The 115,343-nt window shown below is 55.6% G+C and carries 88 protein-coding genes and 1 pseudogene (2 of these 89 only partly in view); 23 read left to right on the top strand and 66 right to left on the bottom strand.

What is annotated here, in order from left to right; all coding sequences use genetic code 11:
• The 5 genes in view from KF947_RS19010 to KF947_RS18990 are tightly spaced (at most 16 nt apart) and all read left to right on the top strand, a layout consistent with a single transcriptional unit that may run on beyond the window.
• Nucleotides 1-580, top strand: the 3' end of a protein-coding gene (locus KF947_RS19010) for a type VI secretion system Vgr family protein (protein WP_227404804.1). The gene continues 1,541 nt to the left of window position 1, outside the view; 580 of the gene's 2,121 nt are visible here — the last part of the coding sequence; its start codon lies beyond the left edge, outside the window; the stop codon is at nucleotides 578-580.
• The gene (locus KF947_RS19005; protein WP_223288221.1) at nucleotides 565-1,392 is read left to right on the top strand and encodes a DUF4123 domain-containing protein; all 828 of its coding nucleotides are present in this window, start codon (nucleotides 565-567) and stop codon (nucleotides 1,390-1,392) included. The genes KF947_RS19010 and KF947_RS19005 overlap by 16 nt, the downstream gene beginning before the upstream one ends.
• Entirely contained in the window at nucleotides 1,389-4,682 is a 3,294-nt protein-coding gene (locus KF947_RS19000; RefSeq protein WP_223288222.1) for a hypothetical protein, read from the top strand. The genes KF947_RS19005 and KF947_RS19000 overlap by 4 nt, the downstream gene beginning before the upstream one ends.
• Before the next feature lie 16 nt (nucleotides 4,683-4,698).
• On the top strand, nucleotides 4,699-5,709 hold the full coding sequence (locus KF947_RS18995; RefSeq protein ID WP_223288223.1) for a tetratricopeptide repeat protein: 1,011 nt from the start codon (nucleotides 4,699-4,701) through the stop codon (nucleotides 5,707-5,709).
• 8 nt (nucleotides 5,710-5,717) lie between these two features.
• Nucleotides 5,718-5,915 carry a hypothetical protein gene (locus KF947_RS18990; RefSeq protein WP_223288227.1) on the top strand — a complete coding sequence of 66 codons (198 nt, stop codon included), beginning with the start codon at nucleotides 5,718-5,720 and terminating at the stop codon, nucleotides 5,913-5,915.
• On the opposite strand, the gene KF947_RS18985 is transcribed toward KF947_RS18990, so the two are convergent.
• The 5 genes from KF947_RS18985 to yrfG form a co-directional block, all read right to left on the bottom strand.
• A complete protein-coding gene (locus KF947_RS18985; RefSeq protein ID WP_223288228.1) occupies nucleotides 5,864-7,072 on the bottom strand; it encodes an alpha-hydroxy acid oxidase in 1,209 nt (402 codons plus the stop codon). The genes KF947_RS18990 and KF947_RS18985 overlap by 52 nt on opposite strands.
• A gap of 130 nt (nucleotides 7,073-7,202) precedes the next feature.
• Nucleotides 7,203-8,759 carry a phosphoenolpyruvate carboxykinase gene (locus KF947_RS18980; RefSeq protein WP_133730288.1) on the bottom strand — a complete coding sequence of 519 codons (1,557 nt, stop codon included), beginning with the start codon at nucleotides 8,757-8,759 and terminating at the stop codon, nucleotides 7,203-7,205.
• 301 nt (nucleotides 8,760-9,060) lie between these two features.
• Nucleotides 9,061-9,936 (bottom strand): Hsp33 family molecular chaperone HslO, encoded by an 876-nt coding sequence (hslO, locus tag KF947_RS18975; protein WP_227404803.1) that lies wholly within the window; start codon nucleotides 9,934-9,936, stop codon nucleotides 9,061-9,063.
• 66 nt (nucleotides 9,937-10,002) lie between these two features.
• Nucleotides 10,003-10,392 (bottom strand): RNA-binding S4 domain-containing protein, encoded by a 390-nt coding sequence (locus tag KF947_RS18970; protein WP_071692655.1) that lies wholly within the window; start codon nucleotides 10,390-10,392, stop codon nucleotides 10,003-10,005.
• Nucleotides 10,389-11,081, bottom strand: coding sequence for a GMP/IMP nucleotidase (yrfG, locus tag KF947_RS18965; protein WP_223288230.1), 693 nt, complete (start codon nucleotides 11,079-11,081; stop codon nucleotides 10,389-10,391). The genes KF947_RS18970 and yrfG overlap by 4 nt, the downstream gene beginning before the upstream one ends.
• Nucleotides 11,082-11,158: 77 nt before the next feature.
• Between yrfG and nudE the strand changes: the two genes are divergently transcribed.
• Nucleotides 11,159-11,800, top strand: coding sequence for an ADP compounds hydrolase NudE (nudE, locus tag KF947_RS18960; protein WP_227404802.1), 642 nt, complete (start codon nucleotides 11,159-11,161; stop codon nucleotides 11,798-11,800).
• A gap of 1,312 nt (nucleotides 11,801-13,112) precedes the next feature.
• Here nudE and KF947_RS18955 read toward each other — a convergent pair.
• From KF947_RS18955 to nrdR, 13 genes are all read right to left on the bottom strand, one after another.
• Nucleotides 13,113-14,171 (bottom strand): oxidoreductase, encoded by a 1,059-nt coding sequence (locus KF947_RS18955; protein WP_223288231.1) that lies wholly within the window; start codon nucleotides 14,169-14,171, stop codon nucleotides 13,113-13,115.
• A 42-nt stretch (nucleotides 14,172-14,213) separates the two neighbouring features.
• Nucleotides 14,214-16,058, bottom strand: coding sequence for a dihydroxy-acid dehydratase (gene ilvD, locus KF947_RS18950; protein ID WP_223288232.1), 1,845 nt, complete (start codon nucleotides 16,056-16,058; stop codon nucleotides 14,214-14,216).
• A 207-nt stretch (nucleotides 16,059-16,265) separates the two neighbouring features.
• Nucleotides 16,266-18,473, bottom strand: coding sequence for a methyl-accepting chemotaxis protein (locus tag KF947_RS18945; protein ID WP_227404801.1), 2,208 nt, complete (start codon nucleotides 18,471-18,473; stop codon nucleotides 16,266-16,268).
• 158 nt (nucleotides 18,474-18,631) lie between these two features.
• A complete protein-coding gene (locus KF947_RS18940) occupies nucleotides 18,632-20,797 on the bottom strand; it encodes a PAS domain-containing methyl-accepting chemotaxis protein (RefSeq protein ID WP_227404800.1) in 2,166 nt (721 codons plus the stop codon).
• Nucleotides 20,798-20,958: 161 nt separating this feature from the next.
• The gene (lon, locus tag KF947_RS18935; RefSeq protein WP_227404799.1) at nucleotides 20,959-23,529 is read right to left on the bottom strand and encodes an endopeptidase La; all 2,571 of its coding nucleotides are present in this window, start codon (nucleotides 23,527-23,529) and stop codon (nucleotides 20,959-20,961) included.
• Nucleotides 23,530-23,644: 115 nt separating this feature from the next.
• Nucleotides 23,645-24,901, bottom strand: a complete 1,257-nt coding sequence (locus KF947_RS18930; protein ID WP_227404798.1) for a DUF945 family protein — start codon at nucleotides 24,899-24,901, stop codon at nucleotides 23,645-23,647.
• A 71-nt stretch (nucleotides 24,902-24,972) separates the two neighbouring features.
• The gene (locus tag KF947_RS18925; protein ID WP_133730280.1) at nucleotides 24,973-25,446 is read right to left on the bottom strand and encodes a phosphatidylglycerophosphatase A; all 474 of its coding nucleotides are present in this window, start codon (nucleotides 25,444-25,446) and stop codon (nucleotides 24,973-24,975) included.
• Entirely contained in the window at nucleotides 25,443-26,432 is a 990-nt protein-coding gene (gene thiL / locus KF947_RS18920) for a thiamine-phosphate kinase (RefSeq protein WP_227404797.1), read from the bottom strand. Before thiL ends, KF947_RS18925 begins: the two co-directional genes overlap by 4 nt.
• Nucleotides 26,433-26,468: 36 nt before the next feature.
• Nucleotides 26,469-26,963, bottom strand: a complete 495-nt coding sequence (gene nusB / locus KF947_RS18915; RefSeq protein ID WP_007114491.1) for a transcription antitermination factor NusB — start codon at nucleotides 26,961-26,963, stop codon at nucleotides 26,469-26,471.
• On the bottom strand, nucleotides 26,960-27,448 hold the full coding sequence (gene ribE, locus KF947_RS18910) for a 6,7-dimethyl-8-ribityllumazine synthase (RefSeq protein ID WP_133730278.1): 489 nt from the start codon (nucleotides 27,446-27,448) through the stop codon (nucleotides 26,960-26,962). The genes nusB and ribE overlap by 4 nt, the downstream gene beginning before the upstream one ends.
• Complete coding sequence (ribBA, locus tag KF947_RS18905) at nucleotides 27,448-28,632, bottom strand: bifunctional 3,4-dihydroxy-2-butanone-4-phosphate synthase/GTP cyclohydrolase II (protein ID WP_133730277.1); 1,185 nt, start codon at nucleotides 28,630-28,632, stop codon at nucleotides 27,448-27,450. Before ribBA ends, ribE begins: the two co-directional genes overlap by 1 nt.
• A 72-nt stretch (nucleotides 28,633-28,704) precedes the next feature.
• Nucleotides 28,705-29,889, bottom strand: coding sequence for a bifunctional diaminohydroxyphosphoribosylaminopyrimidine deaminase/5-amino-6-(5-phosphoribosylamino)uracil reductase RibD (gene ribD, locus KF947_RS18900; RefSeq protein WP_133730276.1), 1,185 nt, complete (start codon nucleotides 29,887-29,889; stop codon nucleotides 28,705-28,707).
• The gene (gene nrdR, locus KF947_RS18895) at nucleotides 29,886-30,377 is read right to left on the bottom strand and encodes a transcriptional regulator NrdR (protein WP_133730275.1); all 492 of its coding nucleotides are present in this window, start codon (nucleotides 30,375-30,377) and stop codon (nucleotides 29,886-29,888) included. Before nrdR ends, ribD begins: the two co-directional genes overlap by 4 nt.
• A 211-nt stretch (nucleotides 30,378-30,588) precedes the next feature.
• On the opposite strand from nrdR, the gene KF947_RS18890 reads away from it, so the two are divergent.
• The 3 genes from KF947_RS18890 (at nucleotide 30,589) to dsbG (ending at nucleotide 34,188) form a co-directional block, all read left to right on the top strand.
• Nucleotides 30,589-32,379, top strand: a complete 1,791-nt coding sequence (locus tag KF947_RS18890; protein ID WP_227404796.1) for a sugar phosphorylase — start codon at nucleotides 30,589-30,591, stop codon at nucleotides 32,377-32,379.
• A gap of 134 nt (nucleotides 32,380-32,513) precedes the next feature.
• Nucleotides 32,514-33,329, top strand: coding sequence for a TlpA disulfide reductase family protein (locus tag KF947_RS18885; RefSeq protein WP_227404795.1), 816 nt, complete (start codon nucleotides 32,514-32,516; stop codon nucleotides 33,327-33,329).
• Between the two features lie 79 nt (nucleotides 33,330-33,408).
• Nucleotides 33,409-34,188, top strand: coding sequence for a thiol:disulfide interchange protein DsbG (gene dsbG / locus KF947_RS18880; RefSeq protein WP_227404794.1), 780 nt, complete (start codon nucleotides 33,409-33,411; stop codon nucleotides 34,186-34,188).
• A 293-nt stretch (nucleotides 34,189-34,481) separates the two neighbouring features.
• On the opposite strand, the gene KF947_RS18875 is transcribed toward dsbG, so the two are convergent.
• The 7 genes from KF947_RS18875 to KF947_RS18845 form a co-directional block, all read right to left on the bottom strand.
• Nucleotides 34,482-35,498 carry a c-type cytochrome gene (locus KF947_RS18875; RefSeq protein WP_227404793.1) on the bottom strand — a complete coding sequence of 339 codons (1,017 nt, stop codon included), beginning with the start codon at nucleotides 35,496-35,498 and terminating at the stop codon, nucleotides 34,482-34,484.
• Nucleotides 35,495-36,160: a c-type cytochrome gene (locus KF947_RS18870; protein ID WP_227404792.1), complete on the bottom strand. Its 666-nt coding sequence runs from the start codon at nucleotides 36,158-36,160 to the stop codon at nucleotides 35,495-35,497. The genes KF947_RS18875 and KF947_RS18870 overlap by 4 nt, the downstream gene beginning before the upstream one ends.
• A gap of 27 nt (nucleotides 36,161-36,187) precedes the next feature.
• Complete coding sequence (locus KF947_RS18865; protein ID WP_227404791.1) at nucleotides 36,188-37,507, bottom strand: ATP-binding protein; 1,320 nt, start codon at nucleotides 37,505-37,507, stop codon at nucleotides 36,188-36,190.
• Nucleotides 37,504-38,205, bottom strand: a complete 702-nt coding sequence (locus KF947_RS18860) for a response regulator (RefSeq protein ID WP_227404790.1) — start codon at nucleotides 38,203-38,205, stop codon at nucleotides 37,504-37,506. The genes KF947_RS18865 and KF947_RS18860 overlap by 4 nt, the downstream gene beginning before the upstream one ends.
• A 127-nt stretch (nucleotides 38,206-38,332) precedes the next feature.
• Nucleotides 38,333-38,737, bottom strand: coding sequence for a DUF6691 family protein (locus KF947_RS18855; protein ID WP_133730268.1), 405 nt, complete (start codon nucleotides 38,735-38,737; stop codon nucleotides 38,333-38,335).
• Between the two features lie 35 nt (nucleotides 38,738-38,772).
• Nucleotides 38,773-39,240, bottom strand: coding sequence for a YeeE/YedE family protein (locus tag KF947_RS18850; RefSeq protein WP_227404789.1), 468 nt, complete (start codon nucleotides 39,238-39,240; stop codon nucleotides 38,773-38,775).
• Between the two features lie 49 nt (nucleotides 39,241-39,289).
• Complete coding sequence (locus tag KF947_RS18845; protein WP_227404788.1) at nucleotides 39,290-40,156, bottom strand: MBL fold metallo-hydrolase; 867 nt, start codon at nucleotides 40,154-40,156, stop codon at nucleotides 39,290-39,292.
• 228 nt (nucleotides 40,157-40,384) lie between these two features.
• On the opposite strand from KF947_RS18845, the gene htc2 reads away from it, so the two are divergent.
• Nucleotides 40,385-42,001 carry a methyl-accepting chemotaxis protein Htc2 gene (gene htc2 / locus KF947_RS18840; protein ID WP_227404787.1) on the top strand — a complete coding sequence of 539 codons (1,617 nt, stop codon included), beginning with the start codon at nucleotides 40,385-40,387 and terminating at the stop codon, nucleotides 41,999-42,001.
• A gap of 274 nt (nucleotides 42,002-42,275) precedes the next feature.
• On the opposite strand, the gene KF947_RS18835 is transcribed toward htc2, so the two are convergent.
• Nucleotides 42,276-43,496 carry a hypothetical protein gene (locus KF947_RS18835; RefSeq protein WP_009288458.1) on the bottom strand — a complete coding sequence of 407 codons (1,221 nt, stop codon included), beginning with the start codon at nucleotides 43,494-43,496 and terminating at the stop codon, nucleotides 42,276-42,278.
• Between the two features lie 60 nt (nucleotides 43,497-43,556).
• Entirely contained in the window at nucleotides 43,557-44,465 is a 909-nt protein-coding gene (locus KF947_RS18830; RefSeq protein WP_227404786.1) for an HAD-IIB family hydrolase, read from the bottom strand.
• 1,794 nt (nucleotides 44,466-46,259) lie between these two features.
• Here KF947_RS18830 and KF947_RS18825 point away from each other — a divergent pair.
• Nucleotides 46,260-47,282: an IS110 family transposase gene (locus KF947_RS18825; RefSeq protein ID WP_227404785.1), complete on the top strand. Its 1,023-nt coding sequence runs from the start codon at nucleotides 46,260-46,262 to the stop codon at nucleotides 47,280-47,282.
• Between the two features lie 977 nt (nucleotides 47,283-48,259).
• Here the strand turns inward: KF947_RS18825 and KF947_RS18820 are convergent.
• The gene (locus KF947_RS18820; protein WP_133730262.1) at nucleotides 48,260-49,264 is read right to left on the bottom strand and encodes an OmpA family protein; all 1,005 of its coding nucleotides are present in this window, start codon (nucleotides 49,262-49,264) and stop codon (nucleotides 48,260-48,262) included.
• Nucleotides 49,265-49,581: 317 nt separating this feature from the next.
• Between KF947_RS18820 and KF947_RS18815 the strand changes: the two genes are divergently transcribed.
• Nucleotides 49,582-50,247: a hypothetical protein gene (locus KF947_RS18815; RefSeq protein WP_227404784.1), complete on the top strand. Its 666-nt coding sequence runs from the start codon at nucleotides 49,582-49,584 to the stop codon at nucleotides 50,245-50,247.
• Between the two features lie 4 nt (nucleotides 50,248-50,251).
• Complete coding sequence (locus KF947_RS18810) at nucleotides 50,252-50,842, top strand: FlgO family outer membrane protein (protein WP_244286478.1); 591 nt, start codon at nucleotides 50,252-50,254, stop codon at nucleotides 50,840-50,842.
• Between the two features lie 36 nt (nucleotides 50,843-50,878).
• Here the strand turns inward: KF947_RS18810 and KF947_RS18805 are convergent, their stop codons facing one another.
• Together KF947_RS18805 and KF947_RS18800 are read right to left on the bottom strand one after the other, a co-directional pair.
• Complete coding sequence (locus KF947_RS18805; protein ID WP_227406319.1) at nucleotides 50,879-52,285, bottom strand: MBL fold metallo-hydrolase; 1,407 nt, start codon at nucleotides 52,283-52,285, stop codon at nucleotides 50,879-50,881.
• Between the two features lie 96 nt (nucleotides 52,286-52,381).
• Nucleotides 52,382-53,092 carry a SapC family protein gene (locus KF947_RS18800; protein ID WP_227404783.1) on the bottom strand — a complete coding sequence of 237 codons (711 nt, stop codon included), beginning with the start codon at nucleotides 53,090-53,092 and terminating at the stop codon, nucleotides 52,382-52,384.
• 330 nt (nucleotides 53,093-53,422) lie between these two features.
• Here KF947_RS18800 and KF947_RS18795 point away from each other — a divergent pair, with 330 nt between their 5' ends.
• Nucleotides 53,423-53,575, top strand: a complete 153-nt coding sequence (locus KF947_RS18795; RefSeq protein WP_223288246.1) for a hypothetical protein — start codon at nucleotides 53,423-53,425, stop codon at nucleotides 53,573-53,575.
• An 8-nt stretch (nucleotides 53,576-53,583) separates the two neighbouring features.
• On the opposite strand, the gene rfbC is transcribed toward KF947_RS18795, so the two are convergent.
• From rfbC to KF947_RS18750, 9 genes are all read right to left on the bottom strand, one after another.
• The gene (gene rfbC / locus KF947_RS18790) at nucleotides 53,584-54,135 is read right to left on the bottom strand and encodes a dTDP-4-dehydrorhamnose 3,5-epimerase (RefSeq protein WP_223288247.1); all 552 of its coding nucleotides are present in this window, start codon (nucleotides 54,133-54,135) and stop codon (nucleotides 53,584-53,586) included.
• Entirely contained in the window at nucleotides 54,135-55,019 is an 885-nt protein-coding gene (rfbA, locus tag KF947_RS18785; RefSeq protein WP_133730258.1) for a glucose-1-phosphate thymidylyltransferase RfbA, read from the bottom strand. The genes rfbC and rfbA overlap by 1 nt, the downstream gene beginning before the upstream one ends.
• Nucleotides 55,020-55,053: 34 nt before the next feature.
• On the bottom strand, nucleotides 55,054-55,953 hold the full coding sequence (rfbD, locus tag KF947_RS18780; protein ID WP_223288248.1) for a dTDP-4-dehydrorhamnose reductase: 900 nt from the start codon (nucleotides 55,951-55,953) through the stop codon (nucleotides 55,054-55,056).
• Between the two features lie 166 nt (nucleotides 55,954-56,119).
• A complete protein-coding gene (gene rfbB, locus KF947_RS18775; RefSeq protein ID WP_223288249.1) occupies nucleotides 56,120-57,178 on the bottom strand; it encodes a dTDP-glucose 4,6-dehydratase in 1,059 nt (352 codons plus the stop codon).
• A gap of 85 nt (nucleotides 57,179-57,263) precedes the next feature.
• Entirely contained in the window at nucleotides 57,264-58,724 is a 1,461-nt protein-coding gene (locus tag KF947_RS18770; protein WP_227404782.1) for a DUF6056 family protein, read from the bottom strand.
• A gap of 132 nt (nucleotides 58,725-58,856) precedes the next feature.
• A complete protein-coding gene (locus KF947_RS18765) occupies nucleotides 58,857-59,813 on the bottom strand; it encodes a glycosyltransferase family 2 protein (protein ID WP_223288251.1) in 957 nt (318 codons plus the stop codon).
• Entirely contained in the window at nucleotides 59,810-60,175 is a 366-nt protein-coding gene (locus KF947_RS18760; protein ID WP_227404781.1) for a GtrA family protein, read from the bottom strand. Before KF947_RS18760 ends, KF947_RS18765 begins: the two co-directional genes overlap by 4 nt.
• Nucleotides 60,176-60,431: 256 nt before the next feature.
• Nucleotides 60,432-64,430 carry a beta strand repeat-containing protein gene (locus tag KF947_RS18755; protein ID WP_227406318.1) on the bottom strand — a complete coding sequence of 1,333 codons (3,999 nt, stop codon included), beginning with the start codon at nucleotides 64,428-64,430 and terminating at the stop codon, nucleotides 60,432-60,434.
• Nucleotides 64,431-64,677: 247 nt separating this feature from the next.
• Nucleotides 64,678-65,583, bottom strand: coding sequence for a hypothetical protein (locus tag KF947_RS18750; protein WP_227404780.1), 906 nt, complete (start codon nucleotides 65,581-65,583; stop codon nucleotides 64,678-64,680).
• A gap of 660 nt (nucleotides 65,584-66,243) precedes the next feature.
• Here KF947_RS18750 and KF947_RS18745 point away from each other — a divergent pair.
• Both KF947_RS18745 and KF947_RS18740 read left to right on the top strand, forming a co-directional pair.
• Entirely contained in the window at nucleotides 66,244-66,615 is a 372-nt protein-coding gene (locus KF947_RS18745) for a hypothetical protein (RefSeq protein WP_227404779.1), read from the top strand.
• Between the two features lie 141 nt (nucleotides 66,616-66,756).
• Entirely contained in the window at nucleotides 66,757-68,289 is a 1,533-nt protein-coding gene (locus tag KF947_RS18740; RefSeq protein WP_227404778.1) for a class I SAM-dependent methyltransferase, read from the top strand.
• Nucleotides 68,290-68,439: 150 nt separating this feature from the next.
• Here the strand turns inward: KF947_RS18740 and KF947_RS18735 are convergent, their stop codons facing one another.
• Complete coding sequence (locus tag KF947_RS18735) at nucleotides 68,440-68,613, bottom strand: hypothetical protein (protein ID WP_223288256.1); 174 nt, start codon at nucleotides 68,611-68,613, stop codon at nucleotides 68,440-68,442.
• Between the two features lie 411 nt (nucleotides 68,614-69,024).
• Between KF947_RS18735 and KF947_RS18730 the strand changes: the two genes are divergently transcribed.
• Nucleotides 69,025-70,221 (top strand): trypsin-like serine protease, encoded by a 1,197-nt coding sequence (locus KF947_RS18730; RefSeq protein WP_227404777.1) that lies wholly within the window; start codon nucleotides 69,025-69,027, stop codon nucleotides 70,219-70,221.
• A 1,442-nt stretch (nucleotides 70,222-71,663) separates the two neighbouring features.
• Here KF947_RS18730 and KF947_RS18725 read toward each other — a convergent pair.
• From KF947_RS18725 to KF947_RS18665, 13 genes and pseudogenes are all read right to left on the bottom strand, one after another.
• Nucleotides 71,664-71,882 carry a DUF6447 family protein gene (locus tag KF947_RS18725; RefSeq protein ID WP_133730247.1) on the bottom strand — a complete coding sequence of 73 codons (219 nt, stop codon included), beginning with the start codon at nucleotides 71,880-71,882 and terminating at the stop codon, nucleotides 71,664-71,666.
• A 142-nt stretch (nucleotides 71,883-72,024) separates the two neighbouring features.
• Nucleotides 72,025-72,264 carry a DUF6447 family protein gene (locus tag KF947_RS18720; RefSeq protein ID WP_133730246.1) on the bottom strand — a complete coding sequence of 80 codons (240 nt, stop codon included), beginning with the start codon at nucleotides 72,262-72,264 and terminating at the stop codon, nucleotides 72,025-72,027.
• Between the two features lie 62 nt (nucleotides 72,265-72,326).
• On the bottom strand, nucleotides 72,327-73,106 hold the full coding sequence (locus KF947_RS18715) for a SapC family protein (RefSeq protein ID WP_223289029.1): 780 nt from the start codon (nucleotides 73,104-73,106) through the stop codon (nucleotides 72,327-72,329).
• A gap of 161 nt (nucleotides 73,107-73,267) precedes the next feature.
• Entirely contained in the window at nucleotides 73,268-79,267 is a 6,000-nt protein-coding gene (locus KF947_RS18710; protein ID WP_227404776.1) for a DUF4347 domain-containing protein, read from the bottom strand.
• A 128-nt stretch (nucleotides 79,268-79,395) separates the two neighbouring features.
• Entirely contained in the window at nucleotides 79,396-80,121 is a 726-nt protein-coding gene (locus tag KF947_RS18705; RefSeq protein ID WP_227404775.1) for a phage tail protein, read from the bottom strand.
• A gap of 364 nt (nucleotides 80,122-80,485) precedes the next feature.
• Nucleotides 80,486-80,632 carry a hypothetical protein gene (locus KF947_RS18700; RefSeq protein WP_227404774.1) on the bottom strand — a complete coding sequence of 49 codons (147 nt, stop codon included), beginning with the start codon at nucleotides 80,630-80,632 and terminating at the stop codon, nucleotides 80,486-80,488.
• Nucleotides 80,589-80,864: pseudogene (locus KF947_RS22250) on the bottom strand (hypothetical protein); the annotation flags it as partial. The gene KF947_RS18700 and the pseudogene KF947_RS22250, both read right to left, overlap by 44 nt.
• Before the next feature lie 269 nt (nucleotides 80,865-81,133).
• A complete protein-coding gene (locus KF947_RS18690) occupies nucleotides 81,134-81,394 on the bottom strand; it encodes a hypothetical protein (protein WP_227404773.1) in 261 nt (86 codons plus the stop codon).
• 94 nt (nucleotides 81,395-81,488) lie between these two features.
• Complete coding sequence (locus tag KF947_RS18685) at nucleotides 81,489-83,984, bottom strand: beta strand repeat-containing protein (protein ID WP_227404772.1); 2,496 nt, start codon at nucleotides 83,982-83,984, stop codon at nucleotides 81,489-81,491.
• Nucleotides 83,985-84,296: 312 nt separating this feature from the next.
• Nucleotides 84,297-87,716 carry a glycoside hydrolase family 99-like domain-containing protein gene (locus KF947_RS18680; RefSeq protein WP_227404771.1) on the bottom strand — a complete coding sequence of 1,140 codons (3,420 nt, stop codon included), beginning with the start codon at nucleotides 87,714-87,716 and terminating at the stop codon, nucleotides 84,297-84,299.
• Nucleotides 87,713-89,113, bottom strand: a complete 1,401-nt coding sequence (locus tag KF947_RS18675; protein ID WP_223289053.1) for an ABC transporter ATP-binding protein — start codon at nucleotides 89,111-89,113, stop codon at nucleotides 87,713-87,715. Before KF947_RS18675 ends, KF947_RS18680 begins: the two co-directional genes overlap by 4 nt.
• On the bottom strand, nucleotides 89,103-89,933 hold the full coding sequence (locus KF947_RS18670) for an ABC transporter permease (RefSeq protein ID WP_227404770.1): 831 nt from the start codon (nucleotides 89,931-89,933) through the stop codon (nucleotides 89,103-89,105). Before KF947_RS18670 ends, KF947_RS18675 begins: the two co-directional genes overlap by 11 nt.
• A gap of 106 nt (nucleotides 89,934-90,039) precedes the next feature.
• A complete protein-coding gene (locus KF947_RS18665; RefSeq protein ID WP_227404769.1) occupies nucleotides 90,040-90,972 on the bottom strand; it encodes a glycosyltransferase family 2 protein in 933 nt (310 codons plus the stop codon).
• A gap of 130 nt (nucleotides 90,973-91,102) precedes the next feature.
• On the opposite strand from KF947_RS18665, the gene KF947_RS18660 reads away from it, so the two are divergent.
• Nucleotides 91,103-92,032 (top strand): glycosyltransferase, encoded by a 930-nt coding sequence (locus KF947_RS18660; RefSeq protein ID WP_223289056.1) that lies wholly within the window; start codon nucleotides 91,103-91,105, stop codon nucleotides 92,030-92,032.
• A 19-nt stretch (nucleotides 92,033-92,051) separates the two neighbouring features.
• Here the strand turns inward: KF947_RS18660 and KF947_RS18655 are convergent, their stop codons facing one another.
• The 7 genes from KF947_RS18655 to KF947_RS18625 all read right to left on the bottom strand — a co-directional run bounded on the left by KF947_RS18655 (nucleotide 92,052) and on the right by KF947_RS18625 (nucleotide 102,356).
• Entirely contained in the window at nucleotides 92,052-93,431 is a 1,380-nt protein-coding gene (locus KF947_RS18655) for an undecaprenyl-phosphate glucose phosphotransferase (RefSeq protein ID WP_227404768.1), read from the bottom strand.
• A 10-nt stretch (nucleotides 93,432-93,441) separates the two neighbouring features.
• Nucleotides 93,442-94,932, bottom strand: a complete 1,491-nt coding sequence (locus KF947_RS18650) for a TolC family outer membrane protein (RefSeq protein WP_227404767.1) — start codon at nucleotides 94,930-94,932, stop codon at nucleotides 93,442-93,444.
• A complete protein-coding gene (locus tag KF947_RS18645; protein ID WP_227404766.1) occupies nucleotides 94,932-96,308 on the bottom strand; it encodes an HlyD family type I secretion periplasmic adaptor subunit in 1,377 nt (458 codons plus the stop codon). Before KF947_RS18645 ends, KF947_RS18650 begins: the two co-directional genes overlap by 1 nt.
• Nucleotides 96,305-98,062: a type I secretion system permease/ATPase gene (locus KF947_RS18640; RefSeq protein WP_227404765.1), complete on the bottom strand. Its 1,758-nt coding sequence runs from the start codon at nucleotides 98,060-98,062 to the stop codon at nucleotides 96,305-96,307. Before KF947_RS18640 ends, KF947_RS18645 begins: the two co-directional genes overlap by 4 nt.
• 326 nt (nucleotides 98,063-98,388) lie before the next feature.
• Nucleotides 98,389-99,654, bottom strand: coding sequence for a serine hydroxymethyltransferase (glyA, locus tag KF947_RS18635; RefSeq protein ID WP_227404764.1), 1,266 nt, complete (start codon nucleotides 99,652-99,654; stop codon nucleotides 98,389-98,391).
• A 170-nt stretch (nucleotides 99,655-99,824) separates the two neighbouring features.
• On the bottom strand, nucleotides 99,825-101,228 hold the full coding sequence (locus KF947_RS18630; RefSeq protein ID WP_227404763.1) for a hypothetical protein: 1,404 nt from the start codon (nucleotides 101,226-101,228) through the stop codon (nucleotides 99,825-99,827).
• 672 nt (nucleotides 101,229-101,900) lie between these two features.
• Nucleotides 101,901-102,356: an REP-associated tyrosine transposase gene (locus tag KF947_RS18625; protein ID WP_227404762.1), complete on the bottom strand. Its 456-nt coding sequence runs from the start codon at nucleotides 102,354-102,356 to the stop codon at nucleotides 101,901-101,903.
• Between the two features lie 667 nt (nucleotides 102,357-103,023).
• Here KF947_RS18625 and KF947_RS18620 point away from each other — a divergent pair.
• The 5 genes from KF947_RS18620 (at nucleotide 103,024) to KF947_RS18600 (ending at nucleotide 106,798) form a co-directional block, all read left to right on the top strand.
• Nucleotides 103,024-103,284, top strand: coding sequence for a DUF4258 domain-containing protein (locus KF947_RS18620; protein WP_227404761.1), 261 nt, complete (start codon nucleotides 103,024-103,026; stop codon nucleotides 103,282-103,284).
• The gene (locus KF947_RS18615; protein WP_227404760.1) at nucleotides 103,281-103,472 is read left to right on the top strand and encodes a DUF2283 domain-containing protein; all 192 of its coding nucleotides are present in this window, start codon (nucleotides 103,281-103,283) and stop codon (nucleotides 103,470-103,472) included. The genes KF947_RS18620 and KF947_RS18615 overlap by 4 nt, the downstream gene beginning before the upstream one ends.
• Nucleotides 103,473-103,854: 382 nt before the next feature.
• Nucleotides 103,855-104,298 (top strand): LexA family protein, encoded by a 444-nt coding sequence (locus KF947_RS18610; RefSeq protein WP_133733739.1) that lies wholly within the window; start codon nucleotides 103,855-103,857, stop codon nucleotides 104,296-104,298.
• Between the two features lie 31 nt (nucleotides 104,299-104,329).
• Complete coding sequence (locus KF947_RS18605) at nucleotides 104,330-105,631, top strand: Y-family DNA polymerase (RefSeq protein WP_227404759.1); 1,302 nt, start codon at nucleotides 104,330-104,332, stop codon at nucleotides 105,629-105,631.
• A gap of 57 nt (nucleotides 105,632-105,688) precedes the next feature.
• Nucleotides 105,689-106,798 (top strand): LBF_2804 family protein, encoded by a 1,110-nt coding sequence (locus KF947_RS18600; RefSeq protein WP_227404758.1) that lies wholly within the window; start codon nucleotides 105,689-105,691, stop codon nucleotides 106,796-106,798.
• 4 nt (nucleotides 106,799-106,802) lie between these two features.
• On the opposite strand, the gene KF947_RS18595 is transcribed toward KF947_RS18600, so the two are convergent.
• From KF947_RS18595 to KF947_RS18570, 6 genes are all read right to left on the bottom strand, one after another.
• A complete protein-coding gene (locus tag KF947_RS18595) occupies nucleotides 106,803-108,266 on the bottom strand; it encodes a sodium-dependent transporter (RefSeq protein ID WP_227404757.1) in 1,464 nt (487 codons plus the stop codon).
• A gap of 75 nt (nucleotides 108,267-108,341) precedes the next feature.
• Nucleotides 108,342-109,565 (bottom strand): YbfB/YjiJ family MFS transporter, encoded by a 1,224-nt coding sequence (locus KF947_RS18590; protein WP_223289064.1) that lies wholly within the window; start codon nucleotides 109,563-109,565, stop codon nucleotides 108,342-108,344.
• Between the two features lie 1,068 nt (nucleotides 109,566-110,633).
• Nucleotides 110,634-111,656 carry an IS110 family transposase gene (locus KF947_RS18585; protein ID WP_227404756.1) on the bottom strand — a complete coding sequence of 341 codons (1,023 nt, stop codon included), beginning with the start codon at nucleotides 111,654-111,656 and terminating at the stop codon, nucleotides 110,634-110,636.
• Between the two features lie 453 nt (nucleotides 111,657-112,109).
• Nucleotides 112,110-112,466, bottom strand: coding sequence for a hypothetical protein (locus tag KF947_RS18580; RefSeq protein WP_133733404.1), 357 nt, complete (start codon nucleotides 112,464-112,466; stop codon nucleotides 112,110-112,112).
• Nucleotides 112,453-113,859, bottom strand: coding sequence for an acyclic terpene utilization AtuA family protein (locus tag KF947_RS18575; RefSeq protein WP_227404755.1), 1,407 nt, complete (start codon nucleotides 113,857-113,859; stop codon nucleotides 112,453-112,455). Before KF947_RS18575 ends, KF947_RS18580 begins: the two co-directional genes overlap by 14 nt.
• Nucleotides 113,856-115,343, bottom strand: the 3' portion of a protein-coding gene (locus tag KF947_RS18570; protein ID WP_227404754.1) for a TRAP transporter permease. Its footprint extends 423 nt past the window's final position; the window shows 1,488 of its 1,911 coding nt (coding positions 424-1,911); the start codon falls outside the window, past its right edge — the gene reads right to left on this strand; its stop codon occupies nucleotides 113,856-113,858. Before KF947_RS18570 ends, KF947_RS18575 begins: the two co-directional genes overlap by 4 nt.

Genomic DNA, 115,343 nt, shown 5'->3' with positions numbered 1-115,343 from the left:
CTGGCTCCACGCCCAAAAAGACCTGGAGCTGCTGACCCTTAACGACCGCACCGAGGAGATCCGCCGAGACAGCCACCTCAAGGTGCGCAACGATCGCATCAGCGAGATCGATAACGACGATCATCACACGGTGCACGGTAACCGTTATACCAAAGTAAATGGCAATGATCACCTTACTGTTGATGGCACACAGCACATGCGATTAGGTCAGGCCTATTTGGCAGAAGCTGGGCAAGAGATACACCACAAAGCCGGTATGAAAGTGGTTATTGAGGCCGGTTCGGAGATCACTCTTAAAGTCGGCGGCAGCTTTATCAAACTAGACCCCAGCGGGGTAAGCATTGTTGGCTCACAGGTCAATATCAATTCCGGTGGCAACCCCGGCAACGGCAGCGGGCAAGCGACAGAAAGCCCGCTACTACCTGGGCATGCAATGGCGGAGGAGCATGAAGCAATACCGCCCACCTCACTGCCCAAGCTTACGGATTATCAACTGAGCGAAGCCGTCATTATGCCGATTTGCGGCAAGATGAGTAACACCCAATGCACCCGAGAGGATTGTCCATGCCTGGTTGGTTAAGCAATATTAGCGAGCGTAGCCGCCGGGTTGATCGTCCAGAAGGGAGCTTAAAGCACGGTCAAACGGTTTATGTCGTACTCGACCAGCGTCGTTCTCCGGATCAGTGTAGGTCACTGCTATCCCTTTCGGGCAAGCGCGACTTTATAGCGCTGTTTGCGGGTACGCCGCTGTCACCTCTATTGGAAGCCAGCCCCTGGCTACTGGATATTGAAGTAGGCAGTGAAGCTTGGCATTTCGCCAAAATGCTCTGCCAGCAGCGTTTGGGATGGGTGTGCCAACCACTGCCCAATGAAACGCTGTACAGCACTGCTGATTGTTTACAGGCACTCTTCATGCTGGATGACCCGCACGGCGGTAAATCATTGATCAATCTTCAGCAGCCTGCGGCCTGGATCGCACTGCTCGCCAGCGCTCCCGCCAGCATTTACTCACACTGGTTAAACTCTCTGCATCAAGTGGCAACCCCCACTCCTCAGGGCCAGTGGCTGGTGTGGCAGACCAATGCTCCCTTCTCTGCAACATCAGAGCGATGGCAACTTAGCGCCGCAATGGAAGCGGCGTTGAAGGAAAGCCAACAGGCGTGGTGGTTGAGTGATACCACCAAAATCCCCTTGGAAGAGTTGCCAAGAAACTGGCTGGAAAGGCTAAAAAAATGTTCGGGATGCGGCATTAAACGCGGACGTGACCTGATGCGCTTACTTGCAGCGATACAACACGCTGACGAGTCAATATGGATGCAGCATGAAGACATACTTCACGATCAAAGATTAACTACTAAGCAGCGTGTTAGTGCGATGGAGAGCTTAGCATGACGGCGAACGGGCCAAGCAACGCTATTAATTTAGATAGATTCAATCTAGGGCCTTATTTAGGCGAGATACCCGACGAAGAGCCCTTGATGTGTGTCGCCAAGCAGTGGGCTGACATTATTTACATCACCGGGACAGGCGACTTCTGGCTACTAACCCAAGACGTTGCTGATGCGCTACACGAAGCCTCTGACGAGTTGGCCGACTGGGTCCTTACCGAAGATCCAGAGCAACGCATGCGCCATTTGGCAGAAGATGCAGGCCTAATCGAGTGTTTTTTACCAGCTCGCCCGGAAAACTTTCTAGATGATAGTGAACGCCAAAGCGTCAAAGCAAAGCTGGAACGTTTAGCCGAGCTGCTGAATGCGGATAGAACTGAAGAGGAAGAAGCAATTGATGCCGGCCAGCGGGTGAGTGAGTACCGTCCGCTTATGGAAAATGGCTGGATGTGGATTTCGCCGCTTCTTGTGTCCGGCTCGTATGCCTGGGATCGGCTGACTCGCCCTGAAGAAACACGCTTGATCTCGGAACTGCATAGTCTTTATCAAACAGGCACCGAAAAGGCCAAAGAGGCTGGCTACGTACTGGATGGCGGTCGCTATTACGGCGCCTGGGAAGAAGAGATAGAGAAAGCGCTGGAGACTTACCGTCAATGCCGAGAGAAATTTATCCGCGAGATGGTTTCCGTCGACAACCCCGGTGAGTTCCTTTCCGTGAGTGAGGCGCTAACCGAATACCAAGCTTTCTTAGAAGATTGCGAATCCATGACGCCCAAAGACTCATCCCGTTGTGAGGTGATTAGGGATTACTTCCAGGCGTCAGCAGAGCAATTAGACGCCGATGTCTCTGCGTACCAAATGAGCATTCTCACCCTGGCAACCCTAGGCGTCGCAACGCCTGAGTGGGCATTGGCTGATGTAACGACAACCAGTATGCAGGGGCGGCTCGAACCGGGTGTCAACGGTTTCGATTACTACAACCGTACGCTTAAACAAGCGGTTGATATTTTCAAAGATATTGAGGATGAATTATCCGAATGGGCCACAGCCACGGCCCGTAGAGCTCAGCTACCGGTGCATTTATTCGAGGAAGAGCGAACAGAGTTTCAACGCCTAACCAACCAACTAGATGCGCTTTACGAGGCCGCCGAGCACCAGGTAGCGCGCATGGTTCCCCAGCGAGTGCTTTACTGGCAGGCGGATATAGAAGACCAGCGGCATGCGCTTGGCTACAAACGCCAATCCATTGATGTATTGGTGCGCAATGACTTCCCACTAAGGGAGTTTAGCTCCCCAATGGGACGGCGCTCTCTCAGTCATGTCAGCTTACGGCACTTAATGCGCGATATGCCCGATGCCGAACGAGCCACCTTAGAAAGGCACCTTGAGCAAGATGGCGTTCTGCCTGCCACGTTGTGGCAAGCCAACGAAACGGCCCTTTCCAGTTGGCTTGCACGGCGAGGCTGCGAACGCATTTTGCGACACACCGAATGGTTTGAAGAGCCACTAGGCTTTTTCCTACCCGACCAACTGTATGCCACCCTTTCGGCTCGGGGCCATATCGTCGAATCGTTGCAGGATAAAGGGGCCAAAGCTGACTGGAAAGACACCCTCGAAAAAATCATTTTCACCGGCCCCAGCCGAGAAAAACTACGCCTGTTTGATGCCAGCGCCCAGGCGCAAATGCTCCGTTTGGTGGGCATGCCACATACTGAGCTAAATGAGGCATTGGGGGTTCACTTTGAAGAGCCCGTCACGCTCATCGAACGCAATGCCACGCTGGAAGTGTTTGAGCTAGAGGAGACGAAGACAACCTCTGGGGTGAATGCCTCTAGCAGCGCGAAGCGAAATAACGAAGTTGGCGCGCAGCGCAATATGGGTGGCCCTCACGACCAGAGTTGGCAAAGCACCCGTGATCCTAATGCTAGAGGAACGAAGGTCAGTGGAGGCGTGAATCATCAGCTCTCCATCAAAGGCACGTACAACCTGGCACGGGGTGAAATCAGCTTGGGGACGTTTAACTTACCCGAAGAAGCCAACGCCCAGCCCTATTATGCCGTCTTGCAAGAAAACGACGGCGAACGACGCAACTTAGGTCGTTATTCATTACAGGTAACCGCTGTCGCTAAAGGGTTTGCGGGGGCCTCACTCGCGCTTACCGCTCAAACGGGGCTTAGCTTTGACCATAAAGGCGTCAAAATAACCGGGACAGAGTGGGCCAAGCGGGAAGCTGAAGGCGGCGCACTTAAGGCATTTGCCGGCGCTACGCTGGGGGTACAGACCGCCTGCTCGTTACGCTGGAAGCCGCCAATGGATATTACCCGCCAGCTACCTCAGCTGGCCGACCAGGATTGGCTAACCCTCAGCACCCAGCGAAACGACCTGGAGGTCTGGCGCTCACTGGGCAAAGCCGTATTGGGGCTGGAAGCCAACGGCGGTATTGGTGGCGAATTGGGTATGCGGTTGGGCCTTCATCAAGGCAAGTTTATTGCTTATGTTCGCGCCAAACTGGTTGCCGGGGTAGGCGTTGGTGGACAACTCGCGATTGAATTAGACCCGCGGCAGCTTAATCTGTGGATGATGATGCTGAGCCAGGCTCTGCGCGACAATGACTACGGATTTGTCGATTGGGTAGATGCTGACGCCTTTGAAGGCTTTAGCCACCTCTCCTATCTGGCCACCACCACCCTGCTGGATGTGAGCCTACTGGCCGCCCGAGGCATCGACGGTATTAAGCGCCTTTACGAGTTAATGACCCAGAGCAATCGAGCGGTGATGGTGGCTTATGCATTTGTAAACGATCCTCGGCAAAAAGAAATGTGTTCCTGGGTGCAGCATCTCCCGCCGGAAGCGCTGGGGCCGTTACTTAACACACTGATTACCTCTCCCGGTTGGTTTTTCCCTACCGTCGACATCGATGGAGATAAAGTTGATAGAGGGCGGGCCATTGATCTACAGCAAATCGCGATTGCCCAGTGTGTGGAGTGGCTGGAGCAAGGATATTTGGACAATCGCTACAGCCGAGAGGCCGCTGAGCATCTGTTTGAACGTGCCGTGGCAAGAATGTCCCAAACAGGTCAGTTTGATAGTTATTCTTCCTGGGTGGAGGCCTACTGCCATAATCGCGAAGAGTTGGATGAGTTTATGAAGCGAAATGGGGAGGGTAGTGCTGATGCTAGAAGAGAAAAAGAAAAATACGACCAAATATCTCGTCGATTAGGGACTGATATTGAGGAATATCGTGAGACTTATTCCACGCCTCGTGGCACACGGGTTCGCTATCGTGAAAATTAAAAAGGTACTGTTAGTCATGTTGTTTAAAAAAAGTGTGCTTGCTGCGCTATTAATGTGGTCACTAAATAGCTGGGCACTGCCAGCGGATATCCAGGCAGCTAAAGACGAAGGCATGCGCTTATGGGGCATTTCGGAATGGATAGAAATGCAGCCTTATCTAGAGCAGTCCGCCGAAGCGGGTGATGTGGAATCAATGTACTACCTAGGTGAAGCCACGCGGTTGTTAGGTCGAGGGCTAACCACTGAAGCCATGGAGTGGTACTTGAAGGCCGCCGAACAAGGCGACCCCTATGCCATGCTGCGTCTATTTCAAGGCGGTGCATGCATTGGGGGCAAATGCCCTGAAGGCAGTGACGATTGGCGCGAAGCCGCATTGGGCATCACCCTGCCCAAAGCCGAAGCCGGTGACCCGGAGGCTATGCTGGCGATGTACTACATCTACGCCAATCTCGATGCCTCTCGTTTGACCTCTGTTTACAATTTCCTGGGCATTCCCACCCGTGCAGGCAAGTGGCTAAAGCGGGCTGCCGAAGCCGGGCTTCCCGAAGCCCAAACCAGATGGGGGCGACATATTATGAACGGACGAGGCTGGTATTTTACGAGAAGCCGCCGCTTAGAAGCCGCCGAAAGCTGGTTTAGCCGTGCGGCTGAGCAGGGTTATGTACCCGCCATGGAGAAAATGGACTATGTGAACAGAGAGCAACAGGACTTTGAAGAGAGTTGGCGATGGAGGCAGCAAGCATCCAATAGCGGAAATATTGATAGCCGACTAGGAGTGGGATGGTGTTACTTGGACCCCAGCCACGATGAAGAGTGGTGTCCAAATGAACAGGATAAAACAAAAGGCTGGGCAATTCTCTATGCCATGTCTCATGAGTTGGGTGGAAAAGGTGCAGAAGATATTATGGATTGGAATCGAGAAAAATTAACCGCAGATCAGAAGTTGGAGGCTGAGGCACTAGCGGAAGCGGAATGGATAGGCCGTCACCCACCGCTCTCAAGATTTCCTCACCGCTTTGGTTTCTGAGTAGAGATATGGCAAAAGCAACGCATCTGCTATTCGTTTTATTGTTGCCGTTGATGTGGCCCCTCAATAGCTTGGCTTTACCCGCCGATATCCAGGCCGCTAAAGACGAAGGCATGCGCTTATGGGGCATTTCGGAATGGATAGAAATGCAGCCTTATCTAATGCAGTCTGCCGCAGCCGGTGGTGCCTCACCGGTTGTTGGTTGATAGAGGCAGGAGCGGTCTAGCTGAGAGAGGCTGGTCAGCCCGAGCAGCGCCATATTACGCTCAATTTCACGTTGTAAAAGATCGGCGACATGCTCTACCCCGGCCTGCCCTGCGCAGGCGGCGGCGTAGTTGAAGGGGCGCCCCACAAAGACAAAATCAGCCCCCAATGCCAGCGCCTTTATCACGTCGGTGCCACGCCGGAAGCCGCTGTCGATCATAATGGGAATATCACTCACGCGACGCTTGATCTCGGGTAGCACCTGGAGCGGTGAAATAGTGCAATCCAACTGGCGGGCGCCATGGTTTGAAAGAATAATGCCATCAACCCCTGCCTGCTGAGCACGTACTGCGTCTTCCGGGTTTAATATCCCTTTGACGATCAATGTATCGGGCCAAAGGCGCCGCACCAAATCGAGATAACCCCAGTCAAAATGGCGCCGCCCCGAAAAATCCCGCGCGGCTTGGCGGGAGATAACGGGCGCGCCCCGCTCGGCATAGTTGTTTTCAAAATGCGGCATGCCATGCTTCCACAAGGTGCGCAGGAAGGTATTGCACAGCCAGCCTGGGCGCAGCAAGCCATCCAAGGCTAGACGCAGGCTTGGCTCCAGCGGCGATGAAAACCCCGCACGGCGGAAATTATCGGGATTAGGAGGTACCGGGTAATCGAGGGTGACGACGAGTTTTTTGAAACCGGCCCGCTGGATACGCGCCAGTAGCGCTTCGATACCTTCTGGGGTTCCCGGTAGATATGCCTGGAACCAGTCGGCCCCTTCCACCCTGGCCACCTCCTCCATGGGCACCAGCGATGAACCACTCATAATCATGGGCAAGTTGCGCTTCGCTGCAGCCCGCGCCAGCACTAAGTCGCCCTGGTAAGTTGAAAGCGCACTAATACCCATGGGGGCGATACCGAACGGGACGGTGTAGCGTTTGCCATAAAGCTCGGTGTGCAGATCTATCTGCGAGACATTGACAAAGGCTTTGGGTAAAAAGCAGTACTCATCAAAAGCGCTCAGGTTCGCGCGCTGGGTTCGTCCATCCTCGGCGACATGGTCGATATAGCCAAAAATTGGCCTGGGTAGCTTGCGCCGCGCCAGCCGCTCAACATCGTGCAGATTATGAATACTGGCGAGCTTTTTTTGAGTCCAGAAATTCACGTTAGGCTCCTTAGCTTTTTCAACCACGCACCACCGCTAGGCGAAAAAATCATGTCCACAAAAATGGGGCAGTGCCGTAGCGCTGCCCCATTCTATACATTTATTTTTGTAAACCTAGCTCAACGGCGTCTTAGCCTAGCTGAGGGCCTGCCTTGATGATCGCTTCGTTGACGCCTTCAAATTTCTTGAAGTTATCGACGAACTTGGTCGCTAGGTCTTTGAGGTGACGGTCATAGGCGTCACGGTCTTGCCAGGTTTCACGCGGGTCGAGCAGGCTGGAGTCGACGCCCGGCACGGCAAGCGGCACTTGCAGATTGAGCCCATCAATGTGCTTGGTGTCGATGTCGCGCAGAACACCAGACTGAATGGCGCTGATGATGGCACGCGTGGTCGGAATGGAGAAACGTGCGCCACCTTCGCCGTAAGCGCCGCCGGTCCAGCCGGTATTAACCAGGTACACCTGGGCGTCTTTTTTCTCGACACGCTTGATCAGTAGATCAGCGTACTCACGGGCAGGACGCGGGAAGAACGGTGCGCCAAAGCAGGTAGAGAATGTGGCGGCCAGGCCTTCCGAGGAGCCCATTTCAGTGGAGCCAACTTTAGCGGTGTAACCGGACAGGAAGTGATACGCCGCGGCTTCTTTGGAAAGAATGGATACCGGGGGCAGTACGCCGGACATATCGCAGGTCAGGAACACGATGGCATTCGGCTCGCCCGCCAGGTTTTCCGCTACGCGCTTCTCAACGTGCTCTAACGGGTAGGCGGCACGAGAGTTTTGCGTCAGGCTATCGTCGGCGTAATCAGGTTCACGGCGGTCGTCCAGCACCACGTTTTCAAGTACGGTGCCAAACTTGATGGCGTTCCAAATGACCGGCTCGTTCTTCTCGGAAAGATCGATACATTTAGCGTAGCAGCCGCCTTCCATATTGAAGACAATGCCGTCGCCCCAAGCGTGCTCGTCGTCACCAATCAAGAAGCGCGCCTGATCCGCCGAGAGCGTGGTTTTACCTGTGCCAGAGAGACCGAAGAAGAGACAGGTTTCACCATCTTCACCCACGTTCGCCGAACAGTGCATCGGGAGTACGTCGGCGGCTGGCAGCAGAAAGTTCTGCACCGAGAACATGGCTTTTTTCATTTCACCGGCGTAGCGCATACCGGCGATAAGCACTTTTTTCGCGGCGAAGTTGATGATCACGCAGCCATCAGAGTTGGTGCCATCGCGAGCAGGGTCACACTCAAAACCTGCGGCGTTAAGAATCGTCCACTCGTCTTTAACCGCCTGATTGTAGGCCAGCGGGCGCACAAACATGGTACGACCAAACAGGTTTTGCCAAGCGGTTTCGGTGGTGACGCGCACCGGCAGATAGTGAGTAGAATCACTACCCACGTGCAGTTCAGAGACAAAATGCTCTTGGCTGATCAGGTGGTCATTGACTCGATCCCACAGGGCGTTGAACTTGTCGGCGTCGAAGGGCTGGTTAACGTTGCCCCAATCGATTTGGCTGCTAGTGGAGGGTTCATCAACGATATAGCGGTCTTTCGGTGAGCGGCCGGTGCGCAGGCCGGTATTGACTACCAAGGCGCCGTTGGCTGAGAGGCGTCCTTCGCCACGTGCCACTGCGCGCTCAACTAGTTCGGCGCTGCTGAGATTAACGTGTGATTGGGGAGCGGCTTGAGTCGTGGTCATGTCGATTCCTGGGCTTCTCTCGATTTACCGGGCGTCACCGACGCCTTGATGTTCATCCCAACCACTGTAAAACCGGCTGGGTGCGCTGAAGTCCGGCGCATTATGGCAAAAAGAAAGCCCCCAGGAAACGGGGGCGAAGATCAAATATCTTGTAGTTAAACTACTACAAAGGCACTACATTTTGTGTTGCAACGCAGTAAAAATTAAAACAGTCGTTTGCAAGAACCGCCAAAATCATTGAATACAATGGCGCTCCTAGTACAGCAGGTAGTCGCCCTGGTATACGCTTTCGACTACATAGTTAGTGAATCGTGGGCGATGGCGCTTCGGGGTCGTCCAACAAAGTTTCAATATCCGCTGCTGTGTAGTGATATTTCGTATGGCAAAAGTGGCATTGGGTATCAATAGCCCCCTGCTCGTGCAAAATATCGCGCAGTTCCTCCTTGCCCAGAGAGTGCAATGCGTAGCTCATACGCTCCCGGGAGCAGGTGCAGCCAAAGCGCAGCGCTTTGGGTTCAAAAACGCGCACGGTCTCTTCGTGATAGAGACGATGCAGCACCTCGCGCTGCTCCAGGCCGAGCAGCTCTTCCGTTTTGATCGTATCGGCTAGCTGTACGCTGCGATCCCAGGCATCGACATCCTGGTTTTGTGACTCTTCTGGTAACCGCTGAAGCAGTAACCCGCCCGCCCGCTTCTCATCTGCCGCTAACCAGAGGCGGGTTGGCAACTGTTCGGACTGGCTGAAATAGGCTTCCAGACAGCCACCCAGGGACTCTTGATCCAGCGCCACAATACCTTGATAGCGATTACCTTCCCGGGGATCGAGGGTAATCACGATCTGCCCCTCGCCCACCAGTTCGCGGAAGCTGGCGTGCTCGCTGGGCAGTGCGGCGTCTTCTGCTATGCGGGCAATCGCGCGCAGTTCGCCACCGGGGTTGGATTCGGCCATTAACAGTGACAGAACGCCGCGTCCACGCACTTCGATACTCAGCGTGCCATCCAACTTCACGGTATCAGTTAGCAGGGCCACGGCGGCTAATAGCTCGCCCAGCAGCTCATTCACCGCTGGTGGATAGGCGTGGCGATCCAACACTTCGTGATAGGCGCCCGCCAGGGTGACGATCTCGCCGCGGACATTGGTGTGATCGAACATAAAGCGCTGAATTTGATCGGACATAATTTGGCAACCTAGTATTTTAGAACAGCAAGTATTTAAGGAAGGCTAGCGTTTAACAGCGAGGATCTACTCACCCTGATGGCGCTGGAAGCGCTGGATATCGCGGCGCTGCTTTTTGTCGGGGCGTTTGAGCGGATGCTGCATCGCTTCGTTAGTGAGGCGTCTTGCTTCGGCCTCTTTAGCACGACGCTGCACACTCTCTTCGGTTTCCGCATAGAGCGTGCGGGCTTCTGGTGCCCCGCGACGTTGATCCGAAAGCGATAAGACCTCTACCTCCAATATCTCCCAGCCCTGGGGCACGCGAATAAGCGCACCGATTTCCACCTGCTTGCTGGTTTTAGCGCGGCCGCCGTCGTAATTCACTTTCCCGCCCTCAATGGCTTTCTTGGCCAGTGCGCGGGTCTTAAAAAAACGTGCGGCCCACAGCCATTTATCCAAGCGTACGCTCTCGCTCATTTAGGCACTCCTTGGGTTGCTGACACCTGTTCAGGAAGCTTTTCGGGTAACAGGTGAGCAAAGCGATCAAGAGCAATAAATTCTTGCAGCTCTTTTTCAGGCCGCTGGCTGTCGGGCTGTTTAATGCCCAGCAAATGCTTAATGCCAAACTCACGAGCACTCTCGAGCACGCGGGCGTTATCATCGATAAACAGCGTGCGCGCGGGATCAAAAGCTTCGATGTCTTGTAGCGCAAACCAAAACGCCTGCTCCTCTTTGGCAGCTCCTACGTCCTCGGAAGAGACAATCACGTCCAGGTAACTTTCCAAACCGGTGAGCGGCAGCTTCAGGGCAAGACTCGCACGATCCGCATTAGTGGCGAGCACGACCCTCGGATGGGCCTGTTTGAGCCATTTGAGGAAATCCAGAGCATCGCTACGCAGGCCTATCAAGTGTTGGACTTCGCGCTTCAGAGCGACGATATCCACGCCCAGCTCGCGGCTCCAGTACGCCAGGCTGTACCAGTTCAAGGTGCCCTGCCCGCCGATAATGCGCGCACGCAGCGCCTCCTGGGAAGCCTCATCCAGTTGGTGCAGTTCGCGGTAGCGCCGCGGCAGATGCTCGAGCCAAAAGTGGCTGTCGAAGTGTAAATCCAGCAGCGTGCCGTCCATATCCAAGAGGACGGTGTCTATCTCGCGCCAATCAATCATTGCCGCTCCAGTCACGTTAGGAGTAAGCGTGCTATTGTAGCTTAACCGCCTTTTACCAGCCATGGAGGCCCACTTTTATGTCTACGTCCCCCCCAACGCGCGACACCTTCAATCACCCTGAAGGCGCCAGTACCAAGCGCTCGGGCTACCAGCAAAAGCCGCAAATTTTGGCTCGCAAGAGCGTGGCCCAGAGCCGTTTATTCCAGATTGAGTCGCTTGATTTGCGTTTTTCTAACGGAGAAGAGCGCCAATTTGAGCGTTTGACCGGCGCTGATCGCGGCGCAGTGATGATGGTGGCGATGCCCGACCCAGACCACGTACTGCTGATCCGCGAATACGCCGCTGGATTTGAAGATTATGTGCTCACCCTGCCTAAGGGGTTGGTCGACCCTGGCGAAGATATCATTACCGCGGCTAACCGGGAGCTGATGGAAGAGTGTGGCGTAGGCGCTCACCGCATTGAACCGCTGGTCGAGCTCTCGTTGGCGCCCAACTATATGCGTCACCGTATGCAGGTACTCCTCGCCACCGACCTGTACCCCAAGCGCCTGCCGGGGGATGAGCCCGAGCCGTTGATTGTGGAAACCCACGCCATTGAGGAACTGCCCGCCCTGCTACTGCGCGAGGATTTTCACGAAGCCCGCGCCATCGCCGCGCTCTATATCGCCCGGGATAGGTTGCGGGAAGAGAAGCGCAATAGTGCAACGGATTTATTGTGAAACAATAATTAGCTTGGCCGAGAGCAGCCTTTAGGCTCCGCACCATTGTAGGAGGCCACTTTTAGTGGTGGTTCGACACTTCGACGATGGGTGCCGAAGGCCCCCCTTGGCTTAAGCTGGCTGGCAGCCTAACCCATCGCGAGCTGAAGCTCCCTCCTACAACTAACGCCTAGCACCGGTGTACGTATCAGGCTCTGTGCCATTGTGGGAGGCCACTTTTAGTGGGCGATGGGTGCCGAAGGCGCCCCTTAGCTTAAGCTGGCTGGAAGCCTAACCCATCGCGAGCTGAAGCTCCCTCCTACAACTAACGCCTAGCACCGGTGTACGTATCAGGCTCTGCGCCATTGTGGGAGGCCACTTCCAGTGGGCGATGGGTGCCGAAGGCGCCCCTTAGCCTAAGCTTGCTGGAAGCCCAACCCATCGCGAGCTGAAGCTCCCTGCTACAACTAACGCCTAGCACCGGTGTACGTATCAGGCTCTGTGCCATTGTGGGAGGCCACTTCCAGTGGGCGATGGGTGCCGAAGGCGCCTCTTAGCTTAAGCTGGCTGGAAGCCTAACCCATCGCGAGCTGAAGCTCCCTCCTACAACTAACGCCTAGCACCGGTGTAAGTGTCAGGCTCTGTGCCATTGTGGGAGGCCACTTCCAGTGGGCGATGGGTGCCGAAGGCGCCCCTTAGCTTAAGCTGGCTGGAAGCCTATCCCATCGCGAGCTGAAGCTCCCTCCTACAACTAACGCCTAGCACCAGTGTACGTATCAGGCTCTGTGCCATTGTGGGAGGCCACTTCCAGTGGGCGATGGGTGCCGAAGGCGCCCCCTTAGCTTAAGCTGGCTGGAAGCCTAACCCATCGCGAGCTGAAGCTCCCTCCTACAACTAACGCCTAGCACCGGTGTACGTATCAGGCTCTGTGCCATTGTGGGAGGCCACTTTTAGTGGGCGATGGGTGCCGAAGGCGCCCCTTAACTTAAGCTGGCTGGAAGCCTAACCCATCGCGAGCTGAAGCTCCCTGCTACAACTAACGCTTAGCACCGGTGTACGTATCAGGCTCTGTGCCATTGTGGGAGGCCACTTCCAGTGGGCGATGGGTGCCGAAGGCGCCCCTTAGCTTAAGCTGGCTGGAAGCCTAACCCATCGCGAGCTGAAGCTCCCTCCTACAACTAACGCCTAGCACCGGTGTACGTATCAGGCTCTGTGCCATTGTAGGAAGCCACTTCCAGTGGGCGATGGGTGCCGAAGGCGCCCCTTCGCTTAAGCTGGCTGGAAGCCTAACCCATCGCGAGCTGAAGCTCCCTGCTACAACTAGCTCCTACTTCTAAAGATGATTTTTCAATGCGATCCAACGACGTTGGCGGTGGCTGTCCAGGCCTGCTTCCAGTAGGGCCATTGAGCGCAAAGCGTCGTCGACGCTGACCGGTAACGGTGCTTTATCGCGGATAGCGGCAGCAATGCCTTGGTAATAGGCCAGGTAGTCCCCCGGCAGCGTTGGAAGTTCACAACGCGTTAGCGGCGCGTTATCCCCCTCTCCTTCACGCAGCGTCAAGGTGCCATGTTGGCTATCTTCGCCCCATTGGGATGTCGGCACTTCGCCTGCTTTTAAGCGATCCTCTTGAGGGTCTAAGCCGTATTTTATAAAGCTGCCTTGGGTGCCATTAATCCGAAAGCGCGGCGTTGGTTCGGCCACCAGCGTGCCCGCCGCCAAGGTAACGCGAAAGCTTTCGTAGTCGAGCAGCGCCAGGAAGTCATCGTCAGCCTGGGCGCCATCTCGCAGCACGCCGAGTTCTAGCAGAATAGACTGGGGCATGCCAAACAGCTCACAGGCTTGATCTAGCAAATGTGGCCCCAGATCAAACCAAATGCCGCCACCAGGGGTGGCCTTCTCGCGCCAGCGATCGCGCACTTCCGGGCGGAAACGGTCAAAGTGAGATTCAAAATTGACCAGGCGTCCTAGCGTCCCCGCCTCAAGCAGGGCTTTAACGGTCAAGAAATCGCTGTCCCAACGACGGTTGTGAAACACCGACAATAGACGCTCTTTATCATCCGCTAACTTTTTGAGCAGCTTTCCTTCCGATAGGGTGACCGTGAACGGCTTATCGACCACTACGTGCTTGCCCGCCGAGAGAGCGGCTTTGGCGAGGGAGAAGTGGGTATCGTTAGGGGTGGGAATAACGATCAAATCAATATCGCTACGCTGACAAAGCGCTAATGCCTGCGCCTCTACCTCAACATCCGGCAGTGACGCCTGCACCTTGGCGGCATCGCTTGAAGACACCGCGACCAAGTCCAGGCCTTCCGTGGCCTGAATCAGCGGTGCGTGGAAGGTTTGGCTAGCGAAACCGTAGCCGACTAATCCAACGTTTATAATCGCCTTCATTTGATTCCTTACTCGGGCTGATTGTGTGTTTCAGTGCGTGTATCAGTCGAGCTTGCTTAGATCCCGAACAGCCCCTTTGTCAGCGGAGGTCGCCAACAGCGCATAGGCTTTAAGTGCCGGGGTTATCTTACGTGGACGCTGTTCAGCAGGCTTCCAGGCAGTGGCGCCTTTGGCTTCCATCGCTTCTCGGCGGGCCGCCAGTTCAGCATCCGTCAGTTTGACGTTGATCGCCCGGTTTGGGATATCGATACGGATCAGGTCGCCCTGCTCGATTAGTCCAATCGCGCCGCCCGCCGCTGCTTCAGGAGAAACATGGCCAATAGAGAGCCCTGAGGTGCCGCCAGAGAAGCGCCCGTCGGTCAGTAGCGCGCAAGCTTTACCCAATCCTTTGGATTTGAGATAGGACGTCGGGTAGAGCATCTCCTGCATACCGGGGCCACCTTTCGGCCCTTCGTAGCGAATCACAACCACATCACCCTCTTTGACTTTATCCGCCAGCACATCGGCGACCGCCTGATCCTGGGACTCCACCACATGGGCGGGGCCTTCAAAGACCAGAATCGAGTCATCGACCCCGGCGGTTTTGACCACGCAGCCATCCAGCGCGATATTGCCGTAGAGCACGGCTAAGCCGCCCTGCTGAGAGAAGGCGTGCTCAAGGTCGCGAATACAGCCGGTGGCGCGGTCACCATCCAAGCTCGGCCAGCGGGCACTTTGGGAAAATGCCGTTTGGGTCGGTACACCGCCGGGGCCTGCTTTAAAGAACTCAACCACCTCAGCGCTTGGCGAGCGCATGATATCCCACTCATCCAGCGCTTCTTTTAAGCTATCGCCATACACAGTGGGCACAGACGTATCCAGCACTCCGGCACGATCCAGCTCCCCCAGAATGGCCATAATGCCGCCTGCACGGTGGACGTCTTCGATATGGTACTTCTGGGTATTGGGCGCTACTTTGCAGAGCTGGGGTACTTCACGAGAGAGGCGGTCAATATCCGACATGGTGAAGTCAACTTCGGCTTCCTGGGCCGCCGCCAGGAAGTGCAAAATGGTGTTGGTCGAGCCGCCCATGGCGATATCCAGGGTCATAGCGTTTTTGAACGCTGCCTTGGAGGCAATGGCGCGAGGCAACAGGTGCGCCTCATCGCCTTCGTAATAGCGCTTAGCCAGCTCGACAATACGATGGCCAGCAGTTTCAAACAGGCGACGACGATCAGAGTGCGTCGCCAGCACGGTGCCGTTGCCAGGCAAGGCCAGGCCCAGCGCTTCGGTTAAGCAGTTCATTGAGTTGGCGGTAAACATGCCTGAACAACTGCCGCAGGTAGGGCAGGCGCTGCGCTCTACTTCTGCCAGGGTGTCATCATCCACGCTGTCGTCGGCGGCCATCACCATGGCATCGACTAAATCTAAACCATGGTTGAGCAGCTTGGTTTTACCCGCTTCCATGGGGCCGCCGGAAACAAAGATCACCGGAATATTGAGACGCAACGCGGCCATCAGCATCCCGGGGGTAATCTTGTCGCAGTTGGAAATACACACCAGCGCATCGGCGCAGTGGGCGTTACACATATACTCAACGCTGTCGGCGATCAGGTCGCGGCTGGGCAGCGAGTAGAGCATGCCATCGTGGCCCATGGCGATACCGTCGTCCACCGCAATGGTATTGAACTCTTTGGCGACGCCCCCGGCCTTCTCAATCTCCCGTGCCACCAGTTGGCCCATATCTTTTAAGTGGACATGGCCCGGCACAAACTGGGTAAAGGAGTTGGCTACCGCAATAATCGGCTTTTGAAAGTCGCCGTCTTGCATACCAGTGGCGCGCCATAGCGCGCGGGCACCGGCCATATTGCGACCGGCGGTGGTGGTACGTGAGCGATACTCTGGCATGGCTTCCTCTACTCTCTAATAATAGCTAGGCTCTATTTTTTATTAACCCACAGCACCTAAAGCCGCGGGCTAGGCTAATGCTGAAAAATATCAGTGTTTTTTGATTGTGGCATGAGCAATGCGCAGAGACTAGATGTAGAGGCTTGATGAAGAGGCTAAATAGAGAGATTCGATGGCGAGTGAAGCGCCCTCCATGGCGCCGATTTCTCAGAAGGTCGCCCACGCCTCTTCGGCTGGCTGGGCTTGGGCAGTACGCTGCGGCAAGGAGCTCTGGGCCGACGCTAATGCCTGGGCAGCTGCCGCTACTGATAGCGAGGAACCAAGCCCTGCTTGTTTGAGCAAGCGCTCACGCGCCGTCTCGCTGCTCTCTTCGGCGGCGCCCTCTAAGCGGAAGGCGGCGATCACATTGGCCAGGCTTAGTGCTTCGCGGGTGAGATCTTGAGCGGCGCTGGAAATTGACTGCACTTTGGAGGCATTCTGCTGGGTGACATGATCCATCTCCGCGACGGCAGTATTGATTTGCGCGATACCGTTGCTCTGCTCACCGGAGGCGGTGCTAATCTCTTCCATGATATCGCTGACTTTCATCACCTGGGTAACGACCTGTTCAATAGCGGCTTCGGCCTCTTTTACCGCCTGGGCACCCCCACTGATCTCCTGGGAGGAGGCGTCGATCAAGCGGCGAATTTCACCGGCGGCATCGGCGCTGCGACCGGCTAAATTACGCACTTCGTTAGCCACTACCGCAAAGCCACGCCCCTGCTCGCCAGCCCGTGCCGCTTCAACCGAGGCATTCAATGCCAGAATATTGGTTTGAAATGCGATGCCGTCGATGACGCTAATGATGTCGGTCATCTTATCGGCGCTGGCAGCGATACGCTCCATCCGCTCCACTAGCGCCTGCATACGCTCGCCGGTTTCACGGCTGGTGGTGGCGTTTTGCATGGCCAACTGATTGGCCTGACGGGCGTTTTCGCTGTTTTGCTGCACGGTCGCCGTCATTTGATCCATGCTAGAAGCAGTTTGCTGCAGCGAGGAGGCCTGCTGCTCAGTGCGCGATGCCAGCTCCTCATTCTGCTGTTTGATATGCTCAGATGCTGGGGTCACCACATCGACTTTGCTGCCCACCTCGGTGATCAACCCCGACAAGCTAGCGCGCATGGTTTCCAGCGAACTCAACAGCTCGCCCAACTCGTCACTACGCTTTAAGGTCACTCGGTTGGCGAGGTTACCCGCGGCAATTTGGAACGTTACCCGGCGCGCCTCGTTGAGCGATTTAATCAGCGATTTGAGTACCGCCATGCTTAGCCCCACCATTAACACAATACCCAGCAACAGGACGCCCAACTGACCATATAGTAATACCTGTTGCTGCTGTTCGGCATTTTCCATTAGCGTATGCGCGGCGGCTCGTTCCTGTTCAACCAATACGTTGATAGTGGCACTAATACTTTCAGAGGTGGGCTGCACGTTGTCATTAAAGGCTTCAAAGGCGGCAAAGCCGTTGCCATCCTGAATAGCCGTCAGGGTGATAGCGGCGTTTTCAATAAAGGTGGTGATATGAGCCGTTAACCCCTCTTGCACACCGCCGGTTTCGCGCGCTGCAGTATAGCCTTGCCACGATTGCTCAATGTTGGCACTCATGGCGGCTAATTGGCTTTCAAGGGCATCAAGATCCGCTCGCCTCGGGTTGCGTACCGCAGGCTCTAGCGCCTGGGTCGCTTGACTAACCCGCTGGTCAATCTGCTGAAGATCGGAAATGCCTTCAAGGCCAGTTTGATTGAGGGTGCGCAATCGCTCAGCGGAACTGGTTAAGCCATACACCCCCGCCGCCCCTGCGATGACTAATAAAACCACTGAAGCCAGCACCATGCCCATTAGTTTGGCCTGCATACTGCTGAAACTAAAACGCTTTGCCCAACCGCGCAGCCCAGTGTGGCGTATTGCACCAAAATGGAGCTTGAAACCACGGGTTTTGCCCTGTTGCATAGCAGCGTATACCCGCTCTGCCCGGGCAATGGCTAGACCTTCCGCTTTGCGCCGAATAGAGGTATAGCCCACCACACGGTCACCATCGAGCAGCGGCGCGACGGTGGTATGCATCCAATACGCTTCGCCAGAGTGACGGCGATTCTTGATCAGCCCCTGCCAGGTTTTACCGGCTTCAATGGTTTCCCACAGGTTCTGAAATACCGCTTTGGGCATGCTGGGGTGGCGGAACAGGCTATGGGGTTCTCCCATGATCTCGTCCAGCGTGTAGCCACTCACCTCCACGAAGGTTTGATTGGCGTAGGTGATTCTGCCCTGCAAATCCGAGCGCGAGATAAGCACTTCATCATCAGCCAACTCGTATAAGCTGGATGATGTTTGCCTCGATACTGATTGCGTAGATGTTGCCTGTTTAGCACTGCGCATTTAGAACCCCTACTTTTTTATTGACGGCTTACGCCATCATTAGAATCAGATTAGGGGCAATGCATAAAGCATGCCACCGCGAAGGGTGGCATGTAGTGAAAGGAATGGAGGAAAATCAGCTATCTATATCCCATTAGAAGCGTAATGCCCCATGAGCGCTAAAACTCTTCCCATTGGTCGGTACGAGGCTGCGCTGAGGATGATTTAGCACTCTGCTCGGAAGGGGCTGGCAAACTGCGGGCAGCTTTGCTGAGTGCCTGGTTAGCGCGCTGTAACTTGGCCCGCGCCTCTTTGATGCTCTCATCTTGAGCGCCTTCCAAACGGAACGCATCGACCACATTGGCGAGTTCAAACGCTTCAAGGGAGAGGTTATCGGCTGACGCGGCAATCGACTGGACTTTAGAGGCGTTCTGCTGGGTCACAAGATCCATTTCAGCAATCGCCGAGTTAATTTGACCGATCCCACTGCTCTGCTCGCTGGACGCAGTGCTGATCGACTCCATCAGTTCACTGACCCTACTCACCTGCTGAGAGACCTCCTCGATCGCCCGCTCTGCCTGTTCAACAGCACTGCGACCACCGCTGACCTCCTGGGTGGTGCTATCAATCATCTTACGGATTTCCTGGGCGGCATCGGCGCTGCGACCGGCCAGATTGCGCACTTCGCTGGCGACGACCGCAAAACCACGGCCATGTTCGCCCGCACGAGCGGCTTCTACCGAGGCGTTGAGAGCCAAAATATTGGTTTGAAAAGCAATCCCGTCGATCACGCTGATCATCTCGGTCATCTTTTCCGCACTCTGGGCGATACGCTGCATGCGCTCCACCAGCTGCTGCATTTGCTGCCCGGTCTCTCGAGTGCTCGCCGCATTTTGCACTGCCAGGTCGGTAGCCTGGCGGGCATTCTCGGTGTTCTGCTGAACCGTCGAGGTCATTTCCTCCATGCTTGAGGCGGTCTGCTGAAGCGACGACGCCTGCTGCTCCGTACGTGAAGAGAGCTCCTCATTTTCAGCGGCTATCTGCTGAATCGCCGGGGTGACGACGGATACCCGACTCTCTACATCGCCCACGATGCTGGAGAGGCTAAAGCGCATAGTGTCCAGGGAGTAGAGCAGCTCGCCCAGTTCATCGTTGGTTTGGCGGCGTTCACGGGCCGCCAGGTTACCTGCGGCAATTTGGAAAGTGATATAGCGCGCGCCCGACAAGCTGCGAAACACGGACTTCAGAATCATCACGCTCAGGCCGATCATGACTAAAAAGCCAATGGCCAGCAGCACCAGCTGAGCAATTAGCAGCTGTTGACGCCCGCTTTGCGCCTGGGTGACCAACGCTTCGGCATCGGCGCGCACCTGCTCTACCAGGGTGCTATTCATCTCGCGCAGTGATTCAGTGGTCGGTACCACGATGTCATTAAAGGCTTCAAAGGCCGCGAATCCATTACCCTCTTCAATCGCCACAAGGGCGGTTTGCACCGCTGCCCCCCAAGTATTCAGCGCGCTATCAAAGGCCTGGGCGGTCTCATCACTGACCGCTTCATCCGCGTAGTAGCCCGCCCACAGCGTCTGCATAGCATCGGTATATTGACCAATATCTGCGTTGACGGCCTCCAGGTCAGCCCGACGAGGGTTACGCACCGCAGGTTCCAGCATACCAACCGTTTGACCAATATAGCGCTCGATATGCTGCAGCGAGGCCACATCGTTCAACCCTGAACGATTAATGGTTTCCAGCCGTTCGCCAGAAACCATCAGCGCATAGACGCCCAATCCCCCTGAAAGGCAGAGCAACAACAACGATGCCAACACCATACTGGTGAGCTTGGCTTTCAGACTAGAGAACTGAAAGCGCGACAGCATGCCGGTCAAGCCTTTACGGCGCAGCGTTCCATGGGCTAGCGCATAGTGGCGGGATTTGCCCTTTTCGCGAATTTCAGCGTAGATTTTTTCTGCTCTGGCAACGGCCTTACCAGCGGCTTTGCGGCGCACTGAGGTGTAGCCAACGATCCGCTCTCCGTCTCGGAGTGGTGCAACGGTAGCGTGCACCCAGTAGTGATCGCCATTTTTACGTCGGTTTTTGACCACGCCTTGCCAAGTGACCCCGGCTTGGATGGTTTTCCAGAAGTCAGCATAAGCTGCTTCGGGCATATCAGGGTGACGAAGAATATTGTGGGGGGCACCGATTAGCTCTTCACGGCTATAGCCACTGACCTCAACAAAGGTAGGGTTGGCGTAGGTCACATTGCCTTTTAAATCCGAGCGAGAAATGAGTACCGCTTCCTCACTCAGAACATACTCACGTTGGGTCACGGGCTGATTATTGCGCATTAGTTCTCCAAGAATTAGATGTTCTTAATTTTTATTAAACATACGCTATTATCAGTGTGGCTATTGTCAGCGTACCAGTGAACAAATGTAAAAAAAGCGCCTTACTTTCGTAAGGCGCTTTTAAAGGTTAAAAAAACCTTGCTAAAAATAAAATCAACTCTCTATTTTCGACCAAACACTACATCCGCCACATCGCGGTAGCGCTTGGCAAAGTGCACTGTCATGCCCTCTTTTAGGTATTCCGGCAACTCTTCGTAATCACGCTTATTGGCATCGGGCAGAATTAATTCAAAGATATCGCTGCGGCGGGCAGCAATGACTTTTTCACGAATACCGCCAACGGGCAGCACTTGTCCGGTTAACGTCAGTTCGCCGGTCATCGCCAAAGGCCGATCAATCGCATGGTGTTTGGCCAGTGACAGCAGCGCAGTGGTCATGGTCACACCCGCCGAAGGGCCATCTTTTGGCGTCGCCCCTTCAGGTACGTGCAGGTGTACAAACGCCGAATCAAAGAAGTCGGCATCGGCGCCATACTCTTGCAGATGGCCCAACGTATAGCTGTAAGCGATATTAGCCGACTCCTGCATGACTTCGCCCAGCTTGCCGGTCAGCTTAAAGCCACGATCCAGAGAGTGAACTTTGCCCGCTTCGATGGGCAGCGTTGCCCCGCCCATAGAGGTCCACGCCAAGCCGGTCACCACCCCTTCGCCGGTGAGCACTTTTTCCTTGCGGAAAATCGGTGCACCCAAGAACTCCTCCAGGTTTTTGACCGATATCTTGACCGATTCTGGCTCCTCTTCGAGCAGCTTAACGGCGGATTTACGCACAATGCGGTGCAGTTGCTTCTCCAGTTGGCGCACCCCTGCTTCCCGGGCGTAGCCTTCAATGACCTGTTTCAAGGCAGCATCGGACAGACTGATACGCTTTTTCGTCAGGTTGTCGCGCTTGAGCAGCTTCGGCCAAAGGTGATTCTTGGCAATTGCCAGTTTCTCTTCGGCGATATAGCCGGAAAGACGGATCTGCTCCATACGATCCAGCAGCGGCCCAGGAATCGAATCCAGGGTGTTGGCGGTGCATATAAACAGCACCTTGGAGAGATCCATGCGCACATCGAGGTAGTGATCGAGGAAGTCAACGTTCTGCTCAGGATCAAGCACTTCTAGCAGCGCCGAGGCGGGATCGCCCTGGAAGGACTGCCCTAGCTTGTCGATCTCATCCAGCATGATAACGGGGTTTTCGACCTCGACTTCCTTAAAGGCCTGCACCAACTTGCCGGGCATAGCGCCCACATAGGTACGCCGATGGCCTTTAATTTCCGCCTCATCGCGCATGCCGCCTACAGAGAAGCGGTAAAACTGACGCCCCAGGGCTTCAGCAATCGAACGCCCAATGGAGGTTTTACCTACCCCTGGCGGGCCGACCAACAGCACAATCGAGCCACCTACGTCGCCTTTAAACTTGCCTTCGGCCAGAAATTCGATAATGCGCTCTTTAACGTCTTTCAAACCGTCGTGGTCGCGATCCAACACCTGGCGGGCATGGGGCAGATCCAACTGATCCTGGCTGGTGACGCCCCAGGGCAGCGAGGTTAGCCAATCCAGATAGTTACGCGTGGTGCCATACTCTGGCGAACCGGTTTCCAACACGCTGAGCTTATTGAGTTCATCGTCGATACGCGATTGAACGCGTTCGGGAACCACCAGCGACTCCAAACGCGCTCGAAAGGTATCTACATCGTTTTCGCGATCATCCTTGGAGATACCCAATTCACGCTGGATAACCTTGAGCTGCTCACGCAGGAAGAACTCGCGCTGGCGATCCTGCATTTGCGCGTTTACCTGCTCGCTGATTTCGCCCTGTAGCAGCGCCACATCGATCTCTTTACGCAGCAGCGGTAGCACCTTCTGCATCCGCTCTTCTACCGACAGTGTCGCCAACACATCCTGAAGCTCGGGGCCCTTGGCGGAGGTAATCGCGGCGGCAAAGTCGGTCAACGGGCCCGGCTGATGCGGACTAAAACGGTTGAGGTAGTGCTTGAGTTCTTCCCCATACAGCGGATTAATCGGCAGCAGTTCTTTAATGCCGTTAATGATCGCCATGGCGTAGGCACGGGTCTCTTCATTCTCCGCGTCAACCGGCTCTTTAGGGTAGGTAACTTCGACAAGGTAAGGCGGCTCTTTGGAGAGCCAGCGGGTAATTTTGAAACGCTGAAGGCCCTGGGCGATAAACTGAATCTGATCGTCTTCGCCTTTAAGTTTGTGCACTTTGACCGCGGTACCGATCTCCGGGAAACCTTCATGATCCAGTGAGGTAACGCCCTGCTCGCCGACAAAGGCAACACCTAGGGTGTGGTGCGGCGTGTTGCCCACGCGGCGCATGGTCTCTTCCCAGCGCTCGCGATTAACCACCAGCGGCTGTACCTGGGCAGGAAAGAATGGCCGATTATGAATAGGCAGCAGGTAAATACGCTCAGGAAGCATTTCACTGGCAGGAACCAGGGAGTTTACCCGCTCGCCGTCTGAGCGGTAATCATTGCCACCCTGATGGTTACCCTGTTCTTGAGCGCTCTTTTCAGCACTCCCATTAATGCTCTTTTCACTACTACCTTCACTACCGGTGGCTTCACTACTGGGGGCTTCACTACTAGGAGCGTCGTCAGTAGTGGATGATTGCTCGTCATCAAGTTGCCAATCAAGATCTTCAGCGTCGCGTTCGTAATCCTGGTCGCTCATGCGTCCTCCAATGAACCGATACCGGCGGTGACAACCGCCTAGCGTTGTTCATGGAATGCGGGCAGTGCGCCGAAACTTCAACCCTTCACGAGTAGAACAGTCGGTTTAATAACGCTTATTCAGGCCAAAGTTCGGGCATCGGGCGCCCATTAACACGCCACACGCCGCGCACCACATCGAACTGCAGTTCACGAGTGCCAAGCGGGAGCCCTAACCATAGCGCGGCGACGGTGGGCGCTTCATGCCAGGTGAAGTCACCATCAATACGCTCCAGCCATTTTGCCTGCTCTTGCTCTTTATCGAGGTCAACTACGCTAAGCTCATCTAGCTGGCGGGCATCAAAAAACAGCGCGCCATCCGCATCCAGACGAATACCTAACAACGGACTTTCGATGGCAACGGTCATGACATCTAAACGCGGCGAGTCGCTAAGCACTTTACGCAGATCAGGTTCAAGACGGGCCAACAACCCCTCGGCCATGGGTAGACTAGCGTCTCCCCAGGCGGCTTCCTGGCGCAAACGGCGTATCACTTCGCGCACTGCATCGGCATTCAGGCGGGAAAGCTCCATCTCTATACGACCACTGAGCAGCGGCATGTCCGGCGCTTCAGAAGGCACCATCACATCGCCTATTTCTAGGTCACCTTTAATACGTAGCTCGCTCTCATCCAGCACCATGTGGCTATTCAGGTCGAGGGGTGAGAGCTGAATATCATAGGAAGGGTAGCTAAGCGTCAGCGTCTCAATATGCAGATGGTCGCGTTGAGCAAAGTGGTAAGCATCATCAATATAGGTATAGCGGCTTTCGAGCACAGTGGGGCCTACCGCAAGCTGGGCCATCCCGTCAATAAGGGTGAGTTGATCAAACAGCGCGCGTAGTCGCCAATCACCAAACACCCCTTCCAAGCGCAGCCGACCGCCGCGCACGGCTAGCTCACGACCATTTTGTTGAATAACGAAGGGAGCAAGGGCAAGGCGCAGTTCGCTATGACCACTCAGGGTATGGTAGCGCCCTTGCCAGCGCGGCACAGATGGAGCAGAGACTTCACCCACAGCTTGCTGTAACACGGTATCGAGGCGGGGTAACACAGTGCCTTCGACGTCCGTGCTTAAAATGCCGTGTCGCGCGCGATAGGTAAGCTCAAGGCGCCAGGGGCGGCCCAGCAGCGGGGACAGAATCAGCCTACCCTGGGAACTTAGCCAACCCTGACGACTCTCTGTACGGTTGACCCGCCACTCCCCCCGCGCCTCCAGGTCTTCGAGCGCTTGGCGCAGGCTGCGCTCAAACAGCACGCTGGAGAGAAGCTGCGCTGCCATCCACACGACGGCTATGATCGCCAGTGTGGGGACAATCAGACGTTCCTTGCGCATGCTACCTCCTTGAAGCCAACGCGCTCGAAAAAGTTATCCACCGCTTCTGCTCTCTCACCACTTATTCCAGTTTAGTGCAGCCAGAACCAGAGGTGCATAGTACTCCAGGCGTAGACCCCTGCCATCACGTCATCGATCATGATGCCAAATCCGCCCGCCACGCGGCGATCAGCCCAACGGATGGGCCAGGGCTTAAAGACATCAAAGATGCGGAATACGATAAAACCCCATAACGCAGCCTCCCAAGAAAAAGGCACCGCCGCCATCGTCAGCCAGTACCCCACAAACTCGTCCCATACAATGCCGGAGTGATCGTGCACCCCTAAATCATGGGACGTTTTATCACATAGCCAAACACCGACAATGAAGGTGACAAAACAAATGCTCAGGTACCACCCCAGGGGCAATTCCGCCATCATCCAGTAGAACGGAATTGCCGCTAGCGTGCCAAAAGTACCCGGTGCCCAAGGCACAGTACCGCTACCTAAGCCGAAGGCAAAAAAATGTGTTGGGCGACGCCAGACACTTTTCGGTGCACGATTCATGGCGCTTCCCCACTAAAATGCTGCCAGCCAGCATAACCACTTAAATCACTTTGATCAGAAGCACTAACGCCCAACGTTTCACTACAGCGGCCGATAACGGTCAGCGAGAGGCCCAGTGGCACCAAACGCTGCTGCGCCTCGGCGACGTCGTCAGCGCCCAGCGTAACCAGCAGTTCGTAATCATCTCCGCCGGAAAGCGCCGCTTTTAGCGCAGCTTCCCGCCCTAGCGTGCTTTCCAGCTCGTCCGCTAGTGGTAGTGCATCTAACGCAATGATGGCTCCTACCTGCGAGGCCTCGCGAAGATGCGCCAAATCAGCCAGCAGCCCATCGGAAATATCCAGTGCAGCGGTGGCCAGGCCTCGTAGCGCCAAACCCGCCGCTAAGCGCGGTTGGGGCAATAGGTAGCGACTCAACAACGGATGCGAAAGGTCACGCTCGCCCTGCTGCCAAAGCGCCAGCCCCCCTGCCCCACCGCCTAACGCACCGGTGACGGCAATCAAGTCACCCGCCTGGGCACCGCCGCGGGTTAACGCTTCACCTACCGGTACCTCGCCCATCACAGTAACGCCTATGGAAAGCGCACCGGAAGTGACGTCGCCTCCCACCAGCGTAGTGGCGTGCTGTTGGCTAAGGGCATGAAAGCCCTGTGCATAGTCGGCCAGCCAGGCCTGGGTAGCTTCATCATCGGCAAATTGGCGCTGATCCAGGGTTAACGCCATTAAGCACCAGCGTGAAGTCGCCCCCATGGCGGCCAAATCGCTCAGAGCAACGGCCAAGGCACGATGACCCACCGCGAATGCCGGGGCTTCGCGGGGAAAGTGTACATCCACTACCGAGGTATCAACGCTTACGACCAGCTGTTGGCCTGCTTGCGGTACCAGTAGCGTGGCGTCGTCACCACATCCCAGTGTGACACCATTTGACGCGGTCGACGCCTCCTGCGACGACATAAAGTAGCGTCGAATCAAATCAAATTCGGCAAGCACAAAGGCCCCTTAAACGCTGTGTCATACCGCTCGCGTTCAGAGACGGCGAGCGCTGACCTCGGCACTGCGCAAGCGAATCGCCAGCTTGTCGAGAATGCCGTTCACGTATTTATGGCCGTCGGTGGCGCCAAATGACTTAGCCAGCTCAACGCCTTCGTTAATCACTACACGATAGGGTACTTCCATCCGGCGGGAAAGCTCGTAAGCGCCCAACCGTAGAATGGCCAACTCTACCGCATCAAGATCTTCTAAGCGGCGGTCTAGCAGGGGGGAGATCTCACGATCCAGTTCAGCTTTGAAACGCACGGTGTTGTGGAGGAGTTCGTGAAACAGTGCTTTGTCAGCAATCTCCATCACCTTCACCCAGTTTTCGTGATCTTCAAGATCGTCATCGGCGACCTGGCTACGAAACTCGGCTTCAATGGTGGTGATGGATTTACCCGTCATGTGCCACTGATAAAGCCCCTGCACCGTTAACTCACGCGCCGCGTGACGGCCCTGCTGAGCAGCAGAGGGTTTACGCTCGCTCATTGGGTATCTCCTGACGGCAGCGCGCGGAGCAGAGAAACCATTTCCATGGCGGCCATGGCAGCTTCGGTGCCCTTATTTCCGGCTTTGGTACCCGCGCGCTCAATCGCCTGTTCGATGGTTTCAACGGTTAACACGCCGTTAGCCACCGGCGTATCAAACTCAAGCTGCAGGTGATTAATCGCCGTATTGCAGCCGCCCGCCACGTATTCAAAATGCGGTGTGCCACCGCGAATGACCGCACCCAGGGCAATCACTGCATCGGGCTTCATCACCTTTAGTACACGCTTCACCGCCAGTGGGAGTTCCCAGGCGCCCGGCACGTGAACGATATGAATATGTTCTGCGTCTACGCCATGGCGGGTCAAACTGTCGACGGCGCCTTCCACAAGACTATCCACCACGTGATGGTTAAAACGGCCGACCACGATGACATAGTGGCCATCAACGTCAACAAAGGTACCTTCAACTTGAGTGAGGGAGTGCATCAATTTAATCCTGCTGATTCGTCCTGCTGAGAAATTGGCTCATACGCCGTGTCATTTGGGCCCAAACGCTCTACGACTTCAAGATCAAAGCCGGACAGCGCCGAAAACTTCCACGGTGAACTAAGTAATCGCATTTTACCTACGCCTAAATAGCGCAGAATCTGGGAACCGGTGCCGATGGTTAGGTAGTTACCGGCACCGTCGGAATCACTGGTACGCGGCTGGCGCACGCGATCCAAAAAGATATCCAGCTGGTCTTTCAAATCCTGGTGCGGGCGACCATCGTCAATCAACACAAACACGCCTGGCGCGGCACCGGCAATCTCTTCCAACGCGCGGTGGGCATCCCAGCGGCACTGCTCGCCTTTCATTAAGCCCATTACGTCACGCAGCGTATCGGCAAGATGCACACGCACCGTGGTGGCCTGTTCCGGCGTGGGTTGACCATTGACCAGCGCCAAATGATGGGCGCCCTGGATACGGTCGCGGAACACGTGCAGCGCAAGCTCGCCATGGGAAGTCATTACCGTTGACGCTTCCAGATGATCGATGGTCTGCTCATTGACGATACGGTAATGAATCAGATCCGCGATGGTGCCGACTTTAATGCCGTGCTCTTGGGCGAACGCCTCTAGCTCCGGGCGTCGCGCCATGCTGCCATCATCATTCATGATCTCGCAGATTACACCGCTAGGGTCACAGCCTGCCAGTGCTGCCAAATCACACGCCGCCTCAGTGTGCCCGGCACGACGCAGCACGCCACCCGGCTCTGCCATCAACGGAAAGATATGGCCTGGCTGAACGATATCGGAGGGTTTTGCATGAGGTGCTACGGCAGCTTGCACTGTGCGCGCTCGATCCGCTGCAGAAATGCCGGTAGTGACACCTTCGGTTGCCTCAATGGAGAGGGTAAATTTAGTGCCAAAACCGGAACCGTTATCGCGCACCATTAGCGGCAGATTAAGCTGCTCGCAACGGGCGCGCGTCATCGGCATACAGATCAAGCCGCGGGCGAAACGAGCCATAAAGTTGATATGCTCAGCCTGCACTTTTTCGGCAGCCATGATGATATCACCTTCATTTTCGCGATCCTCATCGTCCATGAGAATCACCATTTTGCCCTGGCGGATATCGTCCACCAGCTCGGCGATAGGGGCTAAGCCTCTAGAGGAGGGGTGCGCCATGGAATCTCCAATTAATGTAGTCACGAACGGTTATCGCGAAAGTGTCGCGTGAGTTAGTCATGATTTTGCGCGTCAGGTTACCTTGCTCTCACTAAATTCGCCAGATGGGCCAGTTTCGCTAGTCGCCTGAGGGGAAGCGATAATGCGCCAGTCGCGCCCCACCGCTCGCATATCGTGAATGGTTAACCGCCGCTGATCGGCCATACGTGAGAGCCCTGGCAGCGCAAAAAGCGGCCGTGCTTCGCCACCTAGCAGTGTGGGGGCAACGAACAGCTGCAGCTCATCGACCAGCGCCGCATCGAGCATAGCGCCCGCCAGCGTTGCACCGGTTTCCACCAGCAATTCGTTGACCTGCTCATTTTCGGCTAACCACTGCAGCATTACCACCAAGTCGATACGGCCATCGCTACCGGCGGGCAACACCTGCACTTCAGCGCCCGCCTCGGTTAGCCGTTCACGCTTCTCTTCCGAGTGATCTGGCGTAGCGATCACTAGCGTACGCCCAGGCTCGCTTAAACAGGCCGCCGCCAGGGGTAACCGCAAGTGGGTATCTAAAATCACCCGTAGGGGCTGGCGGCGAACCACTTCGTCAGCGTTGTCGAGCTGTAGCTGCTCTGCTCGTAGCGTCAGCCGAGAGTCATCCATAATCAGCGACTCCACGCCGCTTAATATTGCGCTGGAACGCGCCCGTAGCCGCTGTACCTGAGTACGCGCTTCTGGCCCGGTAATCCACTGGGACTCCCCCGACCCCATGGCGGTACGACCGTCTAAACTCATTGCCATTTTCAGGCGCACAAAGGGGCGCTGTTGGGTCATGCGAGCAATAAAGCCGGGATTCAGCACGCGCGCTTCAATCTCCAACAATCCCACTGCCACCTCAATACCCGCCTCCTCAAGCAGACGAATACCACGGCCACTCACTTGCGGGTTGGGATCCACCATGGCAATCACCACCCGCGACACCTTCGCTTCCTGGAGCGCCACCGCGCAAGGGCCGGTGCGGCCTATGTGAGAGCAGGGCTCCAGGGTAACGTAGGCGGTCGCGCCCTGGGCTTGCTCACCCGCATCATTCAAGGCGTTGATTTCGGCGTGGGGTTCACCGGCACGCAAGTGAAAGCCTTCGCCGACAATTTGCTCATCGCGCACAATCACACAGCCGACCCGCGGGTTGGGATCCGTGGTGTATAAACCTTTTTGCGCCAGCTGCAGCGCCCGCGCCATATAGCGATGGTCTGCTTGGCTAAAGGCACCGCTCATTGTGACGACTCGCTGCCTTGGCTCGGTCGTGAAGAGGGCTCTTGTGACAGCCGATCAATCTCAGCACGAAACTCATCCAGATCCTGAAACTTGCGATATACCGAGGCAAAGCGAATATAGGCGACGTGATCGAGGGTTTTAAGCGCTTGCATGACCGACTCACCAATATCGCGGGCGTTGATCTCACGATCACCCCGGGCGCGTAGGGTTTGACGAATGCGCTCCACCGCCGCTTCAATGGCTTCAGCACTGACCGGGCGCTTCTCCAGGGCACGCAGCATACCTGCCCGCAATTTGGCTTCATTAAAGCTCTCGCGGGAGCCATCGGACTTCACCACCCGCGGCATGACCAATTCAGCGGTCTCGTAGGTGGTGAAGCGCTCTTGGCAGCTCGCACACTGGCGGCGACGGCGTACCTGGTCACCATCGGCTACCAGTCGCGAATCTGTCACTCGAGTATCATTTGCACCACAAAAAGGGCAATGCATGGCGGTCAACCTATTGTCAGCTCGTGTCGGCGTGCCGCACGAGTTAGCGTGTTATAACCTGTCAATGTGTGTGCTATTAATAGCGTTTTAGCAGCAGCAACTGCCATAAGCTAATGTAGCTTAGCGTTTAAACGCGATATCAACCTCGCATTGTAACGATTTGGCACACAAGCTGCAGCGTTTGTGGCAGATTGTTTATCAGGAGCACCCCATGCCCACCTTTGAGCAGACCGTCCACGATACATTTTCAAATACCGTTCATGACTACCTCAGCCACCTTTACGGGCCCCGGGCGGGGGAAGTGCAGCGCCGCTTAAACCAGCGTCTAGAGCATTTTAAGTCGCTTGCTCCGTTTTCACCCAACCCCGTCGGAGCCAGCTCTAAAAACGCACCATCTTGGAGCGAAAAAGATCAGTGGGTGATCAGCTACGGCGACTCCATTATTGAAGATAATGTGCCGCCGTTGGCAGTGCTTAGCGACTTCCTTCAAGCGCGGTTGGGCGATCGCATCAGCGGCGTACATGTACTGCCCTTCTTTCCCTGGAGCAGCGACGACGGTTTTTCGGTAATCCACTACCGGGAAGTGAACCCCGACCTTGGTGATTGGTCACATATCCGCGAGCTCGCCAGTCATTACGATTTAATGGCCGACCTGGTGCTCAACCACGTTTCACGGGAGTCCCTCTGGTTCGTGGATTACCTGAGCGGCAGCCTGCCCGGCCGCGACTACTTTATCGAAGTCGATCCAGAGACCGATGTCTCCCAGGTGGTGCGGCCGCGCAGCAGTCCGCTGCTGGTGCCCGTTTCAACCCGGCGCGGTACCCGCTACCTGTGGGCGACATTCTCAGAAGACCAGCTTGACCTGAACTTTGAAAATCCGGATGTACTGCTGGAGTTCGTGGGTATCTTGCTGTTCTACCTGGAGCAAGGCACGCGGATTGTACGTTTGGATGCGGTGGCCTTTCTGTGGAAGCGGTTGGGCACCTCCTGCATTCATCTGCCGGAAACCCATACTGTGGTGCGGCTGCTAAGGGCGATTGTGGATCATGTGGCCCCCGGCACGCTGTTGATTACCGAAACCAATGTGCCACACCAGGAAAACATCAGTTATTTTGGTTTAAATCGGCTACCCGCGGGGGCGCCCGACGAAGCCCATATGGTGTATCAGTTTGCCCTTCCCCCGCTGCTGCTGCACACCCTCACCCGGGGCGAAGCGAGCACCTTGCAAACATGGCTTGCCAGCCTTCCGGTACTCCCCGACCAATGCACCTACCTTAATTTTACCGCCAGCCACGATGGCATTGGCGTGCGTCCCTTGGAAGGTTTATTGCCTGACCACGAGCGTGATGCCCTGCTGGAGCTGATGCACAAATTCGGCGGTTTTGTCAGCATGCGTAGCAACCCCGATGGCAGCGATACGCCCTACGAGATCAATATCACCTGGTTTGAAGCCATGCGTGGCACCCGCCGTGGCCCCGACCCGTGGCAGGTTGCGCGCTTTCTATGCAGCCAGGCGATTATGCTGAGTTTGCAGGGTATCCCCGCGCTGTATATTCACACGCTAACGGGCACGCTCAACGACGTTGAGGGGGTTGAGCGCAGTGGGCGGCTACGCTCGATCAACCGTCGGCGCTGGCAGCGTAGCGAGCTAGACCTGCTGTTAGATAGCCCTTCAACGCCCACCCACGATGTCTTCCATGCGTTAAACCGGCTATTAGACCAGCGCCGTCATGAACCCTGCTTTCACCCCAATGCCGCCCAGCGGGTGTTGGTCTCGGCACCGGAACTGCTGGCGGTAGAACGCGGCCCACTGCATGACGGCCGCCGTTTACTGGCGCTGTACAACGTCACCGATCTGCCGCTCCCCTTAGAGAACGTGGGCGAGGCAGTTACCCAGGCACTTGAAAAACACGCCTGGCAAGCGCTGGATCCCGCTAACCCCTGGGTCGCAGAAGATGCGCTGCCGCCCTACGCGGTGCGTTGGCTGGTAGCCGATCGCTAATACCACTGAGAAGACTCAATTTTCAAAAACTGTCGGTTGCGACATATCGCCCCAGGTATACCGCGCATAATACCTAAATAATGTCGTGCTGCGACAATGCCAGCACTGCATTATTTTAGGGGTTATTTTTTCTTATGCTGCAACAGAGTGTTGCCCTGGGCCCGGTGGGCTTTAGTATCCACCAACTCTTGATTGGCTTGGCTTTTTTATTGGCGCTGCTTGCCGGTGCGCTGCTGGGTCGGCGCCATCGGGTGCCCGTCAGCGATACGCTATTTACGCTGCTGTTTGTTGCTTTTATTGGCGCCCGCCTGGTCTTCGTAGTGCGCTACTGGGGCGAATATGATGGCCTAGTTTCGCGCCTGGATATTCGCGATGGCGGCTTTGATATTGTTGGCGGTATTGTTATCGGCCTTGCGTATACCAGTTGGGTTTTATGGCGCTCACCACGCCAGCGGTTTCCACTGACTGGCGCACTGTTGGCTGGCGGCCTTATGTGGGGGCTCGCCGCAGGTAGCGCTACCTTGATAGATCACCAATCTCGCCCTTTACCGGATATTGCGCTGAATACCCGCACAGGTGAGCCCATTGATCTACCGCAAATGTCGCAACAGAGCCAACAACCTATAGTGGTCAACCTATGGGCCAGTTGGTGCCCGCCGTGCATCCGCGAAATGCCGGTTTTTGAACAGGCGCAAACTACTGAAACCGACATCACCTTTGTATTCGTTAATCAAGGGGAGTCACCCGCCCATATTGAGGCGTTTATGAGTGAACACGGCTTCTCACTGGAAAACGTATGGCTTGACCCAAGCAATGCGGTTGGTCAAGCCACCGGAGCTCACGCCATGCCAACCACCCTCTTTTATGATGCCGATGGTCACCTGGTCAATACGCACTTTGGCGAGCTTTCCAGCGCAACTCTGCAGCGTGGGCTAGAACGATTGCGCTGACCTGCTCTCTTATCAGTCGTCTTCTGCTACTTTTCCACACCATTTTTCTAATGCCATATCATTAAAACAGGACGTTGTAATGCAATTAACCCGAAACACCATTAGCGGCTTTTTGTTACTGGTAGGATTGGTGGGCACCTCTGCGATCGCTGCCGACGAGCTCCCCGCCCCCATCCAGGCACTGGCCGATCAAGGCTTAGAGATTCATGGCCAATTCGATGCCCCCGGCGGGTTGCGCGGCTACGGTGCCAGCGTGCAGGGCCAGGACATGGCGATTTACCTGACACCAGATGGCGAGCACGCCGTGGTGGGTACGCTAATGGATAGCGAGGGTAATGACCTTACCGAAGCGCAGTTGGATGAGCATGTACGGGCACCGCTAGAGGAACAAACCTGGCAGCTATTAAGCGAAAGCCACTGGATTCAAGATGGCAACGTTGATGCTCCCCGGGTGATTTACACCTTCACGGACGCCAACTGCCCCTACTGCCGCCAGCTTTGGCAAGACGTTCGCCCCTGGGTGGAAGCAGGTAAGGTGCAGCTACGTCATATCATGGTCGGTATCTTAGCGCCCGACAGCCCTGGAAAAGCAGCCGCCCTACTCGGCGCCGACGATCCGGCAGCAACGCTGCATGCCCATGAAAGTGGCCAGCAGGAAATCGAAGCCAGCGCCCAACCAAGGGAAATTGAAGAACAGGTGTATACCAATAACCAGCTGTTCGAGGAGCTGGGGCTGTATGCCACCCCCACCTCGGTTTTTCAGCGGGAAACAGAGAACGGCAACGTGCGTCTTGACCGCATTCAAGGTATGCCCAGTGATGAGCGGCTGATCGAGATGATGGGTAGCGAAGCGCCGTAATCATCGCGAGCTAAAGCTCCCTCCCACTACTGACTTTGGGCACCGGGGCAGTTGTCTATTGTGGAAGGGCGCTTCTAGCGCGCGAAGGGTGCCGCTGGCGCCCCTTAGTGTCTTCCGGCTGGAAGCCAAAATGGTCGCGAGCTAAAGCTGCCTCCCACCGCTAACTTTTTGCACCAGGGCAGTTGCCTATTGTAGGAGGGCGCTTCCAGCGCGCGAAGGGGCCGGAAGGCCCCCTTGAGGTCAAGCTAGCTAGAAGACCAAACCTTGTGAACTGTATGCTCTTTCTCTTATTGCTACTCCTCGGAAAGGTTTTCAAACCTCGGCATCCCGACGTTCCAGGGTTTAATGTCGCCCTTCTCCCCGAAGTTGTCGTGGTCACCGAGTACATGGCCGTCGTGTTCGCGGGTTTGCCCGTACAGTGAGCGGTTATGAAAGGTCGAGCCGAAGCGCTCGGCTGTCTCGGCGACATCGCCCGTATAGCGGGGGTCTTGGGGGCGCTCTTGGCTGTTTATGTAGTAAGCAATATCCCAGGCGTCTTGATCGCTGAGCGACCGCGGCTGACCAAGCGGCATATTTTGGTAAATAAAGCCCGCCATGGTTTCTACTCGCGCGATCCCCGCGCCCCAATTATTTGAGCCGTCGCCCCAAGGGGCTGGAAATACGTATTCGCCGTTTTCATAGTGGCCAGAGCCATCGTTCTGATGGCATATCGAACAATTTTGCTGGTAAGCCGCTTCGCCTCTAGCGTAGTCGGGCTCTTCAGCTGGCTCATCCGGCGCGGGGAAGCCACGCCCATAGATCGGTTTGTCTGGATACATCGGCGCACCGGTGGCCAGCCACTGATGGTAGGCGCTCAGCGCCAGCATTTCATCGCTGCCATACTCCGGTGGCACGCCGTTCATGGAGTAAGCAAAGCAGCCTGCGATACGCTCTTCCAGGTTATTCACATGCTGATTCTTACCACGGAAATCCGGCAGCGTGATAGCCGCGGCCCACACTGGCGCACTGAACGGCACCCGCCCTTCGCCCAAATGACAGCTAGAGCAGTTCATATCATTGAACACGTTCTCACCACGCAACTGCTGCGTATTGGTGAATAGATCATGCCCATAGCGGATGACTTTCTTCAGCTCCGGATGAAGTTCGGAATTCTCAAGGTCTTCCATGGTGGGGGGCTCGTGTACCAGCATATTCAGCGCAGCATCTGGGCGCTCTTCCGGCTGGGCAAAAACCGTGGCCGTATAAACGGTACCGAACCCAAGCGAGCAGCCGGTCAGCGTTATGACGAGGGAGCGACGACAGATGATCATTGTGCTGTCTCCTGTTCTTCTGAACCGGGTTGCGTGGCATACCAGGCAGACACCGCCTGAATGTCGTTATCGCTCATGCGTTTGGCAATGGCCCCCATGAGATTCTGCGGGTCGTTGCTGCGCGTCTCGTTTTTCCACGCCGTCAACTGAGCGCTGATATAGCCAGCATGCTGGCTGGCGACACCTGGGAAGGTACTGCCAACGCCCGTACCACCGGGCCCGTGGCAGCTTTGGCAGGAAACAATGTAAGCGTTCCAATCGCCGCGTTCGGCAAGCTGTTGCCCCCGCGCCAGCAGCGCTTCTTCGGCCTCATCGCCGCCTTGCCCCGGCGTTACCGGCATTTGGCTATAGTATTCGGCAACATCGGCTATCTGCTGATCGTCGAGCATATTGGCAAACGTCACCATGGTCGCGTTTTGACGCTGCCCGGCTTTAAAGTCGTGCAACTGCTTAGCGATATAGTCGGCATTCAGCCCGGCTAAGCGCGGCCATGACTCACCGTTGGGCACATTCATACCGCTGCCATCGGCCTGATGACAGGCTGTGCAGGTCGCCGCTGCAGCCTGGCCTCGCTCCGCGTCACCCTGCTGCGCCAGCGCGCCTCCGGTGACTAAGCTAATCCCTATCAGCAGGCCAAACCTGCTTAAGCATTTTTTATTCATCTCGGTTTCTCCCTTGCGTTATCGTTGTCAGCTACCCGCCACTGGCACCACCAGGCGGGCGGTAAAACCACCTTCAGCAGGGCTGACAAACGTCACTTCGCCACCAAAGCGTTCGGCGATAGCTGCCACAATGGCTAACCCCAGCCCACTGCCCTGCTGTTTACTGGCGCGCCAGAATCGTTGCGTTAATTGTTCAAGCGTCGCGCCATCAACACCTGGGCCTTGGTCGCTAACGCTAAAGGTAAGATGACGCTCCCCTGGCTCCCACTGCGCACCAAAGGTAACGGGGGCATTGGCGGGCCCATGGCTAATAGCGTTATCGAGCAGATTACGCAGCGCGGTGATAGCCAGTTCGCGGGGCATCGCAAGAGCGACATCAGGCCAATGGGGCGGGACTATAAAGCGGGCTGATGTGTCGTGTTGGCTATCCGCCAGGGCGTGTTCTGCCACATCCGCAACGCGGCTAGCCTCACCATCATCAAAGCGCACACGCCCCTCTACACGGGCCAGCGTGAGCAGTTGGTCAAGGGTTGAGCTCAACCGCACCACGCCCTCTTCAGCATAGTTGAGCGATGTTATTGCGGCCTGACCTTCGACCCGGCGAGCCACTTGCAGGTGGGTTTTGATCGCAGTAAGCGGTGTGCGCAGTTCGTGGGCGGCATCGTTGGTAAAGCGCTGCTCACGGATAATGGTTTGCTGTACGCGCGCCAAGAGCGCATTAAGGGTCTCAATCAGTGGCCGTATCTCTTTGGGTAGGCCGTAGGTGGCGACCGGGGCCAGCGCATCGGGGTGGCGATTGGCAAGCGATTCGCGCAGCCGTGTTAGCGGTGCTAAGCCACGCCAAACTCCCAGCCAAAGCGCAAACATGCTGCCCACCAGCGCTACGATAAAGGGCACCACGGTCATGCGTATAACGCCGCTAAGCAGCATATCGCGCTCATCCATACGATCAGCGGTGGTAATCACAATGCCACCGCGCTCGTAGGTAAATACCCGCCAGGTCACATCGCCTGCCTGGCGATAAGTGTGGCCGCCCTCTCCCGGGGCGAGAATAGCGTCCATGTCGGCATGGGTGCGCGCCATGATTTCGCCTTGGGGCGAGTGCACTTGGCAGGCCAGCCCCTCAATGGGCGGAATAGACAGCACTGGATGCTCGGCATCCTCCCATACGTCAAACGGCAGCTGCAGGACTAACCCGGCCACCATTCTTGCCGACTGCGCTAAGCGCTGATCCAGGGTTTCCACAAACTTCTCTTCCAGGTCGCGCATCAGCCACGCCGCCGCCACACCCCAGAGCAGTGCCAGCGTTAACCCCAGAGTCAGCAGCAAGCGCGCGCGTAAACTCATAGCTGCCCCTTGTAGGGCGTACCAGCCACATGTACCGCTTCGGGTTTGCCCAACCGATAGCCAAGCCCGCGCACTGTTTCAATCACGCCGCTGCCCAGCTTGCGACGCAGATGGTGGATATGCACATTCAGCGCATTGCTCTCAACATCGTCGTTCATACCGTAAAGGCTATCTTTGAGTTGGTCGGCTGACAGGACGCTGCGTGGCGATTGCAGGAAGGTTTCAAGCAGCACCAGCTCCCGGCGAGACAGCATAATCAGCTGTTCATCGACGTAGACCTCCCGAGCCGTTGGATCTAAGCTGAGTGCGCCGTGGGCAATCAGGCCGCTGCTGCGCCCTGCTACCCGGCGAAGCAAAGCGTGCAAACGCGCTACCAACTCATCTAAATCGAAAGGTTTCACCAGATAGTCATCGGCGCCGCCCTGCAGTCCATCCACCCGGTCACGCACCGCATCCCTAGCGGTTAACACCAGCACGGGAACGTCGTTACCCTGCTCACGCCACTCGGCCAACAATTGAAGGCCATCGCCATCGGGCAATCCGCGATCAAGAATGACCACATCACTGGCCACCGTTCGCATCGCCTGACGGGCAGCGTTCACCGTAGAGACGTGATCAACCACGAAATCGAAGGTCATTAATCCAGCGCGTATACCCGAAGCAACCAGCGGGTCATCTTCAATCAACAAGACGTGCATAGCGGTTTCCTATTTATTACCCATCAGCATGGCTGACGGGCATTAACCCAGCGTTAAGACAAATAAAAACGCCCTTGCCGTGATGGCAAGGGCGTAGGCATGGCAATCGTCGAATAAGGACGAATGGCTAGGCGAGACGCTTAGCAACAAACCACCCCAACACCATTGTCACCAGCATGGCCAATAGCGGTAACGAAAGACCGCCGATGGAGGCAATCGCCGGCCCTGGGCAGTAGCCGGAAAGCCCCCAGCCGATGCCGAACAGGGCAGCGCCCCCTAACAACTTTGCGTCCAACTCACGTTTGGTCGGCAACTGAAAGACGCCACCCAACAATGGTGCAGTACGCTTGAATACCAGCCGATAACCAACAAAGGTGGTGATGACGGCCCCGCCCAATACGAACATCAGCGTTGGATCCCAGGCGCCCGCTACGTCTAGAAACCCCACTACTCGCGCGGGGTCGGTCATGCCTGAAACAGCCAGGCCGATACCGAAAAGTAGCCCCGCCGCATAGCCCGCCGCTGTTTTCATCCAATTGCTCTTGTTTGACTGACTCATTGAACTATTCATTGAACGCCACCTAAACCTAGCAAGTGGCGCGAGATGTAAACGGTCACTAGCGCCGTCAGCAAAAACATACCGGTGGCTGCCATAGAGCGTGGTGCCAAACGCGCCAGGCCACATACGCCATGGCCGCTGGTGCAGCCACTGCCCAATCCGGTGCCCACACCCACCAACAGCCCAGCCACCAGCATTAACCCTACGTCTCCTACTGGTGCGCCAATCACCTGGCCAGGGCTTTCGGCAACGTTGCCTAAACCACCACCTAGCGCCATAAGCAGAAGCGGGCCGCTTATCAGCCCTAACAGAAAAGCCACTCGCCAAGCGCTATCGCCCTTGGGGCATTGGGTTATCAAATTGCCCACGATGCCACTGATACCGGCGATACGCCCCAGCGTTGCCATCAGCCAGGTAGCAGAAAGCCCGATCAACACACCCCCAACCAGCCCTTGTAAGCCTGCTGTCCAATCCACTACTGTCTCCCAAGCATTCCGCTTTCACAGGTTAAAAAAATAGAAACGGTTAGAAAAAATTAATCGGCACTTTGAGATAGACGGTGCCATTCTCTTCCGCTGGAGGCAGCTCCCCCGCACGCATATTGACCTGCACAGAAGGAATAATGAGCCGTGGCATGCCTAAGGTGGCGTCACGCTCGGTGCGCATCTTCACAAACTCGTCTTCGCTGATGCCTTCATGAACATGGACATTCTCACTACGCTGTTCCGCCACGCTGGTTTCATGCTGAAAGGTATCGCGACCAGTGGCTTTATAGTCGTGACATAAAAACAATCGCGTCTGCTCGGGAAGCGCTAACACTTTTTGAATAGAGTGATACAGGGTGCGCGCATCACCGCCGGGGAAGTCGCACCGCGCGGTGCCATAATCCGGCATAAATAGCGTATCGCCGACAAAAGCGGCATCGCCCACTACGTAGGTTAAACAAGCTGGCGTATGCCCTGGGGTATGCAGCACACGGCCTTGTAATTGGCCAATCGTGAAGGTATTCCCTTCTTCGAACAGCGCATCAAATTGGCTGCCATCCCGGGCGAACTCACTGCCCGCGTTGAACGCCTTACCGAAGATCTCCTGCACCTTCACTATGTTGGCACCAATGCCGGTTTTACCGCCTAACTGCTCATGCAGGTAAGGCGCCGCCGAGAGGTGGTCGGCATGTACATGGGTCTCCAAAATCCAGACAACATCGAGATCGTGCTCGCGAATAAAGGCGATGATGTTGTCAGCGGATCGCACGTCGGTTCGCCCAGCGGCATAATCAAAGTCGAGCACCGAATCTATGATCGCGCAGGCACGGCTATCGGGGTCTTGAACGACATAGCTAAAGGTGTTCGTGGGCTCATCAAAAAAGTGCGTAACGATTGGGCGTTGCATCGCTGTCTCCCATGGGGTGGAAATCTCATTCTCATACGGTAGGGACAGCATAGTTCATTTTTCGTTCTATATTTAGATCATTTTAGAATATAAAGGTGCTACTATCCACAATATAGCTATGCGCAAAATAGCGTTCGTCAGGTATTTCGCTAAGGTCTGCTCTGTTTAGGCCGATAGTGAACGAATAGGGAATGGGTTCCTTACTTCATTACAATAACTAGGAAGAACATGACTCACTTAACAACCACACAAAAACTCTGGGGAACGCTGGGTATTATCTGGGTTGCCATGCTGCTTTTGGTTGGCTGGCTGGCCTGGGAAAACCGCCAGACAATCGAGAATGAACGCCGCGACAGCATTCAGTACGTGGTGGAAAGCGTGCAAAGCCAAATCGAAGCCCTGCAAGAGCGGGTCGCCGCCGGTGAGCTAAGCCTGGACGAAGCGCAACAGCGTGCCATTGATAATATGTCCACCGTTAGCTTTGGGGCTGGTGAGTATATTTTCTCTTTCAACGATGACTTACTTATTATCTCCCACCCCAGCCGTGACCCCGGCACTGACATGACCAACTATGAAGATGCCAGCGGTATGGCGCTATACCCAGAATTGCTGCGTGTCGCCCAAACAGGCGGTGGCCACGTTGACTACTACTCTACCCGCGCGGGTGGCGATGAGCAGTTGCCGAAAACCAGTTATGTAGCACACCTTCCCGAGTGGGATTGGTCACTGGCGACCGGTGTTTATGTCGATGATATTAACGCTGCCTTTATTGCCGGTTTGATTCGCTCGATAGTCATACTGCTGATCATTGGCCTTCCGGTAACGCTGCTGATGGGGTGGGTTATTCGTGATGTTTCTCGTCGTTTAGGCGGTGACCCACGCTACGCCGCCAGCGTAGTGCGACATATCGCTGATGGCGACCTGACCCAAGTTACTCAACTTTCACCAAAGGATCAGCAGAGCCTACTTTTTAATATCAATCGCATGCGCGAGGCACTCGCTGAGACGATTGGCGATATCCACCTCGGCGCGAGTCAGGTCAACAGTGGCGTAGAGCAGATCGTTGGCGTTAACGAAGAGCTTTCCACCCGTACCGAACAGCAGGCAGCTTCATTAGCCGAAACGGCCTCCAGCATGGAGCAGCTTACCGCCACGGTTAAGCAAAATGCCGAGCACGCCGATCACGCGCGTACGCTTGCCACCCGAGCGGCCGACAGTGCGCAGCGCGGCAGTGACTCGATGTCAACGGTGATCACCACCATGGCGACGATTAACGAAAGCGCCACTCAAATGAGCAGCATCGTTAACACCATTGACGGGATCGCCTTCCAAACCAACATTTTGGCCCTAAACGCCTCGGTGGAAGCCGCGCGCGCAGGCGATCAGGGCCGTGGTTTTGCCGTGGTTGCCAATGAGGTTCGTCAGCTAGCCAGCCGCTCGGCTGCCGCCGCCCAAGAGATCAAAACGCTGATCGAAGCGTCGGATAGCAAAGTGGTGGAAGGTAGCCGCCAAGTAAGTGACACCGGGGATGTGATCAATGGCATGGTCGCTGACATTAAACAGCTCAGCACACTGGTTCAGGAAATCTCTGCAGCCACCATTGAGCAGAGCAGCGGCATTGAGCAGGTCAACCAGGCGGTAACGCAAATGGATCAAATGACCCAGCAAAATGCCAGCCTGGTGCAACAGAGTAACCACGCCACTCAAACGCTCGCACAGCTCAGCGCCCAGCTGCGTCAGTTGGTTGCTCACTTCCGCATTAACCAGAGCGCTGGGCATGCACATGCAAGTCTGCCAGCCTCTTCCCCTGCCCCGCGGGCAGCCTACCAGGACAGCGATTTTTAGTCTCAATATCCGCTGAGTGAAACCACTCAGCTATCTAGATGTTGTGGGAAGGCGCTTATAGCGCGCGAAGGGTGTTGAAAGCACCCCTTAGGTTAAGCTGGCGAAGTGCCTGAACATTCGCGAGCTAAAGCTCCCTCCCACAGGTTTAGATATCTCCCACAGGTTTAGCTATTTTCCTAGCGGGGATAATTCCACACTGAGTGAATACGAGACAAAAAAGGCCAACTCCCCTTGGGTAGCTGGCCTTTTATTGTCTATATCGTGCAGGAAACGCCTAAACCTTACCCTGGTTATCCAGTTCTACTGCCTCGTGCATGCGCGTGAGCAGATCCGGCACCGCGGCCTGAACACGATTCCAGCTGGGGATAAAAGGTCGCTCTCGCGGGTTATCCATAAAAAGATTGCCCGCTTCGAGCAGGTTACTGGCAAACAGCTCCACGGCCTGCTCTTCGCTGTGACGATCAAGACTTAGACCGTTCATCGTCGCATCGTGGTCATAGGCTTCGATCAAATCCAGCGCAAAGCGGTAGTAGGTGGCTTTAAGCGTGCGGAAGTCTTCGCTGCTAAAGGTAACCCCCTGGGTAGCTAGTTTGCGATAGAGCGCTTTTGAAATATCCAGGCTCATGCGGTTTAAGCCGCTATCAGGATCATCTTCGCTAACCGGCTGATGCTTGTGGTCGTAGGCATCGGCAATATCCACCTGGCAGAGCTGGCGCAGGGAGTAGTTGCGCTGTAACTCCGACAAAACGCCAATTTCCAGCCCCCAGTCTGCGGGCATACGAATCCCCTCGAGCACTTCACTACGCATCGCAAACTCACCTGACAGCGGGTAGCGAAAGCTATCCAGATAATCGAGGTAGGGCATCGGCCCGCAAACCGTTTTAAGCGCCCGCAGCAACGGCGTGACTAATAGTCGAGAGACGCGACCATTTAGCTTGCCCTCGGCAATACGCGGGTAATAACCTTTGCAGAAGCTGTAGTTGAAATTAGGGTGCGCCACGGGATACATCAAGCGCGCAAGTAGCCCCCGCTCATAGGTCAAAATATCGCAGTCGTGAAGCCCTACTACCGTCGAGCGCCCTGATGACAGCATATAGCCTGCGCAATACCACACATTGCGCCCTTTACCAGGCTCTAACGCGCCTAAACCGTGCTCTTCCAGCTCCGCATCCAGGGCACGCAGCCGTGGGCCATCGTTCCATAAGATGCGCGTGTGCTGCGGCAGGCGTGAGAAAAATTCCCGAGCATATAAAAATTGCTCGCGATCGGCTCGATCCAGGCCAATGACAATTTCATTGAGGTACGGGACTTTAACCAGCTCATCGACGATTGCTGACAGCGCCGGCCCTTCCAGCTCAGAAAAAAGCGACGGCAAAATCAGCCCCATTGGACGCCGTCGAGCAAACTGGCACAGCTCTTGTTCAAGCGCTTCCACCGAGCGCCGGGTAAGGTTGTGAAAGTCCGTAATAATACCGTTTTGATGAAAGTCACTCATGCGCTTACCTCCCTGGATTCAAAGTACTGGAGTCAAAGTACTGGACTCAAAGAACTGTACTCAAAGGATCACGACATCTCTCTTCTCCGCCGTCGCTAAACGGCGGTCATCTCGCCCCCACCAGTAGACCACCCCCTCGGCCCAGCCGGTAGGCCCTGTTGCATCCGTGCGGTAAATAGAAGCGTTGCAGGGTTCTACGGCTAAGTCATGGCAACCTCGAATTACCACCGCTTGATCCACCGCTTCGAGCATGGTGATATCGTTTGGCCCATCCCCTAACCCCAATGAAAGAGGCGTTCGGCCTCTTAACGCCGTGAAACGTTTAACCAGCCACTCAACGGCACTTCCTTTATCGGCGGAAAGTCCCATCACATGCCAAAAGCGCCCGCCTTGAGTAAGCTGTAGCCCATCCCCTTCTAAAGCGGTGCGAAACGTCTCTAGAGCTGCCTCGGAGTCCTGCCACAGCAGCGGCTCACTACCTTCCCGCTGCCGCGCATCCCGGGCGCGAACCGCATCAAGCCCGGTGAGCTCCATCACCTCAGCTACGCTCATCTCTCCCATGCGAGTGAAACGAATCCCCAGACGCTCGCGCCAAACCTTCAACCGGGCACGAATAAAGCCAATATCCACACCAGGATGCTTGATAACGACGCCATCACGGCCACTCCCTGGGCGGTCTAAGCGCGCATGGCACCAGCCTGGCGGTAGACCAATAACCGCACCGTTTTCAGCAATAAACGGCGTTGCCGTGAGACCCAGGGCTTCGCGCAGCGGAATCAGTTCGGCACGGGTTTTACTGGTCACCGGAATTACCGGCACCCCCATCTGCTTTAAGCGGGCAAGCCAGGGAGCCGCGGGACTGAAGTCATAGCTGTGATGATCCAGCAGCGAGCCATCTAAATCGGTCACTACCAGACGTGGCTGCAGAGCAGGATCAACCGAAGGGGTTGACTGGGCGGATTCAGGCATAGCACTACCTCTCTTCGGCCTTAACGCTTCGTTAAGACGTCATGTCTCGGACACCTAAATAGCTATGGCCAGCTATTAATTGCTATAGAAAGCATAGCAATTCATAAGCCAAAACAGAGAAGTGTCGATTCAACAGAGGGTTACAGGACTTTTTTGCGGGAAAAATGTATCGCAACACTCGCAAGCACCAAAAAGAGGCAGTTTTAACGCACCAAATAAGTGCAAGAAAAATCACGAGGGAAAATAAAGCTATAAAAAAACGTCACAGGTCTTGGCAACGTCTCATAAATAGCTATACTGAAATTGTACCCACTGGTGATCCTGTACACCCCTCACCTGATTCCAGTGGGCTGCAGTGAGCCAAGCCCTTTGATGCCCGCCTCCCCCGGCGGGCTTTTTTTTGCCCCACCTAAGGGGCGCCTACGGCACCCTTCGCGCGCTGGAAGCGCCCTCCTACAAGTAGCTTCTGGCTTAGGGCTGGCTGTCTGGTGTTGTGGGAGGGAGCTTTAGCTCGCGACCATTCTAGCTTCCAGCCTGAAGACACTAAGGGGCGCCTGCGGCACCCTTCGCGCGCTGGAAGCGCCCTCCTACAAGTCGCTTCTGGCTTAGAGCTGGCTGTAGGGTGTTGTGGGAGGAAGCTTTAGCTCGCGACCATTCTAGCTTCCAGCCGGAAGACACTAAGGGGCGCCTGCGGCCCCCTTCGCGCGCTGGAAGCGCCCTCCTACAAGTAGCTTCTGGCTTAGGGCTGGCTGTAGGGTGTTGTGGGAGGAAGCTTTAGCTCGCGACCATTCTGGCTTCCAGCCGGAAGACACTAAGGGGCGCCTACGGCACCCTTCGCGCGCTAGAAGCGCCCTCCTACAAGTAGCTTCTGGCTTAGTGCTGGCTGTATGGTGTTGTGGGAGGAAGCTTTAGCTCGCGACCATTCTGGCTTCCAGCCGGAAGACACTAAGGGGCGCCTACGGCATCCTTCGCGCGCTGGAAGCGCCCTCCTACAAGTAGCTTCTGGCTTAGCGCTGGCTGTAGGGTGTTGTGGGAGGGAGCTTTAGCTCGCGACCATTCTGGCTTCCAGCCGGAAGACACTAAGGGGCGCCTGCGGCCCCCTTCGCGCGCTGGAAGCGCCCTCCTACAATAGACAACTGCCTCGGTGCCAAAGCTAGTGGTGGGAGGGAGCTTTAGCTCGCGACCATTCTGGCTTCCAGCCGGAAGACACTAAGGGGCGCCTGCGGCACCCTTCGCGCGCTGGAAGCGCCCTCCTACAAGTAGCTTCTGGCTTAGGGCTGGCTGTAGGGTGTTGTGGGAGGGAGCTTTAGCTCGCGACCATTCTGGCTTCCAGCCGGAAGACACTAAGGGGCGCCTGCGGCCCCCTTCGCGCGCTGGAAGCGCCCTCCTACAAGTAGCTTCTGGCTTAGTGCTGGCTGTAGGGTGTTGTGGGAGGAAGCTTTAGCTCGCGACCATTCTAGCTTCCAGCCGGAAGACACTAAGGGGCGCCTGCGGCCCCCTTCGCGCGCTGGAAGCGCCCTCCTACAAGTCGCTTCTGGCTTAGTGATGGCTGTATGGTGTTGTGGGAGGGAGCTTTAGCTCGCGACCATTCTGGCTTCCAGCCGGAAGACACTAAGGGGCGCCTACGGCACCCTTCGCGCGCTAGAAGCGCCCTCCTACAAGTCGCTTCTGGCTTAGTGCTGGCTGTATGGTGTTGTGGGAAATGGGATGGATCCGTCCCTCTGTGCCAAGATGAAGAAGTACTTCATCTAACGTGCGCAGAACACTGACGGCATCTTGAAAGAGGATCCATCCATGAACAACATTAGCATTGTGGGTATTGATCTTGCCAAGCATGTTTTTCAACTTCATGCCGTTGATGACAGTGGCCATAAAGTGTTTAGCAAAAAGATCAAACGTGATCAGTTGAGAACAGTGATGGCGAACCTTCCGCCCTGCATCGTGGCCATGGAAGCGTGTGGCTCCGCTCACTATTGGGCTCGTGAGATCAGCCAGCTTGGTCACGATGCACAACTGCTCCCTCCACAAGCCGTAAAACCGTTTATTCAGGGGCATAAAAATGATGCACGCGATGCCGCCGGTATCGCCGAAGCGGCTGCACGCCCGGCGACACGGCGCGTGACAGTGAAAACCCAGGAACAGCAGTCGCTACAAGCACTGCACCGGGTACGCAGCCGCCTTGTGCGTGCTCGGACGGTGGTCGGCAACGAGCTGCGCGGACTGTTAAATGAGGTTGGCATTATTGTGGCTCAAGGCCACCGGGTTATCCGACAAGGGGATATACGCCAATTGCTAGACGAGCGTCACGATCAGTTGGGAGCCACGTTATGCAACGTGATCCATGACCTCTTAGATGAGTGGCTAGCACTCGACACGCGCATCGCCGAGTACGACAAACGACTAGAGGCGTATGTTCAGGCCTCTCCCTGCACGAAGCAGCTGATGAGCGTTCCTGGCATTGGCCCTGTCAATGCCACCTTGCTCGTCAGTCATATGGGGGATCCCAAGCGTTTCCCTAATGGACGGCAATTTAGCGCTTCTATTGGTTTAGTGCCACGGCAGTACTCAAGTGGCGGTAAGAACGTCTTAAAAAGCATCACCAAACGTGGCAACAGCGAGGTGCGGCGCCAACTCGTTCATGGTGCCAGGGCGGCTTTGAGGCAGTTTCAACGTCAAGAACACCCCGACCGACTGGCTCAATGGGTCATACGGCTGGCGGCACGGGTAGGTCAGCGAAAGGCGATTGTGGCCCTCGCGAATAAAATGGCGCGAATTTGCTGGTCGATACTCGCTCATCAACGCTCTTATCAAGCCTAGAAAAGTGAGGCAGTTGCCTCTACGAGGTACTTAGAAAAAGTCATATTATCGTTTGAAGTAAGTACACCCGAGGTTGCGTGAGTAAGACATTTGATGGCACACAGGTAAGACCGACTCTCTGTCACTCTGTGAAGCTGTTAGGCCCCTTGAGAGGCCGCGTGGGAGATTAAGAGCAGAGAGTGCGCATTCCATCAGGGCCAGGTAGTCGCGCTACCATCAAAGGCCGGATATAAGCGTGCAGTCCTCATCCGTGTGCATCTCGTGGCTTGCTTGCTCAACGGGACGGATCCATATAAGGAAGCTTTAGCTCGCGACCATTCTAGCTTCCAGCCGGAAGACACTAAGGGGCGCCTGCGGCACCCTTCGCGCGCTGGAAGCGCCCTCCTACAAGTCGCTTCTGGCTTAGGGCTGGCTGTAGGGTGTTGTGGGAGGAAGCTTTAGCTCGCGACCATTCTAGCTTCCAGCCGGAAGACACTAAGGGGCGCCTGCGGCCCCCTTCGCGCGCTGGAAGCGCCCTCCTACAAGTCGCTTCTGGCTTAGTGCTGGCTGTAGGGTGTTGTGGGAGGAAGCTTTAGCTCGCGACCATTCTAGCTTCCAGCCGGAAGACACTAAGGGGCGCCTGCGGCCCCCTTCGCGCGCTGGAAGCGCCCTCCTACAAGTCGCTTCTGGCTTAGAGCTGGCTGTAGGGTGTTGTGGGAGGGAGCTTTAGCTCGCGACCATTCTGGCTTCCAGCCGGAAGACACTAAGGGGCGCCTGCGGCCCCCTTCGCGCGCTGGAAGCGCCCTCCTACAAGTAGCTTCTGGCTTAGGGCTGGCTGTAGGGTGTTGTGGGGGCTGTATGGTGTTGTGGGAGGAAGCTTTAGCTCGCGACCATTCTAGCTTCCAGCCGGAAGACACTAAGGGGCGCCTGCGGCCCCCTTCGCGCGCTGGAAGCGCCCCCCCTACAATTTAATAGAACCTTGCAACAGTGAGTATTTACTACTCAACATGAATAACCACCTCAACCCGCCGATTACGTGCACGCCCTTCTGCGGTGGCATTGCTTTCAAGTGGTTTTGTTGCTGCCAAGCCTACGGCGCGTAAACGTTCAGCATCGACACCTTCAGCTTCCAGCGCTTCCACAATGGCAATGGCGCGGGCGCTCGACAACGCCCAGTTAGATGAGAACTCATCGGTGTTAATGGTCTGGCTGTCCGAATGCCCCTCAACCCATACTTCGCCATCATAGCGCTGAATAGTTTCCAACAAACTGCCCACTAGTGACGAGCCGTTGTCGGTCAACTCAGCCGTAGCAGAAGGAAATAGCAGTTGATCCTGCACGCGGAGGCTAATCCCCTCCGCCACCCGCGACACTTCAACACCCTCCAGGTCGGGCAGATAGGTAGACTCTTCTACGCGCTCCGAAAGCGCCTGGTTTAGCGCAAGTGCACCCGCTACTGACTCATCGCTCACCGCTTGTACATTTACCGGGGGGCGGTCGGTTAACACCACCATGTAGTCAGCCAAGGGTGATGTAAAATCATCGCTGCCCGCGGGCATCAGCAGTTTTGGCAAGTAGAAAGTCGGCTCGACAGGCTGCGGCGGTGCTGCCAAAAGCGGTGGAACCCCGAAGCTGACTCGTCGAGGAAGATCAGTCAACTTGGGCAAGCCCGCCACGCCAAGTGCCGCACTAATGGCCATAGGGTTCAACCCTGCCCCACTCCACCGAGCAATGTTCACACGATCATTATTTATCTGAGCCAAAGAATCAGGCAAGGGAACGCCTAAAGTAGGCGATATTGTGCCAACGTCCTCGTTCACACTATTCGCCTGGTTCAACTGAGGGATAATCGGCCCAGAAGCGGCAATAATGACGACAAAGAGGGCCACCAACAAAGTCATTATATCGAGATAGCTGATCATCCAACCGCTACCACTATCACTTTCATGGTAGGCCGACATTAGCGAATCGTGGCGCGGGCCGCCGCGATGATCTTCAAGCATGGGTATTATCGCTCATTAAAGTTTTTAACCTCGTGGCCGATTTAGCTAAATATGACGAATCAGGCTCATCAAGCTAGGCATGTCAAATCAGTCGCTTATAATTAGTGATATCGAACCAGGTACTTCAAAATCAGGTGCTTAAAAATTAGACACGTCGAAATTAGATACGCTGAATCGGACATGGCAAGCTAAGCATGGCAAACAGTCTATCAAAAGCCGTTTTGTAGCGAAAAAGGAACCAGCAGGTGCGCACTCGTCCCAGATTATTTCCATTATCCAATTGCATACGCCCTGTAAGTTTGGGGCTGGCAAGCCTAATGCTCAGCGGCTGCTTTTATGCCAACACATCCCAAGCGCCGATCGCCACGACCTACCCCTATACAGAACAGCAGCGTATGCAGGCTGCCCACCACTGGGATGTGCTGGCCCGTCATGAAGCTACCAGCATTTTGCAACGCGAGCGCGTTCGCAATCGCGATTTACACATTAGCGAACCCGACAATGAAGCACTGCACGCTTACAGCGGCGGTGAATTTGGACGCGGCTTTCGCGCGCTACTGACCAGCGAGCTGGTTTCGCGTGGCGCTAACCTAACCACCGTCCCTACTGCGAACAGTGCCAACATCACCTTTGATGTCGAAGTCGTCGAACACCGGGATCGTGGTTTTATCCGCCCGCCCGTCGGTGCTTTTACCGCACTCACCGCAGGTATCGCCGTGGCCACCATTCCCTATAATCAGTGGGCCGAACCTGCTTTGGGGCTAATCCCCGCCGCCATGCTTGCCGATACCACCAGCGGTAGTTGGACACACACCGGTGACGAAGAGATCATCGTGACCACACAAATTATCGATGGCGAGCGAATTCTCTACTCTTCGTCCAACATTTACTACATCAATGCCGGTGATCGTCGTCAATATGCCCCGCACCGAGTGCCTCAGGCACCTACCACACCCTCCGTTCCTCTTACTGATACGTGGTAATTTCATGCTGATGACACTTTTAACTACCTGGCGCGCTCGCTCTATCAGCCATGCTGCTCGTGGGATGGCCATGAGCATAGCGCTACTGTTCCTGGCTGGCTGCAGCGCGCTGGGTAATGCTAACAACAGACCCGCTGAACCGGAACCCGATCTCTCTGAATTGGTTCATGCCGCTGCTGAACAGATGGTTGCCAGTAATCCAGAGCTCACACGCTATAGCCCCATGATTGCCGCCACTTTTGTGAGCATCGACAATCTAAGCCAGTCATCTACGCTTGGGCGTATCAGCTCTGAAATCATGGCCTCCGCACTGGCCCGCCAGGGTATGCAGGTACGCGAAGTCAAAATGCGCGACAGCATGTTTATCGAAGAGAGCGTGGGCGAACTAATTCTTTCACGCCAGGTTCAGCGCCTAACCGCACAGCACAACGCCCGCTCAATATTGATGGGCACCTACGCACAAGGGCAGGACTACGTCTATGTGAGTGCTCGCGTGGTGCGGGCAGGCGATGCTATGGTGCTTGGCAGTGCCGATTTTCGCCTACCGCTCAATAACAACACCCGCAGTCTGTTAGAGGGCCAGGGGGGCTGGTAAGCAACAGAAAGTCACTCCCGCGATAAGCACAACAGCCTATACAGAATTCTCAGGTAAATTCACGGTTATAGGTTGTTGATGCTTATCCGCCATTGCTTCGATGGCAGCCTTAAGCGCCAGTTTTGCAGATGTGTCACCGTGCACCAAACGGATTTCCTTAGGCCAATGACGCATTCTTTTGATAAAAGTTAATAAATCCCGTTGATCCGCGTGGGCGGAGTAACCGTTAATAGTCGTAATCCCCGCGCGAATATCGTAACGCTCGCCATCCAGCATTACCCAGCCACCCTCAGGCCCATAGCGCTGGATATCACGCCCTGGCGTGCCCGCCCCCTGATAACCCACAAACAGCACCTGATGACGCGGATTGCCCAACATGGCTTTTAAATAATTTACCACCCGCCCACCGGCGCACATGCCGCTCGCCGCAATCACCACCGCAGGCCGACCACTTTCGGCCAAATAGCGCACTGTTTGTTCATGTGCTGTATGGCTATCCACGGTATACAGCGCATCAAAATTGAGCGGATGACGCCCAGCCTTTATCAGCTTTTGCGCTTCATCATCCCAAAATGGTTTTAAATCACGGTAAACCTGAGTGAACCGAGCGGCCAGCGGCGAATCCACAATAATCTCTAGCGACTGCCAGAGAGAGCCACTGCCCGCACGATGAATAATAGTCTCCAGCTCGTAAAGCAACTCCTGAGTTCGGCCAATACTAAAGGCAGGGATAATAACAGTACCTTTATTCTCTAGCGCCTGCTCAATGGCCCGCTTTAGTAGCGCCGCCCTTTCGTTACGCCCCTCATGCAGCCGATCTCCATAGGTTGACTCAATCACCAGCACATCAGCTCTTGACGGCGACTTAGGCGCGGGTAGTAGTGGAGAGTTAGCGGCGCCCAAGTCTCCGGAAAAGACCAAGCGTTCACGGCGTTTCGAATTTGTTTCGCGTAGGGAAACTTCCACATAGCTTGACCCCAGTATATGCCCTGCACGCTGCAGCTTAACCCTGACCATTAAAGAGGAAGAAGCTTCTAAAGTGTGCCATTTAGCATAATCCAGAGGCACCAACTGCTCATCGACCCGCTGTAAAAATTGTTCAATGAGGCGCGCATTTCGGGTAAAGCCAATTTTCAGCGCGTCTTCAATGACCAATGGCAGTAGTTTAGCCGAGGGCTTTGAACACAAAATGGGCCCATTAAAACCAGCGGCTAACAAGTAAGGCAAACGCCCTACGTGATCAATATGCACATGGGTTATCACTAAGGCTTTGACAGTCGAGATATCAAATCCGATAGTGAGTTGTTCGAAACTATCCTGCTGTGCATCCTCCCCCTGAAACAAGCCACAATCTATTAGTAGTGAAGACTCACTATTGACGATAAGCTGATGACAGCTGCCAGTAACACCACTAGCACCGCCTCGATGAATGATCGTGGATATAGAGTTGTCGGGTGTATTAATCGCTATTACTCGTTTTCCAAACAGTACCTCTAATAGTCAATTGACGATGCAATAAAAACAAATAAAAAGCAATTTTTAATTAGCATCTTGATTTAAACATCCCGCATGGAACAGAGAACTATGCTGATAGGCCGCTAATTCCATGGCATGATGCATTTGCAGGTCGGCAAAATCTTCGCGGGATAATCGAGCAATGGCACCAATATCAACGCGATAAAGCGGCCTATCACGCTCTTTATTGTTTCCCATTATTTTTTCTGTTTCAGAAATAAGTATCAACAACCCCTTTCTTGCTAAAAGTTCGCAGGCGCTATGGACTATTTCACTGTCTATCTTTAAGCGGTGGAGTAAATGAAACCGATCCATTACCGCTTCAGAATAACCACGATTTTCACTAAAGAGAGGCAAAGCCCCCGTATCTTCAAGCGGGACAATACACCGCTTGTCGATACCTAGCTGAAAACCACTTTTGGAAGCCTCTAAAAGCATGAGAGAAAATGGATATACTTGCGCACTTTGGGGTACAAACACGTGCTTCAGCGGCTCAGTGTTTCTACCCCTAATACTCGATAGGAAAATATCGTTAGTCACGACGACTATTAGCCAACGCTGCTCACAGCGCATTATGACGATTGGAAGATGGGCTGATGCCTGCGCCATCTCACTCAGGCTGACGGGAAGCCATGTGCAATCATGCTTCAACGCCTCAGCTTTGTCGCCATTCCAGCCTAAATTCGCATGTTCGGCGTAGTCCAAAAGCACTAGGTGTGAATACCAAGTTGGCATGGGCAGCCCTCAAACAAAAAGTTACTTTATCTAACACTCTGCCCATTACTGTTACCACACTTATACATTTTTTTTCACAAAAAAAACACGAAAAAGCCCGCCATCATCTATAAAGCGTTTAAGGGCACTCAGATTTAACTTTAAATTAACGATTAAGCAGCACCTACTGTAGACATCAATAAGAATGCATTAAGAAAAGGTTATATGTCACCTAAGGTAGATTTAAGCTTAATCGGCCATTTTGCGTCTTAGGGTTCAGGCCGAAACCGCTAAAGCCAACTATCGAGTGTGGGGGGCCTCTTCAGCGGTGATTCAACATTTCGGCGATGGGTGCCTAATCTGAGAGTGGGGGCGCAGCTGGCTATTACCAAACAGCTCTCCCTGCGCGGGCGTTTCACCCGCCACTTCGATGCGGGTGAAACCGACAACCTACCAGGGTTTGATCTGGATGTGATCAGCGCAGGGGTTACCTGGCAGTGGTAACGCCACTGCTAACGTTTATAAACATCTGCCTTAGAAAACGTGCTACCCGCCTGATCTTTTTCAGAGAGCGAAAACTCAACGGGTAGTTCTGGCCACTCAATGGCCAGCTCAGGATCATCAAAACGGATACATCGCTCAGATTCGGGATGGTAATAATCAGTCGTCTTGTATAAAAAATCCGCCGTTTCCGAAAGCACCACAAAGGCGTGACCAAAACCCTCAGGCACCCAGAGCTGACGGCTGTTTTCAGCCGAAAGCTCTACGCCGACCCACTGGCCGAAATGAGCAGAATCGCGGCGAAGATCGACCGCCACATCCCACACGCTACCCTGCACAACCCTCACCAGCTTGCCCTGGGGCTGCTCCAGTTGGTAATGGATGCCACGCAGCACACCCTGGCGGGAGCGCGAGTGGTTATCCTGAACGAAATCACGCTTGCAACCCGTGGCCTGTTCAAACGCTTTTTGGTTGAAGCTCTCCATAAAAAAGCCCCGGGCATCGCCAAACACTTTGGGGGTTAAAATTAACACATCAGGCAATGACGTTTTTTCAACCAGCATTAATAGCCCCCTTTAGCATCTAAACGGTGAAGCAAATATTGTCCGTAACCGGTTTTCGCAAGCGCGGTGGCGCTTTCACGCAGAGCTTCATCGCTTAACCACCCTTGCTGCCACGCTATCTCTTCTAAACATGCCACTTTCAAACCCTGGCGATGCTCAATAGTTTGCACATACTGGCTAGCCTCCAGCAGGCTATCGTGAGTGCCGGTGTCCAGCCATGCGAAACCACGGCCCAAGCGCTCAACACGTAGGTCGCCACGCTCTAAATAGGCATTATTGATGCTAGTGATTTCCAGCTCCCCCCGATCAGAAGGCTTCACCTGGCGAGCAATTTCAACCACATCATTGTCATAAAAATAGAGACCGGTCACCGCGTAAGGCGACTTCGGTTTGGCAGGCTTTTCCTCAATGGAAACTGCTTTACCATCAGCATCAAACTCCACAACACCAAAACGCTCGGGGTCTTTGACCAGATAACCAAATACCGATGCCCCACTCGCTTGGGCAGACGCACGCTTGAGCTGCTCAGAAAAGTGCTGACCATGGAAAATGTTATCGCCGAGCACCAGGCACACCGGCGCATCTCCGATAAACGATTCACCAATAAGAAACGCCTGGGCCAGACCATCAGGCGAAGGCTGCACGGCATACTCAAAACGTACGCCGAACGTATCGCCATTGCCCAAAAGGTTTTCATACTGGGGCAGGTCTTCCGGGGTAGAGATAATTAAAATTTCCCGGATACCAGCCAGCATCAATACCGAGATCGGATAATAGATCATCGGCTTGTCATATATCGGCAGCAGTTGTTTTGAAACACCGCGGGTGATGGGGTGTAAACGAGTACCGCTGCCCCCCGCTAAAATAATGCCTTTACGTTGCATCGTTGTTGCTCCTTGCTCATTGCGCACGCACGACTTAGCGCGAGCTTGCTATTTCTTCCACGGTAAGCGCCAACTGGCTCTGCCAACTGGGCATCTCAATTCCCAACGCTTTTTCTAGTTTATCCACTGCCAGCCGCGAGTTAAGCGGGCGAGCAGCAGGAGTTGGGTAATCACGGGTAGGGATAGCGCTAACACTCTCGGAAGTAATCGTTAGCGGTAACCCTATATTACCTGCCAATTGGAAAATCTCGCAGGCGAACCCGTGCCAACTGACTTCCCCTTTGGGGGCCAAATGATACACACCGCTCCCAATATCATGACTGGAAGTCTTAAATTGTAAGGCAGTTAACACCTGCTGGGTAACCAGCGCAATTAGGCGTGCGGGGGTTGGTGCGCCCACTTGGTCACTGACAATACTCAGGGCAGAGCGTTCAGCGCCTAAACGCAGCATGGTAGATAAGAAACTCTTCCCGAAAGCGCTGTATACCCAACTGGTACGAAAAATCAGATGCTGGCAACCGCTGGCAGCTATAGCCTTATCACCCGCCAACTTAGTAGCGCCATAAACATTACAGGGGCCCGTTGCATCATCTTCGCGCCAAAGGGCGCTACCTTCACCGCTGTATACATAATCGGAAGAGTAATGCACCAACCAGCAGTTACGCTTCTGGCAGTATGCCGCCAGTTGAGCGGGCAGTTCGGCGTTTAACCGCGTTGCCAATGCTTGATCCGTTTCGGCGTTGTCCACCGCCGTATAAGCGGCTGCGTTCACCACCACATCCGGCTGATGCTGAGCCAAGTAAGCACTTACTGCGTCAGCGTCCGAGAGGTCAAGCGACGCCCTGCTAGGTGCTAATATCTCGCCTAGGGTGGCCAGTTGACGGCGCAGCTCAAACCCTACCTGGCCGTTACCGCCGGTGATAAGCACCTTCATAACCCATTCCTTTATAAAACATTTGATTTCATCATCTTAACAGCCTAAACACCGCACCGGTGGGAGGCTGCGTTAGCTCGAGACCATTGGCTAGCAGCCTGAACAAACCACCAGTGGGAGGTAGCTTTAGCTCGCGACCGCTAGGCCACCAACACTGCGTTAAGAGCTACAAACTCCCCAAACGTTCGCCCTGGTAGCTGCCATCCTGAACCCGCTGCCACCACTCCCGGTTATCCAAATACCACTGCACGGTTTTGCGCAATCCGGTCTCAAACGTCTCCTCCGGGCGCCAGCCTAGCTCTCGCTCAATTTTGCTGGCATCAATGGCATAGCGCAGGTCGTGGCCAGGACGGTCTTGCACAAAGGCAATCAAATCCCGATATGAACGCTCCGCAGGCACCAGCTCTTGAAGCAGGTCACATAGCGTTTCGACCACTTCAAGATTGGCTTTCTCGTTGTGTCCCCCAATATTATAGGTTTCCCCAACGACGCCTTCGGTGACAACCTTCACCAATGCACGCGCATGGTCTTCAACATAAAGCCAATCCCGAACCTGCTGGCCATTGCCATAGACCGGCAGTGGCTTACCTGCCAAGGCGTTCAAAATCATCAAGGGAATAAGCTTTTCAGGAAAGTGATAAGGCCCGTAGTTATTCGAGCAATTGGTAACCAACACCGGTAAACCAAAGGTACGCAACCAAGCGCGCACCAGGTGGTCAGAACTTGCTTTACTGGCAGAATAGGGAGAGCTGGGCGCGTAAGGGGTCTCTTCGGTAAAAAGCTCTTCCGGCCCTTCTAGATCACCGTACACTTCATCGGTAGAGATATGGTGAAAGCGAAAAGCAGCGGCTTTGTCAGGTGCACTTTTTTGCAGGCCCTTCCAGTAGTGCCGTGCAACTTCTAAAAGCGAATAAGTGCCTACAATATTGGTCTGGATAAACGCCGCGGGGCCGTCTATCGAGCGATCCACGTGGGACTCCGCCGCCAGGTGCATCACAGCATCCGGTTGGTAGTGATCAAAAATAGCGACCATGCGGGAAACATCGCCAATATCCGCCTGCTCAAACGCATAGCGGTCGCTACCCTCTACCTCGGTAAGAGACTCCAAATTACCAGCATAGGTAAGGGCATCCACATTGACCACATGGTGCTCAGTGGATTGGATCAAATAACGTATAACCGCTGAGCCGATAAAACCGGCCCCACCAGTGACTAAAATTTTCATGTTAAACCACCACGTCCAAGTGTTTAATTCGTCCAAAGCACATGTGCATTGCGCTTACCATGCAGTTTGGCTGATAGCTATTAGGCTATTGTCTCAAGTCCAGGGGCGCTTGCCATTCAATGTTCACCCCTTCTGGTACTTGGTAGTAACGCCGCATCCACGTTTCGACCAGCTCACGCTGGTAAGGCATTGTTTCAGCAAAGCGATCATTCGGTAGCCGATACAAAACCAGTTGGTCAGGTACCCTCCCCACTTCAGCCTCCATACCTGCTGCCAACAACTTAGCCCCATTGAGTTGATGGGTCGGGGCATTTTGGGCATACCCCTCATAAACCGCCCCAGCTTTATTGGCTGCGGGCACAGCAAATGCCATCAATACCACCACCATTAATAGAGGACTAAAACGAAATACCAAGGCACCCGCATAAGTAAGCGGTATTAACATTAAGCAGTAAAAAGTCAGTAGTGCACGGGAAGCAACCACTGGTGCCAACAGCAGCAGCACCAAAGAGGCAACCGCTGCAAAGAACGCAGCAGCAATAGCAACAGGAACACGATGCCACCAAACTCCCAGCATTAATACAACGCCGAATAGTAACAACAAAGCTGGGAAAAATAACGTTAACCCCTGCCAAGCGAGTAATGCCAGCAATAGCGTTCCAACACTCAAGCCTGCAGCCACAAAGGTAGTTTTAGCATGGCGAGTGAACAGCAAGGCTCCATAAACTATACCTGCAGCTAGCCAGGCTAATAGCGCCAAGCGCCCCTCAGGATGCAATATTAGCTGGTTCATCACTTGAACATTAGCTAAGAGTGTATCAACGACCCCTTCATGGGGGTAATGAGAGACTGCACGACGCACAAAATTACCTGGAGCAAAAATAACCAACGCCCCTGCACCAATAGTGATGCACAGCCGACACAACCACAGACCTGCGCCCTCCCAGCTCCGTTGGGCTAAAAACTGCAGCACGCCATAGGTCAAAACAAAGGCTGGCATAGCAACAGCCATTTGCTCATGAAATAAAGCGGCCAACGCATAAAGCAGCGTAGCTAACCAGTCCAGCCGTCCATTGCGAGCAACACGCCAGTTTGCCAAACCAAACAGCGCCAAACCCCAAACATAAGCGATTGAAGCAGAAAACCAATACAAGCCACTAGTAGTGACAAATTCTGGCAACGCCAATAGGTAAACAACAGGCACCAGTAATACCGGATGCCATGGCTCCCCTTTTCGAGCAGCCGCGGTTGCACTCACCACCATCACGGCAAGTACAAAAACTTGTACAACCCTTACAGACTCAATTCCCCAGGAAAATAGATTAATTTGCAGATAGAAGGGGAAAAATCGGCCTGACCAGTTCCAGTATTCACTGTACAAAAAGCGGATTAAATCGAATTGGGTAAAATGGCGCCCAATACCAGCCCCCACCTCGGTGGTATACGTTAGCGTGGCGTACCCCCAGTCATCGTGATAAGGAAACACCAGCGCATGCTGCGCAAGCATGAACACCACAAAACCACCGAGTAGCGCCCCGCCAAACACGCGCTGCCAACGGCTACACCCCAAAGGCTCAGACCACGGCCCTTGGGAGGAAACACTTTTTTCACTCTGCATAGATTCTTTACCTTTACCTGCAACGCCCTAGCGCAGCTTTACTAGCCTATTAAAGATCAGCTATGAATCTATGGTGTCGTTATAGTCGCTTATAGACTTGCCCAGAACACGCTTCACCACATAACGCGGACGTTGCTTCACTTCTATATAAATACGGCCTATATATTCACCCAGTACGCCTATACCCACCAGTTGAACACCGCCAAGAAACAGAATGGCTGTCATTAACGAAGGATAGCCGGGTACAGGGTTACCCCAGATAATTTTTCCCATCACCAACCACGCCGCGTATATAAAAGAAAACAACGCAACGCCTAATCCCAGATAAGTCCAAATTCTTAAAGGCACAGTGCTAAAGGATGTAATACCTTCAACCGCCAGGTTCCACAGTTTCCAGCCATTAAACTTAGTACTACCAGCGGCGCGTGCAGCACGTTCGTAGCTAACAACATCGGTTTTATAACCTACCCAGGAAAGCACCCCCTTCATAAACAGATTGCGCTCAGGCATCTGCAAAATCGAGTCAACCACTGGTCGAGACATCAACCGAAAATCACCTACATTTTCTTCAATTTTGGGGGTGCTGATACTGTTGTGGAAACGGTAAAACCCCTCTGCGCTTAAGCGTTTTAAAAAGCCATCCTGGCGGCGGTCAACACGCTTAGCCAACACCACGTCGGCCCCCTGCTGCCACCTTTCTACCAGTTTGGGGATGACGTCAATGGGATCCTGCAAGTCGACATCGATAGGAATAACGGCATCACCGGTCGCATAAGAGAGCCCTGCAAAGAGTGCGGGCTCCTTACCAAAGTTACGGGAAAAATCGACCAGCACTATCATTTCATCGGTTGCCACAAGCTGCTGAGCAATCTCAATTGTGGTATCGGTGCTACCATCATTCACAAGTACAATTTCAACATCGTACGGAGCTAGCGCCTCACTTTCACGAACAGTGCGATAGAAGAGCGCCAGCATCGCCTCTTCGTTGAAAACTGGCACTACTAACGACAGTTTCATGTACGCTCCTTAAAGACAAAAAACTGTGAATAAACAAAACCCAGCACTAGACTTAAACCAGAAAAAACTACTAAAGTTATTACTGGTGCCAATGCTAATACATCAGCAGTAACGCCGATTAAAAAGCTAAGCAAGCCCATAGCGCAAGTAAACAATAAGTACCTTAGTGGCGTCGCTTTGGCTTGGAAGGTAAAGCGCGCATTGGCAAAAAAAGAGAACGTGACGGCCACAGCGAAAGCCAACAAATTACTCCAGGATTGAGAAATACCCAGGCCAAGGTTCAACAGTAGAAATACGACCCAATGCAGTAGCGTATTAATGACACCAATACTGAGATAACGGGAAAAACGCTGCACCAGCATGTAGTTACCACTCAAGACTAATTAAAAACTGCGGCGACACCAAGCTCGCAAGCCATAACAGCACGCGTGTAGGTGAATAATGGGCAGCAACTCTACCCTAAAGCCAAGGAGAGCGCGAGATAGACCGGTCGTCTACCCCGCCATGAACAAACGAAAGGCTTTGCCAAGCACAGCTAACACGATTACGGCAAAGTGCATGCAGAACGAAGTGATGCCGCAACGACTCCCCCGCCACAAGGGCGAGGGAGGTCACCGTTTATCCCCACAGCCCCTCATCGGCAGCCGTGATTATACGCCCCTCACCTATGCCGTATTGCATATAGTGGTTCAGGGCTCCGATGCCTGTAGCAACAATATCTGAGTTGGCCTCTTTATAGGCGGTAATATCCATCCAGGCGGAGGGGTTTCGGTTCTCGGCCTCGCCGAACAGCCGATAGTGCTCATAGCCACTCGCAAAGTTACCCTGCTGAATAGCGCTCGCCACATCTACGTTAGCGGCCCGATAACCCGCTTCATCAAAAAGCACGTTAGGGTCGCGCCCCTCGCGCTCTCCGTACTGCACATAGTGTGCATAACCACTGGCGAAGCCACCTTGGTTAACAGCGGCCGCCACATCCGTATGCTGGGATAGATAGAACGCCTCATCGAAGACAAGATTGTCCCGTCCGTTGCCTTCAGATCCCGCTTGACGCCCCTCACTGCGGCCATATTGCTGGAAATGAGCGCGCGCATTGGCGAACACCCCTTGGGTGATCGCCTCCGCCACATCGGTATAGCGGCTGACATAAAAGGCTTCATCGAAACTGGTCACTGCAGTATTGACTAGCTCGGGAGCTTTAGCCAAGATCACCTGATCAGCGAAGCGCAGCAGTTCAATGCCTGTCAGCGTATCCACGCCGGTAGCCGCAGAGCTTATCGTCAGGCTTCCATCGCTAGCCTGATCACGCTGGACACTGTTTTTCACGGTATCGAAACGGGCCACATCCACTCCCGAGCCACCGTTCAGTTGATCATTGCCCTCCCCGCCAAACAGGCGATCGTTACCCGCATCGCCGAAGAGAAGGTCGTCTCCCCCTTTGGAACCGATCACATCATTACCGCCGCCACCGTGAAGCTCGTCGTCACCGGCTCCTAGAACGATAAATTGATCGGCATTATCCGCAATCACTACATTATTACCGGCGCCGCCACTGATTGATGTTGCACCAACAATGCTGGCGAAATCGATATTATTGAGCTGAATAAGGTTGCCACTGGGCAGTGCGCTAGCATCAATAACGAAGGCCTCAAGATGGTTACTACTTGCACTGCCGTTTCCGGCATTTCCGTTGATCTGAATAGGGGTATTGGCCGAGGCGCTGCCGCGGTCACTAAGTATCAGCGTGCGGATGTCAAGCAGCATGCCATCAGGGCTAGTGGCAAACCATTGCCTGACAATACTGGTCTGATCACCCAGGTTGCCGGGCTGTTGAACACCGATACTATCAATCAGATCTATTTGCGCCTGCTGATTGTTGACGGCGCTGCGCGCGCCTTGGTTGATCAGGCTCACACTTCCGGGCAGCGTAACGGTGACCTCGTTGCCGTTACCGCTGTTCTCTACCAGTTTGGAGCTACCGCTACTACTGCCAGTGTTGGTGATTGTCTCGCTAAACGAGGGCTGCCCTGAAGGAGTATTGGGCTGTGGCGTGGGCGGGGTGACCTGAATAGGGGCTGGAGCAGGCGGCGGAGCAGGTGGTATTGACTCGTTCACATCAGTGACGCTAATGGCTAGCGTCAGAGGCGTTGCTCCTCCGTTACCATCGCTGGTCTCAACAATCACCTCGTAGATGCCGTCCTTGTCGTGATCCGTGGGCACCTCAAAATCCGGGGCAGTATTAAAACTCAGGGCACCGGAGTTGGCATCCAGCGAGAACAGCGCACTGTCCGCGCCCCCTTGGATAGAATAAAAGAGCTTGAGATTATCGACATCGGTGGCTGCAAGCGTGGTAACCGAAAGACTGTTCTCGGGCACCGCAAGGGTGGCCGCCGTGGTAAACACCGGCGCATCGTTGACCGGCGTTATATCCATCCCCACCTTACCCACCACAATGTCCGTGCCACCCCCAGCACCGCTATTACCACCGTCATTAATAGATAGCGTAAGGTTCGCAGCAGCTAAACCGGCGGCATTCGCAGCACCGGTATAGAGCATATTGGCGGGTGTATTAAGATAAACATTCACAGCCGCTAAAGTGCCGGCCAGGGTCACTGTGTCGGTGCCATTGCCCGATAGATTCACCGCCCCGCTGGCCGCCAAACCTATACTTCCCGTAGAGGCCTTGAGGGTAACCGTCACGTCCCCCTTGCCGCTATCGACATCGCTAAACGCAATGCCGCGAAGATCAATGGTTGAGGCAAAATCCTCTATAACGGTAAGGGTAAGAGGTAGCCCGGTGACTATCGGGTCATCATTGGTGGCGATAATAGACACCGAAGTGGAGCCCTGCGCTATTCCTGCCCCACCGGCACCCTGCATACCTGTGTTTCCATCGCTAAATAGATAGTTCAATGACACAGAGCCGCTTGGGTTATCACTGCTGTTAGCATACTGGATCGTTTGCAGCACCTCGTTTACCAGCGCCGTCGTCGCTCCACTGCCAAAATTAACATTCAGCGCGCCGCCCGCATTTGACCAATTGGCAAACGTAACTCCCCCGGTCAGGAGAATATTTCCTAAAATTGAATAGGAGGCTCCCTCCGTGTCGAAAGAGAGCTGATCCTCAGCATTCGAACCAAGCTGGCGTGAAAGCGTTAATGAGGCACCATTGAAGTCGCCGACACCATTATTGAAGGTAACCAACTCTTCGTCGGTAATGCTTAAATTACTATTAAGCCTTACCGGGCTTGAGCCTTCGGTAAAAATTGGTGCACCATCCAGTCCGGCAAAGGTAGGAGCCGCATTGCCTTCTACTAGCGTAATGGAACGCGCAGCTACCGTGCTACTCAGTTGGCCATCGTTAATGGCGTATTCAACCGTGCGCGGGAGCGTGCTTGGGTTCTGTGACGTATTGGCATAGGCGACGGAGCGGAGCGCCGTTTGCCACTCGGCCATGGTCGCCGAGGCACCTGCTGAGGTCAGCGTCATGGTGCCAGTTAGCGTATCAAAGCTGGCGCTGATATTACCCATGGTGGTGCCACTGTTGGTAAACAATAGCGCATCTTCATTGCTAACGTAATTACCGCTAATGGTAACCACCGCCTGAACCAAAGTAGCACTGTCTATATCAGAAAGCGTCAAACCGACATCAATAGGCTTAGCACCCTCGCCTTCGATAAACGTTAATGCACCCGTGGAGGTAGTGACTTCAGGCGCGTCGTTTACCGCCTGCGCTACTACCTTGCTGGTAATATTTAGCGAGGTGCTGTTATAGCCGGGTTCTCCGTTATCGCGTAGCTCAAGAAGTGTTATGTCACGTGCGCCCGCCGTAGGGTTCTGCCCACTGTGCCGGTAAGCCATGCTAGCGAGCAGAGAGTTCATATCAGCTTGACTGAGTGACACTCCACTAACGGTTACCGTTGCGCCTCCCCCCGTCGTGGAAACAGCATAACTACCGCCGCTAACCAAACCATTACTATTAGCCCCCAAGCTAATATCGACCCCGCTCAGTGAAATAACTTCTTGCGCGCCCTCTTTAACACCAGAGACAGAGAAAGTAAAACCGGTAAAACTCTGCCCTGTATCGTTGGTATTCGCATCCACACCACTAAACAGAGTGACTGCCTGCTCATCTTCGATAAAAAGCGGGTTTTCAGGCGTAACTGATAACGTAGGCAGCAAACCGGGAGGGGTGGCCACTACGTCTAATGACAGTTTGTAGTCGAGAACCACCGTACCATTACCCATCATCAAGCTATACAACCCAGGCTGCAAATTGAAAGCTTTGGTAAAGGATTCTAAGGGGCGGCTCTCTATAAGGTTGCCAAAGAGGTCACTCAAATAGAATTGAGTACCGCTATTGATTACTATATTGCTCACCGTAAGGGTTATGCCTTGAACCTTACTATGCTGCGGTACTTCCAAAATAATGGTGTCGGAGCTATCGTTTGCACCTCCAGACTCAATATGGCCCTGCCAAACATTGGCACCGGATTCATCGAGCACCCAGGCGGCGAGGGTTGGTTGGCCGAGGCTATCGGTGCGCGCTGCGAAATCGTTCACATCGCCACTGACAGCCTCATCATAATTAATCGGCCCTACTGGATTTATCTGCATATTGCTCAATTTTTTCTCCCCCTGCCTGGCATTGCTTACCTGTGGCAAAAGCCTTTTTATGAAGAACTACTTAACCAACCCGTGAGAAAACTGCTACTGCTTTCAAAGCTGGAAATATTACTCCCTTTTTAAAAGTGCATCGCTATTTTTTATCAGTCTAAAAAATGACATTAGTCGTAGCGTTTACCTAGCCAACTAACATGCTTAAAAAGATAAAGGACTTATATCAAGACCTCAGTGATGCCTTTCACTCCCCCTGCCCGCGGATCACCAACTGACCTAACGCACGGTTTACCTGGATCACCGTTGTCACAGTGCTATTACGCCTCTGCTGAGAGGTATGCCACTGCTGATTGTGTGCTGCCAAACAGGTTCTCAACGCCAACACTCGGCCCTGGTCGGGAGCGTCAGGAAGAGAAGCATTCGTTGCCAGCAGAGTGTTGCGTAGCAACGCAAACAGTGAGGCGTTCATCGGATTGCCTTTAAGAACCGTTTCGCTCGGTGCAAATTGACCCGCCTCAGTTAAGGCAATCATATAGTTACTGGCGGACTGAAACTGAACGACGCCGCTTTGGGTCACGCTCACTAATGGGAAGTAAGGAGCCAGCCCTGGCAGAATGTGATTAGGATAAAGCTGCGCTTGCCAATAGCGCGCCGCCACCCTGGAAAAATGAACAAAATCGCTGATAGGGTTTAACCGCGCATGCGCAAAAGGGAGTATCTCCACCGGTGGCTTGGTAGGGTCAACGGTATCGTTGGCCACATCCACATACAGGGTTCCCACCAAAAGCGCATTCTGAAAATAGTCACCGCGCAGATCCCCCCATACCTGTCGAACGCAGCCACCGTGGCGAACAAAGTGCATTAGCGCCTGGAGCCCCCGTGCAGCCGCCGGCTGTAGCGTTCCGGTACTAAGTCGAGGTAACCGCTGGAACGCCGCCTGAGAAATCTCCAGGCACTGACCCAGCGGATAAGCCTTGCCCTGTTTATACGGCCTCGCCTGGACTAGTTCAGGATCCAACGAGTGCCGCAAGTCTATAAAGAGCTTCTTGAGCTCACCAAGCACGGGCAGTAACCACTGCGTCGTTAATGCCTCTTGAGCAGCTTCATTTTCGATACTGGGTTCGTTGGGTAGTAGCATTATAGTTGCCATCAATCCTCGTCTTTAGCTCTCCACCCGATGTGAAAGGAAGATCTTTCACAAGCGGTGTTATAAACCGCCCGCCTCGGCAAGTTTTTGGCCCTCATCACGAAAGCCGCGTATCAATTAATTACAATAAAATGCCTGTAGCCAGCTGAATATTCTACAGTACGGTGAAGCCAAAGGCTGATAAGGCAACGACTGTTAATATCGCAACCGATGCGCAGCTTGCTCTGACGCGAAGCAACTCCAATACAGTAGAAAAGATTAACGCTTCCGTGAACACGGCGGGCGTTGACGTTAACCTAACAGCCGCAGAAGGCCTCACCTTACACCGGTTCCGGAAATACCATCATACTGGAGGAGCCGGGCGCCGTGAGCGGCGGCAAAGGGAAGGACACTTTTATAGTGGCCGATGACTCCAGCGCCGCTGCGTCTCAGGTTGGCCAGGTACGGTGATTAAGCTAACAGGGTTGTTAGATCTTACCGGCACAACTATTGATGACTTCGCCGTTGCTTAAAAGGGGTTCAATGCACTTAAAATGCACTTAAAATACATTTAAGATAACTTACCAACTCCTCTCTTAGCGTTCGTAGTGAAAAACCAGGTTAGAGTGTCGTGTGCAAAATTAACGTACCTATCTCCAGTGGGGGAATCATCAAGGAAACTGTATGGATCTTATGGATAGTCAGATGGAATTTAGCGGCAAGGTAACCATCGCGTTCGCAGCGGCTGCGTTTGTGATTGCTTTGTTGACTATAATTTTAAGCATTGTTAATACAACAGTAGCAGCTCAGGAGGGGCGTATTCAGCTGTTATTAAATAAATTGCTTGAAATAGATTTCCACGAAAATGGACAGCCCTCCCCTGAAGTACTCGCGTTGCTTCATGGTAAGACTGTTCGAGTGGAAGGGTATTTGCCCAAAAACAGGCTGATTGAAGCTATCAGGAAATTAGAACGAAAAAAAAAGGCTCTTCACCATTATCTTCTTAGCGACAGAATTGATTATGTTTTCATCACTGGCCGCTTTTTGGTTTCATAGTTTAGGCGTATAGCGTCTACCGCTCAAGGCATCTTCAATAACCCCATTTCAATATATGGGGTTTTTTAATACCTCAAAATGCGTAACTATCACCTTGAGGTTTCTGGCACTATCCTACACAAGCTACTGAAAGGTGACTCAATGAGTGATTGGACCGCTGGTTACGTGGCCGATATTGGCTATACCTACGGCTACTACGGAGAGCTCAACCCCCTACGGCTAAAGCTGGCCTTTCTCAATGCCGGGCTCGACTTTCCCGACATAGGCACAGCGTGCGAGTTGGGGTTTGGTCAGGGAATCAGTATCAACAGCCATGCAGCAGCCTCACTGGTGGAGTGGCACGGAACGGATTTCAACCCCTCACAGGCGGCGTTTGCCCAGTCGGTAGCATCAGCCAGTGGCGCCAATGCCCATTTGCACGACGACGCCTTTGATGCCTTCTGCCAGCGAGATGACCTACCGGATTTCGACTATATCGGCCTGCACGGCATCTGGAGCTGGATCTCTGATGAGAACCGGGCGGTGATTGTCGATTTCGTTCGCCGCAAGCTCAAGGTGGGTGGCGTGCTCTACATAAGCTACAACACCCAGCCGGGCTGGGCTTCCTTTGCGCCGATGCGCCATCTAATGCGCGAACATGGCGAAGTGATGGGTGCCGAAGGCCATGGCATCGTCCCCAAGGTTGACGCAGCGATTAACTTTGCCGAGCAGCTACTGGCAACCAACCCCACCTACGCACGGGCCAATCCCCAGGTCAACGAACGCCTAAACCAGATTAAAAACCAGAACCGCCAATACCTTGCCCACGAGTACTTCAACCACGACTGGTTGCCAATGCACTTCTCTACCCTGGCTGAGTGGCTATCATCCGCCAAGCTGGGCTTCGCTTGTTCGGCGCACTATCTCGATCACGTGACCGGCATCAACCTCACCCAGGAGCAGCGAGCACTGATAGAGCAGCTGCCCGACCGTCTGTTCCGCGAGACAGTGCGCGACTTTATGGTCAACCAGCAGTTCCGTCGCGACTACTGGGTCAAAGGCCCGCGCGAAGTGAATGGACTTGAACGCAGCGAACAGCTGCGCGCCCAGCGCATCATACTGACCAGCCCACGCCACGATGTTTCGTTGAAGGTTAAAGGCGCGCTAGGTGAAGCCGATATGAACGAAGCAATATATGCGCCTATTCTAGATGCGATGGCTGACCATAAGCCCCGCAGCCTGGGAGAACTTGAGAAAACTCTGCAAGAGCGGGTAAACCTCGCCCAGATCAGCGAAGCGGTCACGGTACTGATTGGCGGTGGCCACATCGCCCCGGTGCAAGACGAAAATACCCTCCAGAAAGCCAAGAAGCGCACAGACAAGCTCAACCTGCATCTAATGGATAAAGCCCGCGGGAGCGATGACGTTACCTACCTGGCCAGCCCCGTTATTGGCGGTAGCGTTAAAGTGGTCCGCTTTCACCAGTTGTTTCTGCTCGCCCGTTCCCAGGGCATACAGCAGCCCGAACAGTGGGCAGCGTTTGTTTGGCAGCTGCTTAAGTCCCAAGGCCAACAACTGGTCAAAGAGGGTAAAACAGTGCAAGGCGATGAGCAAAATATCGCCGAACTGAAGGAGCAAGCTATCGCCTTTGCCGAGCAGCAACTACCCATTTTAAAAGCCTTACACATCGCCTAACCGCTGCGCATCTCATGGGATAACCAGCGCCCACCTCCGAGCCGTTCGATAACCGACGGCAGGCGGTCAACCAGGGGGTCGCCCGTTTATCAATTGACCGGCGACCCAACTCTGCTTAGTTAATCCCACAAATATCGAGGCTTACCCGGCTTATTCTTCAGAAGGGTAAGTGGGCTGAAGCTTGATAATCAAGTGACCTGGGGAGGGCTGCGTGATCAACGCCTCATAGTGATCAGGGTGATGATCCACGTAGTGTTGGAAGCGTTCCATAACATCAATCAATTCATCGGCTAGCGCCTGTTTTTGTGAAGGTGTTAGGGGCATAGTAACTGTCCTTATGGTCGTGAATGCGTGCTGCTTTCTACACATCCCACTGTTTTTATTTATGTTTAAAACGCGATCATAGGGTTCCCTAACCCTTTGGTATGACGCACCATGTCATTATAACGTGTGACGTAACGTAAGTATTTATCGATATTAGTAACTTACAACGTTGAATGGGTAATTAAATGGAGCGTTTTGCTACTAAAAAGGCTACCGCTTGCGCGATCCGCTGTATTCTTGCCCTTGCAGAGCACCTTCGGTTGCCTTGGCCCCTAACAATCTAACGGCGAGAAAGTCTCCATCCACTCGGTATATTAGTGACTTACAATCCGACTGACGATAAACAAGATTGTCAATTATCGTGAAACCCGATGTTTGTCATCCAGCTCAATACTCAGCGAGGTAATGCACATGGTCACCGTCACCCGCGATCCTGACCGCTACCGGGTCTTACCTGGCGAAGGCTACGACGGCGTTGTCCAAGTCTTGGCTGAGGGCTTTTACGGTTCAGGCACACTGCTTTACGGCGGCCGGGCTGTGTTGACCTCAGCCCACGTACTGGAAGGCACCAATAACGTTTCGGTGCGCATGGACACTCCTGATGGGCGTATAAACCTGCCAGCCTCTCACTATGTCCTACATCCGCTTTATGAAACCAACGGTGTAAACAATGACCTCGCGTTAGTGTGGTTAACTGACCCTGCACCGGTAACCGCAGAACGAAGCGCGCTCTACCGGCATAGCGATGAACTCGGCAACGTAATAACCCTTGTTGGCTACGGCCTGACTGGCGATGGAGCCACCGGCTATATTGAGAGTGGCACTAATGCGCCCACTAAACACCTTGCTGAAAACCGCTTCGACACCACAGGAGAAGGATTGAAAGCAGCCTTTGGCCGCAGCATCAACTGGGATCCATTGGCAGGCTCTCAATTAATTATCGATTTCGACAACGGCAGCAGCGCCAACGACGCACTAGGTGTGCTAATGGGCTTAGACAATACTGGCCGTGGCGCTGCAGAAGGAATGATCGCCCCTGGCGATAGCGGCGGCCCCGCCTTTATTGGCAACAAAGTGGCAGGTATCACCACTTACTCAGCATCACTCAGCCGTAACGGCCAAACACCCGATGTGAATGACCAATTGGATAGCAGCTTTGGCGAAATAGCGGGTTTCCAGCGGGTGAGCCACTACCAGCAGTGGATCGATCAAAGCCTGCGCCAGATGGACACAAACGCCCCTACCCGATCAGAAGATGTGGTCACCTCGATTCAAGAAGGCAATAGTGGCACGCAGTTGGTCTACTTCCTGCTCGAATTTAACGGCGTGCGTAGCGACCCAGGCCAGTGGTTAAGCGTTGACTACGCCACTCGCGATGGCACCGCCAACGCTGGAGAAGACTATCTGGCGGTAGCGGATACATTAATTCTCTACCCTGGCGAAAACCAAGCGACGATTGCCGTTGAAGTGATTGGCGACATGACCCCCGAGCCGGATGAAACCTTCTATCTGGATGTGTTTAATCCGGTCGGCGGTAGTTTTGGCGTCGGTGTTGCCCAACTGACTGCCGTGCGCACTATCCTGGATGACGATGGCTGGCTAGGGTGATTAAGCACGCTTAAGCTGTGGAAGGTGGCTAGCAAGGAGCAGGGTCGCCAGCTAAAGCTCCCTTCCAAAAGTAGCTCCGACTGGCTGGAAGCATATTGTAGGAGGCCGCTTCAGCGGGCGAACAGAGTATCCGGCTGGAAGCTCAAACGGTCGCGAGCTAAAGCTCCCTCCCACAAGTGGCTCTATCAGGCTGGAAATTAATTGTGGGAGGGCGCTTCAGCGCGCGAAGGGTGCCGAAGGCACCCCTTAGGCTGATAAGGCTGGAAGCTTGAACAATCGCAAGCTAAAGCTCCCTCCCTCAAATGGCTCCGCCAGGCTGGAAGCATATTGTAGGAGGCCGCTTCAGCGCGCGAACAGAGTATCCGGCTGGAAGCTCAAACGGTCGCGAGCTAAAGCTCCCTCCCACAAGTGGCTCTATCAGGCTGGAAATTAATTGTGGGAGGGCGCTTCAGCGCGCGAGGGGTGCCGAAGGCACCCCTTAGGCTGATAAGGCTGGAAGCTTGAACGGTCACGAGCTAAAGCTCCCTCCCACAAATGGCTCCGCCAGGCTGGAAGCATATTGTAGGAGGCCGCTTCAGCCGGCGAACAAGGTATCCGGCTGGAAGCTCAAACGGTCACGAGCTAAAGCTCCCTCCCACAAGTGGCTCTATCAGGCTGGAAATTAATTGTGGGAGGGCGCTTCAGCGCGCGAAGGGTGCCGAAGGCACCCCTTAGGCTGATAAGGCTGGAAGCTTGAACAGTCGCAAGCTAAAGCTCCCTCCCTCAAATGGCTCCGCCAGGCTGGAAGCATATTGTAGGAGGCCGCTTCAGCGGGCGAACAGAGTATCCGGCTGGAAGCTCAAACGGTCGCGAGCTAAAGCTCCCTCCCACAAGTGGCTCTATCAGGCTGGAAATTAATTGTGGGAGGGCGCTTCAGCGCGCGAAGGGTGCCGAAGGCACCCCTTAGGCTGATAAGGCTGGAAGCTTGAACAGTCGCAAGCTAAAGCTCCCTCCCTCAAATGGCTCCGCCAGGCTGGAAGCATATTGTAGGAGGCCGCTTCAGCGGGCGAACAGGGTATCCGGCTGGAAGCTCAAACGGTCGCGAGCTAAAGCTCCCTCCCACAAGTGGCTCTATCAGGCTGGAAATTAATTGTGGGAGGGCGCTTCAGCGCGCGAAGGGTGCCGAAGGCACCCCTTAGGCTGATAAGGCTGGAAGCTTGAACAATCGCAAGCTAAAGCTCCCTCCCTCAAATGGCTCCGCCAGGCTGGAAGCATATTGTAGGAGGCCGCTTCAGCGCGCGAACAGAGTATCCGGCTGGAAGCTCAAACGGTCGCGAGCTAAAGCTCCCTCCCACAAGTGGCTCTATCAGGCTGGAAATTAATTGTGGGAGGGCGCTTCAGCGCGCGAAGGGGTCAACGCGATTCTGTAGTGGCATGGAGCGCCCTTATCCCGGCTGGGTGTCTCAGTGCTTGGTTTTAGATGGCTCTTTAGGTAGCTCTGCGGCTAACGCGTTGGCGTAGGCGGTACGAGCGGTTTGAAAGATCGCTAGCTGCTGGTTGAGCTTTTCGATCTCGGCATCGGTGACGCGCAGGTTCACCACCTGGCTGCGGGCAGCCTCGGAAAGCTCCGCCAGGTTGTACTCGGTGCCATCAATGGTAATGGTCTGGGGTTCGTCTGCCATGAGTCGTTACTCCTTTGTTTACATTCACCTGAGGGTGTTATCGCCCTTTTAGCTGCCTACTAAAACGCCGATTAAATAATCGGCACAAAAGGCACACAGCCCGCTAGCGCAAGACTAAACAGGCCGACCAGCAGTGTAACCCTCAATGGGTAGCCGCCGTTTTTTTCTTGGCCGCTGGCTTTTTCTTCTTCGGTAGCTCTTCCCCCAGGGCACGGGCGTAGGCGGTACGAGCGGTTTGAAAGATCGCCAGCTGCTGGTTGAGCTTTTCGATCTCGGCATCGGTGACGCGCAGGTTCACTAGCTGGCTGCGGGCAGCCTCGGAAAGCTCCGCCAGGTTGTACTCGGTGCCATCAATGGTAATGGTCTGGTTTTCATCGGCCATGATTACTTACTCCTTTGTTAAAACGTTGGGTACCACAAAAGCCATGTTCAAAGGGGCAACGGTTAATCGAAATCGAACATGAGGTCGTCATCATCCATGCCATCGAGCACGCTATCAAGGTTTTCCGGTACTTCCTGGGTAGCGCCGTGTTCAGCGTGGAACTTTGCGCGATCTGCCAGTTGGTTAAGCTGACCCATGGAGAACATCTGGGCATAGGCAAGCGCCATGGGCGCGCCCTTCAAGGTGGCGAACACATCGGCTTCCAGGTTGATAAGCGCCGCTTCATTGATACGGTAGAGACCGTTCACCGTTAACGGCTCCTGCCCTTCGCCCCGCTCAATGGTCAATGGCCACTGCTCAATCACTCCGGCACGCTGTAACGCATCGCAGGCCTGCTGGGTAGCCGCTCGGTTACGATCGCACTGGGTTAAAAAATCCAGAGTTTGGGCGGCGGTGCCCGCCAGCTTGCCTTCGTCATCAAACAGGGCGTCACCCTGGTTCTCACTGAGGTGATCTGCGTCGATGGCGAAGACTTTTTCCCCCGGCTGTTCGCTGTTGGCCAAGGTAAAGGGGTAACCGCGCAGGCTGGCGGGCACATAGGTGCCCAACCATTTGCCATTGGGGGCCACATAAAGGTTCCGCTCGCCCACCCCCAGCAACACCATGGGCTGGAAGTGCTCGCCCTCTTTGAGCAACACCACCACATAGTGGGGCAACAGTTTGGGCAGTTCCGCCAGCAGAATTCCCGCGACGTTTAGCTGATCCGCAAAGTGGTAACCATCCCTGGGCAAGTAACCAAGGCCCGCGTGCTGGCTAGGGGAAAGTGCGATCCATTGGGGCATAACAACTCTCGACTCAAAAGGCATTAATTCATTGTGGCCGCCAGTGTAACAAAAAACCCCCGGCCGAGGCCGGGGGTTTTAGGTACGCTACCTATCTATTGATAGGTATCCTTCTCAGTAATTTCTGACCATTAGACTCCACGATCACAGTAAACGCTTGTTTACCCCCACAGCCCGTCATCGGCCGGCACGACCACCCGCCCCTCGTCATAGCCGGAGCGCAGGTAATGACCCAGAGGCTCGACACTGGCCTCGGCGATGTCCGGGTTAGCCTCAAGGTATTCGCTCTGGTCGAACCATGCCGACGGGTCGCGCCCCTCCTGCCAGCCCCAGGTCTGGTAGTGCTGGTAGCCACTGTCCAGCTCGCCGCGTTGGATCGCCGCATCAACGTCCGCGTTAGCCTCGCGGTAGCCGCGCTCGTCGAACAGCGCATTGGGCGAACGTCCCTCGGCGGTTCCATAATCACGGTAGTGGGCAAAGGCGTCGACGTCGCCCGCCGCCACCGCTGCGGCGACATCGGGGTTGGCGGCCAGGTAGAGCGCCCGGTCGAAATTCATTGCCGCAGGGTCGCCCAAGCGCCCTTCGTCAGCCCCATAATGTTGGTAGTGCCACTCCCCACTGGGAATGTCGCCGGCCGCCACCGCAGCCGCGACGTCAGGGTTGGCGGCCAGATAGAAGGCCTCATCGAAGCCACTCGGCTCAATCAGTGCCGGCGCCTTGGCAAGCATGACCCGATCATCGAAGCGTAACAGTTCGATGCCTTTCAGCGTGTCGCTGCCCAGACTACCGGCATTGACGATCAGACTGCCGTCATCGGCATAACGGAACGTGGCTTCGCCAGCGTCGAGTGCAAAGCGCGCAATATCGACGCCACTGCCACCATCGAGGGTATCGTCGCCTTCACCGCCAAATAGCCTGTCGTCGCCCGCGTCACCATAAATCAGATCGTCGCCGCCCTGCGAGCCGACCAGATCACGCCCACCACCGCCATGCAGTTCATCATCACCGGCGCCGAGCACAATGGTCTGCGCCGCATCGTCGGCGCTCACCACATTGTTGCCGGCACCGCCACTGAGGGTGGTCGCGCCGATGATGCTGGCGAAGTCGATGTTATCGAGCTGGATCCGGTTGCCGCTAGGCAACGCGCTGGCATCGATGACGAACGCCTCCTGATGATCCGAGGCTGCGTCATCGACGATGCCGGTGATCAGGATCGGCGTGTTCGTTGAAGCACTGCCGCTGTCGTTGAGGACGAGCGTGCGAATGTCCAGTAGCGTGCTACCGGGCCGGCTGGCGAGCCACTGGCTGGCCACGCCGGCCTGATCGGTCAGGTTGCCGGGTTGCTTGGCATCGATGCTGCCAATCAGGTCAGCCAGTGCCTGCTGAGCATCGACGGCGCTGCGCGCCCCCTGATTGACCAGACTGACGCCGCCCGGCAGCGTGGCCGTCACCTCGTTAGCATTGCCGCTATTCTCGACCAGCTTGGTGCTGCCCGGGGTATTCCCGGTGTTGATGATCGTCTCACTCACCGAGGGCAAACCTGAAGGCATGTCCGGTTGCGACACAGGCTCGGAGACCTGGATCGGGCCGGGGGACGGATCGGGATCGGGGCTCGGCGACGTCTCCTCGACGTTGGTCACCGTCACCGCCAGGGTGTGGGCCGTTTGATCCGTGCCGTCAGCAGCCGCGACGGTCACCTCGTAGACGTTGTCGGTGTTCTGGTCTTTCGGGCTCTCGAAATCCGGCGCGCCGGTAAACGTCAACGCCCCGCTGTTGGCATCCAGCGAGAACAACGCCGCATCGGCGCCGCCGGTGATGCTGTAGACCAGCGTATCGCCCTCGGCGTCGGTAGCAGCCAGGGTGGTCACCGCCGTGGTGTTCTCGTCCATGCTCAACTTGCCAGGCGTGGTGAACACCGGTGCGTCGTTGACGCCGACGAGCGTCACGGTAACCGAATCATCGGCATCGGCCAGCGCGCCGCCACTGCCCTGCGCCCCGCTATTGCCATCACTGAAGCGATAAGCGATCTCGGCACTGGCCGGCGGCACGTCGCTGCCGTTGGCATAGGCAATCTGCTGCAGCGCGCTATTGACCCGCGCCGACGTAGCGTTGCCATTGAAGGTCAGCGTCAGCATGCCGCCGCTGTTGGTAGTCACGGTGCCGATAGTGGTAGCGCCAACGTCCAGGTCGCCCCCCTCGGTCAGCGCCCCCAGCTTGCCGGTGGCGAAAAAGCCGTCGTCGGCATTCTTCCCGCCCTGGCGGGCCAGGGTCAGGGTGGCACCGGCATAATTGCCCGCGCCGCCGTTCGCGGCATCGAGTTCGGGGTCTGCAATAGTGGCGTTTCCATCCAGCACAACGGCGGATCCGCCCTCGATGAAGCTCGGCGTGGCGTCGACGCCGGTGAAAACGGGCGCATCGTTGACGGCTTGAATACCCACCGTCACCGTCGAAGTGGCGGAAACGGCGCCATTGCCGCCGGCGGCGTCCCGCACCGTCACCGACACCTCACGGCTCGTTTCCGAGGGCGTATCGCTGGTGTTCTGATAGGCGAGATTGCTCAGCATGGCATCCAACGCTTCGCCCAGGCCCGGCTTAGCAGCACCGGTGAGCGACAGCACCAGGTCAGCCCCGTTGGTGCCGCCCGACACGTCAGCCACCTTGACGGCTGCCGTGCCCGCGTTGCCGTCATCGTCCCAAAAGACTTCCGAACCGACCAGCGTCAAACGACCATCACTGCTTTCCTGAAGGGATAGTATGTCCTCGCTGTCGGCAGCGCCCCCCGCTATGGATACCGTCAGCGCGCCGCCATTGAAATCCGTACTGTCCACGTCGCTGACGGTGGCATTGCCCCCCATATCCAGACGCACGGGCGCGCCCGCCTCGGTAAAGGTCACCGAGTCGCCGTCCAGGCCGCTCAATACGGGCGGGTTGGGCGTGACCGCAATCGTGAAACTTCCCGACGATGAAGCGTCTCCGCCGTTCAGCGTGCCGTCCCCATCGTTCAGCTCCAGCGTGAAGGAGCGGTCGCCGAGCCCCGAGGGGGCTTCGTAGGTCAGCGCGCGAATCAGCTGCTGAATAGTCGCATCCGTCGCATTGGCGTTGAGGGTGATGTTGAGCGCACTCCCCCCCTGGCCGTCGCTGGTACCATCGACCGTGCCGATGTTGGTACCGCCAACGGCGATTGTTTCTCCGGCGCTGATCGCACCATCACCCCCTGCGGTGACTTTGATGCCATCCAGCCCCCAGCTACCGTTGGTCGTGCCGGTGTTCTGGGCCAGGGTCAGGGCACCGCCATTGTAGTCGGACGAGTCGATATTGGAGAGGGTCGCATCGTCGAGCCCGGTCACGTTGACGGCGCCGCTACCGGCCGTCACCTGGCTGGACGTATCGCCGAAGACCCCACTGACCGACGGGGCGTCGTTGACCGCAGTGATATTGATCGGCACCGAGCCCATGGATACATCGCCGGAGCCATCGTTGTCGTTGACACTGAGGGATAGTGTCGCGGCACCCACACCGTTGACATCCTGCGCCGGGGTATAAATGACGTTCGAGGGCGTATCGAGGTATGAATTGATATTAGACGCGGAACCGGTGAGCACCACGCTCGACGTACCATTGCCGGATGCCGTGACCGAATACCCCGAGGGATTCGCCAAACCTATGGTGCCTGCCGAAACGGCAAGTGTTACCGAGATCGAGGCGCTATCGGGATCGACCAAGCTACTTGCCGAAATGTCGAGATTACCGGGCTGATCTTCGTTGATGGCAATCCCCGCCGGCAAATTGCTGACCGTCGGGGCATCGTTGGTCGGCGTGATACCGACCGTGATCTGATTGGTACCGCTTGCCACATCCGTGCCGTCGCTGAGCGTATAGTCGAGCGTCACCGAGCCAGGCGGGGCATCGGAGCCATTCTGATAGGTCAACCGCTGCAGAACGTCGTTGACCAGCGAAGTCGTCGCCACGGTACCTGACGACGTGAAATTGATCGTCAACGCGCCACCGCTCTGGGTGTAGGTCGCGAACGTCTGTCCACCAGATTGCAGATCGCCCCCGGATACCGTGAAGGAGGCACCGCTGGTGTCGAATCCCAGGCTATCCTCGGCATTGGCGCCACCGTGGCGGGCGATAGCCAGCGAGGCACCGCTGTAATTGCCATTGCCGCCGTTGAGCGCATCCAGTTCGATATCGGCGATGGTGACGTCCGCGTCGAGAACCACCGCAGTGCCACCCTCGGTATAGCTGGGAGTGGCATCCAGATTGACGAAGACCGGCGCATCGTTGACGGCGGCTATGTCGATGTTGCCGCTGCCGACCTGTGGGTTCACCGTGCCGTCGTTGGCATTGAGTGTGAAAGTCGCGGCATCGTTGCCATTGACGTTCGCCGCGCCGGTGTATTGAACGTTGCTGGTAGTATCCAGGTAGGTGTTGATATCGGCAGCCGAGCCGGCCAGGGTCAATGACCCAGTGCCCGAGCCGCCGACGGTCACTCCCCCGCCGCTGGCCGCTGTGAAGGTACCGGCGCTCGCCGCGAGGGTTACGGTCAGGCTGTCGCCATCGACATCCGTCAGCGTCAGCGTCGAGAGATCGAAATTGCTCGCCGTGTCTTCGGTGACCGTCACGTCAGTGGGCACGTCGCTAGCCGTAGGCGCATCGTTGGTCGGCGTGATACCGACCGTGATCTGATTGGTACCGCTTGCCACATCCGTGCCGTCGCTGAGCGTATAGTCGAGCGTCACCGAGCCAGGCGGGGCATCGGAGCCATTCTGATAGGTCAACCGCTGCAGAACGTCGTTGACCAGCGAAGTCGTCGCCACGGTACCTGACGACGTGAAATTGATCGTCAACGCACCACCGCTCTGGGTGTAGGTCGCGAACGTTAAACCATCGGATTGCAGGTTGCTACCGGATACCGTGAAGCCGGCACCGCTGGTATCGAATCCCAGGCTATCCTCGGCATTGGCGCCACCGTGGCGGGCGATGGCCAACGAGGCGCCGCTGTAATCGCCATTGCCGCCGTTGAGCGCATCCAGTTCGGTATCGGCGATGGTGGCATCTGCGTCGAGTAACACCGCAGCATCGCCCTCAATATAGCTAGGCGTAGCATTCAGATTGGAGAAAGTCGGAGCGTTGTTGGAGGGAGTGATAGTGGCCTGGAAATAGAGATCGAAGTCGTTTTGAGCCGCCCCATCCGCATACATGATGCCGCCCGTATAATCTCCATTCGAGCCGGCATCACCGTTATGTTCCATCCCCCAGTCCGGAAAACTCCCCGAATCATGCCGTAATTCGAATGTATAAATGGAACCGTTCGTGACACTGATCGGTGAATTCAGTGCCACTGTCTGGAAATGATAGTCCTGGTTATTAGAGTCCACGGAAACGGTAAACGTCTGGGAGGTCAAAGAACCACCGACGACGCCATCGCCCGAATAGACGTTGAGGGTCACGTTTCCCCCCACCTCCCCAGCAACGACCGCGATACTCGTCAGGTCGCCGCTGGCAGTGGCCGTGAACGACTGGGAAAATGTCACTCCCGTGGCATTCGTAAGCGCACTGCTATAAGCATTGCCAGGATTATTCTCGATGACAGTGGCCAGATCGTGGCTATAGCTTGCCATAGCGGCTTCGGAAAACACCGAACCGGCCGTCACCGCGCCCACGGTACGATCCAACACCCAATCCCCCGAAGTACCGATCACGGTTGTCGAGCCCGCCACGTTCTTCCCCGTCAGATCGGCAAATCCCGCGAGAAAATCGCTTCCTACCTGACCGGCAGCGACGCAACATCCGTACAGCAGTATGTCGGCCGTCTCCGACAGGGCTTTACCCCAGGTCGAGAGTTCCTGGCTGGAGGCATACAATGCCCCCAGGGTCAGCTCGGTCTGACCCAGGGTGAGTTGTCCCTCACTGCCATGGCAGACGATATGCAGGCTCTCCAGATGCGAGTATCGCGACAGAACCTCGGTCACCCATGGAATCGTAATTCGCGACCCTGGCACAATATGAACGGCCGTATCATCGTCAATGTCGCGAATCAGGGCTTCATAATCCGCCACCTCGCTGTCGATGAATACGACTCGGCGAGTGCCGCTGGTGGCTCCCGCCTTCGGAGCATTGAAAACGTGACCGCCCTGCATAAGAGTCGCGATACTCATCTTTTCACCCCTATCTACCATGAGTCACCAACGCACCGGTGGCGGGCAACCTTGTCTTGGATACTAAAACGCCACTCGCCTTCGTTACCTACGATGGTGAGTGGCAATGCATCATAAAACTGACATCATTAGTTTCTGGGTGGATAAAGCCCTTCGGTCGCCATGCAATGGGTCAATGGCGTGACTGGCCCACGAATATTGAAAGCGTTCGAGTTCCCGGTTAAACCGACATTGATATTGCCGCCACTGAGAGCCACATCAAACCCCTCCATCGTGACTGGGCTGCCCGTTCCAGACCCGTAAATGTTGGCTTCATCAGCGACTTGAAACGAATTTTTCGCCACTGTCTGGAAATGGGAGTTTGAGGCCGAAGGTGTGGGCGATGCACCATTACCGTCATAAGCCTTCAGCGAAGCGCTGATGGCTGCCGAAGAGAGAGTCGCCGTATGGTTGTGTACCGGCATTTCGGCAACCGACAAAGTATGCGTTTCCCAACCTTGATACTGGCCCAGTCGCATGAGCGACAAACCGTTGCCCTGGCCAGTCCCTACAGGCGAACGTCCCCGCATGTCCGGAACAGCGAAAGAGGATCTGCAATCCCCTCCCCATTCGCATCCCAGAAGAGAAAACAGCGCCTGATTTGACGAAACGGAAAGCGTCTGTCCTGCCAACTCGATATAGTTCACCGGACAAAAGTTGGCAGCCGTCGCGCAGACCGATCCAATATAGACCGAATCAGGCGGGCCACAGGTAGCCTGAGCTTGGGAGACACCGCCAATTGCGCCGATAATGATCAGCAACGCGAGGTGGGCTCGACCGATTATCCATTGTTTTTTTGAACGCTCTTTTTGCACATCCTTCCCCTTTTATAAAAAATAACAACTTATTATTAGAATCAGCAACTTACTAACCTCGCTGGTTAGCTAATCGCAGACATTATCAGCAGGCTTGGTTGGTACTTTTCTTTCCACACTTTCTCGTCTACCTGTACTGAGAAGACATCACCAGCCGATGACCAGCTTTCTCATACTAGGATATTAGCGAGTAATACCTAGGAATGACAGCCATCTCAGCGACGAAAAGCCCCCTTTTTCGAAGGCATATCGTTACTTTAAATCGGTAAACTAAATTTGTATGACTCATCATGCTTAAATAAAAAATTAGCCATCAAACAAAATCTGCGAAACCGCTATCCTATGGCCCATACGACAATCTGGGCTACAGCGGCTCGACGCCGACCTGGGCGATGTTCGGGTTGGCATTGAGATATAGCCGTTCAGCGTAGGCAGACTCGCGGGACGACTCTGCCCTGGGGCCTGGGTCAGTAGGATGGGGGCGTCGAGCGCATTCCAAGGTCGTTTCCATGCGATCCTAAACGATAGACGCTGTTCACTGTTGGCCAGGGTAAAGGGGTAACCAAGCAGGCTGGCGGGCACGTAGCGTAGCTGCCCAACCATTTGCCATCGGGAGCCACATACAGGTTCCGCTCCCCCAGCAGCACCATGAGTTGGTAGTGCTCGCCCTCTTTGAGCAACACGACGACATAGTGGGGCAGCAGCTTGGGCAGTTCCGCCAGCAGAAGTCCCGCAACGTTTAGCTGATCCGCAAAGTGCTAATCACCCCGGGGTAAGTACCCCTAGCCCGCGTGCTGGCTGGGGGAAAGCGCGATCCATTGGGGTATAACGACTCTCGATTCAACAGGCGTTAATAGTGGCGGGCAGTGTAAAGACAAAAACCGGCACCGGGGCCAGGGGTTGGTCAGTGGCATAGGTTAGGCATTTGCCTTAGTCAACATCAAAGAGAGAGCCAGTCACGGTTGGTGCTGGGGGCCACCACCTTGCCGGTGTCGCAACGCCAGGCACCCCATCACTCCGCCGCGTAGCTTCCGCGTAGGGTATCCAGCCGTTTACGGCGGTTGGGCTGCTCGCCCTGACCGTCGAGTACTACGATCTCGCTACCCGGCAGGCACGGCTCGACCCGGTTACGCAGCCATTCGGCAATCGACCAGGTGCGATTAGCAGCGTTCTGGTAGTCATAGTCGTCCACTTGTACATCCACGGTCTCGCGCACCACCAGGCGGATGCCTTCCAGGCGCCAGACGGTCTCTTCGAATTCCTTAATGGTCATGTGATCCTCGTTAGCAAAGAAAACCCCCAGCCGAGGCCGGGGGTTTAGGTACCTTAACCTATCTAACGACAGGCATCCTTCTCAGAGAGAGGAATTAGGCAACTACGTCAGCAGCAAAGGTAGGCAGAGTAGTTACGCCAGAGAGCTGAATCAGGGCATCATCAGCAGCAGCGGCAGTGGTGCCAGTCGCATCCACTCCACCTTCGATGAAGGCATAAGTATTGCCTTCAAACACAGCGAAGGATACACCGTTATCAGTTGTATTTGCATTAGCCATTGCGTTTGCAATTGCGGTAGCGTCTGATCCAGCAGCTAATGCGCTAACAGCAGTCTGAACGGCAGCCTGTTGGCCAGAAACCACATCTGCGATGCCGGTAAACTGTAATTTATCTGTGCCTGCGACGAAGTCGGTGATCACGTCGATGGTACCAGCAGTAACACCAGAATCAGTAACAGCGAAGCTGAAGGTATCTGCACCTGCGCCACCTGTCAATGTATCTGCACCAGCACCGCCGGTGATCATATCGTTGCCAGCACCACCTTCAATCACGTCGGCCTGAGCAGAACCAGTGATGGTGTCAACACCCGCACCACCTTTGATCGACACACCGTTGGTGGCAAAAGCCCCTGCATTCAACGTGTTTGTTCCAGTTGAACCCGATGCATCAAGTGAGAAATTAACTTGATCCATATCGCCAGTTACAAAACTGATATTACCTGCACCCATCAGCTTGACGCTAGCGAGGTCTCCAGAAGCAGCATTAGATTGAGTAATATCAACCTGATCAACTGCTGTCACTTCGAGGTTCTCGACCGAGGCCAGCGTGAACGTAGAGGAGGTTGCGTTGATATCTTCGTTGAGCGTGGTATCTCCATCGTCGAAGGTCATCTTCACGGTGTCGATCTGACCCACAGTAGCAGCACCCTTAACACCAATCGTTGCTGCACCGTCACCCGCTTTGATCGTAACTGCACCAGCTTGAGCAGCGCTCAAGTCAGTGGCTGCAGTAGTACCGGCACCGTCATTGATAACAACGGATGTGATACCAGCAATGTTATCCAGATCAACAGCTACACCATCGTTAAGCTGGAGGGTTTCAAAGTTGGTGTACTTTCCACCAAGTGTCGCTGAAGCAAGATGCGTTGAGTCAGCCACGACGAGCGTATCAGTTCCTGCTCCTGCATCAACTGAGCCAGTAGTTAGCACAGCAGCCGTAGTGAAGGTATCAGCAGCAGAACTACCAGTTGTCTTACCAGTTACAAGGGTGTTCAAGGTTGCCACAACACCGCCAGTGTTAGCCGAAGCATTAACAGTTGCGAAGTCGTCGTCCAAAGTACCAAGTGTCACTTTTCCAGCACCGCTAACACTTAGGCTCTGTGCAGCAGCGTTAGTGCCAACTGTCAGACCTGTAGTTGTCAAGGCGGTAGCAGCAGCGATAGAAACAGACGTTGGCGTTCCGGTGGTCGAAATTGCGCCCGTGGTATTCGCTGCGCCTGATGAGGTAATGTCCAGTGAGGTCAAACCTGCACCATTAACAGCGATGGCACCAGCTGTTACACCACCGTCAACTGTCAACTCACCACTTGTTGCGGCCGCAGCATAGGTAGCGGTCGTCGCACCATTAGTTGCAACGCCATTACCCGTAACTTTGACGGAAGTAGTATCAGCAAGCGAGGTAAGCGTTACTGCATCAGTCGACAGACGGTTGTTGATCGTCGTGACGCCGGGCAAGCTAGTTCCTGCTAGGGTTACACCACCAGTACCTACAGCTCGAAGCTCAACAGTCTCAACATTAGAAATTGAAGCTCCATTTGTAGCATCTGCAATTGCGGCAGTGCCCTGGGTAGTGATTTTCAGCGTATCGTTGCCGTCCCCACCGTTAACAGAGTCAGCTGCTGTCAACGTAGAGTTAGCTGTGGTTTGAGCGTCAACAACACTCACAAAGCTGTCATCTTTCGATGTACCAGTCAGGGTGTCCAGACCAGTAGTCAGTGTGAACGTCTCACCCGGTGCAGAAGTATCAACATTGACCTGCTCGCTTTCCGGTACGGCCGGAGCAGTAATGCCTTCGTCCTGACCGTAAGCAATGAAGTGCTCAAGTGCGGTTAGGCCCGCAGCATCCAGAGACGCCTTCACTTGCGCAACGGTGGTGATTTCTGTGTTACCGGCCGCCTGCAGCTGAGCCAGTTTAGCTTCGTAGTAGCCAGAAACGTCAAAAGCGTTAGAGGGGTTAACGCCTTCTGCTTCACCGTACTGGAGGTAGTGGTTGTATACGTTGCCGTTCCACAGATTAACGAAGTCTTGCGCTGCTGCGTCGATCGTCAGGTAGGAGTTATTGGCATCGTTGAACATGGCCGTTGCTTTGGCACGGATGTATTCAGCCGGGTTGAAGAAGGCGTTCGGGGCCAGGCCTTCCTGGAAGCCGTACTGCTCGTAGTGCTGCTCAGCAGTCAAGCCAACGGCGGCAAAACGTGCTTCTAGGAATGCCGCATCTTTACCTGCCCAATCAGCAGCAGTTTCAGAGTTGGCTTGAAGCTGTGCAAGCTTAGCATTTAGGTAAAAGCTTTTATTGAAACCTTGAATTGCCATGTAGGTACTCTCCTTACATATGCATATGTTCGGGTGCCTGGCTGGCACCCCATGTTGTTGCTAAGCCGACCCTCAACCCCTGGGGGATCCCTTGCCGAGGTTCGGTGCAAAGCAAGCAGGCTACCCAAGATGGGTAAGTTGCCTTGGCGGAGACGATAGCGCCTCAAGCGTTACAAAATCAAGACCACCTTGGAACCTGCTGTGAATCGCGCGATTCACGCTGGTCGATCATAGCAGCCCTTTTTACGTCCTACCACTAGTTACCTGATCTTTTTTAGGGAGGTAACTTGATGGTATTGCTCACCTTAGCGGCTATCTTAGCCTTCGCTTTAAGGAATGATAAAGCGTTTTCGCACGCCGTTCGATAATTTTAGCCGTGATGGGCGGCGCTGCTACGTTGGTACTGGGGGCGCTGCCACGCAAGTGCGGGCTGGGCTTGGCAAAGGGGTAGTGCGCCTCAAACGCAGGCTCCTCTACTGCCGCGGGCGTGCGGGTGTCAGTGACCCGGTACCCGGCGGCCTGGGCAGCAGCGGCGAAAATGCGCTCCAGTGCGTGTGCCAGGGTGCCGTCGGTTTGGCCCTCTTCCGGCTCAAAATCGCTGTCGGTAATGGTCAGCAGCGGATCCATGGCTTCCGGGCGGCACCAGAACATGGAGCCGGCGAAAAAGCCCAGCTCGTCCAGGCTGATACGAATGCCCAGGTGCTCCAGCAGGGCCTGGGTGCGCACCGGGCTTTGCAGGTCACCCCAGTAGTGCACGTAGTCCAACCAGTGGCCGGCGGGGCCAACCATGCCCAGATCCGGCTGGCGGTTGAAGGCGTCGATAACGCTGGCCACCTGCTTTTTGGAGCCTAACAGCTGGCCCAAAAACTCCTGGCGCCACAAGTCGCCATCCTGGCGGTGCAGCGAGCGCTTGGCGTGGATTTTACACACCTGACCGTACCCCAACGGGCGGATAGCGCTGAGCATGGTCAAGAACGGCAGCACATCGCGCCCTTTATTGGGCAGGGTGGCGCAGCGGGCATCGGGTACGGTTTGCTGTATGCGCTCGACCGTGCCTTCCGGGGCGTGTTCGGGCAGCGAGATATACAGGTCGTACTGCCCTTCCAGGTGCGCCAGATGGGTGGCAATTTCGTCCCATAGCTCGGTGTGATAGAGATGCAGGATCACCGCGGTTTCGTGGCACTTTTGCCACTGGGGCAGCTCAGTATCCAGGGCGAAATTGGCGGGTTTGGTGTAGTGTTTAACGACCTGTTTGGTGGCCTCTAAATAGGCGTAGCCGTAGCGGCGATCCGGCTCCAGGTAGGCGCCTTCGGCCCACTCATTCCAGGCATTGATAAACACCAGTTTCTGGTCACCGGGCAGCAGGTCGGCCTCCCGTGCGGCACCGGCCAGCCACTGCTGGTAGCGGCCTGGGGTCACGTTGGCAAAGGTGTGGCCGCGGCCCGGTTTGCGGGCGTCGTTGTCCCAGCCGGGGGAAACGGTGCGGTAACGGGTGTACTCGGTGGCGGGTTTGGCCAACTGGGTAAACACCAGGTCGGCGTAGTCGTAAACGCAGCCTTCAAACGCCGGGTTGAGCAGCGTGAGCTGGTGGTCGATACGCTTGGCGTGGGTTTGGTGGGGGGGGAACTCCACCGAGGCATCAAACCCATAGGGGCTGGGGTCACCGTTATTAAAGCTCTCGGCGGAGACCAGGTGAATCTCGCCAATGCCGTTTTCACGGCAGTAGTTGCGCCATACCTCGGCGGTTTTGTTGGCATCGGGCAGAATATCCACGCGGTAAACGATCAGCAGCGGCTTGCCGTTTACGCGCAGGTAATTGGGCTTCTGCATCAGCGGGGCGACATCCTGGATAAATTCGAGATCGTCCTCCGGCAGGTGCTTCTGCTCCATGAGAATATCGCTCTCTTTGCCGTCCCAGCGGCGGGTCCAGTTCTCGTTGGCCCAGCAGAGGCAGAAGGGAAAGTCGATATTGGGGTTGTTGGCAAACTGGTCGATGGGCCGCTCCAGCAGGCGCTTGCGACCACTAAACCAGTAGTAGTGAAAGCAGAAGGCTTCGATACCGTAGTGGCGGGCCAGCTCGGCCTGGCGCTCCTGCACTTCCGGCAGGCGCAGGTCGTAGTAGCCCAGCTCGCCGGGGTGGCGTGGCTGGTAGTGGCCGGCAAATTGTGGCACGGCCTTGCCAACGTTGGTCCATTCGGTAAAGCCTTTGCCCCACCAGCGGTCGTTTTCGGCAATCGGGTGGTACTGGGGCAGGTAGAAGGCGATGGGCCGCAGGCGGGACGCCTCTTCCAGGGGCTGTTCGGCCAGGGGTACGTAGTCGTCGCTGCTGCCCACCGTTTGGGCGAACATTTCACCAAACATGGTGCTGCCGGTGGGCGCTGCCGAGGCCTGGGCGCTCGCGGGCTGCTCGCCTTCGGTGGTGCCTGCCCCTTTAGCGCTGGGGCGCGGTTGGTTCAGGTAGTGGATCAGCGGGTGCTGGTGATTGGCCAGCAGTTGCGGATGCTCCTGAAGGTAGCTGAGGGTGTCGAAGCTGGCCGAGGGGTCACGGGCTTCATAGCCACCAAAGCGCTGGTAGTGCTTGAGGGGATCCTGGCCGGTGGCCTGCACATCGGGGTTGTGCTGCAGGTACCAACTGGCATCGAACAGGCCCGAAGCGGCAATTTGGTAGCGTTCGGTGCGGGCGCGTTTGATTTCGCTGGGCAGGCGCTTTAAACGCTTTAACAGCTGCTTGGCCAACCAGGTGGGGTTGTGGGCGTGGCTGACCGTTCCGGCATGGGCTTTGAGCAACTGCCGGGTCTCTTTTTCGCGCTGCTGCTTGGCCGCGGCTAGCTCTTCGATTTCCCCTCCCAGCACTTCGATTTCCGCTTCGGCGCGCCTGGTTTCCTGTTTCAGCTCGTTCACACTGACAGCGTGTTCGGCCTTTAGGGTAGCGATGTACTCGCCGCGCTGATCCAGCTCCATATCGCGGGCGTGCACCAGGGTGCGCTGGCGGTTGACGGCGTCGCTTTGTTCAATGTCGCACTGGTAGAAGGAGCTACGCAGTTCGGGGAGCTTCTCTTCGCTGGCCAGGGCGATCCAGTACATGGCATTGGGCGTGCCGGGCTGCCCTTCCGGGCTCGCTTCGCTGTAGGTGGTGTGGCTCTTTTTGCGGGTGTCCCACATGGCGGAGCCGTAAACCACCCGCTGGCCGATCAGCGTGCTGTGGGCAAAGTGGCTTTTGAGCAGCTGCTCGAACTCCTGCTTGTACAGCTCTTTTACGTGATAGGGGTTTTGGTAGCCGGGTTTTTCGCTGTATTCGTGCTTGTCGGGGCTGGAGATAATCAGCAGACCGCCGGGGCGCAGTACCCGCTTGATCTCTTCCATCATCGCTTCGTGGCGGTCGTGGTGCTCAATGGTTTCAAAACTCACCACTACGTCCACGCTGGCGTCGGCCAGGGGGATGGCGGCACAGTCGCCCTGCAGGTAGCTTAGCCCTGGGTGGCTGTAGGTCGCTTTGGCGTGCTCAACGGTGCCCGCGTCAACATCCACGCCCACCACGCTGGCGGCTTTTTGCGCCAGGTAGTGGCTGCCGTAGCCTTCGCCACAGGCGATATCGAGTACGTCTTTGTTCTCTACATAGCCTTGGGCAACGTAGTAGCGGTGCATGTGTTCGGCAATGATGTCGCCGCTCAATACGTTGGGTAAGTACCGTTCACCGGTAGGCGTCAAGCCCTGCTCGTTTGTTGTGCTCATGCGTGTCGTTCTACCTGTAGTTCGATTTGGTGCATGGGGATGCCCACCAGGCCGTGGCTATGGCTGCTGGAGTGTGACTTGAAGAAGAGGGCATCGTGCAGCCAGTGGTGTTGTACGTGGTTGTCCTGGGTGCCGTCCGCAATGGCGGTGCTGATACTGTAATCCCCTTGGGGCAGTATGGGCATGCGGAAAGTGAAGCTGGCGGCCAGCACCGTGCCGGGCATGGCGCTCACGGGGTCGTCCTGGTAGGTGATAAAGGTGTTATCCCCAAACAGGGTCTGGCCCAGGCGGTCTTTGATATAAAATCCCATGATGGGCTGCAGCATGGGCTGCTCCTGGTGGATACGCGCCTTGATGGAGAGAATGACCTCTTCCCCACCCACTACCCAGGTCAGCGGGTGCCCTTCGCGGTCGTGGAGCAGCACCTCTTCCATGATCGCGCCCTTTTTGCCGAACCCTTCTGCGTCTGGGTCGAAGGCATAAATTTCCAGGTCGTTGCGATAGGGGCTGGCGTTAATGATGTCCTGGCGCATGTCCCGGGGTACGGGACGCTTACGCTGCTGCTCGTGCCACTCATCGTTGCGCTTGGTGGTGTCGCTGGCCCCTTGGTTGGACTCGAAGAAGGCTTTCAGATAGGCATCTGCCACCTCTTTGGGGGCGCCCTCGGCGGCGATCTTGCCTTTATCCAGCCAGATCGCCCGCTCGCAGAGGTTGAGCACGGCGGCGGTGTCGTGGCTGACAAACAGCACGGTGCCGTGCTCCATAAAGCGGCGCAGAAAGCGCATGCACTTCTGTACAAAGAAGGCGTCGCCTACCGCGAGGGCTTCGTCGATCACCAGGATATCGGCATCCACGTGGGCGATAACGGCAAACGCGAGCCTGACGTACATACCGCTGGAGTAGGTCTTGACCGGCTGGTCGATAAAATCGCCGATTTCGGCAAAGGCGAGAATATCGTCCAGGCGTTCGTCGATTTCGGGCTTGCTCAGCCCGAGTACCGAGGCGTTCATGTAGACGTTCTCACGCCCGGTAAATTCCGGGTCAAACCCAGCGCCCAGTTCAAGCAGGGCAGCGATGCGCCCATGGGTGTTTATTTCGCCGTGAGTCGGCGTGAGAGTGCCGCAGATCATCTGCAGCAAGGTGGATTTACCGGAGCCATTGCGGCCGATAATGCCCACGGTTTCACCTTTGCGTATTTCAAAGGAGATTCCGTCAAGGGCTTTGAACTCCCGGCCGTAGCGCTTGGCGGTTTTACCCGCCAGCCGCTGTACCTTGGGTACGACGAACTGCTTGAGCCGGTCGCTGGGCGCCTCGTAGATTTGGTAATATTTGGCAATATCGCTCAGGGTAATCACCGGGGGCGTAGCCTCGGTCTGTGTAACTGTTTCAGAGGACATCAGCAAATCCTTTACGCGTTTTCTGGAACCAGGCAAACCCTAACCACGCCACCACTAGCGATACCGCGAGATACTTGAGCAACCCACTAATATTGGGTAGCTGCCCTTCCAGCAGCACGATGCGTGCCTGTTCGATAATAAACGTTAGCGGGTTGGCGTGAATCACGCCGTGAAAGGTTTCCGGTAGCGCGGAGATGGGGTAAAAAATCGGCGATAGAAACAGCAGCATGGTGGCTATCAGCCCCATGGTTTGACCTATATCGCGCAGGAAGACCCCCAGGGAGGCCAGCAGCCAGCTAATGCCCATGGTTAATACCATGAGCGGCAACAGCACCAGGGGTAACATCCAGAAAGTCCAGGGCACGCTACCCAGCACTACCAGCTGGGCCAGTATCAGCACCAGGGAGCTAACGGCGGCATGGAAAAGCGCTGAGCCAAGGGGCACCAGAGGCAAGATTTCCAGCGGGAACACCACTTTTTTGACGTAGTTGGTGTTGGTCAGAATCAGGCTGGGTGAACGGGTTAGCACCTCGGCAAGAATGCCGTGAACGATCAGCCCGGCAAATAGCTGCAGGGCGAACACACCCTTGCTCTCCTCGCCCCCGACTCCCCAGCGGGCATTAAAAACAACTGTAAATACAAAGGTGTAAATAACCAGCATAATAATGGGGGTGACAAATGACCATGCCAGCCCGAGCAGTGAGCCTTTGTAGCGGCCTAATACATCGCGCTTAATCAGGCGGGCTATTAGTTCACGATAGCGCCATAGGTGTACCACCATGGCGCGTGGTGCCACCGTATTTAAAGCATGTGGGTTCATTGGTTCTCTTTACACCATTCGATGTGTTGAATTTGGATAGGTGAATAGAAGGTGCCAGGCCCTCTCCCCACTCCAGGCAGAAATAAGGGCGAAGATGTTACCTTAGTCACCCTTTGTTAAGAAGAGCGGCTACGCGCATGGCCAGGTTACCTTGCCATGTTTGACGGTATACCCGCGCCTTTATTAAGCCTTGAAGGCGTTGCCATGGGTTACCGTGGCGGGAGCATCGGTAGTGGTCGAAACTCGCTTGATGCTGGGGTTCAAGCCAGTCTCGGTGGTCCGCCAGGGCGGTCAAATTGCGGTCGATTTGCATACGGTGGCCTCCTTGCCACAGATGTTTGATGCGCGTTAGCAGGCTTTTAATCCCGCGCTGCATGCCGATGAGGTTACTGGCGTGCTGACGGTAGTCTATACAGGGGGTGCTGTCGTAAACCACTCGCCCGCCGCAGCCACTGATCAACAGGTAACACCACCAGTCGTGCAGGCCGGTATCCTCCCCGTGGGGCGAACGTTGCAAGCACTCCCGCGCGGCCTGGTTAAACACCATGGTGTTGCCGCTGGCAATGTTTTGCACCAGGGCATTGTTAAAACCCGGCGCGCGCGCTTGCAGCGTGGAATAACCGGTTGGCGTGCCCTGCTCGTCCACCAGCTGCGCTCTGGCGGTATACAGCTGGGGCTGACTGGGCGGATACGCGGCTAGCCGTTCTACTGCCCGTGTGAGCTTTTCGGGATGCCATCGGTCATCCTGGTCGGCAAAGGCGTAGTAGTCGCCTTGAATGGCGCTATTGCGCACCAGCGACATAAAGTTGGCGGCAAACCCCTGCTGTTTGCCTGGGTAAATTTTTAGCCGTTGCTCGCCCCAGCGCCGCTGGTAGGCCTCTAATAGGCGGCGGGTGCCAGGCAAGGGGCTATCGTCTGAAACGTGTAGCGTCCAGTGGGCGTGCTGCTGGCCCTCAATCGAATCTAGCTGCTCTGATAGATACGCCTCACCGTTATAGGTTCCCATTAAAATGGCAACATGCGGGATGGAGGGGGGCATGCGGGTGTCCATACTTGTACTCAAAACACGATTGCTCCGTGTCACTCGGCTGACCAGCGGGTAGTATACGCGCTTGCTTGGCGGTTTTTTATAGCCGGACTCCATTCACTTTTTTGAGCTTGATTGATTTATGGCCGCTGCTGTTCCTTCTTCTCCTTCCATTGGGTTGTGTGTGCCGACACTTAATGCTGGTGCCTTGTGGCGTGACTGGCTTGTACGCACTCAGCCTGCCGCCAAGCACTTTCGCGTGCTGGTCGTGGACTCCTCTTCCGACGATGAAACAGCGGCCATTGCGCATGAGTTTGGGTGTGAGCTGCTAGTGATCGAGCGCTGTGACTTTGATCATGGGGGCACCCGGCAGCGGGCACTTCACTACCTAAGTGACTGCGATATCGTTATTTTTCTTACCCAGGATGCATTGATAGCTGATCAGGATGCGCTTGCGCAGCTGGTCGCGGCGTTTGATGACCCCGGCGTGGGGGCGGCTTTTGGACGCCAGTTACCCCACCCTGATGCCTCACCCATTGCGGCTCATGCCCGCTATTTTAACTACCCTGATGAGTCCCGGGTGGTGGCGACGGCGGATATTCCCCGGCTGGGTATTAAAACCGCCTTTCTCTCCAACTCTTTTGCGGCGTATCGCCGTGAGGCGCTTATCAGCGCGGGCGGGTTTCCCGAAGGTACGATTCTGAGCGAGGATATGATTGCTGGCGCACGGTTGCTAAAGGCGGGTTGGAAGCTGGCTTACTGCGCCGAGGCCTGCGCTCTACACTCCCATAACTATTCGCTGGTGGAAGAGTTTCAGCGCTATTTCGATATTGGTGTGCTGCATCACCGTGAGGCCTGGCTGCTGGATTGGTTGGGCAGGGCTGAGGGGGAAGGCGGCCGCTTTGTGCGTTCGGAGTTAAGCTATTTATGGCGTCGAGCGCCCTGGCGGCTGCCGGAGGCTGGGCTGCGCACTTTGCTTAAATATGCGGGGTATCGGTTGGGCAAAAGTGAAGCCAGGCTGCCGCTTGGGGTAAAACGCCGGCTCTCTATGCATAAGCATTTTTGGCTGTAGGCAGCGCGTTGGCGTTGCTTTAGGGCTGGTAGTTGATAAACCCGCGGGAAATCGTCATCGCCAGAATCTTTAAGTCAAACCCCAGCGACCAGTTATCAATGTAGTAGAGGTCGTACTCTACCCGTTTCTGCATCTGCTCTAAGGTGTCGGTGTTGCCGCGATAGCCGTTTATCTGCGCCCAGCCTGTCATGCCGGGTTTGACCCGGTGCCGCTGCATATAGTTTTGGATAACGCCTTGGTAATACTTGTTGTGATCCAGGGCGTGAGGGCGCGGCCCGACCAGCGACATTCTTCCCTGCAGTACGTTATAAAGCTGGGGTAGCTCATCCAGGCTTGTGCGGCGTAAAAAGGCGCCCAGGGGGGTGATGCGCGGGTCGTTTTGGCAGGCTTGCTGGGTGTTCGTTGCCTTATGGACGCTCATGCTTCTAAATTTGTAGATGCGGAAACATTTGCCGTCAATACCGTGGCGGTGCTGTTTGAAGAGCACTGGCCCACCCATTTTCCACTTTACCAATGCGGCAATCAGTAGCATCACCGGCAGGAAAACAATAAACAGCAGCCCGCCCAGTAGACGGTCTTCCAGGTTTTTAATAAACCTTAGCGGGCCGCTGTCTAAGGGGCTGTAGTTAAGCTCTAACGAGTAGAGACCGACGACTTGCGCCATGCGGTGGTTGAGCAGGCGAATGTCGGACAAGTCGGGGAAGTAGCGCACGCTGACGGGAATGTTAATCAAATTGGCGGATACCAGGCGTACTTTGTCTCCGTCGCTGAGTGGGTAGGTGAGCCAAATTTCATCAAACGCTCTATCAAAGGCGCTCTCTTCCGCCAGGGTGTGGAGCTGTTTATGGAAGTGGTCGGAGTCATCATCCGTGTAGGCGCTCTGGAGCTGATAGCCTGCGTACACCATGGCGTTGAGGTGGTTTGCCAGCCTTTCGAGATTGGCCTGACGGCCGATAATAACGATACGTTTGCGGTTTTTACCCTTGGCGCGGAGGTTTCTTAGGTAGATATAGAGGGCGGCTCGCATCAGGCTGCCGGTGGTGAGCACGGCTAACGAGGATAACCCCATCCAGAGTCGCGAGAAGTTTTGGGTATTATGGGTGGCCACAAGCAGTAAGCTAAGCAGCACAATGGTCGCTAGCCAGCTAAGGCCATACACGCCCAGCATGCTGAACAGGCTGCGCCCGCGCCATGGCTGATACAGCCCCAGCAGCTCACCAATGGCGGGTAGCAGCAGGCCGCCAATGAGCATTAAAAAGAAGTAGTCGTCTTCCTGGTAGTTGATGTGAGACATGCTCAACAGTATCAACCAAGAGACCGCCACGGCGATTGCGGCGTCAAAGCAACGCATGGCTCGCCTTAGCCAGTCGTTGCTTTGAGTGCCTTTCAGCGCTGCCATTGGAGTAGGTTTATCCTGACGTGGTAGCGGTTAGATCAGTTAACGATAGCAGCAGTGCCATCACATTACCCAAGTCATCACTGCCCAGCTCCCCTACGGCTGACTGAAGCGCTAAACTGTCCAGGGCGTACTCACCAATGGTATCCACATACTGTATGCGCTGGTCGTAGAGGCTGGCGCGGGCGTCGAGTACGTCTACCAAATCACGCAGCCCCAGCTGTTCGCCTCGCTCGGCGGCTTCTAAAAATAGCTGGCTGGAGGCGATGGCTTGTTTGAGCGCTTCAATACGGCGCACGTGGCCATTTAAAGAACGTAGCCGCTGGCGGACTTCCTGCCCGGCCAAATTGCGCTGGTTATCAAACGCTGCCTGGCTGGCATTAATGCGCTTTTCACCTTGGCGTACATTGGCTGTGGTGTAACCGCCGCGATAAATCGGCACGCTCATCTCGACACCGGCGCGGTAGTCTTCACTTTCGCGCAGTACGTCGTCGCTTGTGCGGTCGGAGTAGCTGAGGTTGAGGTTTACCTCTGGGTAGTAGCCCGCCCGGCGGGTGCTGGCGTCGGCTTCTGAGATACGCTGCTCCTGGCGCGCTAACAGCACATCCAGGTTTTGCCCGGTGCGGGCTAGCCAGTCGTCCTGGGCACCCCATTCGCTGTTGAGAGAGACCTCGGACAGTTCGCCGATGGCTAAACCGCGAAATTCGGGCAGCGTACCGGTTAGGCGTTCCAGGATGCTCAGGGCGTTATCAAGCTCATTTTCTGCCTGTACGGCGTCTGAAATGGCCTGGTCTAGTCGTGACTGCGCTTCCAGCAGGTTGATGCGGTCGCCCACTCCCAGGTCGTAGGCACGCTGTGCCTGACGAACCTGTAATTCCAGTGACTCTTGCTGAGACTCTAATAACCCGAGGCGCTGAGAGGCCAAGTAGGCCTGTACGTAGGCTTCGCTGACTTGCAGTGCAAGGTCACGCTCTACCACGGCCAGCTGGAGTTCGGCGGCGTTTACCTGGGCGTCGGCTACATCCATGCCGCGCCAGCGCTCTAGACTAAAAAGTGGTTGCTGTAGCTGCACCTGCCAGTAGTTCTCTTCAATTTCACCGGGCCGCTGGGCGGGTTGGTCGAGGCCAAAATCGTCCGGTGATGTTTGTATATTAGTGGAGTCTTGCCAGAGGTAGCCACCGGTGGCGCTTACCTGGGGCAGTAGCTGTGAACGCGCCATGGGGATCTCTTCCCGGGTGGCTTCTAGCTCATAGCGCTGGCGCGTGAGGTCTGCGTCATGCTCCAGCGCACGGCCAAAAAGCGCCGGTAGCGAGGGTAGCGCTGCGGGAGAACGAGTGGCCTGTTCCAGGGCGGCCAGCTCTTCCATGGCGGCGCCCCCTGCGGGCATATCCTGCTGTGCATAGAGCGGTGAAGCGATGAGGCTAATCGTCAGGGCCAGCGGTACTGTGCGTGACCAAGCGCCCATTACCCGAACAAAGGGGTATTGGCTGGATATTTTCGGCATTAATCCTCCCGTAGGGCGCGAGCCAGCATATCGGTGATGGGCTTGGCTATGTAGCTGGCAAAGGTGCGTTCACCGGTACGAAGCATGACTTCCGCAGGCATGCCGGAGAGTAGCTGCATGCGGTCATTCATTTGTGTGTACCCTTCTTCGGTGACGCCTACCCGGGCACGGTAGTACTTAGCCCCCGTGGCTTCATCTTCAAAGCTGTCCGCACTGACGTAAATCACTTCACCATCAATAACATCAGTTAAGCGTTGATTGAAGGCGCTAAAGCGTATTTCTGCAAACTGACCAATATGAATATTGTCGATATCTCGGGTGGGAATACGCGCTTCTACGACGAAACCTTCATTGGAGGGGACAATATCCATGATTTTGTCGCCTGGGCGTATCACCGCCCCTACGGTGTGCACTTGACGCCCTACGACGGTGCCGGAGACCGGGGCGGTGACCACTGAACGCTCCACCTGATCACGGAGCGAGATAATCTGCTCTTCCGCTTCGGCTATTTGCGCCTGGGCGTCGCGTAGCTGTTCACCGACCTCTTTTTGGAACTCCTGCTGCTGAATTTCGCGCTCCATGCTGTTTTCGCTGATTTGCGAACGCAGTTGGGCAATGTTGGCACGAAATTCGGCATTATCGCCTTCGTACTGCAGCACTTGCCGCTCTAACTCACGCAGGCGCTGGTTATCTCCCAACCCTTCACGATAGAGCGAGCGGAAGTCTTCGGCCTCAGAGCGTAGCGAGCTGATGCGATTAACGTTGACGCGGATGCGCTCTTCCAGCCCTTCGATTTGTTCGCGCATCTGCACGCTCTGCTCATCCAGCGCTTCCAGGGTGCTTTTCAGTGACTGGCGACGGGCGGCGAAGAGGCTTTGCTGCACTGCAATCACTTGCTGAACGCGAGGATCATCGGTGTCTTGAATATCTTCGGGGATTTCCATCATTTCTGCCCCGGCCTGCTCGGCAAGCAGGCGGGCTTCCATGGCGCGGTTAATCAGGTAGCGCGAACGGGCAATGGCCAGCTGGGAGCTGGCCTGGGTGTCACTTAACACCACCAGGGTGTCACCGGCCTCTACTTTGTCGCCATCTTCCACTAACAGCTGCTCGACAATACCGCCTTCCAGGTGCTGTACGGTACGTTTGAAGGACTCAATTGAGACGCTACCCGGTGCTACAACGGCAATGGCCAGGGAGGCGGTCACCGACCAGAGAATAAAACCGCCCAGGGCTATAAAGAGGATGGCAAAGCCGAGCTTGCGGTAACCTTTGTCACTGGTGGGCAGCTTTTCACTCGCTTCACCGTCGATGGTCACCGGCTCTTTGGGGGTGACGTCGATCTCTGACGTGGGCAGGTTGCGTTTTTCGTCGCTCATGACTTCTCCTCATTACCACGGCCACCGGGGATGGCTGAGAGGCGGGTAGCGCTTTGCTGACTAACTTGCTCGCGGGGCTTTTTGGCAAACTGCGCCAACACTTGGTCGCGTGGCCCAAACATGCTGACCTGCCCTTCTTTCATCACCAGCAGCTTATCCATATTTTTCAGTACGCTGGTGCGATGGCTGATGACGAATAGCGTGGCGCCTTCGGCTTTCAACTGGGCGATAGACATCGCCAGCGCTCGTTCACCGGCATCGTCCAAGTTGGCGTTGGGTTCATCCAGCACGACCAATACAGGGTTGCCGTACAACGCCCGGGCCAGCCCCACACGCTGACGCTGGCCACCGGAAAGCGCCCCGCTGCTGGCAGAGATCACCGTGTCGTAACCGTTGGGCAGCTCCAGAATCATTTCGTGCACGCCTGCTTTCTTGGCGGCGTCGACCACTTTTTGCGGGTCGATAGTGCCAAAGCGGGCAATATTTTCACTGATAGTGCCGTCAAACAGTTCGATATCTTGGGGCAAATAGCCAATATAAGGACCGATTTCATCGCGGTTATATTGAGTAATCACCCCGCCATCCAGGCGCACATCACCGACCTGCGAGGGCCAGATACCCAGCAGCACCCGCGCCAGGGTTGATTTACCCGCTGCGCTGGGGCCAATAATGCCGACGTGTTCGCCTTTGGGCACGCTAAAGTTGATACCGCGAATGGTTGCCATGCGCGACCCAGGCGGTGCGGCTGCCACACCTTCTAACGCGACCACACCCTGAGGCGCTGGCAGCGACATTTTGCGCTCTTCACTGGGTATTTGCGTTAACAGTTCATTGAGGCGCTCGTAAGCACCGCGGGCGCTCACGAAGCCTTTCCAGCCGCCGATCATCTGATCGATAGGCGCCAAAGCACGCCCCATCAGAATAGAACCGGCAATCATCATCCCAGCGGTCATTTCGCCGCGCAGCACAAGCAACGCGCCAAGGCCAAGAATCAGCGATTGGAACAGCAGACGCAGTACCTTGGAGGTATTGGTTAAAGCGCCAGCCCGGTCACTTGCCTGAGACTGCTTCGATAGGAATTCGTGATGACGTTTCGACCAACGCCCCATAATGCCCGGCAGCATGCCCATGGCATGCAGCACTTCGGCGTTACGTAAATTGGAGTTGGCCAGGTTTTGCGCCTGAATATGCTCACTATTGGCTTCGGCAAGCAGCTTTTTGGTGGCTTTTTCGTTGGCGACGGCCAGCGCTAGCAGAATAATGCCTGCACAGGTCGCGAATACCCCCAGCCAGGGGTGAAACAGAAAGAGGACGCCGAGGTAAACGGGTACCCAGGGTGCATCAAAAAAAGCAAACAGGCCATTGCCGGTTAGGAACTGGCGCAGGCTGGTTAAATCACTCAACGGTTGCGCGCTTTGGCTGCCCTGGGCCACTAAGCTGCGGCGGAACATGGCGCTGTAGAGGCGTTCGTTAATCGTGGTATCGAGTTTGTTACCGACACGCACCAGCATGCGCGAACGCACCAGCTCTAGCCCGCCCATGACCATGAACAGAAACACGACCACCAGGGTGAGCATTAACAAGGTGTCGACACTCTGGGTAGAGAGCACGCGGTCGTATACTTGCAGCATGTACATGGGTGGTACAAGCATCAGCAAGTTGACAAACATACTGAAAAAGCCCACCGATAAGAACGAACTTTTGCAGGTTTTTAATGCACGCTGCAAATCCGTTGCTTCCTGTTGCTTTGCCATGGAGGGTTCACCGTTGAATCGAAGAGGCGTCAAGCGCAGAAAATTAATCGCAGCATGTTAACAGAAACGCTGCCGCAGGGGGTAGGGGCGCTCGTTTTAGTGTCAGGATTAGTATCTTCATTACTGGCGTGTAATAGGTACGCGAGCGACAAGAAGTGCCAGCTAGGTTTTCCCTGCCGCGGAAGGATAGGCGGAAATCGCGAGCTGAAGTTCTTTCCCCAAGCACTGGAGCAACTTTTAGTTTTAGCCTAATAACGAACGGGCGACCCTATTGGGCCGCCCGTTCTTTGTGGCTATCCTTCGCCAAGGAGACTGGTTATGGCTGCTTACTTGTAAACCGGAAGCCGTGCACACACCTCGGCTACTTTATCCAGCACCTGGGCTTCGATGGCGCTGGTGTCTTCGCCCTTGGCCAGTACGTCCAGAATGTCGCAGATCCAGCCTGCCAAGGTACTACACTCTTGTTCACCGAAACCGCGCGTGGTCACTGCCGGGGTGCCAATACGCAGCCCAGAGGTGACAAACGGGCTTTGCGGGTCGTTAGGAACGGCGTTCTTGTTCACGGTGATGTGGGCACGACCCAAAGCAGCGTCGGCATCTTTGCCGGTTACGCCTTGCTTGATCAGCGAAAGCAGGAAGAGGTGGTCTTCGGTGCCGCCGGAGACGATGTCGTAACCGCGATCGATAAACACCTTGGCCATTGCCTGGGCGTTCTTGACTACCTGCTGCTGGTAGGTTTTGAACTCGGGCTCCATCGCTTCTTTGAAGCAGATCGCTTTCGCCGCGATTACGTGCATCAAGGGGCCGCCCTGACCGCCGGGGAAAACCGCTGACTGCAGCTTCTTCTCGATATCAGCGTCGTTTTCCGCTGAGAGAATCACGCCACTGCGGGGGCCGCGTAGGGTTTTGTGGGTAGTGGAGGTGACCACATGGGCATGGGGTAAGGGGCTGGGGTAAACGCCCGCCGCTACCAGACCAGAGACGTGGGCCATATCAACCAGTAAGTAAGCACCTACTTCGTCGGCGATTTCACGGAACTTGGCCCAATCGACAATTTGTGAATAGGCTGAGAAACCGGCGATGATCATTTTGGGTTTGTGCTCGCGAGCAAGCTGGGCCACTTGAGCGTAATCAATTAACCCATGCTCATCCAGACCGTACTGAATGGCGTTGTAGTGCTTGCCGGAAAAATTAGGCTTGGCACCGTGGGTCAGGTGGCCGCCTGCATCCAGGCTCATGCCTAAAATGGTGTCGCCTGGCTTAACCAGCGCTTGGAACACCGCGCTGTTGGCTTGCGAGCCGGAGTGGGGTTGAACGTTTACGTAGGTGGCGCCGAACAGCTCTTTGGCGTAATCAATGGCCAGGTTTTCAGCGATATCGACGAACTCACAGCCGCCGTAGTAGCGCTTACCGGGGTAGCCCTCAGCGTATTTATTGGTCAGCTGGCTGCCCTGAGCTTCGAGTACGCGGGGGCTGGCGTAGTTTTCGGAAGCGATCAGTTCGATGTGGGCCTCTTGGCGCTCCACTTCTTTCTGCATGGCATCAAACAGCACATCATCGAATCCGGCAATTGTCATATCGCGGCTGAACATCGGCGGGAACCTCGTAACGAGAAAGGGTCATCATGGGAGAAGCGAGGGCGCTATCATAACGCAGCCTGACGCGACTTTCATCGCATCCGCGTCAGGTCGTACATGAACGTGCTTCATGTTGCCTGGGGCATAAAATGCTGACCGAATGGACAACCAAGCGTCTTACGGGGCTACTTTAACTCAAAGGTAAACCTTAGCTGCTCTGCGCTCCCCATCGGGTTCATTATGAGCTGATTAAGGGTAAAGGGGTTGGGTAGCCCTACATTAACAGTGAGCTGCTGGGAATAACCGGCCATGATATCGACCATTGCCGTCATCAGTTTGGTGACCTGCGGGCCGAATAACTGACCAAGCTGCTGAGCCTGAGCCAGGGTTTGGGAGATCACCCGCTCTTCGTTGCCCCCCTGCTGGGCGGCTATTTCGGTCGCTAAACGCGGCAGCATTCCTTCATCGGAGTAAGTAACAACGAGGTCGCCGCCATTCAGGGTTGCCGACTCCAAAAGCGCGGGGTTGCGTGTGGCCTGCTCGATAGTGGTGCCAGCAGGCAGTGTGATGGGAAGGTTCATGGTGAACTCCAGCCCGGCGGCGCCAGTCAAGGTCAAGGCGCCTTCGGATATCAGCCGGTTCTCCTTGCCTGCTTCTTCCCAGCGGGAGTGGCTATATCCATCGGCTCTCAGTTCTCCGGTGCCCCCGGTAAGGACATTGCTCAGGCTCTGAAATGCTTGGCGGTCTTCAAGGGGCACAAGGTGAATCAGTTCGGCGACATCGAAATAAGCCCCCTCAAAGCCCGCGTCGCCGCTATAGCTACTGCCGTTTACCCAGAGTCGCTCAAGCACAGCCTGCCAGTTGTCGCCAATCAGGCTGAAGCCGTTCAGCTCGGCGTGCTCAACGCTTTCTTCCCCGGTGCGGTCTAACCCGACCAGCTGTTCAATACGGAGATTCGCCAGCGCGAGTTCAGAGGTGATGCCACTCTCCAGGTCTGTGAGTTCGGCGCTGACGTCCTCTATTTCTAGAAGCTGCAGGGCGTTGCGACTCAATCCTTCCAGGGTAAACCCACTGATGTGGATTTGGCCTTCCGGGTAAGTCGTGTTCATGTCGTCCAAAACACTCTCGGTTACACCCCCATCTAGCCGGAGCGTGATATCGCGAGCGGTTATGGCCTTGAAAGCGACATTTTCCACTGCCTGATCCACGTCTTCGTTGGAGAATACTGCCCGGGATGGTTCGGGGAGTACTAGTGTCGCGATGCTGAGAAGTGGCGCTGATTGTGCTGCTTCCCTGAACGCGATGCCATCCATCACCACTTGGTCGGGGCGTTCATAGTCTCCTTCGACGCTGTAGCGCTCGATGGTAATCGCATCACCATTGGTATGTGTGATCGCCACTTCTTCAGCAATATAGCGCTGCGTCGCTTCGTCTTCGTAAATACGGCTAAAGGTGAGTCTATCGTTTTCGCCTGCCATGCGTTGGCGGAGATCCGCTTCAAGCTGCTCGGACGAGGCACTTACCGTGCCTGAGAGCAACAGAGCCGAAAGCCCAGTGGTTAAGCGCCAGGATTTAGCGAAGACGTGCATGCCGTAACCTCCTTTTAAGATGCCTTAAGCATATCATTCCTATTTCCAATTTGGTCACTGCATATAAGGAAGGCAGCTGTGGGAGGGAGCTTTAGCTCGCGACTGTTCAGACTGCCAGCCTCATCCGACTGAGGGATGCCTGTGGCTCTTGTGGGAGGGAGCTTTAGCTCGCGACTGTTCTGGCTGCCAGTCTCATCCGACTGAGGGGTGCCAGTGGCCCTTGTGGGAGGGAGCTTTAGCTCGCGACTGTTCTGGCTGCCAGCCTCATCCGACTGAGGGGTGCCTGTGGCTCTTGTGGGAGGGAGCTTTAGCTCGCGACTGTTCTGGCTGCCAGCCTCATCCGACTGAGGGGTGCCAGTGGCCCTTGTGGGAGGGAGCTTTAGCTCGCGACTGTTCTGGCTGCCAACCTCATTCGACTAAGAGGTGCCTGTGGCACCCTTCGCGCGCTAAAGCGCCCTCCCACAATAAACTGCCAGCCTGATAGCGTGGCTCTTGTGGGAGGGAGCTTTAGCTCGCGACTGTTCTGGCTGCCAGTCTCATCCGACTGAGGGGTGCCTGTGGCACCCTTCGCGCGCTGAAGCGCCCTCCCACAATAAACTGCCAGCCTGATAGCGTCCCTTGTGGGAGGGAGCTTTAGCTCGCGACCATCCGAGCTTCCAGTTCAAATGGAATCTAAAGCCAAGCTGCATTCCAAAAGCTGTAGTGGTTAATATTGGCGACAAGTCCTGCTCTTAAAGGGTTACCAACTATGTAGCGGGCAACAGCTTTTATATCTTCCTCTTTACGAATCATTCGATCATGAAAGCCATCCTGCCAAATACGCTCTCCAACGTCTAAGGAGACATAGCTTTTATAACGACGTACAGCTTCCGAGAGCTCGCCATTAAGCTGCAATAGCCAATGTATATGGTCAGGCATTACAACATAGGAAAGCGTGTTTGCAACGAGTGTGACGCGGGGTTGATAGAAACTTTTGGAAGCAGAACAGGCATGCTCAAACGAGAGAAAGTAAGGATAGCGTTTTCGGGTAGCAACGGTGATCAAGTAGTGACCACCCTCTATGGAATACCTACCACGCCTCAGCGCACGGCTATTCTGCATTTTCTTAAAGCCCCAAACGATGATCATGCTCGGCAGCAACCTTAAATCCTAACTTTAACTCGCTAAAACTAAAGCTTTCAACCTTCTCAATGCTCTATAAGAAGCAGCTTTAGTTCGCGAACACTTAAACTTCCAGCCCCCCAGTTCGCCCGCTAAAGCGGCCTCCCACAATATGCTCCCAGCCTAATAGCCCCCTTGTAGGAGGCAGCTTTAGCTCGCGACCCTTCAAGCTTCCTGCTCCCCCGTTCGCCCGCTAAAGCGGCCTCCCGCAATATGCTTCCAGCCTGATAGCCCCCTTGTAGGAGGCAGCTTTAGCTCGCGACCCTTCAAGCTTCTTGCTCCCCCGTTCGCCCGCTAAAGCGGCCTCCCACAACATGCTTCCAGCCTGATAGCCCCCTTGCAGGAGGCAGCTTTAGCTCGCGACCCTCCAAGCTTCTTGCTCCCCCGTTCGCCCGCTGAAGCGGCCTCCCACAATATGCTCCCAGCCTAATAGCCCCCTTGTAGGAGGTAGCTTTAGCTCGCGACCCTTCAAGCTTCTTGCTCCCCCGTTCGCCCGCTGAAGCGGCCTCCCACAACATACATTCAGCTCTGTGGCTATATGCTATTCTCATCTGTTAAATGCTTTGCTTCTTCAATAAAACTATTGATGTACAAAAAAGTGTATCCATGACATCTAGCCCAGGGCGCGGTTGTAATGTATTCCAATCGTTTTAAGCGCAATGTGCACGTTACACGCCACGCGCGGGAACGTATGCAGCAAAGGGAGATTGATGAAGCACAGCTATGTGAGCTGCTAGAAACGGGTGAAACCCGCTATAAAGATCAAGCCAGGCTATGGATCGCTAAAGCGTTCGCCCACCGCTCCGACAATCTTGTCTGTGCTGCAGTAGTATTAGAAGATCAGCTAATTGTAAAAACAGTGATGCACCATTTTGAATGGGAGGAAATGTCATGAGAACGACCTATGATGAGGCCGATGATATTTTGGTACTCCATTTATCCGAGAAGCCGATCACGAAAGAGGTTTCTCAAGATTGGCATACGCATATCAGCTATGCAGAAGACGGCACAATTGCTGAAATTGTTATTTTGGATGCATCAAAGCAAGGTGCTTGGCCTTTGCTAAAAAGCCATGCTGCCTAAAGTCCAGTAACCTAATCACTGGGAGATAGCTCTAACTCGCAGCCATCCGAGCTTCCAGCCTGATAACCCCCTTTGTGGGAAGGAGCTTTAGCTCGCGACCCTTCAAGCTTCCAGCCAAACACCCCTATTCGCCCGCTGAAGCGGCCTCCCACAATAAACTGCCGGCCTGATAGCGCCCCTTGTGGGAGATAGCTTTAGCTCGCAACCCTTCAAGCTTCCGGCCGAATACCCTGTTCGCCCGCTGAAGCGGCCTCCTACAATAAACTGCCAGCCTGATAGCGCCCCTTGTGGGAGATAGCTTTAGCTCGCGACCCTTGCATTTTCCTTCGCCCTGCAAAATACTGTATATTTATACAATACCCCAAGAATCAGGATGCCGACGATGCCGGGCCAGTCAGCTCACTTTACGCCAGCCTTGCCGTTAAGCTCTCAGCCGTTGCCTTATTTAACCTTTATGGGCCGCGCTGGTTTTAGCGGCTTTCCTTCGCCTGCTCAGGATTACGAGCCATGCACGCTGGATCTCAATACACGCCTGGTTAAAAACCCCACCGCGACGTTTTATGTCACCGCCACCGGCGACAGCATGGAGGGCTGGGGAATTTTTGAAGGCGACCTGCTGATTGTTGACCGCAGTATCGAGCCGCGCCTGGGGCATATTTTGGTCGCTATGCTGGAGGGCGAGGCGTTGGTTAAACGCTACGCGCTTTACCGCGGCACACCGCACCTCTGTTCGAGCCACCCAAACTACCCGCCGCTGCCCCTTGAAAGCAGCGACTGCCAGCTTTGGGGCGTGGTGCGCGCGGTGGTGCATGAGTACTTACGTTGAACAAGCTACTTACGTTGATTGAGAGGTGGCGATGATCGGTCTCGTCGATGCCAACAACTTCTATGTCAGCTGCGAGCGGGTTTTTCAGCCCAAGCTGGAAGGTAGACCTGTGGGAGTGATGTCAAACAACGACGGCTGCGTGATCGCCCGCTCAGCGGAGTTGAAAGCGCTGGATATCCCCATGGGCACACCCGCCTTCAAGCTTGAAGGGCTGCGCCGGCGCGGCGAGATCCATCTTCTGTCGTCTAACTATGAGCTCTACGGCGATATGTCGGGGCGGCTGACTCAACTGCTACGCGATGCCTGTCCAGAGGTTGCGCCCTACTCGATAGATGAGATGTTCGTCTATCTGGAAGGGTTAACCACAGAGCAGTGTGAGGGGCTGGGGCGGGAATTACGCCAGCGTATCCGCCGCTATTTGGGGTTACCGGTCTGTATTGGGCTGGCCCCCACCCATACGCTCGCCAAACTGGCCAATCACCTTGCCAAGCAAGCCCCTCACTACCAAGGCGTTTGCTTGCTTAATGGGCAGGATCACACTACGGAGGCGTTGCTCAAACGGACGCCGGTGGGCAGTGTATGGGGCGTCGGCCACCGGCTTGCCGAGCGTTTGGCCATTGGCGGTGTTAATACCGCCTGGGACTTGCGCGAAAGCAATGAAAAACAGCTCCGCAAGCGCTTCTCGGTGGTACTAGCGCGTACGGCGCTTGAGCTACGCGGCGTACCCTGTTTGACGATGAACGCGCTAGATAAACCCCGAGAGCGCATTATGACCTCCCGCTCTTTCGGACAACCGACCGGTGTGTTTGCAGAGGTGCATAACGCGCTGCGCCGTCACGCGCAGCGCAGCGCTGAAAAACTTCGCGAGCAGCGCAGTTTAGCCCGTGCGGTGATGGTATTTCTCAACACTAACCGTCATCGTCGCGATCAGTTGCAATACTTCCCGCAGGAGCTGATCGCCCTGCCCTCACCAAGCGACGATACCCGGGTGATCCTTGATGCCGTCCGCCAAGGTCTTGAGCGGATTCATCGCCCCCGCTACCAATTTATGAAGGCCGGCGTAATGCTGCTGGATTTAGTAGATGCCGAACAGTACCAAATGTCGTTACTGCATCAACCTGCCCGCGATCGCCACCCGTTTTTGATGGCCACCATTGATCAGATCAACCAGCGCATGGGGCAAGGCACAATCAGCTTTGGCATGACGAATGCACCAGCCGCCTGGCAGTTACGCTGCGCCCATCGCTCTAATCGCTTTACCACACGCTGGGACGAACTAATGAAAGTGGGCACTCACCCAGGCGCTATCGATGCGTGTAGTTCGCGTACGTAACCGTTACCCTAGCGTTTATCGGATTTAACGGACGCCAACGCAGGAAGCGCTTTTTTCATGTCTCTGACTCGGCCAGATAAAGAGTACGCCCCAGCCCCTGGCTTAGCGCAGCGTTGGGCTAGCCGCTATGTACAGCGCTATTTACGCCGCCACCCGCCACTTGATTCTCCCGACCCACATGCCTTGAAGCGAGCACGGCGCTGGATCATCGCCTGGGCAGCGCTCGCGGGCCTGATTTCCGGCACCCTGATTGGCAGCGCCGAATGGTGGATGCGGGAATTTGCCACCGGCCACTGGGAGAACATGAATTTAAGGGAGCAACTTCCCTACTGGGCTGGCTATCTGGCCGTAGCAGGCGTTGTAACCGCACTGGAGATCGGCTTTTTATACTGGAACGCGCTGCGCGGCGTAGCGAATATTACCCGCTTGGCAGGTCTACGTTATGGGCAAACGGAAACGTTGGAGCCCGATATTCAGCTGACTGTTCACGGTGTTTCCCGGTCGGCGTTGGAGTATCCCAGCCCGGGTAGCCTTATTTATGGCGTCGATCCCCACGCCTACCTGCATGGTTGGAAGCTCACGCTTAAAGCGCTGCTTTATCGCTTAAAAATCAGCTTAAGCAGCTTTCTACTGCGTTTACTGCTGCGTCGGCTATTGGGACGACTGACGCTGCGCGGTTTTCTACCCGTTTTAACCGGGCCGCTATACGCTGTATGGAACGCCTGGATTGCCGCACGCATTATTCAAGAAGCTTATTTACAGGCCCGTGGCCCCGCCCTGGTTAAGCACTTAATGGAAACGCTAACGAACAGCGATGAACACACCCGCCGCCTAGTGGCCCAGGGCGTTGGCGAGCTTATTATGCGCAACCAACACCCCCACCCCAACCTGGTGCTGCTGTTGGCTCGCCTGCTGAATAGCCTGCCTGATAAACCACAGGCGATAGACGTTGATTGGCCAGCCGCGCTACAGGACTATGCGCAACTTACGGGTGAGTCACGTAAAGCACTGCTTAATGCACTTACCCAGGCGACGCTACTGAGCGGCACCTACAAAGGCTCACGCAAGCGGTTCTTAACAGAGGTGTTTACGACCTGCCAAACGCCGCTGCGCAGCGATGAGGTAAAAGCTCAGCAGCAGCGTTTGTTGTCGGGGCAAGTGCCGTAGCGTATTACGCTGCTTTCAGCGCTTGGCGCAGCCGCGGGCTTAACGTTTCGCCCAGCACCACCATGGCGACCAGAATCGCCAAGAGCCACGGCCAGTGCACTGAAAACGTCACGCTATAAAGCCCTAGCACGTTGGCAAAAATCACCAGAATACCGAGCGGGCTGACATAGCGAGCCATCAGCAGCCATAGCGCATAAAGGCGCGGGTTAAGGCCAAGCTCATCGCGCATGATATTGATGTTGAGCACAAAGCCCGCCATCACGACCGTGCCCAGGCCCCCTAGCGGCATCAGCCAGCGTGACGTCAGGTAGTCTAGCCAGTCAAAGAACGTCTTACCCGCCAGCGTCCAGTCGGCGCCGACATTAAACGAGAGCATCGCCGCCGTGCTGATTAACCACAGCACAATGCCCGTGCTCCACGCCGCCGAACGCCGCGAGAAGCCTTTGCTATCGCATAGCCACGATATCGTCGCTTCGACCATGGATATCGACGAGGTGAGCGCGGCCATAGAGAGCATGATAAAGAAAAGAATGCCAAACAGTGTACCTAGCGGCATCGCTTGAAACGCAATGGGCAGGCTCATAAAGATCAGCCCCGGGCCCTCTCCAGGATCCATGCCATTGGCAAAAATAACCGGGAAAATGGCCAGCCCCGCCATCAGCGCAACCACCGTATCCGCCAAGGCAACGCCGAGCGTTGTACGGGCAATCGAGGTGTCTTTGGGCAGATAACTGCCGTAGGTCATGATCGCGCCAGCAGCCAACGAAAGCGTAAAGAACGCATGTCCCAACGCCGCCAGCATCCCCTCGCTGGATAGACTGCCGGTGTTAAACGAGAACAGAAACGCAAAGGCATCGCTAAAGCCGCCGGAGAATGCGCCAAACACAATCAGTACCAGCAGCATGATCACCAGGCCGGGCATCATCCAGCGGACGTTTTTCTCAATCCCCTCCTGCACGCCTTTACCAACAATGACCATGGTCGCCAGCGTTACCAGCGTGCTCCAGAAACCTAGATTCCAGGGGTTGGCATTATTAGCGCCAAACACGGCCGCCAGTTCCTCAACGGTGCCGCCGCTCAAACCGCCGGTGAGCATTTTCCAGAGATACGAGAACGACCAGCCCGCCACCACGACATAAAATGATAGGATCATAAAGCCGCACAGCATCGACATCCAACCAAACAGCGACCACGCCGATGAACGCCCAGACTCGTTCACTACCCGGCGTACGGCATCAATTGGACTACCGCGGCCACGCCGCCCAAAAGCGATTTCGGCCATCATGACCGGTACACCCACAGCCAGGATACACAGCAGATAAACCAGCACGAAGGCACCGCCGCCGTACTCCCCCGTCATATAGGGGAATTTCCAGATATTGCCCAGCCCTACCGCAGAACCGGTGGCTGCCAACATAAATCCCCAGCGGCCTAGCCACTGGGTACGAGGTTGCCCTGAAGTGGTCATTTGCGCAGTTATCCTGTCTAAAAAAGCCGCCTATCCTAGAGGATTTTGCGGGCAAAGCCCACCAGGCCCCGGCCCCTAGGCGTACACCGAGGCTTTGGCTGCGGCATCCAAGCGCTGGGCGGTTTGATCTACCCGGCGCAAACAGGCCAGCAGCACGACGCCAAGCGTAACAAAACCGCCCGCCAGCCATAGTCCAACGCCATAATGGCCAGAGGCTTCAGCTAACATACCGGTTAACGCCGGGGCGCATATCTGGGCGGCGCCGTATGCCAGCGTCATCTGCCCCATTAATCGAGCAGGGCTGGCGGGATAGAGCCTGCCCGCCATTGTCAGCACTAAGCTGACACAGCCAAGGAAGGTGCCGCCATAGAGTACGGCGCTTAGCAGCACCACCGCTGCATTCGCGGTAATGGCTGGGAGCACAATACCAATAACTTGAATGCTCATAGCGATCATCAGTGCCATTAAATAACCCACTCGACGGGCGACTAAATCCCATAGCATGACGGCAGGGGCGGCGGCTAAACCGGCCAAGGCGAACGTCCAGTTGCCCATCCCTGCCAGCAACGGCTCACGCTCAACGATGGCAACTAAGAAGGTAGCGCTGATGACATAGCCGTAACCGGCGCAGAAGTAGGCGGCGAGCATCCAGCGCATAAAAGTTCGTGTTGGCGGCATAGCGGTTCGGCTACTTGCCACGTGAGCCCCCGCTAGCGGCCTTTCCGGCCGCGGCAGCCAGCGCCAGGCAGGCACCAGCAGCACGGCACCCAGCAGGCTAAAGCCCCACCATTGGGTCTGCCAGCTAAAGGAAAACTGGAGCATCATCTCAACAGCCACCGCCGCGACAATCATGCCTAGCCCCAAACCGGCAAAATGAATTCCCAGCTCGCCGCGCTGGCGATGTTGGATTAACCAGTGAAGAATCAGCCCTGACGCTAATAGCATTGCAGCGCTGCTTGAAAGACCCGCCAGAAAGCGCAACCCTGCCCAAACCCAGAAGTGATCGGTAAGCGCCATACCCGCCGTCGTGATTACCGCCAGGATTAAACCACAGCGAAATAGCGTGTCTTTAATATAAATACTGCGAATAGAGGCGGCCAGCACTGCCCCCAGCATATAGCCCGCGTAGTTAACCGCGGCCAGCCAGCCGCCATCGGCGTCTCCCATCCAGGTCTGCTGCTGCATCACCGGTAGCAATGGGGTATAGGCAAAGCGCGCGATGCCAACACATAATATTTGGCTAAAAACGCCCGCCATCAGCACTTTGAAGCGCTGGGCACCTAGCGTTGCAACGGTCATGGGGCTGCTCCTGAACGGCTCATTAACGACGACTTAGCGAGCGTTATGTTAATGACTCTTCGTCATTCGATATAGAGTTATTGCTGCCAAGCTGAAAGTTGACCTGTGGGAGGGAGCTTTAGCTCGCGCCCCTTCAAGCTTTCTGCCTACCCCCTCTTCGCCCGCTAAAGCGGCCTCCCACAACATGCTTCCAGCCTGCTGGCGCCCCTTGTGGGAGGTAGCTTTAGCTCGCGACCCTTCAAGCTTTCTGCCTACCCCCTCTTCGCCCGCTGAAGCGGCCTCCCACAATATGCTTCCAGCCTGAGAGCGCCCCTTGTGGGAGGGAGCTTTAGCTCGCTCCCCTTCAAGCTTTCTGCCTACCCCCTCTTCGCCCGCTAAAGCGGCCTCCCACAACATGCTTCCAGCTTGAGAGTACCTCTCGTGGGAGGTAGCTTTAGCTCACGACCCTTCAAGCTTTCTGCCTGCTCCCCCGTTCGCCCGCTGAAGCGGCCTCCCACAATATGCTTCCAGCCGGAGAGCGCCCCTTGTGGGAGAGAGCTTTAGCTCGCGACCCTTCAAGCTTTCTGCCTGCTCCCCCGTTCGCCCGCTAAAGCGGCCTCCCACAATATGCTTCCAGCCTGAGAGCGCCCCTTGTGGGAAGCGGCCTCCCACAATATGCTTCCAGCCTGAGAGTGCCCTTGTGGGAGCCTGAGAGTGCCCTTGTGGGAGGGAGCTTTAGCTCGCGACCCTTCAAGCTTTCTGCCTGCTCCCCTGTTCGCCCGCTGAAGCGGCCTTATATGGATCCGTCCCGTTGAGCAAGCAAGCCACGAGATGCACACGGATGAGGACTGCACGCTTATATCCGGCCTTTGATGGTAGCGCGACTACCTGGCCCTGATGGAATGCGCACTCTCTGCTCTTAATCTCCCACGCGGCCTCTCAAGGGGCCTAACAGCTTCACAGAGTGACAGAGAGTCGGTCTTACCTGTGTGCCATCAAATGTCTTACTCACGCAACCTCGGGTGTGCTTACTTCAAACGATAATATGACTTTTTCTAAGTACCTCGTAGAGGCAACTGCCTCACTTTTCTAGGCTTGATAAGAGCGTTGATGAGCGAGTATCGACCAGCAAATTCGCGCCATTTTATTCGCGAGGGCCACAATCGCCTTTCGCTGACCTACCCGTGCCGCCAGCCGTATGACCCATTGAGCCAGTCGGTCGGGGTGTTCTTGACGTTGAAACTGCCTCAAAGCCGCCCTGGCACCATGAACGAGTTGGCGCCGCACCTCGCTGTTGCCACGTTTGGTGATGCTTTTTAAGACGTTCTTACCGCCACTTGAGTACTGCCGTGGCACTAAACCAATAGAAGCGCTAAATTGCCGTCCATTAGGGAAACGCTTGGGATCCCCCATATGACTGACGAGCAAGGTGGCATTGACAGGGCCAATGCCAGGAGCGCTCATCAGCTGCTTCGTGCAGGGAGAGGCCTGAACATACGCCTCTAGTCGTTTGTCGTACTCGGCGATGCGCGTGTCGAGTGCTAGCCACTCATCTAAGAGGTCATGGATCACGTTGCATAACGTGGCTCCCAACTGATCGTGACGCTCGTCTAGCCATTGGCGTATATCCCCTTGTCGGATAACCCGGTGGCCTTGAGCCACAATAATGCCAACCTCATTTAACAGTCCGCGCAGCTCGTTGCCGACCGCCGTCCGAGCACGCACAAGGCGGCTGCGTACCCGGTGCAGTGCTTGTAGCGACTGCTGTTCCTGGGTTTTCACTGTCACGCGCCGTGTCGCCGGGCGTGCAGCCGCTTCGGCGATACCGGCGGCATCGCGTGCATCATTTTTATGCCCCTGAATAAACGGTTTTACGGCTTGTGGAGGGAGCAGTTGTGCATCGTGACCAAGCTGGCTGATCTCACGAGCCCAATAGTGAGCGGAGCCACACGCTTCCATGGCCACGATGCAGGGCGGAAGGTTCGCCATCACTGTTCTCAACTGATCACGTTTGATCTTTTTGCTAAACACTTTATGGCCACTGTCATCAACGGCATGAAGTTGAAAAACATGCTTGGCAAGATCAATACCCACAATGCTAACGTTGTTCATGGATGGATCCTCTTTCAAGATGCCGTCAGTGTTCTGCGCACGTTAGATGAAGTACTTCTTCATCTTGGCACAGAGGGACGGATCCATCCCATTTCCCACAATACACTGCCAGCCTGAGAGTACCTCTTGTGGGAGGGAGCTTTAGCTCGCGACCCTTCAAGCTTTCTGCCTGCTCCCTTCTTCGCCCGCTAAAGCGGCCTCCCACAATATGCTTCCAGCCTGAGAGTGCCCTTGTGGGAGGGAGCTTTAGCTCGCGACCCTTCAAGCTTTCTGCCTGCTCCCCCGTTCGCCCGCTGAAGCGGCCTCCCACAATATGCTTCCAGCCTGAGAGTACCTCTCGTGGGAGGGAGCTTTAGCTCGCGACCCTTCAAGCTTTCTGCCTGCTCCCCCGTTCGCCCGCTGAAGCGGCCTCCCACAAAAAATGGTGGGCTTAGTGGGTTCGACCTGAACCGTCTAGCTCGCATCAACCTCCATGCTTAACAGCAAAAACGATAGCGTTTTGCCATGCCCATCCAAATTGAGCGCGCCATTAACACCGCCCTGCAGCACGTCATCAATCACGAAGTTCATGCCCGCCAAATTGGGCAAAGGGTAGCGTCGCACTCGGCTGGCACCACGGTGAGCAAACAGCGCCAGCACACGCTCCTCGGTTACCTGCTCCAGTAAGGTGGTGTAGTGGTCTGGGTCATAGGCAAACAGTGCCACATTCAGGCGTTCCCCTTTATCACCTGCTCGGGCGTGGGCGAGTTGGTGAAGAGCGACTGAGGTATCCGAGCGCACCGCTGTTTGCGTGGGTTCAGCTTGCAGCATAACGTTCACTCCTGCGTTCGCCGGACGGCGACGATTCATACAGACTGGCATGGGGATGAATATCGCTACGCTTTACCAAATAAGAAGCGGTAAACACTCGCCTTTGAAATTGACGCCGCACGCCGCCGCCGCCCGCGGGCCCAGCACAATAAAGCGCCAATAGCTCCTGGGTGGCGCGAGCCACCCAGCGCCGCTCGCTGTGCTCGGCCGCCAGCCGCAACCGATAATCGCCGCTGGCAGACGCTGAAGCGCTGCGCTGCAGCTCACCGCTATCGCTATCGAATACGCTGGCCAGGCCAATGATATCCAAGCGAGTGCGCAGCTCGGCAGGGGCTCGAAACACCAATCGTTCACGCAAGACCTGGGCTGCAAGCTGTGCCCTTGCCAAGGCGTTCGGGCCGGCATAGGAGATTTCCGCCTCCCCCTGCCAGCCGCCTTCATAGCACACGGTGGTTTTGAGTCGCTCGGGCGCAGGCTTGCCGCGAATTCCCGTCACCGCCACGCGGTTGGGTGACAACTGACGCACATCTGCGTGGGAAAGATCCACCGTGACATCCGGGGTTAGATAATTCGCCGGGTCATGCACTTCGTAAAGCAGCTGTTCTTTCACCGTCTGCTCGGTAACACAGCCACCGGTATTGGCAGGCTTGGTAATAATAAGGCTGCCATCCTGCTCCACTTCAATAATCGGATAGCCCACCGTGGCGAGCCCGGGCACGTCTTTAAAACCCGGATCGGCAAAGTAGCCGCCGCTTACCTGGGCGCCACACTCAGCCAAATGCCCCGCCATCATTCCGCAGGCCAGGCGATCCCAGTCATCCCAACGCCAATCGAAGTGGTGCATCAGCGGCGCTAAAAACAGCGCCGGGTCGGCAACACGACCTGTAACCACTACATTCGCCTGCATGGCCAACGCCTCTGCCAGCGCCTTGGCCCCCAGGTAGACATTGGCTGAGATCAGGGCGTCATCGCCTGGTAACTCCAGCCGCTCGGCCTCCCAGCGCTGTAAGTCCAAGCTATGTAGCTGCTGGCGGATATCGTCACCATGCACCTGGGCAATGCATACATCCCCGCGCCCAAGCTGTGCCGCCAAGTCAGCAATTACCTGACAAGCACCACTGGGGTTCGCCGCACCAAAGTTGCCTAAAATCTTAATATCGTGATCCAGGCAGTCGCGCAGCACCGGCGCCAGCAGCTCGTCTAACAGCGGTTCAAACCCGCTTTCGGGATCATCACGCATCGCGCGGTGGGCTGCCGCTAATGTCCGTTCACCCAGGGTTTCAAATACTAAAGCGGAAGGTTGCTGTCGCTTGATTAACTCTGCCACCACCGCCACGGCCGCATCGGTACGGTCACCGGAAAACCCCGCCCCGCTGCCTAATAAAAAGCTCATAGCTGGGTCTCCTTGGCCTGAAGAGAGGGGTGGTCGCCCACGACAGGCTCCTGCTCGTCTCTCAGCAGCAAGCGGCGGCGTATAAATAGCCCAATGATTAGGGCTAGCGCTGCCAGCGTGGTCAGCCAGCCGGGTGTCAGCGCAAGTCCAATCACCGCGATCAGACCCACGACATCGACCACGCGCTTACCCGTCATGGCTACCCGGGACATCAGTGCGGCAAACGCCATCACAAAAACGACCCCTTGGCAGCTGGCCAGAACGATCTCCAGGGCAGAACCAAACCCTGCCAAGGCTGGGTAGATCAGCAGCAGGAAGGGAATGACATAAATAGCCGCCGCCAAGCGCACTGATTCAACCGCAGCAGGCAGCCAGTTGGTGTCGGCAATACCTGAGGCCACGAACACCGCAATACAGACAGGCGGTGTAATCACTGACAGGGTGGCGAAGTAGAAAACGAACAGGTGGGCAATCAGCGGCTCAACGCCGATGGTAGTGAGCGCTGGGGCCAGTACTGATGCCGCCAGCACATACGCTGCCGTGGTCGGAATTCCCATGCCCAAAATCAGGCAAACGCCGCCGACGATAAAGGCGACCAGGAACAGCGACTCACCGCCTACCGTGACAATCAAGCTGGCTAAGGTCACACCGATGCCGGTCATACCAATCATCGCCACCAGAATCTGCGCCCCGGCCAGCAGCACGCCGATAATCACCATGCCTTTACCTGCATCTACTAAGCCTGCCACCAGCTTGCCAAGGATATCGCGCAAGGGCATTTTGGCCATGAGCGCAAAAGGGACGAACGTTAGCACGGTCATTAAGATGCCGTAGAACGCCGACATTTGAATCGAACGGCCACTAAGCACGCCGTAAAACAGCCCGCCTAATGCAGCCAGAATGGGAATAATTCGTTCAGGGCGTATCACGTCTGACCAGCTTGGCAGCTCATCATCAGGCACTACCTGCAGTTGGCGACGCTTGGCGACGAGGTGAATAGTGACAAACACCCCGAGGTAGAAAAGGATCGCTGGCAACAAGGCCGCCAAGGCGATACGCAGGTAACTTTCGCCTAGAATCTCCGCCATGATAAATGCCGCAGCGCCCAGGATCGGCGGTGCGATTTGGCCGCCGGTCGAGGCCACCGCTTCTACCCCAGCCGCGAAGGGTCGTGGGTAGTTCAAGCGCTTCATCATGGGAATGGTAAAATTGCCAGTGGTGGCCACATTAGCCACGGCACTGCCGCTGACCATGCCAAACAGCCCGGAGGCCACCGTGGCCACTTTGGCAGCACCGCCCGGCGAGCGGCCGCTAATACGCAGCGCCAGATCCATAAAGGTATTACCGCCCCCCGTGTGCAGCAGCAAACAGCCGAACAACACGAAAGCAGCGATAGTGGTGGCGGCGACACCCACCAGCATGCCCCACACGCCTAAATCGCCGAGGTAGATGGTTTCGGTCATGTAATACAGATCAAAACCACG

Source organism: Halomonas sp. FeN2 (assembly GCF_020595105.1).
Classification (GTDB): Bacteria; Pseudomonadota; Gammaproteobacteria; order Pseudomonadales; family Halomonadaceae; genus Vreelandella; species Vreelandella neptunia.
This window is presented reverse-complemented; position numbering and strand designations above follow the sequence as displayed.

What these genes read in the sequence shown, in the direction of transcription:
- KF947_RS19005 (WP_223288221.1), top strand. Translation starts at nt 565, where the DNA reads ATGCCTGGTTGGTTAAGCAATATTAGCGAGCGTAGCCGCCGGGTTGAT.
- KF947_RS19000 (WP_223288222.1), top strand. Translation starts at nt 1,389, where the DNA reads ATGACGGCGAACGGGCCAAGCAACGCTATTAATTTAGATAGATTCAAT.
- KF947_RS18995 (WP_223288223.1), top strand. Translation starts at nt 4,699, where the DNA reads ATGTTGTTTAAAAAAAGTGTGCTTGCTGCGCTATTAATGTGGTCACTA.
- KF947_RS18990 (WP_223288227.1), top strand. Translation starts at nt 5,718, where the DNA reads ATGGCAAAAGCAACGCATCTGCTATTCGTTTTATTGTTGCCGTTGATG.
- KF947_RS18980 (WP_133730288.1), bottom strand. Translation starts at nt 8,759, where the DNA reads ATGACCACGACTCAAGCCGCTCCCCAATCACACGTTAATCTCAGCAGC.
- hslO (WP_227404803.1), bottom strand. Translation starts at nt 9,936, where the DNA reads ATGTCCGATCAAATTCAGCGCTTTATGTTCGATCACACCAATGTCCGC.
- KF947_RS18970 (WP_071692655.1), bottom strand. Translation starts at nt 10,392, where the DNA reads ATGAGCGAGAGCGTACGCTTGGATAAATGGCTGTGGGCCGCACGTTTT.
- yrfG (WP_223288230.1), bottom strand. Translation starts at nt 11,081, where the DNA reads ATGATTGATTGGCGCGAGATAGACACCGTCCTCTTGGATATGGACGGC.
- nudE (WP_227404802.1), top strand. Translation starts at nt 11,159, where the DNA reads ATGTCTACGTCCCCCCCAACGCGCGACACCTTCAATCACCCTGAAGGC.
- KF947_RS18955 (WP_223288231.1), bottom strand. Translation starts at nt 14,171, where the DNA reads ATGAAGGCGATTATAAACGTTGGATTAGTCGGCTACGGTTTCGCTAGC.
- ilvD (WP_223288232.1), bottom strand. Translation starts at nt 16,058, where the DNA reads ATGCCAGAGTATCGCTCACGTACCACCACCGCCGGTCGCAATATGGCC.
- KF947_RS18945 (WP_227404801.1), bottom strand. Translation starts at nt 18,473, where the DNA reads ATGCGCAGTGCTAAACAGGCAACATCTACGCAATCAGTATCGAGGCAA.
- KF947_RS18940 (WP_227404800.1), bottom strand. Translation starts at nt 20,797, where the DNA reads ATGCGCAATAATCAGCCCGTGACCCAACGTGAGTATGTTCTGAGTGAG.
- lon (WP_227404799.1), bottom strand. Translation starts at nt 23,529, where the DNA reads ATGAGCGACCAGGATTACGAACGCGACGCTGAAGATCTTGATTGGCAA.
- KF947_RS18930 (WP_227404798.1), bottom strand. Translation starts at nt 24,901, where the DNA reads ATGCGCAAGGAACGTCTGATTGTCCCCACACTGGCGATCATAGCCGTC.
- KF947_RS18925 (WP_133730280.1), bottom strand. Translation starts at nt 25,446, where the DNA reads ATGAATCGTGCACCGAAAAGTGTCTGGCGTCGCCCAACACATTTTTTT.
- nusB (WP_007114491.1), bottom strand. Translation starts at nt 26,963, where the DNA reads ATGAGCGAGCGTAAACCCTCTGCTGCTCAGCAGGGCCGTCACGCGGCG.
- ribE (WP_133730278.1), bottom strand. Translation starts at nt 27,448, where the DNA reads ATGCACTCCCTCACTCAAGTTGAAGGTACCTTTGTTGACGTTGATGGC.
- ribBA (WP_133730277.1), bottom strand. Translation starts at nt 28,632, where the DNA reads ATGGCGCACCCCTCCTCTAGAGGCTTAGCCCCTATCGCCGAGCTGGTG.
- ribD (WP_133730276.1), bottom strand. Translation starts at nt 29,889, where the DNA reads ATGAGCGGTGCCTTTAGCCAAGCAGACCATCGCTATATGGCGCGGGCG.
- nrdR (WP_133730275.1), bottom strand. Translation starts at nt 30,377, where the DNA reads ATGCATTGCCCTTTTTGTGGTGCAAATGATACTCGAGTGACAGATTCG.
- KF947_RS18890 (WP_227404796.1), top strand. Translation starts at nt 30,589, where the DNA reads ATGCCCACCTTTGAGCAGACCGTCCACGATACATTTTCAAATACCGTT.
- KF947_RS18885 (WP_227404795.1), top strand. Translation starts at nt 32,514, where the DNA reads ATGCTGCAACAGAGTGTTGCCCTGGGCCCGGTGGGCTTTAGTATCCAC.
- dsbG (WP_227404794.1), top strand. Translation starts at nt 33,409, where the DNA reads ATGCAATTAACCCGAAACACCATTAGCGGCTTTTTGTTACTGGTAGGA.
- KF947_RS18875 (WP_227404793.1), bottom strand. Translation starts at nt 35,498, where the DNA reads ATGATCATCTGTCGTCGCTCCCTCGTCATAACGCTGACCGGCTGCTCG.
- KF947_RS18870 (WP_227404792.1), bottom strand. Translation starts at nt 36,160, where the DNA reads ATGAATAAAAAATGCTTAAGCAGGTTTGGCCTGCTGATAGGGATTAGC.
- KF947_RS18865 (WP_227404791.1), bottom strand. Translation starts at nt 37,507, where the DNA reads ATGAGTTTACGCGCGCGCTTGCTGCTGACTCTGGGGTTAACGCTGGCA.
- KF947_RS18860 (WP_227404790.1), bottom strand. Translation starts at nt 38,205, where the DNA reads ATGCACGTCTTGTTGATTGAAGATGACCCGCTGGTTGCTTCGGGTATA.
- KF947_RS18855 (WP_133730268.1), bottom strand. Translation starts at nt 38,737, where the DNA reads ATGAAAACAGCGGCGGGCTATGCGGCGGGGCTACTTTTCGGTATCGGC.
- KF947_RS18845 (WP_227404788.1), bottom strand. Translation starts at nt 40,156, where the DNA reads ATGCAACGCCCAATCGTTACGCACTTTTTTGATGAGCCCACGAACACC.
- htc2 (WP_227404787.1), top strand. Translation starts at nt 40,385, where the DNA reads ATGACTCACTTAACAACCACACAAAAACTCTGGGGAACGCTGGGTATT.
- KF947_RS18835 (WP_009288458.1), bottom strand. Translation starts at nt 43,496, where the DNA reads ATGAGTGACTTTCATCAAAACGGTATTATTACGGACTTTCACAACCTT.
- KF947_RS18830 (WP_227404786.1), bottom strand. Translation starts at nt 44,465, where the DNA reads ATGCCTGAATCCGCCCAGTCAACCCCTTCGGTTGATCCTGCTCTGCAG.
- KF947_RS18825 (WP_227404785.1), top strand. Translation starts at nt 46,260, where the DNA reads ATGAACAACATTAGCATTGTGGGTATTGATCTTGCCAAGCATGTTTTT.
- KF947_RS18820 (WP_133730262.1), bottom strand. Translation starts at nt 49,264, where the DNA reads ATGCTTGAAGATCATCGCGGCGGCCCGCGCCACGATTCGCTAATGTCG.
- KF947_RS18815 (WP_227404784.1), top strand. Translation starts at nt 49,582, where the DNA reads ATGCTCAGCGGCTGCTTTTATGCCAACACATCCCAAGCGCCGATCGCC.
- KF947_RS18810 (WP_244286478.1), top strand. Translation starts at nt 50,252, where the DNA reads ATGCTGATGACACTTTTAACTACCTGGCGCGCTCGCTCTATCAGCCAT.
- KF947_RS18800 (WP_227404783.1), bottom strand. Translation starts at nt 53,092, where the DNA reads ATGCCAACTTGGTATTCACACCTAGTGCTTTTGGACTACGCCGAACAT.
- rfbC (WP_223288247.1), bottom strand. Translation starts at nt 54,135, where the DNA reads ATGCTGGTTGAAAAAACGTCATTGCCTGATGTGTTAATTTTAACCCCC.
- rfbA (WP_133730258.1), bottom strand. Translation starts at nt 55,019, where the DNA reads ATGCAACGTAAAGGCATTATTTTAGCGGGGGGCAGCGGTACTCGTTTA.
- rfbD (WP_223288248.1), bottom strand. Translation starts at nt 55,953, where the DNA reads ATGAAGGTGCTTATCACCGGCGGTAACGGCCAGGTAGGGTTTGAGCTG.
- rfbB (WP_223288249.1), bottom strand. Translation starts at nt 57,178, where the DNA reads ATGAAAATTTTAGTCACTGGTGGGGCCGGTTTTATCGGCTCAGCGGTT.
- KF947_RS18765 (WP_223288251.1), bottom strand. Translation starts at nt 59,813, where the DNA reads ATGAAACTGTCGTTAGTAGTGCCAGTTTTCAACGAAGAGGCGATGCTG.
- KF947_RS18760 (WP_227404781.1), bottom strand. Translation starts at nt 60,175, where the DNA reads ATGCTGGTGCAGCGTTTTTCCCGTTATCTCAGTATTGGTGTCATTAAT.
- KF947_RS18755 (WP_227406318.1), bottom strand. Translation starts at nt 64,430, where the DNA reads ATGCAGATAAATCCAGTAGGGCCGATTAATTATGATGAGGCTGTCAGT.
- KF947_RS18750 (WP_227404780.1), bottom strand. Translation starts at nt 65,583, where the DNA reads ATGGCAACTATAATGCTACTACCCAACGAACCCAGTATCGAAAATGAA.
- KF947_RS18745 (WP_227404779.1), top strand. Translation starts at nt 66,244, where the DNA reads ATGGATCTTATGGATAGTCAGATGGAATTTAGCGGCAAGGTAACCATC.
- KF947_RS18740 (WP_227404778.1), top strand. Translation starts at nt 66,757, where the DNA reads ATGAGTGATTGGACCGCTGGTTACGTGGCCGATATTGGCTATACCTAC.
- KF947_RS18735 (WP_223288256.1), bottom strand. Translation starts at nt 68,613, where the DNA reads ATGCCCCTAACACCTTCACAAAAACAGGCGCTAGCCGATGAATTGATT.
- KF947_RS18730 (WP_227404777.1), top strand. Translation starts at nt 69,025, where the DNA reads ATGGTCACCGTCACCCGCGATCCTGACCGCTACCGGGTCTTACCTGGC.
- KF947_RS18725 (WP_133730247.1), bottom strand. Translation starts at nt 71,882, where the DNA reads ATGGCAGACGAACCCCAGACCATTACCATTGATGGCACCGAGTACAAC.
- KF947_RS18720 (WP_133730246.1), bottom strand. Translation starts at nt 72,264, where the DNA reads ATGGCCGATGAAAACCAGACCATTACCATTGATGGCACCGAGTACAAC.
- KF947_RS18715 (WP_223289029.1), bottom strand. Translation starts at nt 73,106, where the DNA reads ATGCCCCAATGGATCGCACTTTCCCCTAGCCAGCACGCGGGCCTTGGT.
- KF947_RS18710 (WP_227404776.1), bottom strand. Translation starts at nt 79,267, where the DNA reads ATGAGTATCGCGACTCTTATGCAGGGCGGTCACGTTTTCAATGCTCCG.
- KF947_RS18700 (WP_227404774.1), bottom strand. Translation starts at nt 80,632, where the DNA reads ATGGAAACGACCTTGGAATGCGCTCGACGCCCCCATCCTACTGACCCA.
- KF947_RS18690 (WP_227404773.1), bottom strand. Translation starts at nt 81,394, where the DNA reads ATGACCATTAAGGAATTCGAAGAGACCGTCTGGCGCCTGGAAGGCATC.
- KF947_RS18685 (WP_227404772.1), bottom strand. Translation starts at nt 83,984, where the DNA reads ATGGCAATTCAAGGTTTCAATAAAAGCTTTTACCTAAATGCTAAGCTT.
- KF947_RS18680 (WP_227404771.1), bottom strand. Translation starts at nt 87,716, where the DNA reads ATGAGCACAACAAACGAGCAGGGCTTGACGCCTACCGGTGAACGGTAC.
- KF947_RS18675 (WP_223289053.1), bottom strand. Translation starts at nt 89,113, where the DNA reads ATGTCCTCTGAAACAGTTACACAGACCGAGGCTACGCCCCCGGTGATT.
- KF947_RS18670 (WP_227404770.1), bottom strand. Translation starts at nt 89,933, where the DNA reads ATGAACCCACATGCTTTAAATACGGTGGCACCACGCGCCATGGTGGTA.
- KF947_RS18665 (WP_227404769.1), bottom strand. Translation starts at nt 90,972, where the DNA reads ATGCCCCCCTCCATCCCGCATGTTGCCATTTTAATGGGAACCTATAAC.
- KF947_RS18660 (WP_223289056.1), top strand. Translation starts at nt 91,103, where the DNA reads ATGGCCGCTGCTGTTCCTTCTTCTCCTTCCATTGGGTTGTGTGTGCCG.
- KF947_RS18655 (WP_227404768.1), bottom strand. Translation starts at nt 93,431, where the DNA reads ATGGCAGCGCTGAAAGGCACTCAAAGCAACGACTGGCTAAGGCGAGCC.
- KF947_RS18650 (WP_227404767.1), bottom strand. Translation starts at nt 94,932, where the DNA reads ATGCCGAAAATATCCAGCCAATACCCCTTTGTTCGGGTAATGGGCGCT.
- KF947_RS18645 (WP_227404766.1), bottom strand. Translation starts at nt 96,308, where the DNA reads ATGAGCGACGAAAAACGCAACCTGCCCACGTCAGAGATCGACGTCACC.
- KF947_RS18640 (WP_227404765.1), bottom strand. Translation starts at nt 98,062, where the DNA reads ATGGCAAAGCAACAGGAAGCAACGGATTTGCAGCGTGCATTAAAAACC.
- glyA (WP_227404764.1), bottom strand. Translation starts at nt 99,654, where the DNA reads ATGTTCAGCCGCGATATGACAATTGCCGGATTCGATGATGTGCTGTTT.
- KF947_RS18630 (WP_227404763.1), bottom strand. Translation starts at nt 101,228, where the DNA reads ATGCACGTCTTCGCTAAATCCTGGCGCTTAACCACTGGGCTTTCGGCT.
- KF947_RS18625 (WP_227404762.1), bottom strand. Translation starts at nt 102,356, where the DNA reads ATGATCATCGTTTGGGGCTTTAAGAAAATGCAGAATAGCCGTGCGCTG.
- KF947_RS18620 (WP_227404761.1), top strand. Translation starts at nt 103,024, where the DNA reads ATGTATTCCAATCGTTTTAAGCGCAATGTGCACGTTACACGCCACGCG.
- KF947_RS18615 (WP_227404760.1), top strand. Translation starts at nt 103,281, where the DNA reads ATGAGAACGACCTATGATGAGGCCGATGATATTTTGGTACTCCATTTA.
- KF947_RS18610 (WP_133733739.1), top strand. Translation starts at nt 103,855, where the DNA reads ATGCCGGGCCAGTCAGCTCACTTTACGCCAGCCTTGCCGTTAAGCTCT.
- KF947_RS18605 (WP_227404759.1), top strand. Translation starts at nt 104,330, where the DNA reads ATGATCGGTCTCGTCGATGCCAACAACTTCTATGTCAGCTGCGAGCGG.
- KF947_RS18600 (WP_227404758.1), top strand. Translation starts at nt 105,689, where the DNA reads ATGTCTCTGACTCGGCCAGATAAAGAGTACGCCCCAGCCCCTGGCTTA.
- KF947_RS18595 (WP_227404757.1), bottom strand. Translation starts at nt 108,266, where the DNA reads ATGACCACTTCAGGGCAACCTCGTACCCAGTGGCTAGGCCGCTGGGGA.
- KF947_RS18590 (WP_223289064.1), bottom strand. Translation starts at nt 109,565, where the DNA reads ATGACCGTTGCAACGCTAGGTGCCCAGCGCTTCAAAGTGCTGATGGCG.
- KF947_RS18585 (WP_227404756.1), bottom strand. Translation starts at nt 111,656, where the DNA reads ATGAACAACGTTAGCATTGTGGGTATTGATCTTGCCAAGCATGTTTTT.
- KF947_RS18580 (WP_133733404.1), bottom strand. Translation starts at nt 112,466, where the DNA reads ATGCTGCAAGCTGAACCCACGCAAACAGCGGTGCGCTCGGATACCTCA.
- KF947_RS18575 (WP_227404755.1), bottom strand. Translation starts at nt 113,859, where the DNA reads ATGAGCTTTTTATTAGGCAGCGGGGCGGGGTTTTCCGGTGACCGTACC.